The sequence below is a fragment of the Novosphingobium sp. HII-3 genome, from assembly GCF_002916655.1.
Lineage (GTDB): Bacteria > Pseudomonadota > Alphaproteobacteria > Sphingomonadales > Sphingomonadaceae > Novosphingobium > Novosphingobium panipatense.
Map to the genome: position 1 here is coordinate 55558 of NZ_PPSM01000072.1, position 87328 is coordinate 142885.

Sequence of the window (87328 nt, forward strand, 5' to 3'; positions counted from 1 at the left end):
TGGTTGCCGAGGAACGTCGGAAGCTGGAGCGCACCCTTGGTGCCGCCCGCATAGAGCGCATCGTCGGTGAACAGGCGCGCGAGGGTTTCCGTACCGCCGTCCTTCGCCCCGCCCACCGCATCGTTCACGGCGCGCATGAACGCGAAGTCGAGAACGGCGGGAAGGTCCGCATCGCGGGTCCAGGAAGCGAGGAGGGCGGGATCGTAATCGCCCGTCGCCACTTCGCCGAAGATGTGGAAGTTGGGGATGCCCTTCGCCTTCGCTCGCTCAAGCATGGCGGGGACGAACTGGCGCCAGAACTCCGGGTTGACGTGACGGGCCGTGTCGATGCGGAAGCCGTCGATGCCGAAGCGGTCAATCCAGTCGCCGTAGATCTCGATCATGCCCGCGATCACGCGCGGGTTCTCCGTCGCGAGGTCGTCAAGACCCACGAAGTCCCCGTACTGCGCGCTTTCGCCCTTCCAATGCGTGTTGCCGCGGTTGTGGTACCAGACCGGATCGTTCAGCCAGGCCGGAACCTTGACGTTCTTCTCGGCCCTGGGGACGATGGGTGTGTACGCGAAGGAGGGATCGGTCAGCTTCGCCCAATTTTCCGTGCTCGGATCGGCGTCACCGGCGAAGCCGGCGTTGATTGCCGGCCCTTTCAGGCCTCCGCGCCGGGAAAAGGGATAGTCCGCCTTGGAGCGGTAGGGATACCCCTCGGCGAGGCCCTCCTTGAACTGGATCACATCGGCCGTGTGGTTGGCGATGATGTCCATGTAGACCTTCATGCCGCGCGCGTGGGCGGCATCGACCAGGGCCTTGAAATCGTCGTTTGTGCCGAAGTGCGGATCGACTTGTGTGAAGTCAGTGATCCAGTAGCCGTGGTATCCGGCGCTCTTCTGGTCGTCAGGGCCCTGCACGGGCTTGTTCTTGAAGATCGGCCCCACCCAGATCGCGGTGGCGCCAAGGTTCTGGATGTAATCCAGGCGGTTCGTCAGGCCCTTGAGGTCGCCGCCATGGTAGAACGCCTTGTCGGCCGGGTCGAAGCCATGATCGAGCTTGCCGCCGCTAAGGCCGCCGCGATCGTTCGACGGGTCGCCGTTCTCGAACCGGTCCGGCAGGACGAAGTAGATCACTTCCTGTTCCGGCGTGCGGGCGCGCATGTCCTCGGCGGGACCGGCAAACGCGCTGCCGTGTGAGAGGGCCAGCGCCAGTGCGGCGAGCGAAGGGATGAGGCGGTTCATCGGGGCATTCTCCAGATGGCCGGTGCCGGGCGCGCCGCGCCAGGCGAACAGGATGATGTCATGCCCTGCCTTGCCAGTACGGAGGCGGAGCGATCCCTTCATCGGGATGGGTAGGCGGAACCGGGAAGGGAGGAACTTCGCCGGTTCCGCCGGTGTGGCGCCGCCCGGGAGGAGGAGATTCCCGTTCGGCGCCAAGGCAGCACGATCAGAACTTGTAGGAGAAACCTGCGAGGAAGCGACGACCGTAGCGCTGGTAGTCGATGATTTCGCGGTTATCGCCCGGGTTGGTGGTGACGAAAGGCTCGTCCGTCAGGTTCTGGCCCTGAATGTAGAGCGAGAGACCTTCAAGTGCGCTGCCCGCCTGGAAGTCATAACCGATCTGGGCGTCGATGATGGTCTCCGCCTTGGCGCGGCGGCGGACGCGGTTGGCCGCGAAGCCGGAGACTTCACCCAGGAAGGTCGAGCGGTAACGGACCGAGCCGCGCGCGTTGAACCCAGCCTTCTCGAAGTAGGCGGTGCCGTTGGCGACCCACTTGGAGTAGCCGGGCAGGTCGGTGGACGGCGAATCCGGCGTCGGCTTGATCTTGGTCTTCGTGTAGGCGACCGATCCGGTGACGCCGAAGCCTTCCAGCGCGGAGACGAAGGTCTCGAACGGCAGGGTGGTGGCGACTTCGACGCCGTAGAGCTTGCCGCCTTTGCCGTTGATCGGCGTCGTCAGCTCCGCCGTGGGCGAAAGCACCACGCCGTTGCCTGGATCCTGCAGCGACAGGGTGTCAGTCGGCACCGTGAACTGCTGGTTGTAGATGTAGCTCTTCAGATCCTTCCAGAAGAACTGTGCCGCGATGTAGCCCTTGCCGCTGAAGTACTGCTCGAACGTCAGGTCGATGGCGTTTGCGCGCCAGGGGCGCAGGTACGGGTTGCCCGATTCTCCGGTCACCTGAGCGACGCCGCCGGTGATGGTGTAATCGAACTTTTCCGACGCGCGCATGTCGTCGAGACGCGGGCGAATGATCTCGCGGGCCGCCGCGAAGCGCACCACGGTTTCGCTCGGGAAGCGCAGCGACAGGTTCATGCTCGGCAGGACATCGAGGTAGTCGACGCTGTCGTTGCGGACGAGCGCGCCGACGTTAGGCGAGCCGTTGGAGTTCTGGCCCAGCAGAACGGCGCTGGCGCCGCGGGAGTTCTGGTCCGTCCACTGCGCCTGCACGCCGAAGTTGCCGGTCAGGTGCGCCGAACCCACGTCCGCATCGAGGTTGCCCTGCAGGTAGGCGGTCATCAGGCGTTCGCGGATCGCGTAGCTCTTGACCACCACGTCGCCGTAGGGGTTGGCGACACGGTTGTAGATGCCGTCGCGCACGAGCGCGGCCGGATCGTAGCTGATGACCTGGCCAAGGCCGAGGTACTGAAGGCTGGTGAGACCGGTGCGGTACTGGTCCGGAACGGGGACGCTGGTCAGGCCGTCGGTGTTAGCGGCAAGGCCCAGGAAGTACTCTTCGGGCACCAGCGTCTTGGACCGGTTGGTGTAGTTCCAGCCGGCCTGGATCGAGTGCAGGAAGCCGCTTTCGAACTCATGCTCCACTTCGACGCGGTACTGCCAGAGCTCGTCCTTGATCCGGCGGTCGTTGTAGTAGCCGTCCTGGCCATTGATGATGCGGGTGCCGTCGACGGCCGTCTGGTCACCGCCCCAGCCCTGCGGGCTGGTCAGCAGGATGCTGCCGTAATCGCCGTAGTTGATCGTCGGCGAGAAGATGGCGCCTTTCGGGCTCATCGTGAAGCCGACGGTGTCGTAGGCGCCGACGAGGTAGCGGCCCGTCCCGGCGGTCGTCTCGATGCTGAGTTCGCTGCGGTCGGTCTTCGAGTAGCTGACATCCACGAAGGCCTTCCAGCCATCGTCGCCTTCCCACTTCGTGTTCCAGCCAAACGAGTAGAGCTTGGCGTGGCGGTTGAAGAGGTCGTTGCGGGCGAGGCCCTTGACGCCTGTGAAGGTGCCGTCCGTGACGAGCCCGTCCACCACGGTCGGGTTGGTCAGCACGGCGGTGTCGGTGTCCATGGACAACGGCAGCTCGACGCCGCGCTTGATCTGGTCGTCCTTGAAGTTCGAGTAGAACCCGTCGAGCGTGGTCGTCAGGTTGGGCGTCGGCTGCCATTGCAGGGTGCCGTTGAGGCCCAGGCGCTTCAGCTTGGTCGAAGTGACGTAGGACTTGGAGCCGCCGATCACGCGGCTGCCGTCGGCCGTCTCGCCATAACCCCAGGCGTTGAATTCCTGGATCTGGTAGGGCTCGTCGGTGTAGCTCGCACCCAGCGCGACGCCGATCGTGTCGTTGGCGAACTGGTCGACGTACATGCCGTTGATGCGGTAGCCCATGTCATCGGAACCGGCGTTCAGCTTGCCGAGATCGGCGTAGGAACCCCGTGCGCCGACCGAGATGATGCGCTTCCCGGCTTCCAGCGGGCGAATGGTGCGCATGTCGACGGTGCCCGACAGGCCCTGGCCGACGAGGCTTGCCATGGGCGTCTTGTAGACGTTGACGGCGCTGACGACTTCCGACGGGTACTGGTCGTATTCGACGGCGCGGTTGTCGCCGGTCGAGGTCTGTTCGCGGCCGTTCAGCAGCGTGGTCGAGAAGTCGGGCGCGAAGCCGCGGATCGCGATCGAGTTCGACCGGCCATTCACGCGCTGCGAGGTCAGGCCGGGCAGGCGGGCGATCGATTCCGCGATGGAAGCGTCGGGCAGCTTGCCGATGTCTTCGGCGGAAATGCTCTCGACGATCTGCTCGGCGGTGCGCTTCTCATTGATGGCGTTGAGCAGCGAGGCGCGAAAGCCGGTGACGACGATGGTGTCCGCGGCGGCTGCACCCTCGTCAGCGGGGCTTGCGTTCTGCGCGGATGCGGCGGCGGGAAGCGCTGCCGCGAAAAGGGCTGCGGCAACAGCCGTGCGCGATGAAACCGCGACGGCCGAAATCTCATTGCGTAGCGACATGACGTCCTCTCCTGAACCAGGCCGGCCCATTTCGCATGGTGTCCGGCGTTTCCTCCTGAAGAAGGGAGCCCGCGCATTGCTGCCGTAGCCCCCCTGTTCGCTGCTGCTTAGGAGGCTCCGGCGTTGCGCATAATATGGCATACGTATACGTGAGTGCTCTTGCGGCACCGGGCGTTGCATCCGGGCAACTGCCGCATCTTAGGGAACGGGCGCGATTGCAACGGGTTCGCGCGGCTCTGTGGCAATAAGGTGCCGCACGGGATGAGGATGAGGAATGGGACGTAAACCGACGAACCGGCCGACCAGCTTCGATATCGCCTATCGCGCCGGAGTTTCGCAGCCGACGGTGAGCCGGGCGTTGCGGGGGAGCAAATCCGTCAGCGCCGCGACACGCGCGCGGATCGAGGCGATCGCGCGGGAGCTGAACTACTCGGTAGACAAGAACGCATCCTCGCTGCGCTCGCAGCGGTCGAACACCATCGCCCTGCTTTTCTTCGAGGAGCAGTCGCCCGACGATTCGAAGATCAACCCCTTTTTCCTGGCCATGCTCGGGGCCATCACCCGCGAATGCGCCAACCGCGGCCTCGATCTTCTGATCTCCTTCCAGAAGCTGGAGGACGACTGGCACGTGCGTTACCAGGACAGCCACCGGGCGGACGGGCTGATCCTGCTGGGCTATGGCGATTACAAGCTCTACGAAAGCCGGCTGCGGCAGCTTGTGCGGCAGGGCACGCATTTCGTGCGCTGGGGAAGCGTGGACCAGGGCAGCCCTCGGGACGAGACGGGCGTGACGATCGGGTCGGACAACCTGGGCGCCGGGCGTCTTGCGGGGGAGCATCTTCTCGGGCTCGGGCGGAGGCGCATCGTCTTTCTCGGGCAGGCGGACGAACATTATCCCGAATTTGCCAAGCGCTACCGCGGCCTGTGCGAGGCGATGATCGCCAACGGTATCGCAGTCGACCCCCGGCTCCAGCGCGACGTCGTCAACCTTGAGGAGATGGGCCGCGAAGCGATGCGCGCCCTCATTGAGGAAGGCGTGCCCTTCGACGCCGTGTTCGCCGCCAGCGACCTGATCGGCATCGGCGCCATGCGCGCCCTTGCCGAGGCAGGGCTGTCGATCCCGGGCGACGTGGCGGTCATGGGCTTCGACGATCTCCCCGCCGCGAGCATGACGAACCCGCCGCTCACCACGATGATGCAGGATATCAAGCGGGCAGGGGCCGTGCTGGTAGAGACGCTGGCCTCCCAGATCGAAAGCGGAGAGGCGGTGTCCCGGACGCTGCCCGCCCATCTTGTCGTCCGCCGCAGCACCGCAGGGTCGGGTGCCCCGACCTGAGCGGAAGGCACCGAGGGCGGCCGTGCGGTGCCATGGCATTCGTATGCATGTTGTGACCGACAAGGCGGCGTGCAAGTCCGACGGACTGACCGGCAGGCGGCAGCGCGCCCGGTCCAAAGGCACGCCGTCAGGAGATCTGGTCCGGCGGGGGATCTGGGAAGGAATGCGATGAAGGACGCCATGATGGACAAGCCCCGGCAGGGCTGGGCAGGGCTGTGGAACATCAGCTTCGGCTTCTTCGGCATCCAGATCGGCTTCGCGTTGCAGAACGCCAACATGAGCCGGGTCTTCCAGTCGCTGGGCTCCAGCATCGACGATCTTCCGGCGCTCTGGGTCGCCGCGCCGCTGACCGGGTTGCTGGTGCAGCCGATCGTCGGGCATATGTCCGACCGGACCTGGCTGGGCCGGCTGGGGCGGCGGCGGCCTTACTTCCTTGCGGGCGCTATTCTGGCGACGATCGCGCTCATCGGGATGCCGGCAAGCGGGGGGCTGCTCATGGCCGCGCTGCTGCTGTGGATGCTGGATGCCAGCCTCAACGTCTCGATGGAGCCGTTTCGCGCCTTCGTCGGCGATATGCTGCGTCGCGACCAGCACACGGCGGGCTACGCGGTGCAGACCGCCTTCATCGGTGCGGGCGCCGTCGTCGGTTCGCTCTTCCCCTATGCGCTGGAGCACTTCGGCATTTCGAATGCCGCCGCGCTCGGCGAGATTCCCGATACGGTGCGCTACAGTTTCTGGGCCGGCGGCCTGGCGCTGCTTCTGGCGGTCGTGTGGACGGTGGTTTCCACGAGGGAGTACTCCCCGCAGGAAATGGCCGCGTTCGGGCAGGCGGAGGATGACGGAGCGGCGGACACCGCCGGAGCTCTGGCCCGGCGCAACATCCTGAGCGGGCTGCCGTGGATCGTGGCGGGCAGTCTTGTTGCGCTGGCCGTCTGGGCATGGGCGCTGGAGAAGGAGGTCTACCTCCTGGCCGCGCTCCTCGCCGGATACGGCATCGCGACCGGGCTGGCGATCCGCATGGCGCGGGCGGGGCGCAGCACGTCGATGCTGGCCGGGATCGTCGGCGATTTCTCCGGTATGCCGCCGCTGATGAAGCGGCTCGCGTTCGTGCAGTTCTTCAGCTGGTCCGCGCTGTTCATCATGTGGATCAACACCACGCCCGTCGTCGCTCAGTACCACTTCGGCTCGGCCGACCCGGCAAGTGCCGCCTATCAGGAGGCGGGCAACTGGGTGGGCGTGCTGTTTTCCGTCTACAACGGTGTCGCGGCCATTGCCGCGCTGGCCGTGCTGCCCATGCTGTCGGCGCGGATCGGAAAAGCGAGGACGCACGCGCTCTGCCTGGTCGCGGGGGCTGCGGGGTTCGCCGGGTTCATGATCCTGCGTGATCCCACGGCGCTCATCCTGTGCGAGCTTGGCATCGGCGTGGCCTGGGCCTCCATCCTGGCGATGCCCTACGCGATCCTGGCGAGCAGCCTGCCGCAGTCCAAGCTGGGCATCTACATGGGCCTCTTCAACGTCTTCGTGGTGCTGCCGCAACTTCTGGTGGCGACGGTCATGGGCTCGATCATGAAGGCGTTCTTCCCCGGCGAGCCGATCTGGACGATGGCTTTTGCGGCAGGCACTCTTCTCGTCGCCGCGCTTGCCTCCTTCCGGATCGCCATGCCGGACTGAGCGATAGAAGTGAGCGACGACGCGAAATAATAAACCTTCGCGAAGCATCGATGTTGCCCTAGAGGAGGGCCGAACAGGCACAAGCAAGAGGAGAGGACCCATGCGCGCCACCCCGGATTTTGATTTCGCTCTCGGTGAGAGCGCGCAGATGATTCGCGAAACCGTTGCCCGCTTCGCCGACGAACGCATCGCTCCCCTTGCCGCTCGGGCCGATGCGGAGGACTGGTTCCCCCGTGAACTCTGGCCCGAAATGGGCGAACTGGGCCTGCACGGCATCACCGTCGAGGAAGACTGGGGCGGTATCGGCCTCGGCTACCTCGAGCATGTCATCGCCGTCGAGGAAGTCAGCCGCGCCTCTGCTTCGGTCGGATTGTCCTATGGTGCCCACTCCAACCTGTGCGTCAACCAGATCCGCCGGTGGGGCAACGAGGAACAGAAGGCGCGTTACCTGCCCAAGCTTATCTCGGGCGAACATGTGGGCAGCCTTGCCATGTCGGAGGTCGGAGCCGGATCCGACGTTGTCGGCATGAAGCTGCGCGCCGATGCGGTCGGGGGCGGCTTCCGGCTCAACGGCACCAAGTTCTGGATCACCAACGGCACTTGCGCCGACACGCTCGTGGTCTACGCCAAGACCGGAGAAGGATCGAAGGGGATCACCGCCTTCCTCGTTGAGAAGGACACGCCGGGTTTCTCCATCGGGCAGAAGATCGACAAGATGGGCATGCGCGGTTCGCCCACCTGCGAGCTGGTGTTTGACGACTGTTTCCTGCCGGAAGAGAACGTCATGGGTCCGCTGCATGGCGGCGTGGGCGTGCTTATGAGCGGTCTCGACTACGAGCGCGTCGTGCTGGCGGGCTTGCAGCTCGGCATCATGCAGGCTTGCCTCGACACCGTCATCCCCTATCTGCGGGAGAGGAAGCAGTTCGGCAAGCCGATCGGGGCTTTCCAGTTGATGCAGGCGAAAGTGGCGGACATGTACGTCGCGCTGCAGTCGGCGCGCGCCTACGTCTATGCGGTCGCTCGTGCCTGCGACGCGGGGCAGACCACCCGCTTTGACGCAGCGGGCGCGATCCTGCTGGCGAGCGAGAACGCCTTTCGCGTCTCGGGGGAAGCTGTCCAGGCGCTGGGCGGCGCGGGTTACACGAAGGACTGGCCGGTGGAGCGCTACTTGCGTGACGCCAAGCTGCTCGACATCGGCGCCGGAACGAACGAGATCCGCCGTATGCTCATCGGTCGGGAACTGATCGGCGCCGCCTGAGGCAGCCGCGCGCCTGACGCTGCAAGCGACACGCCAAAGCATGGTCGAGCCGTAGACGCCGACCATGCTTTTTCTTTGCCTGCGCCGTTCAATGAGATACCATGGATCATATTCGGACGGCACGGGAGAGCCATGACGATGACGACCACTGCACAGGCTGCCGCGCCTGCATGCCCCGCGCACAGCGGACGAGACGACCGGAAGAGCGCCCGAATCGCCGAGGCCAATCTGAAACCGGCGGACGGCGCCCGCATCATCCGTTCCTTCGCCGCCTCGCGCGAGATATTGCGTTCTACCAGGGTGCGTCAGGCGGGGGCGAGTGCCGAGGTAGTGGATCTCAGCAGGCCGGACGAAATCTCGTTCTTCTTCCTCGACGGGGATGTTCACCGCAAGCGCCGCGCTGCGGTGGCGGGGCTCTTCGCTCCCCGGACCATCGCGACGCGCCACCGGGCGGTGATGGATCGCACGATGGATACGATCGTCGCCAAGCTTCAGGAGAGGGGTTCCGCACCCCTCGATGAACTGAGCTGGCAGATGGCGGTGGATGTCGCGGCGGAAATCGTCGGGCTGACCAACAGCGACAGCAACGCCAATCTCGCAAGGCGGGTCAAGGCCGTGCTCGAATCCTCGATCACTCGCAAGCCCGGATTCTTCAACGGATTGCTGTTCAACGCAAGAATGCTGGTCCACGTCGGGCGCTTCTGGAAGCATGACCTGGCGCCCGCCGTCGCCGCCCGCCGGCATCAGCCGCGCGACGACGTGATCACTCACATGGTACAGGCGGACTATTCCCGGAAGGGGATGATCATGGAATGCCTCAGCTACGGCGGGGCAGGCATGATGACCACGCGCGAGTTCATCGTGATGGCGGCGTGGCACCTGTTTGAAAAGCAGCCCCTGCGCGAGCGTTTCCTTTCCGGCAGCGAGGAAGACCAGATCGCGATCCTGGAGGAGATCCTGCGGCTGGAACCTGTGGCCTCGATGCTCCACCGCCGTGCGGCGGAGCCGCTGGCGGGCCCGGCCGGCATGGCGCTGGCGGAAGGGGAGACCGCCTGCGTCTCCATTCGCGAGGCCAATGTGGACGAGGCGATCACCGGCCCCTGTCCCTTCGAGATCGACCCCGATCGCGCGAAGCGGATGAAGGTGGCAGGGCCATACCTCAGCTTTGGGGACGGCCCCCACCGCTGCCCCGGCGCGCAAGTCGCCCTGCATGAGACGCGGTTGTTTCTCGACCGCCTGCTTCGGCTGCCGGGCATCCGCCTCACGGCCGAGCCGCGGGTGCTGTGGAACGCGCAGATCCAGGGCTACGAACTGCGCGGGGCGGTCGTCGCCTGTGATCCGTCCTGAGGCTGACGCATGGTGGCAGTGACGTTCATCGCGGTGGATGGCCGCGAAACGCGTATCGAGGCGACAACGGGGCTGTCGCTTATGGAGAACGCCGTAGCGGGTGGCATCGCGGCGATCGAGGCGGTCTGCGGCGGCAATGCCTATTGCGGCACGTGCCGGGTCTATGTCGTGTCCGAATGGCGCAGTGTGACGGGCAATATCACTGAGATCGAGGAGCCGATGATCGAGGCGAGCGGCGATGACGATCCCGGCGTGCGGCTCTCCTGCCAGATCGTCGTCACGCCCGAACTGGATGGGCTGGTGGTGCGAACGCCCGCATCGCAGGGCTAGGCGGCGGGCACCGGCACGATGGTGTGCGCCAGCCGCTCGACCTCCGAGCGATCGTGGCTGACGTAGAGGATCGGTAGGCGCAGTTCGTCCCGGATGCGTTCGATGAGCCGCAGGATTTCCTCGCGCCGCGCGCCGTCGACCGAGGCGAGCGGCTCGTCCATCAGCAGGAACGCGGGGTCGGAGAGCAGCGCGCGCCCGATCGCCACGCGCTGCGCCTCACCGCCCGATAACGTGGCGGGCATGCGATCGAGCAGGCCGGTTATGCCGAGGAGGTCGAGCGTGTGGTCCCAGTCCAGCCCCGCTCCCGGCCTCAGTCCGTATGCCAGGTTTCGGCGGACGCTGCGGTGCGGGAACAGCCGCAGGTCCTGGAACACGTAGCCGCAGCGGCGGTGCTCGGCAGGGAGGTCGATCCGCGCGGCGGCATCGAACAGCGGGGTTCCGGCGACGGCGATGCGGCCCCGCCTCGGGCGCAGGAGGCCGGCTACCGCATCCAGCAGGGTCGTCTTGCCCGCTCCCGAAGGTCCGAACAAGGCGGTAAGACCGGGGCCGGCGGTGAAGGCGTAATCAAGCCGCCGGTCGCCTCGCGCAAGAGTTATGGCGATGTCAAAGGACATGGCGGCCCTTTTCCTGCCCGCTGCGCCGCGCGAGCCCCTCCGACAGCACCAGCGCCATAAGCGAGAGGCCGACGGAGAGCATCGCCAGCCGCGCGACCTGCATGTCGGACCCCGGGATCTGCAGGGCGCTGTAGATCGCAAGGGGAAGGGTCTGCGTCTCGCCGGGGATGTTGGAGGCGAAGGTGATCGTCGCGCCGAACTCGCCCACTGAGCGCGCGAACCCCAGCACCAGCGCGGCCAGTATGCCGTTGACGCAGAGTGGCAGCGTGACGGTCGCGAAAGCGCGCCAGGGACCGGCGCCGAGCGTGCGGGCGGCACTCTCCAGCCGGCGATCGACGCCCTCCAGCGAAAGCCGCATCGCGCGCACCATCAGGGGCAGCGCCATGATCCCGGCTGCAAGCGCTGCGCCTGTCCACCGGAACAGGAAGGCAAGGCCTAGGGTCCGCTCCAGAAAGGCACCCGCCGCGGCATCCGGACCGAGCGCGATGAGCAGCAGCCAGCCCGTCACCACCGGCGGCAGCACGAGCGGCAGATGGACAAGCGCGTCGATCAGCACCTTGCCGGGAAAGCGCCAGCGGGCGAGCACCCAGGCGAGCGCAAAGGCGATCGGCAGAGCGGCGGCCATGGCAACGGCGCTCACCTTCAGGGAAAGGAGAAGCACCTCCCATTCTGCGGACGAAAGCGGGGCCATCGGCGGCGGCTTAGTGCGTGCCGAAGCCGAACCGGCGGAACAGGGACTTGCCCTGTGCCGAGACGAGGTAGCGGCGGAACGCCTCGCCCTCCGGGTTGCGGGACCTGGAAAGGGTGGCGACGGGGTAGCTGATCGGTGAGTGGCTGCTTGCCGGGAAAGTGCCGACCACGCGCACGCGGCTGTCGGCGCGCGCGTCCGTGGCGTAGACGATCCCCAGCGGCGCCGCGCCGCGATCGACCAGCGCCAGCGCCCCGCGCACGCTTTCGGCCGGGGCCAGTCGATCCACGACCGAGGCCCAGACCCCCAGCCGCGTCAGCGCCTCCTTCGCGTAGAGACCGGCAGGAACGCCGCCGGGACCGGCAATCGCCAGCCGCCCCTTGCCGAGCGCGCGGGCCAGAGCCATGCCGGGACCTATGCGCAGCCGCACGGCGCTTGCCCTTGGCGCGATGAGGACGAGCGTGTTGCGCAGGAACGAGACCCGAGTGCCGCGCCGCAGGAGGTTGCGCGCCTGCAGGTGGTTCATCCATTGCTCGTCGGCCGAGACGAACAGGTCGGCCCGGGCGCCTCCCGCGACCTGCCGTGCAAGGGCCGAGGAGGCGGCGAAGGAGATGCGCGGGCGAGGGTGGCCCTTGCGCGCCCAGGCGTCGGCGGCCGCGTTCATCGATTCCTGCAGGCTGGCCGCCGCCAGCACCAGCGCCGGCTCCTTGCGCGATGGCGCGGCTGTCGCGGCCGTGGCGGCGAGGAAGGTCAGCGCCGCCATCATGCTGGCCACGAACTTATGCATCAGGATCTCCGGTAGGGTACTGTATCCTACAGTATACTGCACGGCGCGGCAGGCAAGGGGCGCGTTCACCCCTTCTGCGAGGTACGCGGGCAGGGAAGGAGGCAAGCCGCGAGTGCATCGTAGTGCGGACCATGGGCTGACCGCGCCACCCCTGCCTGCAAGGCGCGGTAGTGTGCGAGGACGCTCTCCCCTTGCGCCGTCAAGTGCGCGCCGCTCATCGCGGAACGTCCGGGGGCGGTCTGGACCAGGGGGGTGTCCCAGCAGCGGTTCATCGTGTCCACGAGCAGCCAGGCACGCCGGTAGCTCATGCCCATGGCGCGGCCGGCAGCCGAGATGGACCCGTGTTTGCGGATGGCATCGAGCAGGTCGGCCTTGCCCGGCCCCATCGCGATTTCCTCGCCGGAATGGATCTGAATCTTGATCTTCAGGCGGCGCGCGTCAGTCATCGTGCGAATCTAGAGCGCGGCCATTGCCCCGCCAACCCCAGGACCGATGGCGTATGTCAGGCTGGCTATAAGGGTTAAGGGTTTTCCCCAGCGGCGTTCCGCCACCCCGCGCAACGCGGCGGTTCGCCGGTCTCCGGACGGCGGAACCGCATCAGTCAGAAGCCCCGGTGGTCGGACCACACTCTGGAACAATGCCGCCGTTTTCGATATACGAAGGGATGGGAAAGAAAGATCGCCTGACGCCGCAAAGGCACAGCGATCGGGAGAAGGGCGGCTGATGCACGGGAAGCCTGTGGTATCGCCCGGTAGGTAAGAGGATGGCCTATGAAGGTGGCGAACGACAATATCGTTAGACTACAAGGACTTGGCAAAGGTTCTTCGGACTGGGCCGCGCGTCGTCCGGCCGGCGGCGTCTATGCCGCACAGCGCCGCGACCATGAGCAGGAACACGACGGCCGCGGGCTGGCCATGGCGGTTCTTCTTTGCGTGGTGTGCTGGGGCGCGCTGGGGTATTTCCTGCTCGGATGACCCGGCCCGTGTTCGCGCTGGCGATGTGACGAAGCGCAGGGGAAGGGCGCGCGCAGCCGCAGCCTGCCCCCGGCAGTCTTCCGCACAGGGCAAGGGATCCATGATGAGCGAACGCGTCCTCTCCCTCGAAGGAGTCCACAACTTCCGCGACGCGGGTGGCTATTCCCTCAGCGGCGGAGGGCGCATGAGGCGCCGCATGGTCTGGCGCTCGGGCCAGCACCACGCCGCCACCGATACCGATCTTGACCGTATAGCCGCCCTCGACCTTGCCAGCGTCTTCGACCTGCGGTCCTCGCGTGAGCGTGCCGGCCATCCCTGCCGTCGGCCGCCGGAGTTTAGCGCACACGTCGTCCTCTGCGCAGATCCCGAGACACGCCACGCGCCGCATGTCGCGGCCTCAAAGGGGCTTCGCGGCCGGACGGTTCAGTCCACGCGCGATAGCCTTGCCCGCAATTACGCCCGCATAGTCTTCCGCCCGGAACTGCAGGTCATGATCCGGAACTGGTTCGCGGTGCTGGGGGAGGGGCAGGGCCCGAGCCTGGTCAACTGCATGGCGGGCAAGGACCGCACGGGCATCGCGGTGGCGCTGCTTCACGCCGCGATCGGCGTTCACCCGGACGACATCCTTGCCGATTACCTCCTGACGAACACGGCTGGCGACGTGGAGGCCCGCATCGCATCGGGCGCGGCGACGGTTCGTGCGATCACCGGACCGCTGGACGAGGCGGTTCTGCGCGTCCTGATGGGCGTTGAAGCGGCGTACCTTGAAAGCGCCTGGGCGGCCATTGATGAACGGTACGGAAGCCGCGATACTTATCTTGAGCGGGAGCTGGGTCTCGACGCAGCCGGACGGGAACGGCTGCGTGCCGCTCTGACGGAAGATTGACAACTTTAACCTATTAGGTTACAAGCCTCATCATCTGCGGCGGACGGGGCCTCGTCCGCCAAGGTGTCTCGGGTCGGCGTCGCGGGCGGTGCGCGGGTGTAAAGCCGTGGACCACGCCACGAGCGTCCTCCCGGAGCGGTTCACTGGACGGGCGGCACAGCGGCCCCTCCACCCCAACTTTCGTGCAATCGGTAGCCTTCTGCGTGAAGGCAGCTTCCCACGAAAGCGGACACAGCCCTGTCTTGCGAACTCGCACGGCCTGTCCGAACCGTCTCCGTCACAGGGTCGCGCCGGGCTGTCCTGACTGCTACCCGGCCGTTCGCACGACAGTCTCCCTCCCCGCGTTCCAGCAGGGACGCCCCGACGCCGGCCCGATTTTGCCTCGCGTTTCCCCCCAAGGCGTAAAGCCCGCATTCGCCAGCGGGCGTTTCCGCGCGTCCGCAGCGTACCGGCGGTCAGGCAAGGAATCCCTTCACATCGGCTATGAAGCGGTCGAACTGGTCGTGGTGCAGCCAATGGCCGGCGTTCTCGTATTCGATCAGTTGTGCAGTCGGGAAGTGGTCCATCCGGCCGTCGCCTGCCGGGCTGTTGGCGAAGCTGTCTTTGCCCCACAGCAAAAGCACCGGGCACGTGATTGCCTCCCACAGCGCGATGATCTGGTCGGTCGGCAGGTCCGACGTGGTCCAGACGTTCAGGTAGTTGTCGAACTTCCAGCTCCAGGTGCCATCCTCGTTGCGTGTCGCGCCGTGGATCGTGAGGTGGCGCGCCTGCGCGTCCGTGAGGAAGCCGTTCTCCTCCTTCATCCGCTGGTATGCGTCGCGCAGCGAAGCGTATTTGCGCACGGTGCGGCCAGACGCCTTGCGCTTCTCCTCGATCCACTGACGCAGCCTCTCTCCCGCGCCCCGGGCTTCCTGTTCGCGCCGCATGGCGGGCGGTGGGCCCAGGCCCTCGATATTGACGAACTTCGCCACCTTCTCCGGGTAGAGGCCGGTAAAACGCGTGGCGATGTTGCCTCCCAGCGAGTGCGCGACGACCGTCACCTGGTCCCGCCCCAGCGTATGCACGAGTTGGGCGAAGTCATAGACAAAGGCGTCCATGCCGTAGTGTCCTTCGGGCGACCATTCGCTGTCGCCATGACCGCGCAGGTCGGGGCAGATCACATGCCAGTCGTGCCGCAGCTCCTCGGCCACCCAGTCCCAGCTGCGGCAGTGATCGCGCCCGCCGTGCTGCAGGATCAGCGGCGGCGCCTCGGGATTGCCCCAGTCCACATAGTGAAGGCGCAGGCGCTGGGAGACGAAGCGGTTCGAAGTGGGGCCAAGCTGACTCATCATTCCCGATGGATGGGGGGCGGCTGCGCGCAGGTCAATGTGTCGTGGCGATCCCGCGTGCCGTCCTGCAATTTGCGGGGATGAAATAAAAGCTTGCGCCGCGCGTGCTTGGCAAACCCATGCGCGAGACCCTATCTCGCGGGCCAAGGAATTCACGCCGGAGACAGTTTAATGGCGACCACGCACAAGACCCGCATGCTCATCATCGGTTCCGGCCCGGCCGGACTTTCCGCCGCCATCTACGGTGCGCGCGCCGGAATGGAGCCGATCGTCGTGCAGGGCCTGCAGCCGGGTGGCCAGCTGACCATCACCACCGACGTCGAGAACTATCCCGGCTTCCGCGAGGTCATCCAGGGGCCCTGGCTGATGCAGGAGATGCAGGCCCAGGCCGAGCATGTCGGCACGCGCATGATGTGGGACACGATCACCAATGTGGACCTCAGCGGCGACGTCTTCGTCGCGCAGGGCGATTCCGGCGACACCTATGAAGGCGACACGCTCGTCATCGCCACGGGCGCGCAGGCCAAGTGGCTCGGCGTCCCGGGCGAACAGGAGCTTTCGGGCCGGGGCGTTTCCGCCTGCGCCACCTGCGACGGTTTCTTCTATCGCGGCAAGAAGGTGGTGGTCATCGGCGGCGGCAACACCGCGGTCGAGGAAGCGCTCTACCTCACCAACCACGCGACCGAGGTCGTGCTGATCCACCGCCGCGATTCGCTGCGGTCGGAGAAGATCCTGCAGGATCGCCTGTTTGCCCATCCCAAGATCAAGACCGTCTGGAACAAGCGCGTCGATCGCTTCGTGGCGGGAGAGGACGGGGCGCTCCGCGCTGTGGCCCTGACCGACACGCAGACCGGAGAAGAGAGCGAACTGCTGACCGACGGCGCCTTCGTCGCCATCGGTCACGCGCCTGCGACTGAACTCTTCAAGGGCAAGCTCGCCATGGACGAAACCGGTTACCTGATCGTAGAGCCGGGCACGCCCAAGACTGACATCCCCGGGGTTTTCGCGGCGGGCGACGTTTCGGATCACGTCTATCGGCAGGCGATCACCGCCGCTGGCGCTGGCTGCATGGCTGCGCTCGACGCCGAGCGCTACCTGGCGGAAAAGCTGCACCTGGCCGGCATCACGGAAACGGTGCAGGGCTGAAGAGAACGGAGGGGGGGAGCCGGCGTTTCCCCCTTTTGCCGTGCGGCTCAGTCGGTGAGGCTTGGACCCAGCGAAGGGTCTAGGTCACGCGGGCGCACAAGATGGACAAGCCGGCCGGTGCCGTCGCGCAGGTCCGCCCAGTTCTCGATGTCCAGTTCGATGACCGCGTAGGCCGCGGTGGGGAACTTGTCCTCCACCACATCGCGCAGCGGGCTGCTGCCGTCGTCCGGCACGAGATCGAAGATCAGATCCTCCAGCCCTGGGTTGTGCCCCACAAGAAGGATCGTGCGCGGATCGGAATCCTGTTCGCGCAGAACGTCGATCAGTGTTGCCGAACTGGCGAGATAGATGCGCCGATCCCACGTGATCGGCGGCGTTTCACCGGCCGCCTCGCCGGCGAGTTCGATCGTCTGCGTGACGCGGACTGCCGGTGAGGCGAGGATGCGCTTCCAGCCGACTGCGTGTTCGCGGATATGCTTGCCCATCAGGCCCGCGCCGGCCCTCCCCCGCGTGTTCAGCGGGCGATCGAAGTCCCGCAGGCGCGCGTCGGTCCAGTCCGATTTGGCGTGACGGAAGATACCGAGCGTTTTCATGGGCGAACTCTTGGACAGGGTGTCGGATACGGCGGATCAGTTCGGTGGGTCTGAAGCCTCGATCGTCTCGGCCGTGGCCCCTGAAGCATGATCGGCCACGCGCTGTAAAGCCTCGTCCAGCGAGACTCTCCGAATTGGCGTGCCCGCCGGAAAGGCGGAGAGCAGGCGTGACGGGAAAGCGGGGGAGAGGACGACGAAATGGCCGTGATCGTCGCGGCTGCGGATCAGGCGACCGAAGGCCTGCGCCAGCTTCGCCCGGATCAGGGTGTCGTCATAGACGCTGCCGCCGTTGGCGAGGCGCCGGGCGCGGTGCAGGATCGTCGGCCGAGGCCAGGGCACCTGCTCCATGACGACAAGCCGCAGCGAATGCCCGGGAACGTCCACACCGTCCCTCAGCGCATCGGTGCCGAGCAGAGAGGCCGCGGGATCGTCGCGGAAGATGTCCACGAGCGTGCCCGTGTCGATGGGATCGACATGCTGGGCGTAGAGCGGCAAGCCTCCGCGGGCGAGGCGATCGGCGATGCGGCCGTGAACGGCGCGCAGGCGGCGGATCGCCGTGAACAGCCCGAGCGCGCCGCCGCCCGACGCCTCGATCAGGCGCCCGAAAGCCGCCGACAGGGCGGGGATGTCCCCCTTGGGCACGTCCGTGACAATCAGAACTTCCGCCTGACTGGCGTAATCGAACGGGCTCTGATGGATGGACAGGCGCGGCGCGACATCGATGGTCGGCGTGCCTGACCGTGCGATTGCTTTCGTCCAGTCCTCCCCGTCGCGAAGCGTCGCCGACGTCATCACAACGCCGTGTGCGGGTTCGAGGACGACCTTGGCGAAGGGCTTCATCGGATCGAGCCAGCGCCGGTGAATACCAATGTCGAACTCCCGCGCTTCCGAGCGATCGACCGCCAGCCAGTCCACGTATTCGGGATCGGCCGGGCCACCGAGCCGATCGAGCAGCGATTCCCACGCTGCCAGAGTCTCGACACGCCAGGTCAGCGAATGGCGTGCGCCCTCGATGCGGGCGCGGCCTGGACTGTCGAGCCAGTCCGGCGGCTCCTCCAACAGCGCTTCCAGTCTCATGCCGAGACGGATCAGCGGCTGGCGCAGTTCAGCGAGCGCCATCCGCGCGGCCTGGGCGATCTCGACGAAGGCGCCGTCCAGACCGGCGGCTTCCGTCTCCAGGCCATAGCCGGCCTCCTGCCCCCCGCTTTCATCCCGGGCGTAGACCGTGGCCCGCACCGCCGCGAGCAGTTCCTCCAGCGGGCCGGAGGCAGCGTTCTCGAGGATGCGCTGCATCCAGCCGTCGCCGGGCAGCGCCTCGGCTGCGGCGCGTGCGGCGGTGATCGCCTGCGCCCCGGCCTCGTCGTAGCTGGCGATATCGGCGAGGCGGGCGGACAGGCCCCGGCGGCGGCCCTTCGAAGCCTTTTCAGGCCCGATCACCCAGCGGCGCAGTTCAATCGCCTCGGCTCCGCTCAGCGCGGCGGCGAAGGTGGAATCGGCGGCATCGAAAACGTGGTGGCCCTCGTCGAAGACGATGCGGGTCGGGCGTGATGCAGGATCGCGTCCCCGCGCGGCGTTGACCATCACGAGGGCATGGTTCCCGATGACGAGGTCGGCGCCGACGCTGGCGCGGGCCGCGCGTTCGATGAAGCATTTGCGGTAGTGCGGGCAGCCCGCATAGACGCATTCGCCGCGCCTGTCAGTGAGGGCCGCGATGCCGCGCTGGCGAAAAAGCGTTCCCAGCCAGCCGGGCAAGTCGCCGCCGATCATGTCGCCATCGCGTGAATAGGCGGCCCACCGCGCCACGAGCTGCGCCAGCACGGCGGCGCGCCCGGAAAAACCGCCTTGCAGCGCATCTTCAAGGTTGAGCAGGCACAGGTAATTTTCCCGCCCTTTGCGCACCACCACCGGCCGGGTGCCGTCGGCCCGGTGCTCCGGCCAGGCGCGGCGGCTCTCATGCCGGAGCTGGCGCTGCAGTGCCTTGGTGTAAGTGGAGACCCAGACGGTGCCGCCCGCCTTTTCGGTCCAGAGCGAGGTGGGCGCGAGATAGCCCAGCGTCTTGCCGATACCCGTGCCGGCCTGGGCAAGCAGGACATGCGGTCGTCCGGCGCGTTCGCGCGGCGCAAAGGCGTTCGCCGCCTCCACGGCATAGGCACGCTGGCCGGAGCGCTGTTCGGCGGTTGATCCGGTAAGCCGCGTCAGCCGTTCCAGCACCTCCTCCTCGCTGAGGACGACCTGACGCGGCTGTGGAGCCTCCGGCGTTTCCTCCCACTCGGGCAGCCGGGCGAACAGCCACCGCTCCGCCTGTGACGGACGCTGGATCCGCCCCGTCAGCAGCGTGGCCCAAGGCCAGCGCATCCGGATCAGCGATTGCAGTGCAGTCCAGGCACCTTCGCGTTCCGGCCATTCGGGATTGCCGCACATGTCGAGCAGGGCACCGGCTGCCTCCTGCAACAGGCGCGGCACGTCCGCATCGCCCTGCGGCTCCTCCAGATTGAGCGCGTGAGCCAGACCCTTGGGCGTGGGCACGACGAAGCGCGCCGGGTGCACGAAGGCGTATAGCTCCAGCAGATCGAGCCCGGACAGATCGGGATAGCCCAGGCGCGTCGCCAGAAGCGGGGCGTTGAGGATGAGAAGAGGCGTATCGGCTGCCGCCATGACCGCATCGCCCTTGGAGATCGGTCTGGTGCCACTGCCCGTCAGGTCCTGCTCACGCAGCCAGCAGCCGCCATGACTGGCGTGTAGGGCGGGAAGGGGCAATGCAGCCATGGTCCGGTCTTAGGGATGCGACAGACGATTTGGAACGGGATCGAGCCCCCGTTCACCAGAAAGATTACCATCTGATACACTTTTCCGGCTTGCCGCCTTTCTATCAAGATATATCTTGGAGTTATCAGACCAGATGAGAAGTGATGAACGATATGAAGTGTATTGACGCAGACCGCGCCGAACGCGGCGCCCGGCATGGCCGGGATGGTTCGCGGCGCCACGCCGGCGGTGGCGTCTTCGCCAAAGGTTTCCCCGGCGGCGGCGGCCGCGGCTGGGGCATGGGCCCGGACGGCGGTGGCTTCGGTGGCGGAGGCGCGCGCGGTGGTGGGCGGCGCAAGCGCCTGTTCGACCAGGCGGAACTGCAGCTCCTGATGCTCGCCCTGATCGTCGAAGCTCCCCGCCATGGCTACGAACTCATCCGGGAGGTCGAGGCGCTTTCGGGTGGAGAATACGCTCCCAGTCCCGGGGTGGTTTATCCTGCTTTGATCTTCATGGAGGAAACGGGCCTCATTGCTCCGGCTGCGGACGAAGCCAGTCGCAGCAAGGCGTTCGCCGCCACGGAGCGGGGCATAGCCAGGGTACGGGAACAGGAAAGCAGCATCGCTGAACTCAAGAGCCGACTTTCCGCCCTGCTGGAGCAGCGGGACCGCATCGACCCCGCGCCTGTCCGCCGTGCGTTCCATGCGCTCAAGACCGCCGTTTTCGACCGGCTGTCGCAGGAAGGCACCGACCGGGATTTCATACTCAAGGTCGCCGATGTGATCGACGACGCGACCCGCACGATCGAAAGGATCGAGACGTGAACACTATCGAAGCCACTGTGAAGACTGAAAACGGCGGGAAATACGTCCGCCAGCTCTGCAAGCACTGGAGCCACAAGCTGGAAACGCAGGTCGATGGGGACGTGGGAACCGTGACTTTCCCCAACGCGGTCTGCACCATGGCCGCCGATGGCGAGAGCATCGCCATCACCATCACCGGGGAAGAGCGCGAGGCGGTGCAGCGCCTGACCGACGTGGTCGCCACTCACATCGACCGCTTCGCCTTCCGGGAAGCGCCGCTGGAGTACAACTGGACCTGGCGGAAACTGAAATCAGGGCGAGCGGAGCGCCGGTTCCGCTCGCTTCCCGCAGGAGGGCGATAAGGCGGCGACTCCGGCCTTGCGAAAGTCGCGCATTTCGCCAATTAGCGCCGCATGACTGACAATGCCCTGATCGAAGCCGCACGTGTGTCCAAGGCCTGGCCCTTCCAGGAGGCCCAGAAGCTGCTCAAGCGTTATCCGCAGGGCAAACCGAACGGCGCACCCGTGCTGTTCGAAACGGGGTATGGCCCCTCGGGGCTTCCCCATATCGGCACCTTCCAGGAGGTACTTCGCACCACCCTCGTGCGCCGGGCCTACGAAGCGCTGACCGGCGGCGCGCCCACGCGTCTGGTCGCCTTTTCCGATGACATGGACGGGCTGCGCAAGGTGCCCGACAACATCCCCAACGCGGATGTGCTGGCGGCCAATCTTGGAAAGCCTCTCAGCCGCATTCCGGATCCTTTCGGCACGCACGAGAGCTTCGCTCATCACAACAATGCGATGCTGCGCGACTTCCTCGACCGTTTCGGCTTCGACTACGAATTCGTCTCGGCGAGCGACCGGTACAATTCGGGCCAATTCGACGCCGCACTGACCCGGGTGCTGGAATGCAACCAGGCCATCCTCGACGTCATGCTGCCGACCCTGCGCGAAGAACGCCGCAAGACGTACTCGCCCGTGTTGCCCGTCTCGCCCACTACGGGCGTCGTGCTGCAGGTTCCGGTCGAAGTGCTCGATCCCGCCACCGGCCTCATCCGCTTCACTGACGAGGACGGCACCGTCGTTGAGCAATCGGCCTTCGGGGGCAAAGCGAAGCTCCAGTGGAAGGTCGACTGGGCCATGCGCTGGTACGCGCTGGGCGTCGACTACGAGATGTGCGGCAAGGACCTTACGGACTCGGTCACGCAGTCCGGCAAGATCGTGCAGATCCTCGGCGGTCGCAAGCCCGAGGGCCTGATCTACGAGCTGTTTCTGGACGAGAACGGGGAGAAGATCTCCAAGTCCAAAGGCAATGGTCTGACCATCGAGCAGTGGCTGACGTACGGCACCGAGGAATCGCTCGGCTTCTACCTCTTCCGTGAGCCCAAGAGCGCCAAGCAGCTCCACGTGGGCGTGATCCCCAAGGCGGTCGACGAGTACTGGCAATTCCGCGGCAACCTTGCAGGGCAGCCGCTCGACAAGCAGCTGGGCAACCCGGTGTGGCACCTGCTGCGCGCAAACGGCGACGAAGAAGGCGCGGGCGATACCGTGCCGGTCACATTCTCGCTGCTGCTCAACCTCGTCGGTGTGCTCGGCGCCGATGCCACGGCGGAGCAGGTCTGGTCCTACCTCGGCAACTACGTGGCCGATGCCAGTCCCGAAGCCCATCCCGATCTTGCCGAGATGGTGCGGGCCGCGCTCGCCACCAACCGGGACTTCATCGCACCCACGCTGCAGCGTCGTGCTCCCCTTGGCGGCGAAGTGGCTGCGTTGCGGGAACTCGATGACAAGCTTGCCGCTCTCGGTGATGAAGCCTCCGCGGAGGAACTGCAGAACATCGTCTACGAAATCGGCAAGAACGAGACCTACGGCTTCGAAAGCCTGCGCGACTGGTTCAAGGCGCTCTACGAGACGCTGCTGGGCTCACCGCAGGGGCCGCGCATGGGAAGCTTTATCGCGCTTTATGGGGTGGCGGAAACGCGCAAGCTCATCGCCGAGGCTCTGGCTGCCTGAACCCCGCGCCGCCCGGCGCGAGCCGGGTGACGGGACGGCCTCGCTACTGCCAGAGCCGGGTTCGAAACCATTTTGTGACGACGTACTTCACGCCGCGCAGCACCGGTCGCGCGGCGTGCATCGTCCACGGATTCGGCGTGCCATCCGGCTGGGCGTTGTTCCACAAGAGCAGCGTGCCGGTCCGGGGCGGAATGCTCAGCGCGACCCGCGTAAAATCCGTGGTGCCGCCTTCATCGACCGCGTTGAGGTAGACCATCGCAGTCCAGCTGCGCTGCCCGCCGCAGCGCCGTTCCTGGCGCCAGTAGCTGGCGTCGGTATCGAACCAGTCGCAATGCTCATTGAAGAACTGGCCGCAGGTGTATCGCTGACCCTGCGCGGCCTCGCCCCAGGTGGCGGCGATGCCGGTGATGGCCGAAAGCTTCCTTTCAAGCCGGCGCACACAGAGAGCACCGGCGTCGATATCGCCCGAGTAGCTCGTTCGGTAATCCGGCCAGAGGTCCTGCTCGACGAGGCTTGACGGAGTGGCCACCGCATCGATCAGGGCGATGAGACGGGCGCAGGTGGCGGCGGGAAGAAAGTTATCGATCGCATAGATCTCCGCCCGTTCCTCCGGCAGGCGGCGGGCAAGCGGCTGGAGCGAGAGACGCTCGCGAACAGTCGCGCCGATCCGGGCAAGGGCCTTTCGGTCAGGATGAACGGCAGTCGCCATGACGCCGCAGAGTATCCGGATCTTGGGCGGGATCAATGCCTGCTACAGCTATCGGCCGGGCGGCATGGGGTAAGTCAAAGGAAAACTCCCGGAGGCATCCTCCGGGAGTTCGATCAGGGCATCAGTGGCGGTCTCGTCTTACCAGAAGAAATCGTAAATCACGTCGACCACCTGGCCGCTGTAGATGTCCACCAGCATGACGTCGTCGTAGTAACGGATCCAACGGTAGGGGCCATAGACCGGCGGCAGGCGGTACTGCCACGGATCGTTGATCCAGTAGCGGTTGCCGTAGAACATCGAGCCGAGAGAGAAGCCGATGCTCACCCGTCGATAGGCGTAGCCGCTGTAGGGCGCGTAGTAGCGGCCCGGCCGGTAGATGCCGCGATTGCGGTCGCGGTAGCGCTGCCAGTCGTACCGGTTGTCACGCCGCCAGTCGTTGCGGTTCCAGGCCTGATAGCGACCGCCGTCGCTGTTGCGCCAGCGCTCGTTGCCCCGCGAGTCATTGTCGCGTCGGTCGTTGTCCCGCCAGCGGTCATTGTCGCGTCGGTCGTTATCTGCGCGCCAGGCGGGATTGCGGTTGCGATCGCCGTCTTGGCGACGATCATTATCCGCCCGCCAGGACGGTCCTCGGTCGCGGCCATCATTGCCGCGGTCCGGACGCTGACTGCGGTCGCCCCCGGGCCGGCCGCTCTGCCAGCTGCCGCGCGGGTCGTTCGGGCGTTGCACCTGCACCTGCCGCTGCTCGCGCTCGCGTGCCTGGCGAAGCTGCGTCCCCAGATCGACACGCGCGTTCTCCCGCGGTGCCTGGAAAATGCGCTGCGGCTGCTGCGCCCGCTGAGGGCGCTGTGCAGGCTGAGGGCGCTGTGCAGGCTGCGCCCGTTGCGGCGGTGCGCTGCGTCGCTCGCCGAAGCCGCCGCCGCGCTGCGGGCGTTCCGCACGCGCGCCGCCCCGATCATCGCGCTGCGCGAAGCTGGGGGGAGCGAAGCTGGTCACCGCAAGCGCCATCGCGGCGGCGGTGAGCATCGCTCCTGTCTTCCTGTTAATCTTTGCCATGTTCCGGTTCTCCAAACCGAATTGCCGGACGGCGATCGCGGCTCATCGTGAAATGTTTCTAGCACTCTCGCGCTGTCGCATAGGTGAACCGTCTCGTAGCCTCCCGTTCAGCGTTGGATTGCTGAAAATGAATGAGCCGCCGTCCGCATCCGGACGACGGCTCACTATCGTTTCGCTTGAGGCGAGGATCAGCGGGTGAGTTTCTTATACGCGAGACGGGTCGGACGATCCGCTGCGTCACCCAGGCGACGACGCTTGTCCTCTTCGTACGCGGCGAAGTTACCTTCGAACCACTCGACATGGCTGTCGCCTTCGAACGCCAGGATGTGCGTTGCGAGACGATCGAGGAAGAAGCGGTCGTGGCTGATGACCACGGCGCAGCCAGCGAAGTTCTCGATCGCCTCTTCCAGCGCCGCCAGCGTCTCGACGTCGAGGTCGTTGGTCGGTTCGTCAAGCAGCAGTACGTTGCCGCCCTGCTTGAGCATCTTGGCGAGGTGAACGCGGTTGCGCTCACCACCCGACAGCTTGCCGACGTTCTTCTGCTGGTCCTGACCCTTGAAGTTAAACGCACCCACGTAGGCGCGGGTCGACATGTCGTGACCGTTGACCTTCATGTAGTCCAGCTTGTCCGAGATCTCCTCCCAGACGTTGTTGGATCCGTCCAGGTGATCGCGGTTCTGGTCAACGTAGCCGAGGTGGACGGTCGAACCGATCTCGATCTCGCCCGAGTCCGGCGTCTCCTGGCCGGTGATGAGCTTGAACAGGGTCGACTTGCCCGCGCCGTTGGGGCCGATGACCCCGACGATGCCGCCCGGCGGGAGGATGAACGAGAGGTCCTCGAACAGCAGCTTGTCGCCGAAGGCCTTGGAGATGTTCTTCGCCTCGATGACCTTGCCGCCAAGACGCTCGGGAACTTGGATGACGATCTGCGCCGAGCCGGGCTTGCGGTTGTCCTGCGCGGCCACCAGTTCCTCGAACTTCTTGATACGGGCCTTGGACTTGGTCTGGCGGCCCTTGGTTCCGGCGCGGATCCACTCGAGTTCGTCGTTGATCGCCTTCTGACGGCCGGACGCCTCGCGGTCCTCCTGCGCCAGGCGCTTTGCCTTCTTCTCGAGGTAGGTCGAATAGTTGCCCTCGTAGGGGAAGTACTTTCCGCGGTCGAGCTCCAGAATCCAGCCCACCACATTGTCGAGGAAGTAGCGGTCGTGGGTGATCATCAGCACCGCGCCGTGGTATTCCTTGAGGTGGTTTTCCAGCCAGTTCACGCTTTCGGCGTCAAGGTGGTTGGTTGGTTCGTCCAGCAGCAGGATGTCGGGCTTCTGGATGAGGAGGCGGGTCAGCGCGATGCGGCGCTTCTCACCGCCCGAAAGGCTTTCGACTTCCCAGTCGCCCGGAGGGCAGCGCAGCGCTTCCATCGCGACTTCAAGCTGGTTGTCGAGCGACCAGCCGTCGACCGCGTCGATCTGGTCCTGAAGCGTGCCCATCTCCTCCATGAGCGCGTCGAAATCGACGTCCGCCGGCGGATCGCCCATGATCATCGAGATTTCGTTGAAGCGATCGAGCTTGTCCGCGATCTCGCGCGCGCCGTCCTTGACGTTCTCAAGTACGGTCTTGCTGGGATCGAGCTGCGGCTCCTGCGGCAGGTAGCCAACGGTGATGTTCTCACCTGCCCAGGCTTCGCCGGTGAAGTCGGTGTCGATGCCGGCCATGATCTTCATCAGGGTCGACTTGCCGGCGCCGTTGGGGCCGACGATGCCGATCTTGGCGCCCTGGTAGAACTGGAGGCTGATGTTGCTGAGTACCGGCTTCTGGGCTGCCGGGAAGGTCTTGGTCATGCCCTTCATGACATAGGCGTATTGGGCGGCCATCGGGTTCCTCTGGATGGAAATTCGAGTACGTGGAAGTTGGTCGTCGCTCTACAGGCGCGAGCCGGAGTTGCCAAGGGTGAGGGGGCACCGCGTGGGGTGCGGGCGACCGACCCGGATTTCCCGCTGCAGCTCACCGGTTGCAAGCCGCGTCCCGGCGGACAATCCGGACCTTCATCAAAGCTTGGCAGCTACTTGTTGCTCCGGTAGCACCTCTTGCATGAACACACTCCGAACCGCTCGCGCGACCCTCGCCGCAGTCGCCCTTTCCGCCGCCATTCCCGCACTTGCGGCCCCGCAGCAGGGCAGCGGCGTGGCTTGGGACATCGTCGAAGGCCTGACGACCGAGATCGGCCCGCGCCCGGCGGGTTCGCCGGCCGAGAAGGCCGCGCGCGAGTGGGGCGCGGCGAAGCTGAAGGATCTCGGCTTCCAGAACGTGCGGATCGAGGACTTCGTCACCCGCACCTGGACTCGTGGCGCGGAAAGCGCGACGCTGACCGCGCCTTACACGCAGCCGCTCGTGATCACGGCGTTGGGCTTTTCGGTGCCCACGGCCAAGGCCGGGCTGAAGGCCGAACTCGTCTACTTCCCGACCCTGGCGGCGCTAGAGGCGGCGCCGGACGGTTCGCTGAAGGGGAAGGTCGCCTTCATCGACCACGCCATGCGCCCCGCCCAGGATGGCTCGGGGTACGGTCCCTATGGCGCAGTGCGCCGTCAAGGGCCCAGCGTAGCCGCCCGCAAGGGCGCGGCGGCCGTCGTCATCCGCTCGGCCGGCACGGACCGCCACCGCAACCCGCACACCGGCGTGACCGTATTCGCGAGCGATGTGAAGCCGATCCCGGCGGGCGCGGTATCGAACCCCGATGCCGATCTCGTCGCGCGGATCGCGGCGCGCGGCAAGCCGCTCGCGATCGACCTCACGCTGACGGGGGCTCCGTTCCCCAATGCGCCCTCGGGCAATGTCATCGCGGACTTGCCCGGAAGGGACCCGACGCTGCCGATCATCGTCATCGCGTGCCATCTGGATTCCTGGGATCTGGGCACCGGTGCGGTGGATGACGCTTCAGGCTGCGGGATCATCACTGCGGCGGCCCTTGCTGCGCAGAAAGACGGTCAGGCCCTGCGCACGATCCGCGTGCTCTGGTCCGGGAACGAGGAAATGGGTGTGGGCGGCGGTGGCGGCGGCGATCATTATGCGAAGGTCCATGGCACCGAGCCTCATGCCCTTGCGATGGAAAGCGACTTCGGCGCCGACCGCGTTTGGCAGGTCAAGTTCGCGGCGGCGCCTGAAAACAAGCCGCTCGTGGCTGCGGTGACGGCAGCGCTTTGGCCCATGGGTATCGTGCCGCACGAGGGCCCGGCCGACGGTGGAGCGGATGTCGCCGCCATCATCAAGGCGCAGGATCTGGCCGTGATCGATCTCGGCCAGGACGGGACGCACTACTTCGACCTGCATCACACGCCGGACGACACCCTGGACAAGGTCGACCCCGCAGCCCTGCAGCAGAACGTCGATGCCTGGACGGCCGTGCTCAAGGTCGTGGCAAATACGCCCGGCGTGATCGGCAAGGCGCCGTCGTCGGCGCAGTAGGCCGGATCGTTTTCCCCGGCGCTCCGGCACGATCCTTTCGTCGCAAGAGCGCCCGGGGGCTGGTTCAGCGGCCGGACGCGGCGATCTGCTCGGCCATGGCGACGAGGCGTCTGGCCTGGTCGAGATGAAGAAGCTCTGTCATCTTGCCGTTGACCTGGATGGCGCCCTTGCCCTCGTTTTCCGGCGCGGCAAAAGCCGCAATGACGGCGCAGGCCCAGGCCAGATCGGCTTCGCTGGGGGAAAAGGTGGCGTTGCACGGTTCGATCTGAGCGGGATGAATGAGGCTCTTGCCGTCGAACCCGAAGAGCAGGCCCTGCCGCGCCTCTGAAGCGAAGACATCGAGATCCCGGAATTCGTTGCAGACCCCATCGAGAATGGCAAGGCCGTGCATGCGCGCGGCCGCGACCGCCTGCGAGAGGAACGGCAGGAACGGTGTCCGCTCCGGCGTGAGCTGGGCCCGCATCTCCTTGGCAAGATCGTTTGTTCCCATGATCCAGAGCGAAAGCCGGGTGGAGCTCGCCCTGGCTGCGATCGGCTCCAGCGCAAGGACGCTGGCGCAAGTCTCGATCATGGCCCACAACTGCAGCGATGGCGGTGCCGAGGCGAGCGCATCTTCGTACCGATCGAGGTCGCCCGGGCCGTTCACCTTTGGCACGAGCACCGCGTCCACTCTCGATGCTGCGGCCGCGGCAAGATCGGCGGCGCCCCATTCGGTGTCGAGGCTGTTAGTGCGAATAGCCACTTCCCTGTGACCGAAGCCACCTTCCTCTACGGCTGCAACGGCGGCGGCGCGCGCTTCGGCCTTCGCCTCCGGGGCGACCGCGTCCTCAAGGTCGAGTATCACGACGTCGCAAGAGAGAGTGCGCGCCTTCGAAATTGCCTTGGCGTTCGAGGCAGGAAGATAAAGCGCGCTGCGACGCGGGCGATCTGTGGCTGAAGTCATCGCGGGGCTTTCCTTGAACGGCAATTTGTCAGAGCTCTCTTGGAACTGGCAACCGCCGCCGGTCAAGCGGGCCTGCCGCAGCCGGCGGGGCACGGTCAAGCGAGGGTGGCTTGCAATCGTTTGCTGACGTGCTATCAAGACTGCAGCCGTAACGATCGCTTCGGCGTCGTGCGAGGAACAGGGGAGATCTCCCGTGCTCCGAGTTGCCGCGGCAGCCCTTCCAGGGTCGCACATGTCACCCCGTGACCCGCTCGCGAAGCAGCGGGCGCGGGGAGACGCTGTCAGAGCTGGTTCAGGATGCGTTCGCTTTCCGCCCACAGCCTAGTGGCCGCTTCGTCGTTCAACGCCTGCGGTGCCGCTGGAACTTCCGTTAAATCGTGGAAATACCGGCCTCCGGGGCGTCCACCTTCGGGAGCGGTCGCAAGCCAGATGATCGTACGCGCCGCCTCTTCAGGGGGAAGCAGGTCCTGGCTCGCCATGTAGGCCTGAAGCGTCGCTTCGCCGTGGCTGGAGAAGTTGGAGCCTACCTTGCCCGGGTGCATGGCCTGCGCGACAATACCAGAGGCAGCGACGCGCCGGTCCAGCTCACGCGTGAACAGCAAATTGGCGAGCTTCGCCTGGCAGTAGGCGTGACCCGCTGAAAAGTTCGCCGTCAGCATCAGGTCATCCCAATTCATCGAAGGGCACTGCTCATGCGCAAGGGAGGAGACAGCAATTACCCGCACAGTTTCCGGAGAACTGTCCCTTGCCGCCGCTTCAAGAAGAGGCAGCAGTTCGCTCGTCAGCAGGAACGGGGCAAGATGGTTGGCGGCAAACGTGGCCTCGAGGCCTTCCGAGGACGTGTACAGCCCATCGCGAATACCCCCGGCATTGTTCACCAGAACATGAACCCGAGCCGTCAATGAAGCGATTTCGCGTGCGACCCGGCGCACATCCGCCATCTCGGCGAAGTCGCCTCGCACGAAATCGACGCGAGCGCCCGGAATTGCACGAAGCTCCTTTTCCGCAGCCGCGCAGCGGTCCGGATCCCGGCCTGTCGCGATGACGTGCCAGCCTTCCCGCAGCAATTCGATGGCAGCGGCCTTGCCGATGCCGGAGCTTGCTCCGGTGATGACGGCAACCTGATCGATCGGTGAACGCATGTGCAATCCTTGTCCGGGAGGGTGTTCAGAGGGATGGTGCCGCCTCAAGCGCCTGTGCCACTTCGGGCCGCTTTCCTCCCCTGCCGGTCAGGAAGAAGCATAAGGCACCGACTATGGTTATGCCGGCGGAGAAGAGCAGGAAGACGTCGAACCGCCCCGTCGACCGCAAGGTGGAGCTCAGCAGCACCGCTCCTACTGCGGTGGCCAACCCCATCGACGCGATCAGGAAGCTGTAGACGAGGCTGAAGTGAGACACGTCGAAGGTTCGCGAGGCAACATAGGCGCCGATGTCGCCTTCGGCTCCCTGGGCCAGGCCGACGAGAAGAACCGCAGACGTCAGAAGCCAGGACTGGTCAGCAGGCGAGGCGAGGATCAGAAACCCTACAGCCGGCAGGCCGAGGGCCGTCAGCGCCACGGCTTGCGGGGAACACTTGTCCAGCGCCAGCCCGCTGGCGAACCGGCCGATTATCACGCCCACGGCATAGACGGAAATGATCCAGGTGGCGAACTGGCCCGACGCTCCGCTTTCGACAAGGACGAGCTTCAGCTGTGAGGACACCAGAACGGTCGGTACGTTGCAGAAAAACATGCCCGCCACGATGAGGACGAAGGCCGGGCGTCGGACCAGTTGTACGAACTGCGGCCAGGTGATCGCCGGCGCCTTCTTTCCGGACGGGCTTGGGTCTTTTGGCCTTTCGCGCCCCACGAGCAGGATCGCAGCGATGCCACCCAGAGCCGAAATCGCCGCAAGAAGATGATATCCTGCGCGCCAGCCCTCCGCGTCGATCACCTGGCCCACCAGCGGAACAACCGCGGCACCGATCAGGGGAGGGCCGCTCATCAGAACCGACAGCGCCATACCCCGTGCCGCATCGAACTTCTGAATGACGACCCGTGTGAACACGAGTGTTGTGGTGAGGACGCCGAACAGGTTCTGGAACACTGTGATCGCGAAGAACTGGTAGATGTGGCCGGTCATAAAGCTGAACGCGATGAAGCTGGCCGGCATCGCAATGAAGCCGATCGAGGCTGAAACCCGTGCTCCGTAGCGATCGACGAACCGGCCCCAGAAGGGCACGGTGAACATGGTTGCAAGGCCGAGCGTTCCGACAAGGGCAAAGCGGGATTTTTCCCAGCCGAAGGCCGCGATCAGTTCAGGCGCGAACAGATTGATCATGTAGTGGTTCAGCGCGGCTCCGAGCGCCACGCCCAGCGCCGCGCCAAGCAGCGTCGTCCAGTTGACCTGGAATTCCCTCAGGTACGTCACGTGCGTTCTCTCCCATGATGCGCCCGTTTTCGGGTCGCCGGTGGCTTCAGGTCAGATCATCGTGGTTCAGCGCCCTTGAGGAACAGGTCCACGGCAAAACGCACGCGGCGGTCAACATCTTCGTCGGCGAGGCTGTTGCCCGCGACAATGAAGCGGACGGGACCACTCACGACCATGCTGATGAAGACGTTCGCGGCAAGTATCGCGTCCTCGATGGCGAGGCGGCCCGCTGCCGTTTCATTCTCCAGTATCTCGGCCAGAAAGCGCACCGAGGGGAGAGCCGCAATTTCGTAGTAGGTCTGGAAAATGTCCGGAAAGCGATAGGCCTCGGTGTTGATCAGCCGCTGGAGCTCGGCTCCCCCCGGTTGCGAGACGAGGGCGATACGAAGCATCGCTATGGCGATCAGTGTGTCTTTCAATGTTTCCCTGCGAGTCCCGGCGATCACGTGCGCCGGCGCGGCTCGCGCTTCGGTTCCGTGGCGGATCGCGGCGCGGAACAGCGCAGCCTTGTCTGGGTGACGGGCGTAGACCGTCCGCTTCGTCATGTTCACGTCAGCTGCGATCGCCTCGATCGTGGCACCGTCGTACCCCTTCTCCAGGAAGTGCTGAAAAGCGCGGTCGAGCAGTGCTGCGTGCCGAGCCTGCGCCTGTTCACGGGTGGGGCGCCCGGCTCGCACCGGCGCCGCGGGGAGGGATCGTTCGAACATAGCAGCAGTGGAGCCGAATTGACTTGCCTCGCCAAGAGCCGCGTGAATAATGAAACGCATAAGATGCCATTAAGCGAGTCGGCGCAGGCTGTCCAGCGATGTGCGACAACGAGAGGAGAAGTCGGGATATGGGTGCCGCTGCAGACAAGCTCATGGCGCTGGTAGCCGATCCGGAGCGTTTCACGTTTTCGGCTCACGAATTGCGCGAAACCCAGGTCGCGGCTCTGGACGAGCGCTTTCAGGAGCGCCGTGCTCAGATCAAGCTGCTCGGCCTCAGGGCGCGGGATGCAGGGGTGGAGCGCATCGCCCGAATTGAGGATGTGGTGCCGGTGCTGTTTCCGCACACCGCGTACAAATCCTATCCGGAAAGCTACCTGATGGATGAGCGTTGGGACCGGCTGACCAAGTGGTTGGGGACCGTCTCGGCACACCCGGTCGCGGGCGTCTCACTCGACGGTGTGCAACATATCGACGACTGGATCGCCCGCCTTGCCGACCAGGGGCACTTCATTTCGTGCTCCAGTGGAACGACGGGCAAGTCCGCCATGCTGATCGCCTCCCGCAAGGACATGGAATGGTCGAAGGTGGACACGGTAAATGTCTTTTCATGGGGATCAGGTGTCATCCCCGCGCAGGATCGGCTCATCGTAGGCTGCGCGCCGGTGGCGACCGTTCCGAAGAATGCCACCATCGCCCAGGCCCAGTACGAGGCGTTCGCCAATCCGGAGTGGCCGCGCTGGAACTATCCGGTGCCGCCGATAACCGTGGGATCGCTGACAGCGATGGTCGTGATGCGCAAGAAGATAGCGGACGGCACCGCTCGGCCGGATGAGATCGCGGCCTTCGAACAAACTTCGGCAGAGCGCGCGCGGCTGGTGGCGGACGCAGTGCCGGCCACCGCCCGGTTCATCATCGAGAACCGCCATCGCAAGCTCCAACTCTCAGGCCTCTGGAGCGGCCTTTGGCAGGTCGCGAAGGCCGTGCGCGACGCCGGTTACGGCCGCCAGGATTTCGATCCCGACAACTCTATCTACGTGGGTGGCGGCCTCAAGCGAGCCCAACTTCCCGCCGATTACCAGGAATACGTTTTCGATACGTTCAACATACCGGCCGATCGGCACTTCCAGAACTATTCCATGCAAGAGCTGAACTCCGGCATGCCTAAATGCCGTCAGGGCGGCCGCTACCACGTGCCGCCGTGGGTGATACCGATCCTGCTCGACAAGTCCGGCGATAACCCGCTCACGCATGGACGCGGCGAGCAGGAAGGGCGCGCGGCTTTCTTCGATCTGTCGCTCGACGGCCGATGGGGAGGGGTGATCACCGGGGACAAAGTGTCCCTGGACTACAGCCCATGCGCCTGCGGCAATCAGGGTCCTTCCATTCGAGACACCATCGTACGCTACGCCGATCTTGAGGGAGACGACAAGATCGGGTGCGCAGGGACGGTAGATGCTTATGTACGAGGTGTCGCATGAACGAGATCACCCGCCCGATTGCCGACGAGGATCTGGTCTCGGCGCCGTTCTTCCTCAGGGGTGAGGTGCTGCATGGAACGGACGTCATTCAAAAATCACGCGACCTGGGTGTGACTTTCGCAACCCCGCAAATTCCCTTTGACCGCTTGGTTCCTCCCCGCACCGAAGTGCCGCCGCTGCTTAACGTCCCTCTTGCGGAAATCATCGATTTTCTTGTTGAGACAGGCCAGCGCCTGCTCGCCAGCGACAATATGCACATGCAGGAATGCATCGAACGTATGTGCCGGACACACATTCTGCCCCGGGTGGTCGTCGAAAACACCGCGCGGCATGCGGCGGCCTATCTCGACAAGAGGGTGCTGATGGCGGAGGTGGAGCAGAACTTTCCGGATCCTCGCGCGCTCGACGAATGGGTGCCGAAAGAGGACTTCACCGGCCGCAGGAGCTTCGTCCGCGCTTTCGCGCCGAGGCTCATCCATGTGCTGCCAGGCAATTCTCCCGGGGTGGCCGTGAAATCGGTGGCTCAGGGGGCGATGGTGAAGGGGGTGAACCTGTTCAAGATGAGCAGCGCGGATCCCTTCACGATGGTCGCGATCCTGCGCACGATGGCGGATATCGACGCTGGCCATCCGATCGTTCGTTCCATGTCCGCCGTCTACTGGCGCGGGGGCGACGATGTGACCGAAAGGGTTCTGTACCGTCCTCAATACTTCGACAAGATCGTGGCTTGGGGCGGGGGTGACGCCATAAACAACGTCATCAAGTATCTCGGGCCAGGGTTCCAGCTGGTCTCGTTCGATCCCAAGACTTCCATCTCCATGGTTGGGCGCGAGGCGCTCGTCGATGGAGCTACGATAGACCACGTGGCCGACCTGTGCTCGGCCGATGTGATGACGCTGAGCCAGGAGGCCTGCGTGGCGAGCCGCTTCCAGTTCGTGGAGGGAGACGAAGAGCAGGTGGACCGTTTCTGCGAGCGCCTGCACCACCATGTTGCCCGCCGGGCCGCAGAGAGCGGCGATTTGCGTCCGCTGGACATGGAGATGCGCGAAGCCGTGGAATCCATGATGCTGATGGACGACGAATTTGGCGTCTGGGGGCGCACGGACGGTCGCGGGCTCGTGGTGAGGTCGGACGAGCCGGTCGATTTCCATCCGATAAACAAGACCGCCAATGTCGTCCGCGTCGATAGTCTGGATGATGCCGTGAAGTGGATCAACGTGGCCACGCAGACCGTCGGCTTCTGGCCGTTCGATAGGATGCCGGTTTACCGCGACCGTCTTGCAGCGGGTGGGGCACAGCGGGTGGTCCATCTCGGCGAAGCGGGGCCCGCCACGATCGGCAACCCGCACGACGCGATGTATCCGCTGCACCGTTTCGTGCACTGGATGGCGCATGAGGACGGGAAACGGTGATGCCGTGAGGCCGCTTCCAAGGCGGGTGCCGGGCTACCGGCACGCCTTGCAGGTTGAAGCGTGGCGGCATTGCAAGCACGCGCAACATCGCCGATGCGGATATGCGCCGCTGCCGCTTGCCTGCTCCCGGGAGTGCGCTACCCAAGGTCAAGACAGCCCGCATCTGCGAGGCCTCTGAGGGGATCATCCACACCATGGCCGTCGAAATCCTGCTTCCGAAGATCGGTTTCTCCATGCAGGAGGGGCAGATCGCCGAATGGATGGTAGCCGATGGAGCGCAAGTGACTGAAGGTCAGCCGCTATTCTCTCTGGAGGCGGACAAGTCCACGAACGAAGTCGAGGCTCCGGCTTCGGGCACTCTCAAGATCGTAGGCAAGACCGGCGAAACCTACGAGGTCGGCACCGTTCTTGGCTGGATCGAGTAAGGTACTGGACAGGCGTGGATAGGGGGATCACTATCCACGCATGGATCGTCTTCTTGCAGTCGCCGCCGCCTTCGGGCTTCTTGCCGTCTCCAGTCCGGCCCGAGCAAGCCTGCCGGTCGGTGCCAAGGCGCCTGCTTTCGTCGCGAAAGGTGCGAGAGCCGGAAAGGCGGTCGATTTCGATCTTCGCCAGGCCCTGAGCCGCGGGCCGGTCGTACTCTACTTCTACCCGAAGGCCTTCACGCAGGGCTGCACGCTGGAGGCGCATGCCTTTGCGGAAGCGACGCCCGAGTTCGAGGCGCTGGGGGCCACCGTGGTCGGCATGTCCGCTGACGACCTTCCCACTCTGAAAAAGTTCTCCAAAGAGGAGTGCCGGGACAAATTCACGGTCGCGACAGCGAGCCCGCAAGTGATCAAGGGGTATGACGTAGCGCTTTCGCGGCCCGGAATGTCCGGCAACATGACCCAGAGGGTCAGCTACGTGATCGACCAAAGCGGACAGGTGGCGTTCGTCCATGCCGACATGGACTACCGCGCGCACGTGAGGATGACGCTTGCGGCCATCAAGGCGATGAGGACGAAGCGTCCGGGCTGAGCTTCTCTTAATGCGGCCGGCGCGGTGAGCGCCACTTTACAATCGGGCGTACTGCGCTAAGCGGTGCGGCTTGATCTTGTCCGGCCGGGCAAATCTCGGCGGTTCATTGGAGTTTGTCGTCATGCGTGCCGAAGGGCAGGCCCACATTGCGCGTATCGAGAAGGCCCTCGCGCTGGTCCGCAAGTTCCTCGACTGGGACCGCGCCTTGCGGCGGTTCGATGAGTTGAACGCGCGCGTCGAAGATCCGACCTTGTGGGACAAGCCCAAGGAGGCCGAGGCGGTCATGAAGGAGCGCCGTCGGCTCGAGGCCTCGATCGGCGCGGTGAACACGATCAGTCGCGAAATGCAGGATGCGATCGAATTCATCGAGCTTGGCGAAATGGAAGGCGATGAAGCCACGGTCGACGAGGGCATCGCGACCTTGACGGCTCTCGCCGATCGCGCCGATGCCGACAAGGTGCAAGCGCTTCTCGCGGGTGAGGCCGATGCGAACGACACCTACCTGGAAGTTCATGCCGGTGCCGGGGGAACGGAAAGCCAGGATTGGGCCGAGATGCTGCAGCGCATGTACACCCGCTGGGCAGAACGTCACGGATACAAGGTCGAGCTGGTCGATTACCATGCTGGCGAAGCTGCGGGCATCAAGAGCTGCACCCTGCTGATCAAGGGCGAGAACGCCTACGGCTATGCCAAGACCGAAAGCGGCGTGCACCGCCTGGTCCGCATCAGCCCCTACGACAGTTCCGCAAGACGGCACACCAGCTTCTCTTCAGTCTGGGTCTACCCGGTCATCGACGATAGCTTCGAGATCGAAGTCAATCCGGCCGACCTGAAGATCGATACCTATCGTGCCTCGGGCGCGGGCGGACAGCACGTCAACACGACCGATTCGGCCGTGCGTATTACGCACCAACCCTCCGGCATCGTGGTGGCGAGCCAGATCGATCGCTCGCAGCACAAGAACCGCGAAATCGCGATGGGCATGCTCAAGGCGCGCCTCTTCGAGGAGGAGATGCGCAAGCGTGAGGAGGCCGCCAGCGCCGAGCACGCCAGCAAGAGCGATATCGGCTGGGGCCACCAGATCCGTTCGTACGTGCTGCAGCCGTATCAGCAGGTGAAGGACCTGCGGACAGGCGTGGTTTCGACTTCGCCGGACGATGTCCTCGACGGGGAGCTGGATCCGTTCATGGCCGCGGCCTTGTCGCAGCGCGTGACAGGCGAAAAGGTCGAGGTCGACGAGGCCGATTGACGGCGCGAGGGCCAGCGTCTCCCCGCGGGACGCGCGGGGAGGCTTGATGGAATCGAACCGTTTTGCCAAGTCGGCGGGGACTCGCTAAGGGGCCGCAATGTTTCGCGCGCGCGCTCTTGTTTCAGCGGCTTACCTGCTTGGCCTTGTCCTCGCGGTTGGCGGTTGTCAGCAACCGGTCTCCGATGATGGAAGAGCGGAAACGGCGCGCGCCTTTCCCACGGCCGATCGCCCCTTTTCCAAGGCGGACGCCGCGAACTTCGCATCGGAGACGCAGCGCGACAGCGTGAACGAGGCCAATGTGGTCATGGACCTCGCCAAGATCGTTCCGGGAATGAGCGTGGCTGATATCGGCGCGGGTGAGGGCTACTATACGGTGCGCCTAGCACAGCGTGTCGGCCCCCAGGGACGGGTACTCGCGGAAGACATCAACCAGGAAGCCAACGAGCGGCTGGGCAGTCGCGTGCTGCGCGAGCAACTGGACAACGTGTCCATCAAGCTTGGCACGGAAGACGATCCGCGGCTGCCTGCCAAGAGCTTCGATCGCGTATTCATGGTCCACATGTATCATGAAGTGAGCGAGCCTTACGCCTTCCTGTGGCGTCTGCGACCGTCGCTTCGACCGGGGGGGCGGGTGATCGTGGTCGACGTGGATCGGCCTACGGATCACCACGGGATCGCGCCGCCTTTGCTTTTCTGCGAATTCGCGGCAGTGGGATTTCGACTGACGGAATTTGTTCGCAAGCCCGAGCTTCAGGGCTATTATGCGCAGTTTGAGGCCGTAGGAGCACGGCCGGAGCCGGCGGCTATCACGCCGTGCCGCATTTCAGGCGAAGCGGCGCCGAAAAATCATGGATCGCAGGGCTGAACGCCAAGCCTAGGGAAAGACGAGAGTACGATGAGTTTCAAGGGTCTCAAGCCAATCATGTACGGCGGCCGGGAAGTGTGGCCGCTGGTCGAGGGCGGCAAAGGCGTTGCCGCAACGAACCACATGAGCTCCGGCGCTTGGGCGGCAGCTGGTGGTATCGGCACGGTCAGTGCGGTGAATGCCGACAGCTACGATGCTGAAGGCAAGATCATTCCGCAGGTCTACAATGCCCTCACGCGCAAGGAGCGGCACCAGGAACTGATCAACTACGCAATTGACGGTGCCGTCGAGCAGGTGCGCCGGGCGTACGAGATCTCGAATGGCCAGGGTGCCATCAACATCAACGTGCTGTGGGAAATGGGCGGTGCGCAGCCTGTACTCGAAGGCGTTCTCGAGAAGACCCGCGGGATGGTGGCCGGTGTCACCTGCGGTGCCGGCATGCCCTACAAGCTGTCGGAAATCGCCGCCCGCTTCAACGTCAATTACCTGCCCATCGTGAGTTCCGCCCGCGCGTTCCGTGCCTTGTGGAAGCGCGCATACCACAAGGTCGCCGACCTCATGGCGGCGGTGGTCTACGAAGATCCGTGGTTGGCAGGCGGGCATAACGGTCTGTCGAACGCGGAGGATCCGCTCAAGCCCGAGAACCCGTATCCGCGCGTGAAGGCGCTGCGTGAGACGATGCGTGCGGAGGGCATCCCCGACAGTGTTCCCATCGCCATGGCCGGCGGCGTGTGGTTTCTGCGCGACTGGAACGACTGGATCGACAATCCGGAACTCGGCTCGATCGCCTTCCAGTACGGCACCCGTCCCTTGCTCACGCATGAAAGCCCGATCCCGCAAGCCTGGAAGGATGAACTGCGCAAGCTTGAGCCGGGCGATGTCCTGCTGCATCGCTTTTCGCCGACGGGTTTCTATTCCTCGGCAGTGCGCAACCCCTTCCTGCGCAATCTCGAAGCGCGGTCAGAACGCCAGATTCCCTATTCCAAGGTGGAAGCGGGCGAGCACACCGTGCGCCTGGACGTCGGGGTAAAGGGTAAGAACTTCTGGGTTGCGCCCCGCGATCTGGAACGTGCCCGCAGCTGGTCGGCGCAGGGCTTCACCGAAGGGCTGCGCACCCCGGATGATACGATTATCTTCGTGAACACGGCCGAGCGTGACGAGATCCGTCAGGACCAGGCTGACTGCATGGGCTGTCTTTCCCATTGCGGGTTTTCGTCCTGGAAGGATCACGACGACTACACCACCGGGCGGCTCGCCGATCCCCGGAGCTTCTGCATCCAGAAGACCTTGCAGGACATCGCCCACGGCGGACCGGTGGACCAGAATCTCATGTTCGCCGGGCATGCGGCGTACAAGTTCAAGCAGGATCCGTTCTACTCCAACGGCTTCACTCCCACGGTAAAAGAACTCGTCGATCGCATCCTCACGGGCGACTGATCGGGCAACGGACTACCAGGAACGACCGGCGCGGAGATTTCGGCGTCGGTCGTCGTGTATCGGGGTCTGACGACATGGCACCGCCGGCCATGCGGCAGAGGCCAAGTAAGTTCCAGTTGCCTTGTGCGGCTGCATCCACAGAGCCGTGCGTGGTCATGCTTGAAGCAGTGGACCAGTGCTGCGTAGACTGGCGGAATGAAACCGCGCCAAATTCGTCACGCTTTCCTGCTTTGTGCCTGTGTTCTCGGTGTGAATGCCGCGCCGGCGACGGCTGCCAACGAGGACAAGGTCCCGTACTGGGCGTCCGTGGACGCCGAGGTTGCGAACATGCGGGTCGGGCCGGGGGACTCGTACCGCATCGAGTGGGTGTACCGTCGGCCGCATCTTCCCGTGAAGGTGCTTCGCAGGGAGGGGCCGTGGCGCCTGGTGGAGGATCCGGATGGCGTGCAAGGATGGATGCGCGACCTTCTTCTGTCGCGGCAGCGCGCCGCCATCGTCAAGAAAGGCGAACTTGTCGATGTGCGCGCAGAGGGCCGTTCGGGCGCGCCCATGCTCTGGCGGGTCGAACCCGGGGTCGTTGGCCTCCTGGGTGAGTGCAAGGATGGCTGGTGCCCGTTCGATGCTCAAGGTCACAAGGGCTTTGTTCGCGAGGAGCGGCTTTGGGGAGCCGGTGCGCCCTGATTGAGTAAGGCGTTTCCAGTCTTCCGCGCGTCGGTGGCCGGCTCATCGTGCGTTTCTGTTCCAACAGTGAGTCACTGCGGAGATGTCCTTTGATCCGCAAATGAAAACCCCCGCCCAAACGGCGGGGGCAGTCACGATGGGCTTGGGAAGTCAGGCAAGTTCCACGGCAATGGCCGTAGCTTCGCCGCCACCGATGCACAGGCTCGCCACGCCCTTCTTCATGCCCTTTTCCTTCAGAGCGTTGATAAGGGTGACGATGATGCGGGTGCCCGAAGCCCCGATCGGATGACCAAGCGCAGTAGCGCCGCCATGGATGTTGATCTTGTCGTGCGGAATGCCAAGGTCGCGCATCGCGAACATGGCGACGCATGCGAATGCCTCATTGACCTCGAACAGGTCCACGTCGCCGAGATCCCAGCCGACCTTCTTCAAAAGTTTGGTGATGGCGCCGACGGGTGCCGTGGTGAACTTCGAAGGCTCCTGTGCATGGGCCTCGACGCCGACGATCGCTGCGACGGGTGAAAGACCCTTGTCTTCGGCCACGCTCTTGCGCGTCAGAACCACGGCTGCAGCGCCGTCCGAGATGGAGCTTGAACTGGCGGCGGTGATGGTGCCTTCCTTGGCGAACGCGGCCCGCAGGGTGCGGATCTTGTCCGGGTTGCCCTTGCCGGGCTGCTCGTCAGTGTCGACGACAAGTTCGCCCTTGCGGGTTTTAACGGTGACCGGAACGATCTCATCCCTGAAGGCGCCGGACGTGATGGCTTCCTGCGCACGCCGAAGCGATTCAATCGAATAATCGTCCTGGTGTTCGCGGGTGAGCTGGTACTCATCCGCCGTTACCTGCGCGAAAGAGCCCATCGATCCGCCTTCGTAGGCATCTTCCAGGCCATCGAGGAACATGTGGTCGTAGATGGTGTCATGTCCGGCACGGGCACCGGAGCGATGCTTCTTCGACAGGTATGGCGCATTGGTCATCGACTCCATGCCACCGGCCACAACGAAATCGAGCGAGCCCGCCGCCAGTGCCTCTGCGCCCATGATGACGGTCTGCATGCCTGAACCGCAGACCTTGTTGACCGTGGTGGCCTGCACGGACTTGGGCAGACCGGCCTTGATGGCAACCTGGCGCGCGGGAGCCTGGCCCAGTCCTGCCGGGAGCACGCAGCCCATGTAGATACGCTCGATGTCTTCGCCTGCCACGCCGGCACGCTCGACCGCCGCCTTCACTGCGGTCGCGCCGAGGTCCGTGGCGGAGACATCGGCAAGAGCACCTTGAAGACCGCCCATGGGCGTGCGCGCATAAGAGAGGATGACGATCGGATCTGACGCGGAGAGCTGGGCCATTTGCGTGCCTTTCAAACTTTTCGACTATGATTGCTTCGTCGAATAATGTTGCGCTGCATCAATTGCAATGAGGCGACCGTGTGCGAGACCTCGGTATCGCCCGGCCGGATCACGTGAGCCCGTACGCTCGCTAGCCGCGACTTATTTACAAAAGGCGCTTGCGGAATTCGAACGAAAGATTGCACGGCCCGACAGATTGCCCCGGATGATCACGGAAACGGCAGCATTGCACGGACTTAGCTGCTGCGCTGCAACGCAGGTGGTCGGATTAATGCTCCGCTACACCTTGCGACGAGCGGTTTGTGGGCCTAAGAGCGCCTCAACTTGACGGACTCCCATGACCTTTACGAGTCCGCCGACGTCGCATCCGCGGTAAGAAGGCAAGAGACCATTGACCGATCTGTCGCAATACCTGCCGATCCTCATCTTCCTGGTGATCGCGCTGGGCCTTTCTTCGGTGATCGTGTTCCTGCCGCTGGGCGTCGCCCGGCTGACAGGCACGCACCAGCCCAACGCCGACAAGAACAGTGAATATGAGTGCGGCTTCCCCGCGTTCGAGGATCCCCGCAGCCAGTTCGACGTGCGCTTCTACCTGGTGGCGATCCTCTTCATCATCTTCGACCTGGAAGCCGCGTTTCTGTTTCCCTGGGCCGTTTCGCTCGACATGACCGGCTGGGCCGGCTGGCTGACGATGATGGTGTTCCTCGGCGAACTGACCATCGGCCTCGCCTATGCATGGAAGAAGGGAGCTCTGGACTGGGAATGAGCACGCTCGTTAACTCAGCAGGCCAGCCTCTGGCAGCCGGTGGCGCGATCACGCCGCCGGACCAGTCGTTTTTCAAGGACCTCAACCAGGAAGTGTCCGACAAGGGTTTCCTGGTCACATCAACGGAAGAGCTGTTCCAGTGGGCCCGCACGGGTTCGCTGTGGTGGATGACCTTCGGCCTCGCGTGCTGCGCGGTCGAGATGATCCACGTCAATATGCCTCGCTATGACATGGAGCGCTTTGGCGCCGCCCCGCGCGCTTCGCCGCGCCAGTCGGACGTCATGATCGTTGCCGGCACGCTGTGCAACAAGATGGCGCCTGCGTTGCGCAAGGTCTACGACCAGATGTCCGAGCCCAAGTATGTCATTTCGATGGGAAGCTGCGCCAACGGCGGCGGCTACTATCACTACAGCTACTCGGTGGTGCGCGGCTGTGACCGTATCGTACCAGTGGACATCTACGTACCCGGCTGCCCGCCGAGTGCCGAAGCGCTGCTCTATGGCGTGATGCAGCTTCAGCGGAAGATCCGCCGCGTGGGCACTGTCGAGAGGTAAGGACCAGATGCCCGTTTTGCATTCCGCGCCGAAGATCAGCTCGAACGTGGGCGTGCTGGATACGCTCGCAGCCGCGCTGGGCTCGAAGGTTGTCGCCTCGAAGGAGGAGCACGGCGAAATCGTGCTCACCGTCGCGCGCGACGAGATCGAGGAAGCGTTGCGCATCCTTCGTGACGATCACCAGTACCAGCAGTTGATGGAAATCGCCGGGGTTGACTACCCGTCGCGGCCTGAGCGTTTCGAAGTCGTCTACATGCTGCTGTCCGTGACGAAGAACCATCGTTTGCTCGTCAAGGTGGCCGCCAGCGAAACCACGCCTGTTCCCACGGTCACGACCCTGTGGCCCAATGCCGGGTGGTTGGAGCGTGAAGTTTTCGATCTGTACGGCGTCATCTTCGCCGGCAACCCGGACCTTCGCCGTATCCTCACCGACTACGGCTTTGAAGGGCATCCCTTCCGCAAGGACTTCCCGCTCACCGGGTACACCGAACTGCGGTACTCGGAAGAGGACAAGCGGGTCGTTTACGAACCGGTCCGCCTCTCGCAGGATCTGCGTAGCTTCGACTTCATGAGCCCGTGGGAAGGTGCGGATTACGTGCTCCCCGGCGACGAGAAGGCGGCGGAAGCCGCAACGCCTCCGCCCGTCGTCGAAAAGAAGGTGACGGACACAAAGGCTGACACCGGTGCGGGTGAAAAGGCCAATGACAAGGCGGCCGAGAAGGTGGCGCCTGCCGCATCGACCGGAACTGTCGCCGGCGAAGGGCAGGGCGATCCCGCACCGGTCACCACCGGCAAAAACGAGCCAGGGGCTCCGGATCCGACCGGCAGCCGTCCCGATCGTGGCGCCACCGGCGGCGCAGCCGCCAAGGAAGGCACCGGCCCGGCGCCGGAGGGAAGCTGAAGATGAGCATGCAGCTTGAACAGTCGCCCACTACCGGCGACGAGGTCATCACCAACTACACCATCAACTTCGGCCCCCAGCACCCGGCTGCGCACGGCGTGCTGCGCATGGTCATGGAGCTTGACGGCGAAATCATCGAGCGGATCGATCCGCATGTCGGGCTGCTTCACCGCGGCACCGAAAAGCTGATCGAGCACAAGACCTATCTCCAGGCGTTGCCGTACTTTGACCGCCTCGACTACTGCTCGCCGATGGCGATGGAGCATTCCTACGTTCTGGCGGTCGAGAAGCTGCTGAACCTGGAGGTTCCGCTGCGTGCGCAGTATCTGCGCGTGCTCTTCGCGGAGCTGACGCGGATCAAGAACCACATGCTCAACATGGGTTCACACGTCATGGACGTGGGCGCTATGACGCCGAACCTGTGGCTGTTCGAACTGCGCGAAGACTGCATGAACTTCTACGAGCGTGCTTCGGGTGCGCGCATGCACGCAGCGTGGTTCCGGCCGGGCGGCGTCCACCAGGACGTGTCGCTGAAGCTGCTTGCCGACATCGGCGACTGGCTGGACACGCGGCTTCCGCGGCTGTTCGAAGACGCGATGAGCCTTGTGGTCGACAACCGCATCTTCAAGCAGCGCAACGTCGACATCGCCAAGGTATCCAAGCAGGATGCGCTGGCATGGGGCTTCTCCGGCCCCATGATCCGCGCGGCAGGCATTCCTTGGGATCTCCGCAAGGCACAGCCCTACGACGTTTACGATCGCATGGACTTCGAGATCCCGGTCGGCACGAACTCGGACTGCTATGACCGGTTCATGGTTCGCGTCGAGGAAGTGCGCCAGTCGGCCCGGATCATGAAGCAGTGTCTGGCGGAAATGCCGGAAGGGCCGGTCGCTTCTACGGATCGCAAGGTCGTGCCGCCAAAGCGCGCCGAGATGAAGAGCTCGATGGAATCGCTGATCCATCATTTCAAGCTCTACACCGAAGGCTTCCATGTTCCCGCAGGCGAAGTCTACGTGGCGACGGAAAGCCCCAAGGGTGAATTCGGGGTCTATCTGGTGTCGGACGGGTCGAACAAACCGTATCGCTGCAAGATCCGACCCACAGCGTTCAGCCACCTTCAGGCCATGGACTTCATGTCGAAGGGACACATGCTTCCGGACGCTACCGCGATTCTGGGCGCCATCGACGTCGTGTTCGGGGAGTGCGACCGGTGAGCAACCTTGACACGGCGAAGGCCATGATCGCGGCGTATAATGCCCAGGACGCCGATCTCTACGTCTCGTACATGACGGACGACGCCTGCGAGGCCAGCTATCGCGGCGCCATTGTTCGCGAAGGCCGGGAAGGAACCCGATCCGGACTGGCGGCTGCGTTCCAGCGCTGGCCGCAGAACAGCGCCGAGATCATCACCGCCGAGGAGATCGGTGCCTACGTGCTCATGCGCGAACATGTGACGCGCGGCCCCGCGACCGACGGTTCGGAGCTGGTTGAGCCGTTCGACGTAGTGGCCGTCTACAGCTTCGAAGGCGACAAATGTTCGCGCGTCGAATTCATCCGTTGAGCGGGAAGGGGCGGGACCTATGACGAAGTTCAACACGGTCGAGATGATCCGGATCTGGGCAACGCTGACGGGGCTCTTCCTCGTCACGTTGTATTTCGCGGTTCTCTGGCTCGGGATCGTGCCCTCGCCGATGATCGCGATGCTCGCGACGGCCATCGGCGGCTTCGAGATTTTCTTTTTCGGCCAGGACCAGTGGCTGAAGCGCAGAGGTAAGCATGGCTGACCGCTATATCGAACCCGATACGCCCGAATTAAGGGCGCGTTGGGGTAACTTCGCCTGGACTGAGGCGAACGCCGCGAAGGCGAAGGAAATCATCGCGCGCTACCCCGAAGGGCGCCAGCGCTCGGCAGTGATGCCTTTGCTTGACCTCGCCCAGCGGCAGGTCGGCGCCGAAGAGAACACGCAGGGCTGGCTGCCCATCCCCGTGATGGAATATGTCGCGGCTCAGCTCGACATGCCCATTATCCGCGTCGTCGAAGTGGCGACGTTCTACACGATGTACAACATTGCGCCCATCGGACGCTTCCACGTCCAGGTCTGCGGCACGACGCCGTGCATGCTTCGTGGCTCGGACGACCTCATCGATGCGTGCCGGGCGCGTGGAATGAAGAAGGGCGCGACCACGGCCGACGGCATCTGGTCGTTCACTGAAGTCGAGTGCATGGGCAACTGTGCTTCGGCTCCGATGGTCCAGATCAACGACGACAATTACGAGGACCTGACACCCGACCGCCTCGATGCGGTGCTCGAGGCACTGCTGCGCGGCGAGACGCCCAAGGCAGGAACGCAGGATCCGGCTCGCCACACGGTCGAACCGGTCGGTGAGCCAACGAGCCTTGTAGCCATGAGGACCGAAAACCATGACTATCGGAGCGAGTGGTAATGGCTCTCCTCGATAAAGACCGCATCTTCACCAATGTTTACGGCTTCCAGCCGTGGAACCTGAAGGAAGCGCAGGCGCGCGGAGCCTGGGACAACACCAAGGATCTGATCGCGCGCGGACGCGACGCCATCATCGACGAGATGAAGGCCTCGGGTCTGCGGGGCCGTGGCGGTGCGGGCTTCCCCACCGGGATGAAGTGGTCCTTCATGCCCAAGCAGCCGCCGCTCGATCAGAACGGCAATCCAAAGCCCAGCTTCCTCGTGATCAACGCCGACGAATCCGAGCCGGGTTCGTGCAAAGACCGCGAGATCATGCGCCACGACCCGCACCTTCTGTTCGAAGGCGCGCTGGTGGCCGGTTTCGCGATGGGTGCGCGCGCGGCCTACATTTACATCCGCGGCGAATACATCCGTGAGGCCGAAGTGCTCTTCGCGGCACGTGAGGAAGCCTATGCGGCGGGGCTGCTTGGCAGGAACGCCGCCGGTTCGGGCTACGACTTCGACGTCTTCGTGCACCGCGGTGCGGGAGCCTACATCTGCGGTGAAGAAACCGCGATGATCGAGAGCCTTGAAGGGAAGAAGGGTCAACCCCGCCTGAAGCCGCCGTTCCCGGCCGGGGCAGGTCTTTACGGCTGTCCAACCACGGTGAACAACGTGGAATCGATCGCGGTCGCCCCTACGATCCTGCGGCGCGGCGCGTCGTGGTTCTCTTCGTTTGGTCGCGAGAACAACAAAGGCACCAAACTCTTCCAAATCAGCGGGCACGTGAATCGTCCCTGCGTGGTCGAGGAAGAGATGTCGATCCCGTTCAGCGAACTGATCGAGCGTCACTGCGGCGGCATTCGCGGCGGCAAGGACAACCTGCTGGCGGTCATTCCTGGCGGTTCGTCGGTTCCGCTGGTCCCGGCCGCCGACATCTGGGACGCGCCGATGGACTTCGACGGTCTGAAAGCGGTCGGTTCGGGCCTCGGCACCGCTGCCGTTATCGTCATGGACAAATCCACGGATATCGTCCGCGCCATCAGCCGTATTTCGTACTTCTACAAGCATGAGAGCTGCGGCCAGTGCACTCCGTGCCGGGAAGGCACCGGCTGGATGTGGCGCGTGATGGAACGCCTGCGCACCGGCGATGCCCATGTCGAGGAGATCGACATGCTGCAGCAGGTCACCAAGCAGGTCGAAGGCCATACGATCTGCGCACTCGGCGATGCCGCCGCGTGGCCGATCCAGGGCCTCATCCGCCACTTCCGTCCCGAGATCGAGCGCCGCATCGAAGAGCGGCACGGATCTCTGCAACAGGCAGCTGAATAATGCCCAAGGTCAAAGTAGACGGCGTCGAGATCGACGTCCCTGCAGGCGCCACCGTGCTGCAGGCCGCCGAACTCGCCGGCAAGGAAATCCCGCGCTTCTGCTATCATGAGCGCCTGAGCATCGCCGGCAACTGCCGCATGTGCCTGGTCGAAGTGAAGCCGGGGCCGCCCAAGCCGCAGGCCTCCTGCGCGCTGCCGGCCACCGAAGGCCAGGAAATCCGCACCGACTCCGAGATGGTCAAGAAGGCGCGGGAAGGGGTCATGGAGTTCCTCCTGATCAACCACCCCCTCGATTGCCCCATTTGTGACCAGGGCGGCGAGTGCGACCTGCAGGACCAGTCTGTCGCCTACGGCCGCGGCGGCTCGCGCTACCACGAGAACAAGCGCGCTGTGACGGACAAGTACATGGGGCCGCTCATCAAGACGACGATGACGCGCTGCATCCACTGCACCCGCTGCGTGCGCTTCTCTGAGGAGGTCGCGGGCGTCGATGAAATCGGCGCGCTGTATCGCGGCGAATCCATGCAGATCACCACGTACCTTGAACATGCGGCAAGGCATGAGATGAGCGCGAACGTGATCGATCTTTGCCCGGTCGGCGCGCTTACCAGCCGGCCCTACGCCTTCGAAGCCCGCCCTTGGGAACTGAAGAAGACGCTGGGTATCGACGTTTCGGACGCGACCGGCGCCAACATCCGGATCGACGCACGTGGCCGCGAAGTCCTTCGCGTGCTTCCGCGCAACAACGACGACGTCAACGAGGAGTGGCTGAGCGACAAGGCTCGTTTCCAGGTGGACGGTCTCATGAAGCGCCGCCTGGACAAGCCGTTCCTGCGCCGCGACGGCAAGCTCGTGCCAGCAACGTGGAACGAGGCCTTCGCAGCCCTTTCGACGCTAAATCCGGGCGCCTCCATAGCGGCTGTTGCGGGCGACATGGTTGATTGCGAGACGATGTTCGCAGCCAAGGCTCTTCTGGGTGCGCTGGGTTCGACTCTTCTCGAGGGCCGCCAAACGGGGATGGACTACGACACGTCCAGTCTCGCAGCCGTCAACTTCAACAGCACCTTCAACGGGATCGAGACGGCTGACGCCATCCTGATCGTTGGATCGATGGTGCGCTGGGAAGCGCCGTCCGTGAATGTGCGACTGCGCAAGGCGGTCAAGCGCGGCGCCCGTGTCTTCCTCATCGGGCCGGAGTGGGAGACCACGTTCGGCGGCGAGTTCCTCGGTGAGGACCTCTCGGTGATGGGGAACCTTCCGCAGCACGTGGTCGAGGTACTTTCCGGTGCCAAGCGGCCAGCCATCATCCTTGGCGGTGCGGCTCTTGGGCGCGGGGGTCTGCAGGCCGGCCTGTCGCTGGCCGGGCAGTTCAATCTGGTGCGCACGCTGGAGGATGGGACTGCGTGGAACGGCTTCAACGTGCTCCATCTGGCAGCGTCGCGCATGGGCGGCCTGATGTTGGGCTATGCTCAGCAGGGCGGCGTTGCCGACCTTATCGCGGCGAAGCCGAAAGTTCTGCTGTCGCTTGGCGCGGATGAAGTGGATTACACCCGCTTCGCGGAGTCGATGATCGTCTACATCGGTCATCACGGTGACAAGGGCGCTCATGCGGCAGACGTCATCCTGCCAGCCTCGGCCTTCACCGAGAAGGCGGGAACCTACGTGAACACAGAAGGCCGCGTCCAGTTGTCGGACAAGGCGGTCTTTGCGCCCGGCGACGCTCGCGAAGACTGGACGATCCTGCGGGCTTTGGCAGATGCATTCGGCGTTACCGTAGGCTTCGACAGCTTCGAGCAACTTCGCGCCGCAATGGTGGCTGCTGTGCCGGCGCTCGGTGTTGAGGGGCTGGCCGATTACGGAAGCGCGCTTCCGTCGGGTGGCGGCTCGGCATCGGGTGCGATTGCCTATCCGATCAAGGATTTCTACATGACCAACCCCATCGCCCGCGCCAGCGCGACGATGCAGCGTTGCTCGGCCGAGCTGCTGCATGGTGAGGACTTTGCGGAGGCCGCGGAATGACCCCGTTCTTCCAGTCTCTCGGGATGTCCTACGACTGGGCGTGGTTCGTCTCGACGATCTGCGGCATCCTGCTCATTGCGCTGCCGCTCATGCTTGCGGTGGCGATGATCATCTACGTCGACCGCAAGATTTGGGCCGCAATGGCGCTGCGCCGTGGGCCGAACGTGGTCGGGCCTTTCGGTCTGCTGCAATCCTTCGCGGACGGGCTCAAGGTCTTTCTGCAGGAAACCATCGTCCCTTCGGCGGCGAACAAGGGCCTCTTCCTTATCGCGCCGGTGGTGACGTTCACCGTCGCACTGATGGCCTGGGCTGTAATTCCGTTCAATTCCAATGCGATATTGGCCGATATTAACGTCGGTTTGCTCTACGTCTTCGCGATCAGTTCGCTGGGCGTCTACGGCACAATCATGGCGGGCTGGGCGTCGAACTCGAAGTACCCGTTCTTTTCGGCGATGCGCGCGTCGGCCCAGATGATCTCGTATGAAGTTTCCATCGGCTTCATCCTGATCTGTGTCGTCCTGTGGGCCGGCACCTTCAACATGAACGGCATCGTTTTGGCGCAGAAGGGCCATCTCTTCGGCATCATCAACGGCTTTGTATTCAATCCGCTGCTGTTCCCAATGTGGGTACTGTTCCTGATCTCCGGCATGGCGGAAACGCAGCGTGCTCCCTTCGACCTTACCGAGGCCGAATCCGAGCTCGTCGCTGGCTATCAGACCGAGTACTCGTCGATGGCGTTCGCAGCCTACTGGCTCGGTGAGTACGCGAACGTGCTCCTGATGTGCGCGCTCAATGCGACGCTGTTCTGGGGTGGCTGGCTCCCGCCGCTCGACATCCCCGTACTTTACCTGGTCCCGGGCTTCGTCTGGTTCCTGCTCAAGGTCTTCTTCTTCTTCTTTGTGTTCAGCTGGGTGAAGGCGACGGTTCCCCGTTATCGCTACGACCAGTTGATGCGACTGGGTTGGAAGGTCTTTCTCCCCGTTTCGCTGCTGTTCGTTGTGATCGTCAGCGGCTACCTCATGGCTACCGGACACTTCGCATGACCGTCGGATATCTCATCAAGAGCTTCACGCTCTGGGAGTTCGTGAAGGCGCACTGGCTGACCTTGAAGTATTTCTTCAAGCCCAAGGCGACCATCAACTACCCGTTCGAGAAGAACCCGCTTTCACCCCGATTTCGCGGCGAGCATGCCCTTCGCCGTTATCCCAACGGCGAGGAGCGGTGCATTGCCTGCAAGCTGTGCGAAGCGATCTGTCCGGCGCAGGCGATTACGATCGAGGCAGCCCCGCGCAGCGACGGTTCGCGTCGCACCACGCGCTACGACATCGACATGACCAAGTGCATCTACTGCGGGTTCTGTCAGGAAGCGTGCCCCGTGGATGCCATCGTCGAGGGCCCGAACTTCGAATATGCGACGGAGTCGCGCGAGGAACTGCTCTATGACAAGGCCAAGCTCTTGGCGAACGGGGACAAGTGGGAGCGCGCGATCGCTGCCAACCTTGAAGCCGATGCACCGTACCGCTAACCGGCGCGCGCAAGGAAACAGGGCTCCATGATTCACGTAATCGCCTTCTATCTCTTCGCGGTGATGACCGTCGGCTCCGGCGCGATCACCATTCTGGCGCGCAACCCGGTGCACTCGGTGCTCTGGTTGATCCTCGCGTTCTTCAACGCCGCCGGGCTCATGGTTCTGACGGGGGCCGAGTTCATCGCGATGCTGCTTGTCATCGTGTATGTGGGCGCCGTCGCCGTGCTGTTCCTCTTCGTGGTGATGATGCTCGATATCGATTTTGCCGAACTGCGCGCTGGCTTTGTCCGGTACCTGCCGTTCGGCGCCCTTGTGGCGCTTGTGCTGCTGGCGGAAATCGTGCTCGGTATCGGCGCGTACAGAGCCGGGTCGCTGGACCTGGGCACGCCGGATGGCACGGCCGCAGCAGGAACGGGCCTCTCGAACATCGAAGCGGTCGGCGCGCTGCTTTATAGCCGCTACCTGTTTCTCTTTGAGGCTGCAGGCGTGATCCTTCTCGTGGCGATGGTCGGCGCGATTGTCCTGACCCTGCGTCAGCGCAGCGGCACCCGTGTCCAGAACATCCGGAAGCAAAACATGCGTCGACCGGATGAGGCCACGGTCAACGTCAAGCCGGAATCCGGCAAGGGGGTTCAGCTGTGATCGGCGTCGAACATTATGTCGTGGTGAGCTCGATCCTCTTCGTGCTCGGCGTTCTCGGCATCTTCATAAATCGCAAGAATATCATCGTCATCCTTATGGCGATCGAGCTCATCCTGCTTGCGGTGAATATAAATTTTGTCGCTTTCAGCGCCTTCCTTCAGGACCTGACTGGCCAAATCTTCGCCATGTTCGTGCTGACGGTGGCTGCCGGCGAGACTTCGGTGGGGCTTGCAATCCTCGTGATCTATTTCCGTGGCCGCGGCACCATCGCCGTTGACGACGTCAACCGGATGAAGGGGTAAGGTCGTGTCTATCCTCCTTATCGTCTTCCTGCCGCTGCTGGCGTCTCTCGTCGCCGGGCTGGGGAACAAGTCCCTTGGCCTGGTGGTGCCCAAGGTGCTGACAACCGGTGCGCTGTTTGTCGCTTGTGCGCTGTCGTGGCCAATCTTCCTCTCGTTTTTGGGGGGAACTGGGGCAGCCTATGAGGTCCATGTCCTCAAATGGGTCGCCTCGGGCACGATGACGTTCGACTGGACGCTGAGCGTCGACTCCCTGACGGCGGTCATGCTGGTCGTCATCACGTCGGTTTCGGCTCTCGTTCACCTCTACTCCTGGGGCTACATGAGCGAGGAGCCGGATCAGCCGCGTTTCTTCGCCTATCTGTCGCTCTTCACGTTCGCCATGCTGATGCTGGTGACCGCCAACAACCTCGTACAGATGTTCTTCGGTTGGGAAGGCGTGGGCCTGGCGTCCTATCTTCTCATCGGCTTCTGGTTCCGCAAGCCCTCAGCCGGCGCTGCAGCAATCAAGGCGTTCGTGGTGAACCGCGTTGGCGACCTTGGTTTCATGCTCGGCATCTTCGGCACGTTCCTTGTCTTCGGCACGGTATCGATCCCCGAAATCCTGGAAGCCGCGCCTTCGATGGCGGGCTCTACGATCGGGTTCCTCGGCGCCCGGTTCGACACCATGACGGTGCTGTGCCTGCTGCTGTTTGTCGGCGCGATGGGCAAGTCGGCTCAGTTGGGTCTTCACACCTGGCTGCCTGATGCCATGGAGGGGCCCACGCCGGTCTCGGCGCTGATTCACGCTGCGACGATGGTCACGGCCGGTGTTTTCATGGTTTGTCGTCTGTCGCCGATGTTTGAGCAGACCGAAACCGCTATGAACGTCATCGCCGTCGTCGGTGCCGCGACCTGCTTCTTCGCTGCGACCGTCGGCTGCACCCAGTGGGACATCAAGCGCGTGATCGCGTATTCGACCTGCTCGCAGCTGGGATACATGTTCTTTGCGGCGGGTGTGGGCGCCTATGGCGCGGCGATGTTCCACCTGTTCACGCACGCGTTCTTCAAGGCGCTCCTGTTCCTTGGTGCCGGCTCGGTTATCCATGCCATGCATCATGAGCAGGACATGCGGTTCTACGGTGCGCTGCGTAAGCACATCCCGATCACGTTCTGGACCATGACCGCAGGCACGCTCGCCATCACCGGGGTCGGTATTGCCGGTTTCGTGGGCTTCGCAGGGTTCTACTCGAAGGACGCGATCCTCGAGGCGGCCTTCGGCTCTGGCACTTCGGTCGGCACATTCGCCTTCTGGATGGGCATCGCCGCTGCGCTGATGACGAGCTTCTACTCGTGGCGCCTCGTCTTCCTCACCTTCTTCGGCAAGCCCCGCTGGATCCAGTCGGAGCACATCCAGCACGCGGTTCACGATGCGCATGGTCATGACGATCATGAGCATCGTGGTGCGCCGGCCGAGGAGGATGCGGGCGAGATGACGGATCGCCATGACGCGCACGCCGCCGGCCACGGTGGCCACGCGGAAGGGGGGGCGCATCATGCGGTGGATACTACCGCTGACGGTACGGGCGGCTATCATCCGCACGAGAGCCCGCTTGTCATGCTGTTGCCGTTGCTGTTGCTTTCGATTGGTGCCGTAGCTGCGGGCTACATCTTCCACGACGCCTTCATCTCTGACGGAGAGGGTGAATTCTGGAAGGGCTCGCTGGTCTTCCACGAGCACCTCATCCACGCCATGCACGGCGTGCCGACCTGGGTGAAGTGGACTCCGTTCACGGTCATGTCGCTGGGCCTGCTGACCGCGTGGTACGGCTACATCAAGAACACCTCGTTCCCCAAAGCAGTCGCCGATCAACTCGGCCCGGTTTACACCTTCGTGTACCGCAAGTGGATGTTCGACGAGCTCTACAACGCCATTTTCGTCAAGCCCGCGTTTTGGCTCGGGAAGGTGTTCTGGAAGGTGCTCGATATCGGCATCATTGACCGGTTCGGTCCGGACGGCGCGGCGGCTGTCGTCGCACGGGGTTCGACTTACGCGCAGAAGGTCCAGTCGGGCTATCTGTACAGCTACGCTCTTGTCATGCTGCTGGGCCTTGTCGGCGCCATCAGCTGGGTGATCGCGGGATAAGATGATGAGTGGTTTTCCGATCCTCAGCCTGATGCTGGCCGTGCCGCTGGCAGCGGCGCTGGCTTGCCTCTTTCTTGAAGCCAAAGCAGCGCGCACAGTTGCGCTGCTCGCTACCCTTGCGGACCTTGCCCTCGGCGTGGTGCTGTGGGCGAATTTCGACATCGGCGGACCGCAGTGGCAGTTCACTGAACGGCTCGAGATCTTCTCCGGGTTTTCATGGGCGCTCGGCATCGATGGCATCGCGTTGCTGCTGATCATGCTGTCGGTGTTCCTGATGCCGATCTGCATCGGTGCCAGCCGTTCGATCGAAAAGCGCGTTGGCGAGTACATGGCGGCGTTTCTTGCAGTGGAAACGCTCATGCTCGGCGTGTTCATGGCGCAGGATATCTTCCTGTTCTACATGTTCTTTGAAGCCGGCCTGATCCCGATGTACCTCATCATTGGGATCTGGGGTGGGGCCGATCGCATCTACGCAAGCTACAAGTTCTTCCTGTACACGCTCCTCGGCTCGGTGCTGATGCTGGTGGCGATGCTGTGGATGGTGAATACCGCAGGCACGAACGATATCCCGACACTGATGGCTTACGATTTCCCGCCCTCGGCCCAGAACTGGCTCTGGCTCGCGTTCTTCGCCAGCTTCGCAGTGAAGATGCCGATGTGGCCGGTCCATACCTGGCTTCCGGCTGCGCACGTTCAGGCGCCCACGGCCGGGTCGGTCATCCTGGCGGGTGTGCTGCTGAAGATGGGTGGTTACGGGTTCATTCGCTTCTCGCTGCCGATGTTCCCGGAGGCTTCGGTCTACTTCGCGCCGCTGGTGTGGGGCCTGTCGATGGCTGCGGTGGTGATCACGTCGCTGATCGCGCTTGTGCAGAGCGATATGAAGAAGCTGATCGCCTATTCGTCGGTCGCGCACATGGCGATCGTCACGATCGGCCTGTTCGCCTTCAACGTGCAGGGTCTCGAAGGCTCTATGCTCGTGATGCTCAGCCACGGCCTCGTTTCGGGTGCACTGTTCCTCTGTGTCGGCGTCATTTACGACCGTCTGCACACGCGTGAAATCGACCGCTACGGCGGACTTGCGATCAACATGCCGCGCTACGCACTGTTCTTCCTGCTGTTCACGATGGCATCCATCGGTCTGCCGGGTACGAGCGGGTTCGTCGGTGAATTCCTGAGCCTGGGAGGCATCTACCAGGTTTCGACCTGGGCGGCGCTGATCTGCACGACGGGTATCATCCTTGGCGCGGCCTACATGCTCTACCTGTACCGCCGGGTCGTGTTCGGCGAGCAGAAGAACGCCGATGCAGCCGCCATGCCGGATCTCGACGGCCGGGAACTGGCCATGGTCGTGCCGCTCGCGCTGGCCGCCCTGTGGATGGGTATCTATCCGGAAAGCTTCATTGCTCCGATGCGCGCCGACATTGCCGCGCTCGATGCCCGCCTTGCCCGTGCAAAGCCGCAGGGCGACAGCGCGCCTACACCTGGAAAAGTTAAACCTGCGCACACGGATGATAGTGCGCATGGGGGGTCACACTGATGGACTGGTCGCACTCCCTGCGCCTTATCGCGCCGGAAGAAACGCTGAGCATTGCAGGCCTTATCCTGCTCCTGATCGCCGCCTGGGGTGGTGACAAGGCAAGCCGCCTCATTTCGATCCTTGCCGTCGCGGCGCTGGTGGGAGCGTCGTTCCTCGTCGCGCCCGCCCTGTGTCAGGGGGCGATGGGGCCGGACTACGCCGCGTTCTTCGGGCAGGTTCACGCCGATGCCTTCTCGAGCTTTGCAAAGATCCTGATCTACCTGTCAGCCGCATCGGCTCTTGTGGTTGCCCCGGCGTTCCTCAACCGATTGGGCGCAATGCGTCCGGAATTCCCCGTGCTGATCGTGTTTGCGGCATTGGGCAGCGGCATGATGGTGTCGGCGGGTGACCTCCTTGCGCTCTACATCGGCCTCGAGATGAACTCGCTCGCAGCCTATGTCCTTGCCTCGTTCGCGCGGACGGATGACCGCTCGGCAGAAGCCGGCCTCAAGTACTTCGTTCTGGGTGCACTGGCGTCGGGCATTCTGCTGTTCGGCATGAGCCTGACCTACGGTTTCACCGGCACGACCGCCTTTTCGGGCATAGATGCATCTCTCGCGGGTGGCCTGTCGACCGGCGCGCTGTTCGGCATCGTCTTTATCCTCGCCGGCCTGGCCTTCAAGATCAGCGCCGTTCCGTTCCACATGTGGACGCCCGACGTCTACGAAGGCGCACCCACTCCGGTTACGAAGTTCTTCGCGACGTCCGGCAAGGTGGCCGCCATCGGCCTGACCATGCGTGTGATGTTGGGCGCGTTCGGAGACCAGGTGGACGCCTGGCGTCAGATCATCGTGTTCGTCGCTCTGGCGTCGATCGTGGTCGGCGCACTCGGCGCGATCGGGCAGAAGAACATCAAACGTCTGATGGCCTATTCGTCCATCAATAACGTCGGCTTCATTCTGATCGGCCTTGCTGCGGCGAACGTGCAGGGCGCTTCGGCCATGCTGTTCTACCTCGTGCTTTACATTGCCATGACGGTGGCGGGCTTCGCGGCGATGCTGATGCTCAAGGACGAGAACGGCAACCAGGTCGAGGAGATTGCAAAGTTCTCGGGCCTGTCGCGTACCCGACCGGGCCTGGCGCTGGCTCTGGCGATCGTGATGTTCAGCCTTGCTGGTATTCCGCCGCTGTTCGGCTTTTGGGGCAAGTTCCTCGTGTTCAAGGCGGCTGTGGATGCCGACATGATGGCGCTCGCCTTCCTGGGCTTTGCGGCTTCTGTCATCGGCGCGTTCTACTACCTGAAGATCGTCAAGGTCATCTACTTCGATGAGCCGGCCGATGCGGTGAAGGGTGAGAACGACATCTGGCACAAGGCCATCCTGGTGGTGACGTGCGTGTTCATCTCGCCACTGGGCTATCTCGCGAGTGGCTGGCTGCAGGGTCTCACCGACACGGCGGCGACCGCTCTGTTCCAAGCGCTTTGATCGAGGTAATCGCCGAGACCGGCTCGACAAACGCGGAGCTGTCTGGGCGCCTCGCCGCTGGGAACCGCGTGCCCGAAGGGCACTGGCTGGTGGCGGATCGGCAGACCGCGGGACGGGGTCGTCTCGGGCGCTCGTGGAACGGTGACGCGGGTAACTTCATGGGGTCAACCGTCGTCCGAGTGACCTCGGCGGATCCCGCACCGGCCTCGCTCGCACTGCTGAGCGGGGTCGCGGTCCATGAGACTGCGGCCCTGTTCGCGCCCGAAGGATTGATGTTGAAGTGGCCGAACGATCTCCTATTCAGGGGAGGGAAGGCCGCCGGTATTCTCCTGGAAATGATCCACGGCGTTGTCGTGATCGGTGTGGGGGTCAACATCCGGCACGCACCTGAAGTCGCCGGGCGGCGGACGGCGGCGCTGGCGGAAGGCGGCCCTGCGCCAACGCGCGATGAATTTGCCCGGGCACTGGCTGACTCATTCGAACGGGAACTGCAGCGCTGGCGGCATGGAGGGCTTGCTCCACTGCTGCGGCGCTGGCAAAGTGTGGCGCACCCAAGGGGCGCTGCTTTAACCGTTTTACCGCCGGGAGAAGGCGCGGTCGAGGGTAGGTTCGCGGGATTGAGCGAGGACGGTAACCTGCTGCTTCAACTGGATGACGGGTCCATCCGGGTCATCCACGCAGGCGACGTTGTACTTCCGAACACCTGAGCGTGAGGATTTCAAGACCGATGCTTCTCGCCATTGATGCCGGCAATACCAATGTCGTCTTCGCCTTGCTCGAGGGCCGCAGCATTCGCGGCCGCTGGCGGATAGCGACGGATCCGCGGCGCACCGGGGATGAATACGCCGTCTGGCTGATGCAGCTTCTCGCCATTCGCGGCGTCAAGGCTGATGCGGTCACTCAGATCATCATCTCCACTGTAGTGCCTCGGGCGCTGCACAACCTCGAGATCCTCGCCCGCCATTACTTCAATGTCGAGCCACTGGTCGCCGGGCAGGGGCGGGCGGAATATGGCATCGACATCGATGTCGATGAACCGCGCTCCCTGGGGGCGGATCGCGCCATCAACGCGGTCGCGGCCCACGCGAAACACAGTGGTGATCTTATCGTTGTGGATTTCGGGACCGCCACGACATTCGACGTTGTCGACTTCAATGGCGCGTACAAGGGGGGCATCATAGCACCCGGTATCAACCTGTCTCTTGACGCGCTGGTCGGGAACACGGCGAAGCTGCCGAGGATTGCGATCGAAGCCCCGAAAAGTACAAGCGTGGTCGGTCGCAACACCGAGGACCAGATGCTCATTGGCGTCTTCTGGGGTTACGTGGCGATGATGGAGGGGCTTATCGCACGCCTGCGAACCGAAATCGGAAGGCCGGCCAAGGTGATCGCTACGGGCGGACTGGCCGTTCTGTTCGATGAGGCGACTGAAATCTTCGATGCCGTCGACGCGGATCTCACGATCGATGGTCTCGCAATCATTGCCGAAAGGGCAGCTTCCAAGTGATTCCCGGTAAGGAACTTCTGTTTTGCGCGCTTGGCGGATCGGGCGAGATCGGCATGAACGTCAATCTCTACGGATGCCAGGGCAAGTGGCTGATGGTCGATCTCGGGATGACGTTCTCGGGTAACGAATACCCTGGTGTCGATCTCGTATTCGCCGATCTCGAGTTCATAGAAAATGAGCGCGAAAACCTTCTCGGCATCGTCCTGACTCACGCGCACGAGGACCATATCGGCGCGGTCCCCTATTTCGCTGAGGATCTGGGTGTGCCTCTTTACGCAACGCCGTTCACGGCGAGGCTGGTGGCGGCAAAGCTGGAAGAGGCGGGGATACTGGATAGAGTCGAACTGATCGTGATCGAGGGTCTCGAGACGTTCCAGTTGGGTCCGTTCGGCGTGCGGTATGTCCCGCTGGCGCACTCCATTGCAGAGGGCAACGCGCTTCTAATCGAGACGCCGTACGGGCGGATCTTCCACACAGGCGATTGGAAGCTCGACGACGAGCCGCAGATCGGTACGCCGGCGACCCAGGCTGAACTGACCGCGATCGGCGACGAGGGCGTGCTCGCGCTTGTGTGCGATTCGACAAACGTGTTCAATCCGGAAGCGTCCGGTTCGGAAGGCGAAGTCTACCGCGGCCTTCTGGCTGAAGTGAAGAAGCATGCCGGGCGACGGGTGCTGGTGACCACTTTCGCCTCGAACGTGGCGCGGCTTCAGACGCTGGGGGACGTGGCAAGGAAGACGGGGCGTCAGCTCTGCGTTGCCGGGCGGTCGTTGGATCGGATGATCCAGACGGGGCAGGCGTGCGGCTACCTGAAGGACTTGCCGGACCTGGTTGATCCTGACACCGCCATGGATCTGCCGCGCGGCGACGTCCTGGTCGTGGCGACGGGGGGACAGGGTGAGCCGCGTGCAGCGCTGGCCCGGATCACGGACGGCAGTCATCCCATCAAACTGGACAAGGGCGATGTCGTCCTCTTTTCCAGCCGCCAGATTCCAGGCAATGAGCTGCAGATCGGGCGCATCCAGAACCGTCTGGCCGATGCGGGCATCATCATCGTGACCGACCGGCAGAGCCCGATTCACGTGTCAGGCCATCCGGGTCGCCCGGAGCTCGAAGCGCTGTATGGTTGGCTGCGGCCCGATATACTCGTGCCTGTGCATGGCGAAATCCGTCACATGAAGGAACAGGCGCGGCTTGGCCTGGCGAGTGGCATTCCGAAGGCAATCTTCCAGAAGAATGGCGACCTGGTGCGACTGGCGCCAACTCAGCCCGGAAAGTTTGGCGAAGTGCGGTCCGGGCGGCTCGTACTGGACGGCGACATCATTGCGCCGGCGGATGGAGAGGCGATCGTCATGCGCCGCCGCATCGCCTTCAACGGTGTCGTCTCGGTCGCCGCCGACCGCAAGGGGCACGTGGAGGTATCCGCGGTAGGGCTTCCGCTGGACGAGGACTATCCGGCTTTCGTCGAGGAGGCGAAGCGCGACGTGGCCGAGGCGCTGTCGCGAGCGAGGAAGGCGGATCGCGATGGACGGGCCGAGGCTGCACGGCTTGCGGCACGGCGGGCGGCGACACGCTGGTCCGGCAAGAAGCCACAGGTCCAGGTGCTGCTGCTGGAGGATTAGGACCGATGGCAATGAACTGGACCTCAATCGCAGCGATCTACGTGCTCTTCTGGGTGATGAGCGCCTTCATCGTCCTGCCGATTGGACTGAGAACACCCGATGAGGTGGATGGCCACGTAGTGGGACGAGGGCACGCAGACAGCGCTCCGGTGAACTTCCGGCCTCTGCTGGTCGCCAAGCGGGCAACGGTGCTGGCTGCCGTGCTGTTCGGCCTCTACTACGCCAATTACGCGCTGGGATGGTTCACAGTGGAGGATATCAATTTCTTCGACGCTCCGGTGAAGGATCTGGGTTACTGAGGTGCTCTTTGGCATCGCGGGCATTTGGCGCTAGATGCGCGCCATGGACTCCGACACACTGACACCGCCGCGCTGTTGCGTGGCCGCGCTCTACCGTTTTGCACGATTTGACGATCCGCTGGCCCTCAAGGCACCGCTCGAAGCTGTTTGCCGCGAAAACGGTATTCGCGGGACGTTGCTGCTGGCGCAAGAAGGCATCAACGGCACAATTGCAGGCAGCCGGAGCGGCATCGAGACGGTGCTTGGCCACGTGCGATCGTTGCCGGGATGCGGGGACGTGGACGTAAAGTATTCGGAGGCGGTGCAGATGCCGTTCCATCGGATGAAGGTGCGCATCAAGCGCGAGATCGTCACGATGGGTGAAGAAGGCATCGATCCTCAGGCGAGTGTCGGCACTTACGTCGAACCGGAGGATTGGAATACGCTCATCTCCGATCCGGATACGATCGTCATCGACACGCGGAATGACTACGAAGTCGCCGTCGGCACATTCGCGGGGGCGGTCGATCCGGAAACGCGCAGCTTCCGCGACTTTCCGGCGTGGTTCAGACAGGAACGCGAAACACTTCTCGCGGGTGGCAAGACAAAGGTTGCGATGTTCTGCACAGGCGGCATCCGCTGCGAGAAGTCGACGGCGTTCCTGAAGCAGGAAGGTGTCGAGGAGGTCTATCACCTGAAGGGGGGCATTCTCAAGTATCTTGAGACCGTGCCACAGGAGCAAAGCCTCTGGCGGGGTGAGTGCTTCGTCTTCGACCAGCGCGTGACGATCGGGCATGGGCTGTCGCAGGGCAGCTACGGCCTTTGCCATGCCTGCCGCCGACCGGTTAGCGATGAAGACCGCGTATCATCGCTTTACGAGGAGGGTGTGAGTTGTCCCGCTTGCCACGGCGAGCGGACGGACGAGCAGAGGGCAACGTACCGGGAGCGTCATCGTCAGGAGACGCTCGCTGCCATGCGAGGCGAGGCACACGTCGGGGCAGCCTATCCGAAGCGAGAAGGCGGCGCGGCCGACTGAAGGGAAAACGGGCGAAGCTCCAGGCGCTTCGCCCGCACCGATGCTTAACTGCGCAGCCGTTCGATGCCCTGCGCAAGGGCCACGTAGAGCTTGCCGAGATCCGACGACAGGAGCGTCACGCCCAGTGCGTTACCGTCCCGTGTGGACAGGACCTGGCGAAGAATGCCCTCAAAATCATGAATATAGCGGCTGACATTCGCACGGAAGGTATCGTCTCGTTCGAAGATCTGCTGGATCGCCTTGGCTTCGCCTGCGTCGAGAAGGGAGACGGCGCGGCGTGTGAAGATGCCACGGTCGCCGCGCAGATAGGCCGCCCATGCGTCGTCGGCGATATCGCTGGAAAGCACTGTGGCGATGTCGATCGCGTTGGACTTGAGCGAATCGGTGATCACCGCTGCGCGCCGCGCGAAGTCGTTATCGACCTGCTCTTCGGCCCGCTCGCGCGCCTCGGCGACGCGGCCTTCGAGATTGCCGACGAGTTCGTCCACCTTCTCCAGTTGCTCGCGCAGTTGCGCGGCCGCCTCGCGCGTAACGCCTGAAGCATGGGCCACGGCCTGTTCGAGTTGCCCGGAGACCTCGGCGGCTTTGGCACGCATGGCCCTGTCTATGGCCGCCGCGCTGTCATTGGCGAGATTCTCCGCAACGCGGTTGATTCGTTCGGCGCTGTCATCCTCTATGGAGGAGACTGCGTCGTCGAGGGTGGTACCAAGCGCGGCGAGGGCGGCGATCAAAGCTCCGCCGGCCCTGTCAGCGGCTTCCTGGGTCGCAGCGTCGATTTCGCTGACGCTTTCCTGCAGGCGAACGAGGAGCGCCGCATGGTCTTCTGCCCGGGCGGAGATATCTGCATGCGCGTGCGAAACGCTTGTGATCAGTGCATCCAGGTCGCGACCGGAGTTCCCAATTTCGGCGGTGACCTCCTCGCCCCCACGAGCAGCCTGCTGCAACTGCGTGAGCACCACGCTCATGGTTTCCTGCAGGTGGCGCAGCCGATCTTCGGAGAGGGCAAGCGCTTCGGGCAGGGCGTGGTTGGTCTGGCGGGCGCTCGCCTGAAGGAGTTCCAGCAAGCGTACGCTGTCTTCAGCCAGCTTTTCGACCTCTTCGTCCGTCACGGCGAGCGTCGTCCGGGCCGCAGCAAGTGCGTCCGTCAGCGTCGACAGACTTGAGCTGAGCCGACCTTCGGCCTCTCCTGCCTGTGCTGCGATCGTTTCCATGCGCGCTTCGAAACGTCCGAGTTCCCCGGTTACTTCGCTCGCCCTTTCCGCAAGCATTGCCGCCTGGATCCGGTGCCGTTCCAGGCGTTCCGCTATCGAGGCGTCGAGGTCGCCAAGCATATGGTCGATCCGGGCAATGGCATGGCGTTCCTGCTCAACCTGGCGCGACTGGCGATCCTGCGCTTCCATGGCGAGGCGCTCCGCCCGCAGCCCGATCGCCTCATCGATCTGGCATGCCTCGGTCGATATGGCTGCGAGCCGCTCACACAAGGCGTCGATGGCGCTCTCGTGCGCCTCGGCGATCGCCACGCCGGCAGCGGTCTGTTCTTCCGAAAGGTTCGCCAGCGACGCCCTTAAGGTCTCGGTTGCTCTTTCCTCGGCTTGTGAAAACGCCCGGGTGACCACATCGCTCTCGTCGCGCAACGCGACCAGGCGGGCGCGAAGCGATGTGAGGCTTTCGGCCTCGTTGTGGTCCAACTGACGGCGTGTCTCGTCGATCTCTTCGCCTAGGGCCTTCGCGCGAACGCGGATGGCGGCCAGAGCTTCGACTTCGTGCTTCTCGAGTTGGCTGCGGAACTCTTCGCCACGCGCCCGCAGAGCGGCGAACCGCCCATCAGCCAACGCTTCGAGCTGGTCGCAGCGGGCGATGAAGCCCTCCAGCGTCTCGTTCACCTGCTCGCGCAGCATGGTGACCTGGCGCGTGCTGGCGGAGCCGAACTCGTTAAGGCGGTTGAAGCCGTGGATCATGTCCTCGAGGTTACCATGCGCGGTTCGCCCCGCATTGGCGATGTTGTTGGTCACGTCCTTGGCGGAGCTGGCAATGACCGGAAGCTGGCCGCGCAGCTTCTCCATGTTCTCCAAAGCGGCTGCACTGACGGTGCTGATCGATTCCACGCGCGTCCCGTTTTCCCGCACAAGCTCCTGCAGGCGGTCGGCGTTCTGCGACAGGCGTTCGGTCGCCAAGCGGCCCAGCGTCTCAAGATCGCGCGATTGTGCCGCGATGAACTCACGCGCGAGGCTCAACTCCCGGTTTACGGCGGTCAGCCGCGTCTCCATGCGGGCGGACTCAACCGAGAGAGCACGTGCGACATCACCAAAGCGGCGGCCTTCACGCGCGCTGTGTCGCATGAACAGCAACCACGCGACGCCGATCAGGAGAACGGGAACCGTCCACTCCACTACAAGGGTTGGAACGCGGGCCAGCGCCAGCCCGGGTGAAAATGACGGGAGACGTGCTGCGATGAACAAAACGGTCCACGCGGCGACCGCAACGCCCGCCGCGGCGGGAGCCGCCCAGGGACGATAAGTCGGTTCCGCCGGCTCCCCGCTGTCGGACGAGTCCGCCAGATCCGCACCGTCATCCAACGACACGCTATCTGTGGCAGATCGCGTGTCGTCCGCTGCAACTTGCGCCTCCGGCATTTCACCGTTGCCGAAGGCGATGATCCTGTGTTCCCCAACCATGCCTGAAGATACCACGGCGGTCGGAGCGATAAACCCCACTTTAGGAGTTATGCAATTAAGCTGGGGAAATGGCGTAGCAGGCAGCGGCCGAGCGCCGCATCGCGCCTGCGGCAAGCTTTCACTCGGCGCGGCTGTGGAATTTGGCGCAGGCGGCATGCGATGCGCCGCCGGAAGAACCCATCTCCGTTCGGAAGCTGAAGGCGTACTGGCCGAAATATCCGGGAACTGAGCGGACGCTTTAACTTGGCACCTGCGCGGCGGCTGCCTACATCTAAGGCTGGGTGCTGGAGTTTCGAATTTGCGGATTGCATTGTTGGCCATGATGGAGCCTGCCGTAACAGGGCAGCCGTTCCCCCGCGCGTTCCTGCGCGTGGCAGGCAGCAGCGCGGCGCAGCACCAACTTGGAACTGTCATCGCGCTCGGCTGTCAGCGGGTGATCTGCATGGCGAGAGGCATGTCGCCGGAACTGGCGGCCCTGCAATATGATGCTGAAGATGCAGGCCTGCAGTTCGCGGTCGTGACGGCGGCGAACCAGCTGTCCGGTCTGGTTACCGCGGCAGATGAGTTGGTGGTGATTTCCGAAGGCCTGTTTGCTGACGCGGCGCAGACCGTCTCCCTGCTGGAAGGCCATGCGCCCGTCGTTCTGGTCCAGCCCGTAGAGGGTGCGCTGGCTGCCGGGTTCGAGCGTATTGACATCAACCGGGCCACCGCAGGTGTGATGAGAGCGCCCGGTTCGCTCGTCGAGCGACTGCACGAGTTGCCGATAGACGTCGATGCCGTTTCGGCGCTGACGCGCATTGCGCTGCAATCGGGCACAACGATGCGTGAGGTTCCCGCCGCAGCGCGAGCGGGCGCGGGTTGGCGCATGATCCGCAGTGAAGCCGAAGCCTACGCACTTGAAGACGAGTGGATGCGGTCGCGGTTTGCGCAGGATGGTGCCCGTACGCCCGGCCGCACGATCGCTCGGTTCGCGGTGCTCAGTTTCGGCTCTTCGCTGCTTCACGCCGGTAATGCGAGCGACGTTGTGTCGGTGGCCGTCATCGTCACCCTGCTCATCGCGGCGGGTGCGGGGTGGCTGGGCGTCCTGTGGTGTGCTTTCGCGCTGGTCGCGGTCAGTTGGCTTCTCGTCGAGGCAAGTCGTCTGCTGCGAGCGGCCGAGCGCCAGGCGCTTGGACAGCCCGCGCCGCCGATACCCCGTGCGGACGCTCTGGTCTGGCTGGTCGACGTAGCCTTTGCGGGACTGATTCTTCTCGATACGCCCCGTTTCCCCGGCGAACCGGTCCTGGCGTGGCTTTGTACACCTGCAATTCTGTTGATGCTGCTGGTCCTCCTTCCTCGCGTTGCTGCCGGACGGGTGAGTGGCCTGGCAGGTGATAGGGCCTTGCTCGGATTGTTACTGGCATTTGCATCCGGTTTCGGTCAGGTTCTGCTGGTCGTGAAGGGGCTGTCCGCGTGCCTTGTTGCTGCCGCATTGGTCCTGCCACGTCGCCGCGACGCATAACCTTGAATTAACTTGATGACGGTTAGACGGATCATATGACCGATCAAGCCGCTTTCCAGGCTGACTTACCAGGCGCTGAAGCCGCGCTGAGGCGCGAGCTGGCGCGGGGCGACGCTGTGGGGGCGGCCGCGCTGCCGGTACTGCGGCATCTGGTGGCGGCCGAGGAAACGGCACTTCTCAGTGAAGAGGTGCTGGCCCGCGTTCGCGGCATGCTGGCTGACGTTGCGTCGCAGGTGCTCGATGGCCTTATCGGAGACACCGACAGGGGGATGCATGCGCCGGACGATATTGGCCTGCTGACGCGTACGTTCCTTCAGGACGAGCGCTTGCTGCAACACGTTCACGCGCTGGCGCTGGAGTGGCAACTCACCGAGACACTCCAGGAGAGCACGGCCCTTGATCCCGTGAGCCCTCCGCTGCTGCAGAGGCTTTTGCAGGATGAGCAGTTGGGTGAGCCGGCTCGACGGTTCCTGAAATCTCAGGCTCAATGGTGCCAGGCTCAGCGGCGCATGGCTCTTCCGCTGGCGGAGCTGCCGCTGAACGTGTTGCAGAGCGCGATCGAGAGCCTGCGCAAGCTCGTCGGAGCCGACGCGGCGTTGTCGGCGCGCGTGTCCGACGTGGAAGCGCGCGTGCGAAGGCTTCGGACCGAAGTTCCCGGTCGCTTGGATCTGGCCCTGCTCCTGTGCGACGGGTTGAAGCGGCGAGATCAGGTCCTCTCAGTCTGTGAGGCCGGACTGGCGCTTTTCTGCTCGGGTCTTTCTCGGTTCTCGGATCAGCCGCGCGACGTTCTCGTCGTTTCTATACATCCCGGGCGCAGTACGCGGTTGGCGCTGGCCTTGCTGGCGGCGGGAGCGAGCCACCGTATGGTGGAGACGCAATTGCTGGTTCTTACGCCCCGGGCGCAACTGCCGACTGGGCTCGACGGTATCGACGCCGGCCGTGCGGCTGCCCTTCTGACAGCAGGCGTTCGATGAACCTGCCCATGGCTACCGTCCTGGCCCGTGCCACGTCCGACGAGCAGGACCGCATGCTCCACGCCGAGGAGCCACTCGCATGGTTGCAGATGCGCTGTGGCGGGGAACTGCCGGGCACGATAGCGGTCCCCGAACTGCTCGATCTTGTTCGTACGGTTCGGCGGATAAAGCTGCCTCTCGGACGTACGATACGGGCGCAGGACGGAAGCGATACCATCGCGGCCTGGATCGAAGCGGAACCGGCGGGGGACGGCTGCGCGGTACAGGTGAAGTCCTGGCAGACGTCCCCCTGCATGCCGGAAGACGGCGCGGCTGCGGAACAGCGCCGGGCGACGATCGATCGCCATCTCGCCGAGTTGTCGGCGTTTCTGGACTCCCGGCAGAGGCTGCTTGCCGCGTCAACGGCATCGCCTGAGCTGGAGCCGGTCGCGGCCGCTATGGAGCGAGGCACTGGCCAGTGCTGGACCACCTTCCTGCCCCCGGCAGACATGACCTGCCAGCAGCCGCTGCACTGGCGCCTTCTGGACGGCATCAAGGTCGATGTCCCCGGCGCTTCCCGGACATGGCGCGTTAGGCTGATACCGCAGGCGCGTCCCGGTCACGAGCCATCAGGATTTGAACTTCTCCTGCTGTCCGAAACGGCCCCTCCGGAAGACAGTACCGGACAGGCGGGAATGCGGCCGACGCATCGCCGCAGCCTGGTCGGACAAGACCTGGCTCCCGTCCTCAAGCAGCCGATCGCCCGGATCGTGGCGAATGCGGAGACGATACGCACGCGTCTGGCAGGACCGCTGCCCGATGCTTACGCCGAATACGCTGGTGAAATCGCCGGGGCGGGCAAATTGCTGCTCGGGCTGCTTGATGACATGGCGGACCTTGAAGCGCTTGAGGCGGACGATTTCTCGACGGCTGCCGACCGCATCGAACTCGGCGAGGTCGCTCGACAAGCGGCCGGGATTCTGGGTGTCCGCGCGCGCGAGAAGAACATCGCGATCCGGTCACCAGCGGACAACGAGGTGGCGCCCGCGCGCGCCGAGTTCCGTCGAGTCCTGCAGATACTCCTCAATCTTATCGGCAATTCGATCCGCTACTCCCCGGAAGGGTCCGGCATCGACCTGACGGTGGAGATGGATGGCGCCTGCGCTCGTGCGATCGTGCAGGATCAAGGCCCGGGCCTCAGTGCCGCCGAACAGGCGAGGGTTTTCGACAGGTTTGAACGTCTGGGTCGCAGCGGCGACGGCGGATCAGGCCTTGGCCTTTATATCTCCCGCCGACTGGCCCGCGCGATGGGCGGCGATCTCACAGTCGAGAGCGCGCCGGGCGAGGGCGCCCGCTTTGTGCTTGCGGTGCCGGCGGAACCCGAAGGCTGATCTAGGTTCGGCGGGCGAGCCACACCACGATGCCGCCGACCATCGTGAGGATGGCGCCGCGGATCGCCCACCCTCGATCGCCCACCATCAAGTTCCCCTCAGGCCAGCGCAGCACGGCGGTGCCCTGAAGAGCCACGATCACTCCAAAGACGACCGCCGCAAGTCCGAGGATGACGGCAACGAAGCGGATGAATGGCATGGTCCGAGCCCCTTTTCCCGTTCGAATGCGTATGATGCGACGGCATCATGGCACTGGGCCCTGTTCGTTTCTATCAGCCTGAAACGAAAAAAGGCCCCCGCAAACGCGGGAGCCTCCTTCCTGTCGACCGCAAACGTTCGCGGTGACGTCATCTTGATCAGCGCTTGTCGACCGGAACATAGTCGCGCTGAGTCGGGCCGGTGTAGAGCTGGCGCGGACGCCCGATCTTCTGGCCTGGATCCGAAATCATTTCGTTCCACTGTGCGACCCAGCCGACCGTCCGAGCCAGAGCGAAGAGCACGGTGAACATGGTGGTCGGGAAACCGATCGCCGAAAGGATGATGCCCGAGTAGAAGTCAACGTTCGGGAAGAGCTTCTTCTCGACGAAGTACGGATCGTTGAGAGCAATCTCTTCCAGGCGCAGCGCGGTTTCGAAGAGCGGATCATTAACCTTGAGCGCGTCGAAGACCTCGCGAACGGTGGACTGCATGACTGTCGCACGCGGATCGTAGTTCTTGTAGACGCGGTGGCCGAAGCCCATCAGGCGGAACGGATCGTTCTTGTCCTTGGCGCGATCGATATAGTGCTGAATGCGGTCGGGGGTGCCGATTTCCTTCAGCATGTTCAGCGCAGCTTCGTTGGCGCCGCCGTGTGCCGGGCCCCAGAGGCAGGCGATGCCGGCCGCGATGCAGGCGAACGGATTGGCGCCGGAAGACCCTGCCAGACGAACCGTCGAAGTCGAGGCGTTCTGCTCATGGTCGGCGTGAAGGATGAAGATACGGTCCATCGCCTTTTCGACGGCGGGGATCACTTCGTATTCCTCGGCGGGAACGCCGAAGGTCATGCGCAGGAAGTTGCCGGTGTAGCTCAGCTTGTTGTCCGGATAGACGAACGGCTGGCCGACCGAATACTTGTAGGCCATCGCGGCGATGGTCGGCATCTTGGCGATCAGGCGATGCGAGCTGATCTTGCGATGTTCCGGATCCGCGATGTCGGTGGAGTCGTGGTAGAACGCCGAAAGGGCGCCGACGACACCGCACATGATCGCCATCGGGTGCGCGTCACGGCGAAAACCCTGGTAGAAATGGCGCAGCTGCTCGTGCAGCATGGTGTGGCGGCTGATCGTGTACTCGAAATTCTCGAGTTCGGCCTTGTTCGGCAGTTCGCCGTTCAGGAGCAGGTAGCTGACTTCCATGAACGACGAATTCTCAGCGAGCTGGCCGATCGGATAGCCACGGTGGAGCAGAACGCCTTCGTCACCGTCGATGTACGTCAGAGCCGATTCGCAGCTCGCGGTAGAGGTGAAGCCGGGGTCGAACGTGAACTTCCCCGTCTGGGCGTAGAGCTTGCGGATGTCGATGACGTCCGGACCGACGCTGCCTTTCAGAACCGGGTATTCGAAGTCCGCGCCACCAGCGCTCAGTTTAGCCTGATCACCCACCTATTATCTCCTTATGCCTGCGACCCGGCGGGTTCTTCAGTCTGCGCGGCAATCCGCGCAAGGCTTTCGTCCCGTCCGAGCAATACAAGTACGTCAAAAATTCCCGGCGAGGTCGTTTGACCCGTCAGGGCTGCCCGCAAGGGTTGCGCGAGCTTGCCGAGGCCCAGTCCATGGTTCTCGGCCATTGCTTTCAGATTGGCTTCCAGTCCCTCGAGAGTCCAGTCATGCAGACGGGACAGGCTCTCATGGATCGCCGCGAGGCGCTGTCGCCCTTCGTCGCTCAGGAGAGCCAGCGCCTTGTCGCTCATGGCGAGAGGACGCTTGGCGAACAGGAAGGCCGAACCTTCTGCAAGTTCGTTGAGGTCCTTTGCGCGGACCTTGAGCACGGGCATGGCTCGGACGAGAAGCTCTGCAGCATCGTCCCCTTCCACACCGTCGAGACGGGAGAGGACGAGACCTGCAAGCCGAACATCCTCCGCCTCACGCAAGTAATGTCCGTTGAGATTCTGCAGCTTCGCCACATCGAAGCGGGAGGGCGACTTGCCCACATCGGCCATGTCGAACCATTCGATCGCCTGTTCGCGCGAGATGATCTCGTCGTCGCCATGGCCCCAGCCGAGGCGAAGCAGATAGTTGAACAGCGCTTCGGGCAGGACGCCCATCTCGTCACGATAGGCATCGACGCCCAAGGCGCCGTGACGCTTCGACAGCTTGGCCCCGTCCGCGCCGTGGATGAGGGGAACGTGACCGTAGACCGGCTCATCCCAGTTCATGCCGTGAATGATCACCAACTGGCGGAACGCATTGTTCAGGTGGTCGTCGCCGCGCAGCACATGCGTGACGCCCATGTCGTGGTCGTCCACCACCACTGCCAGCATGTAGGTCGGCGTACCGTCGCTGCGGAGGATGACGAAGTCGTCGATCTCTTCGTTCTGGACCGTGACCGCACCCTGTACGAGATCGTTGATCGTGGTCTGCCCTGTGCGCGGCGCCTTGACGCGCACGACCCACGGCTTGTCATCCGGCCAGGTCGAAGGGTCCGCATCGCGCCATTCGCTTTCCACGCGGAACGGCCGACGCTCTTCCTGCGCTTTTTGCCGGCGTTCGGCCAGTTCGTCGCTGCTGAGGTAGCAGCGATAGGCTCTGCCGCGTTCCATCAGTTGCGCGGCAACCTGTGCGTGGCGGTCTGACCGCTCGAACTGAAAAACCGGCGCTTCATCCCCGTCGAGGCCGAGCCAGGAGAGTCCATCGAAAATGGCGTCAATCGCGGCATCGGTGGAGCGAGCGCGGTCGGTGTCCTCGATACGAAGAAGATATTTCCCGCCATGGTGACGGGCAAAAAGCCAGTTGAAAAGGGCCGTTCGGGCGCCGCCGATATGCAGATAACCGGTGGGCGAGGGGGCAAAGCGCGTCACGACGGCCTTGCTGCCTGCCGCTCCGCCCGATGCACTGCCGCTTGCCATCAACTCGACCTTCCTGTCCTATGCGCGGCCATGGGGATTCAAGCCGCAGTCTTTCAAAATTCGGCCACGGACGCGTCCGAAGCCGCTGCATTGCAGCATGGGCCATGGACCTGCAAGCGCCTCTTGTCGAGGGGTTTGGCCGCCTCGGAAAGATTTCTTCACCAAGCAGGATTCGAGCAGGGACCGTGGCTCTCCGTCGCCTTCGGTGCGGGGATAACCGCCTGGTTTGCGTTGCCTACGCCCATCTGGTGGGCAGCCTTCCTGGGTATTGCACTTGCGTTCAATGCAACTGGCTCCGCGTCCTTTTCCGCTCGTCAGGCTTACCCTTATCTTCTCCGCGCGACGACTGCGGTAGTGTTGATAATGGCGGGCGGCCTATCGGTAGCGTGGGTCAGGTCGGAACTGGTTGGAGCAGTGCCGATCGAGCGGCCAATCTCCGGTGTCTTCGAAGGCCGGTTGCTTGGTATAGAGCCGCAACCCGCCCGGGGCCGCGATCGCCTGCTGCTGGCCATGCGCGATCCTACCACAGACTCGGGCCGTGCAATCAAGATCCGCGTCAATCGGGCTCGCGATGGATCCCACCTGCGGTTGCAGACGGGGGACGTGATCCGCTTTCAAGGAAGGTTGATGCCGCCTGCGCCGCCAATGCTGCCGGGTGCTTACAACTTCGCCCGCACGGCGTGGTTTTCCGGCATCGCTGCGACCGGGTCGGTTCTCGGCCCGGTGCTCCATGTCGAGCGGGGCCGCCCGGCGGGACGGCTTGCCGCACTGCGCCAGAAGCTTACGGACCACGTCCGCAGCCGGATCGGCGAAAGCGCCTCAGGGCTTGCGGCCGCCTTCGTAACGGGTGACCGGGGTGGCATAGTGGCTGTGGATGATCAGGCGATGCGGGACTCAGGCCTCGCGCACCTTCTTTCCATCAGCGGCCTGCATGTGAGCGCTCTTGTGGGCGCCGTGTATCTTCTGGTCCTGCGGCTTGCTGCGCTGTTCCCGTGGCTGGCGCTCAGAGTCCGGCTGCCCGTTCTCGCCGCAGGCGGCGGTGCGCTGGCGGGCATCGGCTACACGCTAATCTCAGGGGCGGAAGTGCCGACCGTGCGGTCCTGCGTGGGTGCCTTGCTGGTGCTGATCGCCCTCGCGCTCGGGCGTGAGCCTTTGTCGCTGCGGATGCTGGCGGTGGCGGCCTTCTGCGTCATGATGCTCTGGCCAGAAGCGGTGATGGGGCCGAGCTTTCAGATGAGCTTCGGGGCGGTCCTCGCCTTGGTCGCGATCAGCGGGGCAGCGCCAGTTCGCCGCTTTATGGCGCCACGAGACGAGGCGCTGATCATCCGGGCTCTGCGCAGCCTGGGCTTGCTGCTTGTGACCGGCATCGTCATCGATCTGGCGCTGATGCCGATCGGCCTTTTTCACTTCCACCGCGCCGGCGTATACGGCGCGCTCGCCAATGTCGTGGCAATTCCGCTTACGACCTTCATTGTCATGCCTCTGCTGGCCGGAGCGCTTCTGTTGGATCTCTTCGGAGCGGGAACCCCCCTCTGGTGGTTGGCCGCCCACGCCATCGAGGCCCTGCTGGCACTTGCCCATACGTTCGCTTCGCTGCCAGGAGCCGTCAACCTGCTGCCTGCGACCGGCAACGGCGCATTCCTCGTCTTCATCCTCGGCGGACTGTGGCTCGGCTTATGGAGCGGTCGTGTGCGCTGGCTTGGCCTGCCCCCGGCGCTGGGCGGAGCCTTCCTGTTGGCCATGTCACCGTCTGCAGACATTCTCGTGCCGGGCGACGGCCGACAGGTCGGCGTGGTGGAGGAGGGCGGGCAGCGGTTGTTCCTCCTCAGGAACAGCGACGGCGGCTTCGTGCGTGACAACCTGATGGAATTTACCGGCATGGAAGCTGAACCTCTTTCTCTGGCTCGCTGGCCGAATGCCCGTTGCAACCAGGATTTCTGCACCTTCACCATCGTGCGTGAGGGCAGGAACTGGCGACTGCTCTTGTCACGCGGACGCGATACCGTTCCCGAGCGCGCGCTTGCCGCGGCATGCGAGCGCAGCGATATCGTCATAGCGGATCGCCGGCTGCCCAGGAGTTGCCGCCCCCGGTGGCTTAAAGCCGACCGCCGCAGTCTGAAACAAAGCGGAGGACTTGCTATCCATCTGGGAAAGCAGAGGATCGACACCGTCGCTCAAACCCAGGGAGAACATGGGTGGTGGGTAAGGCGTCCCGACGCCTTGGACAGGCCGCGGCGGCCTTAAGTCGCCGCATCCTGTTCCTCAACATCCGTCATGGAACGAGGTTTTGTTCAGTGATAACGGCGTAGCAAACCTGCCAGCTTGCCTTGGACCTCAACCTCGTCCGGTCCGTAGATCTGCGGTTCATAAGCGGCATTCGCAGGGTCCAGCCGAACCATGCCGGCTTCGCGACGAAGGTACTTGAGCGTCGCTTCTTCGCCGCGGACCAGCGCGACCACGATTTCACCGTCCCGGGCGGAGCTGGTGCGCTTCACCAGCGCAAAGTCGCCGTCCAGTATGCCAGCTTCGATCATCGAATCGCCTGAAACCTCAAGCGCGTAATGTTCTCCGGTGCCCAGCAGCGCTGCGGGTACCGGCAAGGTCGACTGCCCTTCCAGCGCCTCGATGGGAACGCCAGCGGCGATCCGGCCGTGCAGAGGAATTTCGATGACGTCATTGGCGGGTTGTGCGGCGGGATGACTGGTGGCCGGCGCCGACTGGTCATTGCTGTTCGCCGCCATGGCGGGGCGCGTAGCGCGAAGGCTCGCGTCATCCGGCTGACGCAGGACCTCGAGAGCGCGGGCCCTGTTGGGCAGGCGTCGAATGAAGCCACGCTCCTCAAGCGCGGAGATGAGCCGGTGCACCCCGGACTTCGACTTGAGATCCAGCGCCTCCTTCATCTCCTCAAAGCTGGGAGAAATGCCGCTTTCGTCGAGCCGGGTCTGAATGAACCGGAGCAGTTCGTGCTGCTTGCGCGTCAACATGGTCGCTGCCTTTTCGTCGGGTGCGAACGGGAAATCGATCTTCTGTTCTCCTAGTGAACATTCGGAGAACAAGCAAGCAACGAATTGCACCCGTTTTCACATCGAACCGGCACCCTCCAGCAGGAAGACATGGACGTCGTCCCCCGGTACAGCGGCCTCGGCAAGAGGCAGTCGGTCGATCAGGGCGTTGCTGGCGGCAAGAGAGGAGAGTGCTCCGCTGTCCTGAAGGGGATTTGGGCAGACGAATTCACCATCCCATGTGCCGCGCAGGAATTCGCGGCGGTGACCGTTCTGGCGAAGCGGTGCCGCGATCCTGGCCTTGCAGCGGATGGGCAGCACCCGGGCCGCACCCGCTGCTGCCCGGAGAAGCGGCAGGAGAAACATGTAGGCGGTGACGTAGCTGGACACCGGGTTGCCGGGCAGACCGAGTATGACCTGTACTCGCCCATTCTGCTTACGCGTGGCGACGAGGATGGGCTTGCCGGGCTTGATGGCGACCCGCCAGAAAGCGATGTCCGCCCCCCAGCTTTCCAGCGCCGGGCGTATCAAGTCGTGATCTCCAACGGATGCCCCGCCCGTCGTGACGATGATGTCGCACCCGGCCGCGCGGTCGAGAGCGGCGGTGAGATCTTCCACGGTGTCGGCAACTGGTCCTAGCCGCAAGACCTCGCTTGCGAGCGGCGCGGCGAGAGCTGCCAGCATCGTGCCGTTAGTTGCGGGGATCTGGTGCGCTTCACAGCATTCCGGATCAGCTGCCAGTTCGTCACCGCTGTCGACGATGGCGATGCGGGGAAGACGGTGGACGGCCAGATGCTTGTGACCGGCCGCCATCGCCAAAGCGGCTTGCGCAGGGCCGATCCGGGTTCCCGACGCCAGTATCTCTTCGCCTGCTTTGAAATCCATGCCGCAGCGCCGGACGTGCTTGTGCGGCGGCTCCGGCGGCGTTCCCGTGAGAGCGATGACTTCACCATCGCGCGCGAGATCTTCCTGAAGGATCACGGCGCCTGAGTCCGCGGGAAGAAAGGCGCCGGTTGAGATTCGCACCGCTTCGCCCCGTTCGAAGTTTCGCGGGTAGGGGTGACCTGCAGCACTTTCTCCCACCACGCGCCAGGGCCCGGCCATGTCGTCCGGCCTCACGGCGTACCCGTCCATGGCGGATAAATCAGCGGCAGGCTGCGTTCGCCGTGCCTGGAGGGCTCCGGCCAGATAGCGGCCGAGGGAGCCTTCAACATCGACACGTTCGGTCGCCAAAGGTGTGACGAGGCGCAGAAGCCGGCTCTGCGCTTCTTCAAGAGAGAGCAGCCCCGGCGACGTCACGCGCTGTAGCCTTCCGCAATCCAATGGCCTGATTTCCCCCCCGTCTTCTCCACAAGGCGTACCTCGCCGATGACCATCCCCTTGTCCAAGGCTTTCGCCATGTCATAGATTGTCAAAAGCGCCACAGAAGCTGCTGTCATGGCTTCCATTTCTACACCGGTCCGGCCGGTGAGACTCGCCGTGGCTCTGACGTGGATGGCACGGTCGTCGAACCGGAAGTCTAAGTTGACGGCGTCCAGCATCAACGGATGGCACATCGGGATCAGCTCAGCCGTGCGCTTCGCTGCCATGATGCCGGCAATCCGGGCGGTGCCCAGAACGTCGCCCTTGGGGGCATCACCCGCCTGTATAGCCGCCAGTGCAGCCGTGCTCATCGCGATCTGCCCCGCTGCCACGGCGGTCCGTTGCGTCGAAGGTTTGGCGCCGACATCGACCATCCGGGCGGTCCCCTCAGCATCGATGTGCGTCAGAGATTTCGTCATATCCGGCTCCGAATGGCGTGAGGAAGAATGGTCAGATTCCCGTCAGGAGTGCGCGTGTGGCAAGCTCCACATCAGGCTGGCGCATGAGGCTTTCTCCCACCAGGAAGGTGCGCGCGCCGCACCGCGAGAGGCGTTGCAAGTCCGCATGACTGTTGATGCCGCTTTCACTGACAAGCAAAGTACCGTCCGGGGCAAGAGGAGCCAGGCGTTCCGTCGTGCCAAGATCTGTGACGAACCGCTTGAGGTCGCGATTGTTGACGCCGATGAGCCGTGACTTCAGGCGGCTCGCACGTTCCATCTCGGCTTCGTCATGAACTTCCACCAGGCAGTCCATGCCACGCTCCAGGGCGGCAGCTTCGATTTCAGCCATGAGAACATCGTCGAGTGCGGCGACGATGATCAGGATAGCGTCGGCCCCCATAGCGCGCGCTTCGGCGACCTGCCAGGTGTCCACCATGAAGTCCTTGCGGATGACCGGCAGCCTGCATGCGGCGCGCGCGTCCATCAGATAATCTCCATGACCTTGGAAATAGGGTGCGTCCGTCAGGACAGACAAGCACGCGGCGCCGCCTCTTTCGTAAGCTACAGCGTGCTCCGCCGGGAGAAAATCCTGCCGAATCAGCCCCTTAGAGGGCGAAGCTTTCTTGATTTCCGCGATGAGCGCGAAGCCATTATCCGCCCTGGACCGCAATGCAGCCTCGAACCCGCGGGGTGCACTTTCCTGTTTCGCCCTGTCATCGAGGTCGGCGATCGTCGCGAAACCTTTGCGAGCGGCAACTTCCTCACGCTTGGTGTCGCAGATCTCGGTCAATTTGTCGGCCATGTAGTTCCCGTCACGAACGTGTTGCTGCGATCCAGCAGTCGAGCAGGGCTTTTGCGAGCCCCTTGTCGATCGTCTCGGCGGCTTCTTCCACGCCGTCGCTCCAGCTTTCCACCTCGCCTGCGACCAGCAAGGCGCCAGCTGAATTGAAGAGCACCGCATCCCGGTAGGGACCATGCTCACCAAGAAGAAGCCGGCGCAGCGCTTCGGCGTTGTAGGCCGGATCGCCTCCGCGAATGGCTCCGATCGGAGAGGTCGCGAGGCTCGCGTCGCCGGGGTTCACACGGCGCATCGAAAGCTCGCTGCCGCGAATGTCGGCAACCTCGTTGCCACCAGCGATGCTCAACTCGTCGAGCCCCTCATCGCCCGAAACGACCATCGAGTGATCCGTTCCAAGACGCAGGAGGGCATCGGCGTAGATGGGCACGTACCCGGGACGGGCAATGCCGACGAGTTGGCGTGAAACCCCCGCCGGATTCGCCAGTGGCCCCATCAGGTTGAAGATCGTGCGCCGGCCGAGCGACTTGCGCAGCGGCATAAGCCGTCCCAGCGCGGGGTGATGCCGCGCCGCGAACAGAAAGCCGATTCCGATCTCGGAAAGGGTGGACTCCGCCGTTTCAACAGCGCGATCGAGGTTGAGCCCAAGCGCCTCCAGAGTGTCGGCCGCGCCCGCCTTCGAACTGGCGGCACGGTTGCCATGCTTGGCCACGGGCACGCCCGCAGCCGCCACCACGAGGGAGACGGCGGTGGAGACATTGAGTGTGTGGTGGCCGTCGCCTCCCGTGCCGCAGACATCGATGGCGGTCGCGGGAGCCGTGATCGGCACCATCCGCTCTCGCATCGCACGGGCCGCACCCGCGATCTCGGCTGCAGTCTCGCCGCGCTCCGACATGGCGATCAGGAAGGTGCCGATCTCGGGTTCGGGCACCTTGCCGTCGAGGATTGCGCAGAAGGCCGTGTGTGCGTCTTCCTCAGCGATGGGGTGAAGCGGATCGGGCAGGTCAACCACCATTCACACCTCCACGGATGAGAGGCGTTCGGGCAGCCTGGCTTCGATGCCACAGTCGCCGAGGAAGTTCGCCAGCATGGCGTGGCCATGCTCGGTGGCGATGCTTTCTGGATGGAACTGCACACCATGGATGGGCAGGCTTGCATGGCGAAAGCCCATTACATGCCCGTCGTCGGAGCGGGCGTTGACGTGGAGGCAATCCGGGATGTCTTCAACGATCAGCGAGTGGTACCGCGTAGCCGTGAACGGAGAGGGGAGGCCTGTGAAAACGCCGGTGCCATCATGTGTGACGGGTGAGGTCTTGCCGTGCATCAGCCCGCCGCGAACAACCTTGCCGCCGAAGAACTGGCCGATCGACTGGTGACCGAGGCACACGCCGAGCAGCGGCACTCCCGCCTCAGCCGCAGCGCCGACCAGCTCGAGGCTGATTCCAGCTTCGTTAGGCGTACAGGGGCCCGGCGACAGCAGAAAGCCCGCAGCCCCGCTGGAAATCGCATCTGCGGCAGACAGCGCGTCATTGCGCACGACCTGGACTTCGACGCCGAGTTCCATGACGTAATGGACGAGGTTCCAGGTGAAGCTGTCGTAATTGTCAATGACGAGGATCATGTGTCCGCCTTCGTCCTTTTCTCGACGACGATCAAGGGGCCGAGAGGCGGTCCGCCGTCCACGCGGCCATGCTCGGGGTCCCAAAGGGAGGAGACGCTACCGTCAAGAAACAGTGCGTTCCGGCATCTTAACGTGTCTCGAAAGTAGCGGGCAAGCTTGCCGAAGGACACGGGTTCATCGGAGATGACGAAGTGCGCTCGTCCCTTATTATCTATGCCTACACCATTGCGCAATTTCAAGGACTTGCCGTCGGGGTCTATCTTCGGATGGAGGTTGCCGTCGATCACCAGCATGGGGCCCGACTGGGTGCCGAAGTCCGGCCGGTCGTGCACCGATTGCTCGAAGTCGGTGCTGGTGCGGATCTGCCACTTGCCGTTGGTGTCTCCAAAAAAGACCCCATTCGGCAGCAGGTGAAAGTTTCCAAAGCCCTCGTTGGTATTGAGCGATTTTCCCTTCTCGCCGTCTTCCACGTAGTAGCCGATGGGTCCGCCCTCGGCATCGAACATGCCGCCGTTCATCGCGAAAGCGACCGGCGCGCTCCGGTCTGGGCGATCGACGGCGAGTTGGGAGAGGCTGCGGTAGGGTTGACCGCCTTTCGGGCCCAGGATTGTCCTTATCCCGTGCCGCCCCGGCACTGCCACGCAGTGCGTGAAGCTCACGCCTTCGAAGCTCGTCCCCTGACAGGAAGGCGGGGGCGGTGCGGTGGGCTGGCGGGCTGGTTCGCTGGAACAGGACGCAAGCACGCACAGGGCCGATGCAGCGAGCGGCTTCAGCATCGCAGGGCAAATGCCTGACGAAGCACAGCTGCTGGGTTCATTGGCCGAACCCGGGTTCCCCGGCAACGCGAATGGCTTCCCGCGCGGCGGCGAAAAGGGCGCCGCTCTTGGCTTCGCACTCGCGCTGCTCATAGTCAGGATCGCTGTCCGCAACGATGCCGGCGCCCGCCTGAACATGGAGGACGCCGTCCTTGAGAACGCCGGTGCGCAGCACAATGCAGCTGTCGACAGAACCGTCAGGCGCGAAGTACCCGACGCCACCGGCATAGGCGCCCCTGGTTTCGGGCTCGAGCTCTGCGATTACCTCACAAGCCCGCACCTTGGGTGCACCCGAGACCGTCCCGGCTGGAAATCCCGCAAAGACGGCATCGAGAGCATCGTGTCGCGCCGTGTCGAGCCTGCCCACTACGTTCGACACGATGTGCATGACGTGGCTGTACCGCTCGACCGTGTAGCTGTCGGTGACTTCGACGGAGCCGGCCGCGGCGACACGGCCGACATCATTGCGACCCAGATCCAGAAGCATCAGATGCTCGGCGCGCTCCTTGGGATCGGCCAGGAGGCTGATTTCGTTACTCCGGTCCTCGGCGGGCGTCTTGCCGCGCGGGCGCGTGCCGGCGATGGGACGGATGGTTACCTCGCCTTCGCGGACACGGACGAGGATCTCCGGGCTCGAACCGATCAGCGCAAAGCCTGGGAGGTCGAGATAATAGAGGAAGGGCGACGGATTCACCCGCCGCAGGCTGCGATAAAGCGCCAGCGGCGGGAGCGGGAAGTCGCAGGTGAAGCGCTGGGCCAGCACCACCTGGAAGATATCGCCGGCTTCGATGTACTCCTTCGCGCGCAGAGCCATCGCCTTGTAGTCCGCCGGAGCCACAACCGCGGTCTGCACGGGTTCCGGCAGGTTCACGGCCGCCGGAGCGGCAGGCGCGGGTGCCGCGAGACGGCGCAGTGCGGTGTCGATGCTGTCCGATGCCTGGTCAAGTGCGCTGTCGGGATCCTGAACGCCGGGCCACACAGGCGCGACACAGAACAGTTCGTCCGAAAGCCTGTCGAAGATAAGTAGGAGAGACGGACGCACGAATAGCATGTCCGGCACCTCCAGCGTGCTCTGAGGCGCGCGCGGAAGCTTCTCGACCAGACCAATGGTCTCGTAGCCGAAATAGCCTACCAGGCACGCCATGGCCTTCGGAAGCTCGGCCGGAACGTCGCAGCGACACCGTTCGACAAGGGCGCGAAGCTCGGTGAGGCTACCGCCTTCCAGAGCCGAGAAGGCGTTGCGGTCCTGTTTCCACCGTGTGTTGATTTCGCAGGTGGCGCCGTTCGCCCGAAAGACGAGGTCGGGATCGAGGCCGACCAGGCTGTAGCGGCCGCGGGTCTCTCCGCCCTCGACCGACTCCAGCAGGAAATCGCCGCGGCCGTCCTCGATCAGCTTGAGAGCAGCGCCGACAGGCGTTTCCGTGTCGGCAACCAGTCGGCGCCAGACCAGAGCAGGACGGCCTTGCTCAAGCTGCGTCTGAGCCGCCCGGCGGTCGTAATGGCGCTGCATCGCTATTCCTTCGATCCGATCAGTTGGTGGCGGTGCCGGCAAGCTGGTCGCGGACGGCGCGAATGGCGGCGTCGTGACGCTTGACGCCCACGTCCTTGCGGACCGCGCCAGCAAGGGCGGAGGCGTAGGCCTGGCCAAGCTGCTGCCCCAGTTCGGTTTGCGCGCTGCGGATCATGGCGTCCGATTCCACCTTGGCCGGCACGATGTCCTTGAGCATGACCACGAACCAGCCTCTTCCGCCCGCAGCCGACTGCACCTTGATGGTGCCCTTGGCCATGTGGAACATCAGCGAAACCGGGGGAGGAACCTGTTGGCCGGCCCGAAGCGCCGCCGCCAGCGTGGGCCGCGACATCGAGACCTGCTCGACCGGAGGAAGGTTCTTGCCCGTTGCAGCGATGGCCTGGTCAATCGACTGTCCCTTGCGCAGAGCAGCCTGGATCTTCACCGCAGCCACCTTCGCCGCCCTGGAGCCGGCGTCAACCTTCCAGGCAAAGGTGACGTCGTCCTTGATCTGTGCGAGCGGGGCGGGGGCAGAGGCCTGAACGTCGGTCACGTCATAAAGGACGAACGACTTGCCCTTCTCAACCTCGGCGACCTGAGGCTGCTCCTGCTCCATGCTGAACGCGGTGGCGAGGATCGGGCGCAATTCTGCCGGGAGAGCCTCACCCGGCTTCATGTATACCCGCCCATCAGCGGTGACGGGCTGCGTGCGGGCCACCCCAGCGCCGAGGGACTGCGCAACTTCCGTGAGGTTCGCGCCGTTGGAGAACTGCTCATCCACACGGCCGATGGCATCGCTGAACGCCTTGCGCGCCTTCTCCGCGGCCAGCTGCTCGCGAATCTCGGACTTCGCGTCCGCCAGCGTTCTTGCAGGGGTCTTCTGCTCCTCGTCCACGCGGATGACGTGCCAGCCAAGGACACTCTTCTGCGGCGTCGCCAGCTTCCCGACAGGAGCCGCAAAGACGGCTTGGGCCACGGCCTGCGAGAACTGGCTCGCCAGCTCCTCGCGGCTGAACGATTCCAGTTTGGCCGCCGAGAGCCCCTTCTGCTGCGCTGCGGCTTCGAGCGACTTGCCCTTCTGCACTTCGGCCACGATTGCCTGTGCCGCCGCTTCGGTGGGAACGATCAGCTGCGTGATGCGGCGATTGTCCTTGGCGGCGTAGTTCGCCGTGTTCGCTTCAAACCGCGCGGCGACCTCCGCGTCCGTCGGCGCCGCGGCCGCCGGGATTGCTTCGGCCTTGACCAGTGCGTAGCGGATCGTCCGGCGCTCGGGACGGACGAACTGCGCCGCATGCTCCTTGTAGTAAGCTGCAAGTTCCGCATCGGTGGGCGCTTTGTCGGGGGCGAACAACGGGGAGGGCAGTGCGATGACGCTGCCGCTGCGGGTTTCGCCGAGCAGCGCCGCGTAGCGCTTGGCCACAAACTGGGGCATCACCGTTCCGAACTGGGCGGGAACCACAAGTTCCTGCGCGATCAGGTTCTTGCGGATGTCGCTGCGCAGGGACGCTTCGGAAATGCGCTGCTGCGCGAGCGCCTGACGGAAGACGGTCTGATCGAATTTGCCGTCGACGCCCTGAAAGCCGGGTATCTGAGTGAGCTCGCTGTCGACGAGGCGATCGCTCACGGTAATGCCATGCTCGTCTCCGAAAGCAGCGAAGGCCGCTCCGTCGATCAGGCTGTCGAGCACCTGCTCAAGGCCGCCTTCAGCGATGAGTTGCTTCATCGTCGCGGTCGGGCTTTGTTGCTTGACACGTTCCAGTGCGCGCTTCGCACTTTGATCGAGTTCGTCGGCTGTGACCTTCTCGTCGCCGGCCGTCGCCACGGAGGCTCCGGTCCCGCCACCCGCCGGGCCTCCAAGCCCGATCATGTCGCCGCTGGCAAACGCGATGGCGATGAGGGCAAGGACTGCCAGGCCCACGAAGGCACCGACTTTGGACTTGAGAAACGTTCGGAAGAAATTGAGCATGGACCGTGCCAATCAGCGATTATCTGCGCGAAACCTTGGGGTATCGCCTGTAAACGGTCGCAGGCTTTAGGGTGCCTTCGCCTATCCTGCAATGGCGGTCGCGCACGGGCCGGGCAAAAGCGCGGTACGTTGCGTTTGCGCGACAGCGGTGGGTAATACGATCGGTGACGCCGCGACGAGTTTTGACAAGGTCGTGCACACTGGCCTAGCTGCCCGCCAAAGCGACGACTGATTCCCCGTTTTGAAACAGCAACGGGAATCGCCGGGGGCACTCTGTCGAGAAAGCTCTCAAGGTTCGCCGAGATCGGATCAAGGGATTGAAATGGCCGGATTGCCTTACATCGTCGGAAACTGGAAAATGAACGGTACGCGCGCCATGCTCAACGAAGCCCGCGCAATTGACCGTGCCGCCGCGCGCTTCCCCAAGGTGCAGGTAGGGCTGGCGCCGCCCGCGACACTGCTCTTCCGTATGCGTGATGCGGTTGAACTGATTGGTGTGGGCGGGCAAGACTGCCATGCCAGCGAGAACGGCGCCTACACGGGCAACGTGTCTGCCCTGATGCTGAAGGATGCGGGAGCGGACTTCACTATCGTCGGGCACTCCGAGCGCCGGGATTACCACCGGGAAAGCGACGCGGACGTCAAGGCGAAGGCGGAAGCTGCCTTGTCCGCCGGCCTTTCGGTCATTCTCTGCATCGGTGAGAGCGAAGCGCAGCGCGACGCCGGACACGCCGAGGCCGTCGTCACGGCGCAGCTTGAAGGCTCATGCCCGCGCATGGACGGCGCACCGGACAAGCTTTCGATCGCCTATGAGCCGATCTGGGCGATCGGCACCGGACGCGTGCCGTCGGTGGAGGACGTGGCGGCGATGCACAAGGCGATTCGCACCCGCCTCGTCGCCATCTACGGTGAGAGCTGCGTGGACGTGCGTATCCTGTACGGTGGATCGGTGAAGGCCGAGAACGCGGCTGAACTGCTTGCAGTTCCGGATGTGGACGGTGCACTCGTGGGGGGCGCCAGCCTCACGGCGGAAAGCTTCCTGTCTATCGTGGGTGCGGCCGCCTCGCTTACGGAATGACAAGACGGATACGCATTGACGAGAGTCGGTGTGGTAATAAAGTTGCCGGGTTGCGCACTCGCCCTCGAGAGCCTATCTGCGCCGCGAACCATACGGGGTATGTCCTCGTAAGAAGGCTGAGACGAAGATGTTCCTTTTTCTGACCGTGGTCCAGGCGCTGGTCGCTGCCATGCTGGTTGGCGTGATCCTGGTGCAGAAGTCCGAAGGCGGCGGCCTCGGTGTCGGCGGCAGTCCCTCGGGGCTTATGTCGGCACGTGGTGCCGCCAACTTCCTGACCCGCGCCACGGCGATCCTGGCTTCCGTCTTCGTCATCCTGAGCATCGCTCTTGCGGCTCTCGCGGTTAATGAGACCTCGGGCCGCGATATCGACACCTCGCTGGAACGCAATGCCGCGCCGTCGGCGCCGGCTCAGCCGGCGGACCCGCTCGGTGGGGCCGCCAATCCGGCGGCGCCTGCGCCACAGGTGCAGGGCGCTCCGGTTGGCGAATCCGTTCCGGCCGACCCTCTTTCGGGTGCTGCCAAGCAGTAACCCCGGCAAGCGTCCTCGCGACGCTTCACCGTAACCGGAATGCCGTCTGGCGCTGTCAGACGGCATTTCCATGTGTTTGACCTGTGGAATGAGGCTCTGGGCGCTTGCCTTTGGGCCCCCATGCAATTTAAGGCCCGACTCCCATGGCGCGGCATATTTTCATCACCGGCGGCGTGGTCTCCTCGCTGGGCAAGGGTCTGATGGCGGCGAGCCTCGCGGCTCTGCTTCAGGCGCGGGGCTATAAGGTCCGCATTCGCAAGTTCGACCCCTATCTCAACGTCGATCCGGGCACCATGAGTCCGTATCAGCATGGCGAGGTTTTCGTGACCGACGACGGGGCGGAAACCGATCTTGATCTCGGTCACTACGAGCGGTTCACGGGCGTTTCCGGCAGCAAGGCGGACAACATCACCTCGGGACGCATCTACCAGGACATCATCGCCAAGGAGCGCCGTGGCGACTACCTCGGCGCGACAGTTCAGGTGATTCCGCATGTAACCGACGCCATCAAGGACTTCGCGCTGACCGAAACCGAGGATCTCGATTTCGTCCTCTGCGAGATCGGCGGAACCGTCGGCGACATCGAAGGCCTGCCTTTCGTCGAGGCGATGCGCCAGCTGCGCAACGAACTCGGCCGGGAACAGACCTGCTTCGTGCACGTCACCCTGGTTCCGTTCATCGCTGCAGCGGGTGAGTTGAAGACCAAACCGACGCAACACTCGGTGCGCGAGCTGACTGGTCTGGGTATCCAGCCGGACATTCTCCTCTGCCGTGCCGATCGCGAACTGCCGGAGAGCGAGCGTCGCAAGATCGCGCTGTTCTGCAACGTGCGTCCGCAGGCGGTGATCCAGGCGCTTGACGCGCCGAACATCTATGCGGTTCCGCTGCAGTACCATCACGAAGGGCTGGATGCGGAGGTTCTGCATCACTTCGGCATGCTGGAATCGTCGAAGGCTCCGGAACTGTCCCGTTGGGAAGATATCACGGACCGCTACCAGAACCCCGAGGGCGAGGTGACGATCGGCGTCGTGGGCAAGTATCTCGGCCTGCAGGACGCGTACAAGTCGCTGAACGAGGCGCTGGTGCACGGCGGCATGGCAAACCGCGTCAAGGTGAACGTGCGGTGGATCGACGCGGAAGTCTTCGAGAAGGAAGATTCCGAAATCGCAGCGGCGCTGGAGCCGATGCACGGCATCCTCGTGCCGGGCGGCTTTGGCGAGCGCGGTACCGAAGGCAAGATCGCCTCGGTTCGCTTCGCGCGTGAGCGTGGCGTTCCGTTCTTCGGGATCTGTCTTGGCATGCAGATGGCCTGCATCGAAGGCGCGCGCGCAGCCGGGATCGAGAAGGCGAGTTCGACGGAGTTCGGTCCGACTGAGGAGCCGGTCGTCGGAATCATCACGGAATGGATGACGCAGGACGGTCTCCAGACCCGGGCGGAAGGTGGCGATCTGGGCGGCACCATGCGCCTCGGCGCCTATACCGCTGCGCTCTCTCCGAACAGCCATGTCGCATCGATCTACGGCGCGGCGGAAATCAGCGAACGTCACCGCCATCGCTACGAGGTGAACGGCAAGTACCGTGAGGCGCTTGAAGGCAACGGCCTTATTTTCTCGGGCATGTCTCCCGACGGGTTGCTGCCGGAGATCGTGGAGCGTCCCGATCACCCGTGGTTTGTGGGCGTGCAGTTCCATCCCGAGCTGAAGTCGCGTCCGTTTGAGCCGCATCCGCTGTTCGCCGGTTTCATCGCGGCTGCCTTGCGTCAGGCACGCCTCGTTTGATCGCAGTTCCGGCCCCATCGCCTGGCGGTGGGTCCGGAACGGAACAGACTGCCCTGGCTATCGGGCAGGCGGGCGAGGCATTCTGCTCCCTCCACGTGGGGGCTGGTTGAATGCGAACGATTGTCCTGGAATTCAACGAACTTTCACCGCAGTTGCTCGATCGCTTCATAGAGCAAGGGCATCTGCCGAACTTTCGCCGCTTCCGGGACTCCGCCATGGTCGCGGTCACCGACGCGGAGGAGACGGCGCCCAATCTCGAGCCGTGGGTTCAGTGGGTCACGGTTCACACCGGGCTCTCCTTCGCGGAGCATGGCTGCTTCAATCTCAACGAGGGCAGCGACCTGACCGCGCCGCGTCTGTGGGACCTCGTCAGCCGCGCAGACCAGACGAACTGGATCTGCGGCAGCATGAACGCCGCGGTCCAGCCGGGGTTTCGCGGCTGCTTCCTTCCCGACCCTTGGGCCACTTCGGCAGAGCCCGTGCCGCTGAACATGTTCAGGCCCTACGCTCGTCTGGTCCGAAGCTACGTCCAGGAGCATAGCGGCCGGCCGGAGGTCTCTCCAGTCGACGTTCTGCGGTTTGGGCAGTTCATGCTCAGGCACGGCCTTTCTGCCAGTTCCGTGGCAGCGTTGATCAAGCAACTTGCGCAGGAGAGGCGCCGCGACGTGAAATGGCGCAGGGCCATGATGCTCGACAGGCTGCAGTGGGATGTGTTCCGCTCCGTCTACAAGTCCATGCAGCCGTATCTCTCTACGTTCTTCATCAACAGCACCGCGCACTTCCAGCACTTTCATTGGAGGGAGTTCGAACCGGGTCTGTTCAGGATCCAGTCGTCGGAGAAGCAACGCCAGACGTACGGCGACGCTATTCTTGCGGGCTATCAGAACATGGACCGCATCGTGGGAGAGGCACTGTCGATGGCGAGGGACGAGGCAAACCTCGTGCTGCTGACTGCCCTAAGCCAGCAGCCGATGCTGACACATGAGGAAGATGGGGGGCGTCAGATCTTCCGCCATCGGGATATCAAAGTCTTGCTTGAACTGGCGGGAGTTGAGCAGGGGTGGACATACGCCCCCATCATGTCGCAGCAGTTTCTGCTTTATTTCCAGAACGAACAGGCAGCCAAGTTCGCCGCCGCACGGATCGAGGCGCTGCGGCTTACTGACTGTCAACCGGCGCGCAAAACTGACCCCCTATCGGCGCCCAATATTGACCCCACCTTTCGGCAGCGCGGCGGTTATCCCGGTAGTCGATAGGAGGGGCCCACGGACGACGACGCGCACCGTCAGGTGT

79 protein-coding genes (1 of these 79 cut by a window edge) are annotated in these 87328 nt (G+C 64.0%); 49 read left to right on the plus strand and 30 right to left on the minus strand.

The features are described 5' to 3' along the window. Together C2R25_RS18355 and C2R25_RS18360 are read right to left on the minus strand one after the other, a co-directional pair. Nucleotides 1–1226, minus strand: the 5' portion of a protein-coding gene (locus C2R25_RS18355; RefSeq protein WP_103730629.1) for an alpha-amylase family glycosyl hydrolase. Its footprint begins 598 nt before the window's first position; only the first 1226 of its 1824 coding nucleotides appear in the window; it begins with the start codon at nt 1224–1226; its stop codon lies off the left edge, out of view. A gap of 205 nt (nt 1227–1431) precedes the next feature. Next, on the minus strand, nt 1432–4206 hold the full coding sequence (locus C2R25_RS18360) for a TonB-dependent receptor (RefSeq protein ID WP_103730554.1): 2775 nt from the start codon (nt 4204–4206) through the stop codon (nt 1432–1434). 274 nt (nt 4207–4480) lie between these two features. Between C2R25_RS18360 and C2R25_RS18365 the strand changes: the two genes are divergently transcribed. The 5 genes from C2R25_RS18365 to C2R25_RS18385 all read left to right on the plus strand — a co-directional run bounded on the left by C2R25_RS18365 (nt 4481) and on the right by C2R25_RS18385 (nt 10148). Continuing rightward, the gene (locus C2R25_RS18365; RefSeq protein ID WP_103730555.1) at nt 4481–5542 is read left to right on the plus strand and encodes a LacI family DNA-binding transcriptional regulator; all 1062 of its coding nucleotides are present in this window, start codon (nt 4481–4483) and stop codon (nt 5540–5542) included. Between the two features lie 183 nt (nt 5543–5725). Continuing rightward, on the plus strand, nt 5726–7213 hold the full coding sequence (locus tag C2R25_RS18370) for an MFS transporter (RefSeq protein WP_103730630.1): 1488 nt from the start codon (nt 5726–5728) through the stop codon (nt 7211–7213). A gap of 100 nt (nt 7214–7313) precedes the next feature. After that, nucleotides 7314–8471 (plus strand): isovaleryl-CoA dehydrogenase, encoded by a 1158-nt coding sequence (locus tag C2R25_RS18375; RefSeq protein ID WP_103730556.1) that lies wholly within the window; start codon nt 7314–7316, stop codon nt 8469–8471. 138 nt (nt 8472–8609) lie between these two features. Next, nucleotides 8610–9818: a cytochrome P450 gene (locus C2R25_RS18380; RefSeq protein WP_103730631.1), complete on the plus strand. Its 1209-nt coding sequence runs from the start codon at nt 8610–8612 to the stop codon at nt 9816–9818. A 9-nt stretch (nt 9819–9827) separates the two neighbouring features. After that, nucleotides 9828–10148: a 2Fe-2S iron-sulfur cluster-binding protein gene (locus tag C2R25_RS18385; protein ID WP_103730557.1), complete on the plus strand. Its 321-nt coding sequence runs from the start codon at nt 9828–9830 to the stop codon at nt 10146–10148. Here C2R25_RS18385 and C2R25_RS18390 read toward each other — a convergent pair. The 4 genes from C2R25_RS18390 to C2R25_RS18405 form a co-directional block, all read right to left on the minus strand. After that, nucleotides 10145–10762, minus strand: a complete 618-nt coding sequence (locus tag C2R25_RS18390; RefSeq protein WP_103730558.1) for an ATP-binding cassette domain-containing protein — start codon at nt 10760–10762, stop codon at nt 10145–10147. The genes C2R25_RS18385 and C2R25_RS18390 overlap by 4 nt on opposite strands. Continuing rightward, nucleotides 10752–11453: a molybdate ABC transporter permease subunit gene (gene modB, locus C2R25_RS18395; protein ID WP_103730559.1), complete on the minus strand. Its 702-nt coding sequence runs from the start codon at nt 11451–11453 to the stop codon at nt 10752–10754. Before modB ends, C2R25_RS18390 begins: the two co-directional genes overlap by 11 nt. Nucleotides 11454–11463: 10 nt before the next feature. Beyond that, nucleotides 11464–12237, minus strand: a complete 774-nt coding sequence (gene modA / locus C2R25_RS18400) for a molybdate ABC transporter substrate-binding protein (RefSeq protein ID WP_233204138.1) — start codon at nt 12235–12237, stop codon at nt 11464–11466. Nucleotides 12238–12302: 65 nt separating this feature from the next. Then, nucleotides 12303–12683, minus strand: a complete 381-nt coding sequence (locus C2R25_RS18405; protein ID WP_103730560.1) for a winged helix-turn-helix domain-containing protein — start codon at nt 12681–12683, stop codon at nt 12303–12305. Nucleotides 12684–13007: 324 nt separating this feature from the next. Between C2R25_RS18405 and C2R25_RS18410 the strand changes: the two genes are divergently transcribed. After that, nucleotides 13008–13211 (plus strand): hypothetical protein, encoded by a 204-nt coding sequence (locus C2R25_RS18410; RefSeq protein ID WP_103730561.1) that lies wholly within the window; start codon nt 13008–13010, stop codon nt 13209–13211. A 103-nt stretch (nt 13212–13314) separates the two neighbouring features. Next, nucleotides 13315–14097 carry a tyrosine-protein phosphatase gene (locus tag C2R25_RS18415; RefSeq protein ID WP_103730633.1) on the plus strand — a complete coding sequence of 261 codons (783 nt, stop codon included), beginning with the start codon at nt 13315–13317 and terminating at the stop codon, nt 14095–14097. Nucleotides 14098–14552: 455 nt separating this feature from the next. Here C2R25_RS18415 and C2R25_RS18420 read toward each other — a convergent pair whose 3' ends face one another. Beyond that, entirely contained in the window at nt 14553–15425 is an 873-nt protein-coding gene (locus C2R25_RS18420) for an alpha/beta fold hydrolase (protein ID WP_103730562.1), read from the minus strand. A 171-nt stretch (nt 15426–15596) separates the two neighbouring features. On the opposite strand from C2R25_RS18420, the gene trxB reads away from it, so the two are divergent. After that, entirely contained in the window at nt 15597–16571 is a 975-nt protein-coding gene (gene trxB, locus C2R25_RS18425; RefSeq protein ID WP_103730563.1) for a thioredoxin-disulfide reductase, read from the plus strand. A gap of 47 nt (nt 16572–16618) precedes the next feature. On the opposite strand, the gene C2R25_RS18430 is transcribed toward trxB, so the two are convergent. Both C2R25_RS18430 and C2R25_RS18435 read right to left on the minus strand, forming a co-directional pair. Then, a complete protein-coding gene (locus tag C2R25_RS18430) occupies nt 16619–17164 on the minus strand; it encodes a histidine phosphatase family protein (protein WP_103730564.1) in 546 nt (181 codons plus the stop codon). Nucleotides 17165–17200: 36 nt separating this feature from the next. Beyond that, nucleotides 17201–19930, minus strand: coding sequence for an ATP-dependent DNA helicase (locus C2R25_RS18435; protein ID WP_103730565.1), 2730 nt, complete (start codon nt 19928–19930; stop codon nt 17201–17203). Nucleotides 19931–20073: 143 nt separating this feature from the next. Between C2R25_RS18435 and C2R25_RS18440 the strand changes: the two genes are divergently transcribed. From C2R25_RS18440 to C2R25_RS18450, 3 genes are read left to right on the plus strand one after another with little or no spacing between them, the layout of a single operon-like run. Beyond that, entirely contained in the window at nt 20074–20733 is a 660-nt protein-coding gene (locus tag C2R25_RS18440; protein WP_103730566.1) for a PadR family transcriptional regulator, read from the plus strand. Then, complete coding sequence (locus C2R25_RS18445; protein ID WP_103730567.1) at nt 20730–21074, plus strand: DUF2218 domain-containing protein; 345 nt, start codon at nt 20730–20732, stop codon at nt 21072–21074. The genes C2R25_RS18440 and C2R25_RS18445 overlap by 4 nt, the downstream gene beginning before the upstream one ends. 51 nt (nt 21075–21125) lie before the next feature. Next, a complete protein-coding gene (locus tag C2R25_RS18450) occupies nt 21126–22724 on the plus strand; it encodes a lysine--tRNA ligase (protein ID WP_103730568.1) in 1599 nt (532 codons plus the stop codon). Nucleotides 22725–22767: 43 nt separating this feature from the next. On the opposite strand, the gene C2R25_RS18455 is transcribed toward C2R25_RS18450, so the two are convergent. The 3 genes from C2R25_RS18455 to ettA all read right to left on the minus strand — a co-directional run bounded on the left by C2R25_RS18455 (nt 22768) and on the right by ettA (nt 26354). Further along, nucleotides 22768–23433, minus strand: a complete 666-nt coding sequence (locus C2R25_RS18455; RefSeq protein ID WP_103730569.1) for a 2OG-Fe(II) oxygenase — start codon at nt 23431–23433, stop codon at nt 22768–22770. Between the two features lie 138 nt (nt 23434–23571). Next, on the minus strand, nt 23572–24486 hold the full coding sequence (locus C2R25_RS18460) for an RcnB family protein (protein WP_103730570.1): 915 nt from the start codon (nt 24484–24486) through the stop codon (nt 23572–23574). 188 nt (nt 24487–24674) lie between these two features. Further along, nucleotides 24675–26354, minus strand: coding sequence for an energy-dependent translational throttle protein EttA (ettA, locus tag C2R25_RS18465; protein ID WP_103730571.1), 1680 nt, complete (start codon nt 26352–26354; stop codon nt 24675–24677). 217 nt (nt 26355–26571) lie between these two features. Here ettA and C2R25_RS18470 point away from each other — a divergent pair, with 217 nt between their 5' ends. Beyond that, nucleotides 26572–27942 (plus strand): M28 family peptidase, encoded by a 1371-nt coding sequence (locus C2R25_RS18470; protein WP_103730572.1) that lies wholly within the window; start codon nt 26572–26574, stop codon nt 27940–27942. A gap of 64 nt (nt 27943–28006) precedes the next feature. On the opposite strand, the gene C2R25_RS18475 is transcribed toward C2R25_RS18470, so the two are convergent. From C2R25_RS18475 to C2R25_RS18490, 4 genes are all read right to left on the minus strand, one after another. After that, entirely contained in the window at nt 28007–28885 is an 879-nt protein-coding gene (locus C2R25_RS18475) for a CoA ester lyase (RefSeq protein WP_103730573.1), read from the minus strand. Nucleotides 28886–29166: 281 nt separating this feature from the next. Further along, nucleotides 29167–30027, minus strand: a complete 861-nt coding sequence (locus C2R25_RS18480; protein ID WP_103730574.1) for an SDR family NAD(P)-dependent oxidoreductase — start codon at nt 30025–30027, stop codon at nt 29167–29169. A gap of 25 nt (nt 30028–30052) precedes the next feature. Continuing rightward, the gene (locus tag C2R25_RS18485) at nt 30053–31294 is read right to left on the minus strand and encodes an MFS transporter (RefSeq protein WP_103730575.1); all 1242 of its coding nucleotides are present in this window, start codon (nt 31292–31294) and stop codon (nt 30053–30055) included. Nucleotides 31295–31350: 56 nt separating this feature from the next. After that, nucleotides 31351–32001: a TetR/AcrR family transcriptional regulator gene (locus tag C2R25_RS18490; protein ID WP_103730576.1), complete on the minus strand. Its 651-nt coding sequence runs from the start codon at nt 31999–32001 to the stop codon at nt 31351–31353. A 128-nt stretch (nt 32002–32129) separates the two neighbouring features. Here C2R25_RS18490 and C2R25_RS18495 point away from each other — a divergent pair, with 128 nt between their 5' ends. The 8 genes from C2R25_RS18495 (at nt 32130) to C2R25_RS18530 (ending at nt 40140) form a co-directional block, all read left to right on the plus strand. After that, nucleotides 32130–33479 carry a hypothetical protein gene (locus C2R25_RS18495; RefSeq protein WP_103730577.1) on the plus strand — a complete coding sequence of 450 codons (1350 nt, stop codon included), beginning with the start codon at nt 32130–32132 and terminating at the stop codon, nt 33477–33479. Continuing rightward, the gene (locus tag C2R25_RS18500; RefSeq protein ID WP_103730578.1) at nt 33476–34891 is read left to right on the plus strand and encodes an acyl-CoA reductase; all 1416 of its coding nucleotides are present in this window, start codon (nt 33476–33478) and stop codon (nt 34889–34891) included. The genes C2R25_RS18495 and C2R25_RS18500 overlap by 4 nt, the downstream gene beginning before the upstream one ends. 194 nt (nt 34892–35085) lie before the next feature. Beyond that, the gene (locus C2R25_RS18505) at nt 35086–35316 is read left to right on the plus strand and encodes a biotin/lipoyl-containing protein (RefSeq protein ID WP_103730634.1); all 231 of its coding nucleotides are present in this window, start codon (nt 35086–35088) and stop codon (nt 35314–35316) included. Nucleotides 35317–35356: 40 nt separating this feature from the next. Next, nucleotides 35357–35908, plus strand: coding sequence for a peroxiredoxin (locus tag C2R25_RS18510; RefSeq protein ID WP_103730579.1), 552 nt, complete (start codon nt 35357–35359; stop codon nt 35906–35908). A 121-nt stretch (nt 35909–36029) separates the two neighbouring features. Further along, nucleotides 36030–37157, plus strand: a complete 1128-nt coding sequence (gene prfB / locus C2R25_RS18515) for a peptide chain release factor 2 (RefSeq protein WP_103730580.1) — start codon at nt 36030–36032, stop codon at nt 37155–37157. A 97-nt stretch (nt 37158–37254) separates the two neighbouring features. After that, nucleotides 37255–38022 (plus strand): class I SAM-dependent methyltransferase, encoded by a 768-nt coding sequence (locus C2R25_RS18520; RefSeq protein ID WP_103730581.1) that lies wholly within the window; start codon nt 37255–37257, stop codon nt 38020–38022. Between the two features lie 30 nt (nt 38023–38052). Continuing rightward, nucleotides 38053–39459, plus strand: coding sequence for a nitronate monooxygenase family protein (locus C2R25_RS18525; RefSeq protein ID WP_103730582.1), 1407 nt, complete (start codon nt 38053–38055; stop codon nt 39457–39459). Between the two features lie 195 nt (nt 39460–39654). Next, complete coding sequence (locus C2R25_RS18530; protein ID WP_103730583.1) at nt 39655–40140, plus strand: SH3 domain-containing protein; 486 nt, start codon at nt 39655–39657, stop codon at nt 40138–40140. A 150-nt stretch (nt 40141–40290) separates the two neighbouring features. On the opposite strand, the gene C2R25_RS18535 is transcribed toward C2R25_RS18530, so the two are convergent. After that, nucleotides 40291–41484, minus strand: a complete 1194-nt coding sequence (locus C2R25_RS18535) for an acetyl-CoA C-acyltransferase (protein WP_103730584.1) — start codon at nt 41482–41484, stop codon at nt 40291–40293. 391 nt (nt 41485–41875) lie between these two features. Here C2R25_RS18535 and C2R25_RS18540 point away from each other — a divergent pair, with 391 nt between their 5' ends. The 21 genes from C2R25_RS18540 to C2R25_RS18640 are packed head-to-tail and all read left to right on the plus strand — an operon-like array spanning nt 41876 to nt 61515. Then, nucleotides 41876–42250, plus strand: a complete 375-nt coding sequence (locus tag C2R25_RS18540; protein ID WP_103730585.1) for an NADH-quinone oxidoreductase subunit A — start codon at nt 41876–41878, stop codon at nt 42248–42250. Beyond that, nucleotides 42247–42804 carry an NADH-quinone oxidoreductase subunit B family protein gene (locus C2R25_RS18545; protein ID WP_103730586.1) on the plus strand — a complete coding sequence of 186 codons (558 nt, stop codon included), beginning with the start codon at nt 42247–42249 and terminating at the stop codon, nt 42802–42804. The genes C2R25_RS18540 and C2R25_RS18545 overlap by 4 nt, the downstream gene beginning before the upstream one ends. A 7-nt stretch (nt 42805–42811) precedes the next feature. Next, complete coding sequence (locus C2R25_RS18550; RefSeq protein ID WP_103730587.1) at nt 42812–43705, plus strand: NADH-quinone oxidoreductase subunit C; 894 nt, start codon at nt 42812–42814, stop codon at nt 43703–43705. Nucleotides 43706–43707: 2 nt separating this feature from the next. Continuing rightward, a complete protein-coding gene (locus C2R25_RS18555) occupies nt 43708–44919 on the plus strand; it encodes an NADH-quinone oxidoreductase subunit D (protein ID WP_103730588.1) in 1212 nt (403 codons plus the stop codon). Then, the gene (locus C2R25_RS18560) at nt 44916–45266 is read left to right on the plus strand and encodes a nuclear transport factor 2 family protein (protein WP_103730589.1); all 351 of its coding nucleotides are present in this window, start codon (nt 44916–44918) and stop codon (nt 45264–45266) included. Before C2R25_RS18555 ends, C2R25_RS18560 begins: the two co-directional genes overlap by 4 nt. A gap of 19 nt (nt 45267–45285) precedes the next feature. Then, a complete protein-coding gene (locus C2R25_RS18565; RefSeq protein ID WP_103730590.1) occupies nt 45286–45489 on the plus strand; it encodes a hypothetical protein in 204 nt (67 codons plus the stop codon). Beyond that, complete coding sequence (locus C2R25_RS18570; protein WP_103730591.1) at nt 45482–46150, plus strand: NAD(P)H-dependent oxidoreductase subunit E; 669 nt, start codon at nt 45482–45484, stop codon at nt 46148–46150. Before C2R25_RS18565 ends, C2R25_RS18570 begins: the two co-directional genes overlap by 8 nt. Then, the gene (gene nuoF / locus C2R25_RS18575; protein ID WP_103730592.1) at nt 46150–47460 is read left to right on the plus strand and encodes an NADH-quinone oxidoreductase subunit NuoF; all 1311 of its coding nucleotides are present in this window, start codon (nt 46150–46152) and stop codon (nt 47458–47460) included. The genes C2R25_RS18570 and nuoF overlap by 1 nt, the downstream gene beginning before the upstream one ends. Further along, a complete protein-coding gene (gene nuoG, locus C2R25_RS18580) occupies nt 47460–49478 on the plus strand; it encodes an NADH-quinone oxidoreductase subunit NuoG (protein ID WP_103730593.1) in 2019 nt (672 codons plus the stop codon). Before nuoF ends, nuoG begins: the two co-directional genes overlap by 1 nt. Further along, on the plus strand, nt 49475–50521 hold the full coding sequence (gene nuoH, locus C2R25_RS18585; protein ID WP_103730594.1) for an NADH-quinone oxidoreductase subunit NuoH: 1047 nt from the start codon (nt 49475–49477) through the stop codon (nt 50519–50521). Before nuoG ends, nuoH begins: the two co-directional genes overlap by 4 nt. Further along, a complete protein-coding gene (nuoI, locus tag C2R25_RS18590) occupies nt 50518–51003 on the plus strand; it encodes an NADH-quinone oxidoreductase subunit NuoI (RefSeq protein ID WP_103730595.1) in 486 nt (161 codons plus the stop codon). Before nuoH ends, nuoI begins: the two co-directional genes overlap by 4 nt. A 27-nt stretch (nt 51004–51030) precedes the next feature. Further along, nucleotides 51031–51648, plus strand: a complete 618-nt coding sequence (locus C2R25_RS18595) for an NADH-quinone oxidoreductase subunit J (protein ID WP_103730596.1) — start codon at nt 51031–51033, stop codon at nt 51646–51648. Next, the gene (gene nuoK, locus C2R25_RS18600) at nt 51645–51950 is read left to right on the plus strand and encodes an NADH-quinone oxidoreductase subunit NuoK (RefSeq protein ID WP_103730597.1); all 306 of its coding nucleotides are present in this window, start codon (nt 51645–51647) and stop codon (nt 51948–51950) included. Before C2R25_RS18595 ends, nuoK begins: the two co-directional genes overlap by 4 nt. Nucleotides 51951–51954: 4 nt before the next feature. Next, the gene (gene nuoL, locus C2R25_RS18605) at nt 51955–54072 is read left to right on the plus strand and encodes an NADH-quinone oxidoreductase subunit L (RefSeq protein ID WP_103730598.1); all 2118 of its coding nucleotides are present in this window, start codon (nt 51955–51957) and stop codon (nt 54070–54072) included. A 4-nt stretch (nt 54073–54076) separates the two neighbouring features. Then, nucleotides 54077–55609, plus strand: a complete 1533-nt coding sequence (locus C2R25_RS18610; RefSeq protein ID WP_103730635.1) for an NADH-quinone oxidoreductase subunit M — start codon at nt 54077–54079, stop codon at nt 55607–55609. Beyond that, nucleotides 55609–57072, plus strand: coding sequence for an NADH-quinone oxidoreductase subunit NuoN (gene nuoN, locus C2R25_RS18615; RefSeq protein ID WP_103730599.1), 1464 nt, complete (start codon nt 55609–55611; stop codon nt 57070–57072). Before C2R25_RS18610 ends, nuoN begins: the two co-directional genes overlap by 1 nt. Then, complete coding sequence (locus C2R25_RS18620) at nt 57069–57779, plus strand: biotin--[acetyl-CoA-carboxylase] ligase (RefSeq protein ID WP_103730600.1); 711 nt, start codon at nt 57069–57071, stop codon at nt 57777–57779. Before nuoN ends, C2R25_RS18620 begins: the two co-directional genes overlap by 4 nt. A 20-nt stretch (nt 57780–57799) precedes the next feature. Further along, nucleotides 57800–58579 carry a type III pantothenate kinase gene (locus tag C2R25_RS18625; RefSeq protein WP_103730601.1) on the plus strand — a complete coding sequence of 260 codons (780 nt, stop codon included), beginning with the start codon at nt 57800–57802 and terminating at the stop codon, nt 58577–58579. Further along, nucleotides 58576–60201 carry a ribonuclease J gene (locus C2R25_RS18630; protein WP_103730602.1) on the plus strand — a complete coding sequence of 542 codons (1626 nt, stop codon included), beginning with the start codon at nt 58576–58578 and terminating at the stop codon, nt 60199–60201. The genes C2R25_RS18625 and C2R25_RS18630 overlap by 4 nt, the downstream gene beginning before the upstream one ends. Nucleotides 60202–60212: 11 nt before the next feature. Then, nucleotides 60213–60500, plus strand: coding sequence for a DUF1467 family protein (locus C2R25_RS18635; RefSeq protein ID WP_103730636.1), 288 nt, complete (start codon nt 60213–60215; stop codon nt 60498–60500). Nucleotides 60501–60543: 43 nt separating this feature from the next. After that, complete coding sequence (locus C2R25_RS18640; protein WP_103730637.1) at nt 60544–61515, plus strand: rhodanese-related sulfurtransferase; 972 nt, start codon at nt 60544–60546, stop codon at nt 61513–61515. A 44-nt stretch (nt 61516–61559) separates the two neighbouring features. Here C2R25_RS18640 and C2R25_RS18645 read toward each other — a convergent pair whose 3' ends face one another. Further along, entirely contained in the window at nt 61560–64190 is a 2631-nt protein-coding gene (locus C2R25_RS18645) for an ATPase (RefSeq protein WP_103730603.1), read from the minus strand. 319 nt (nt 64191–64509) lie between these two features. Between C2R25_RS18645 and C2R25_RS18650 the strand changes: the two genes are divergently transcribed. The 3 genes from C2R25_RS18650 to C2R25_RS18660 are packed head-to-tail and all read left to right on the plus strand — an operon-like array spanning nt 64510 to nt 68035. After that, nucleotides 64510–65691, plus strand: a complete 1182-nt coding sequence (locus C2R25_RS18650; RefSeq protein WP_103730604.1) for a hypothetical protein — start codon at nt 64510–64512, stop codon at nt 65689–65691. Between the two features lie 35 nt (nt 65692–65726). Next, on the plus strand, nt 65727–66665 hold the full coding sequence (locus C2R25_RS18655) for a hypothetical protein (protein WP_103730605.1): 939 nt from the start codon (nt 65727–65729) through the stop codon (nt 66663–66665). Nucleotides 66666–66673: 8 nt separating this feature from the next. Further along, nucleotides 66674–68035, plus strand: coding sequence for a sensor histidine kinase KdpD (locus tag C2R25_RS18660; protein ID WP_103730638.1), 1362 nt, complete (start codon nt 66674–66676; stop codon nt 68033–68035). Between the two features lies 1 nt (nt 68036). Here C2R25_RS18660 and C2R25_RS18665 read toward each other — a convergent pair whose 3' ends face one another. The 3 genes from C2R25_RS18665 to gltX form a co-directional block, all read right to left on the minus strand. Continuing rightward, nucleotides 68037–68234 (minus strand): hypothetical protein, encoded by a 198-nt coding sequence (locus C2R25_RS18665; RefSeq protein WP_103730606.1) that lies wholly within the window; start codon nt 68232–68234, stop codon nt 68037–68039. A 157-nt stretch (nt 68235–68391) separates the two neighbouring features. Then, nucleotides 68392–69675 carry a citrate synthase gene (locus tag C2R25_RS18670; RefSeq protein ID WP_103730607.1) on the minus strand — a complete coding sequence of 428 codons (1284 nt, stop codon included), beginning with the start codon at nt 69673–69675 and terminating at the stop codon, nt 68392–68394. Nucleotides 69676–69686: 11 nt separating this feature from the next. Beyond that, nucleotides 69687–71138, minus strand: a complete 1452-nt coding sequence (gltX, locus tag C2R25_RS18675) for a glutamate--tRNA ligase (protein WP_103730608.1) — start codon at nt 71136–71138, stop codon at nt 69687–69689. 30 nt (nt 71139–71168) lie between these two features. On the opposite strand from gltX, the gene C2R25_RS18680 reads away from it, so the two are divergent. Next, the gene (locus C2R25_RS18680; protein WP_103730609.1) at nt 71169–73382 is read left to right on the plus strand and encodes a ComEC/Rec2 family competence protein; all 2214 of its coding nucleotides are present in this window, start codon (nt 71169–71171) and stop codon (nt 73380–73382) included. Nucleotides 73383–73429: 47 nt separating this feature from the next. Here the strand turns inward: C2R25_RS18680 and lexA are convergent, their stop codons facing one another. The 9 genes from lexA to C2R25_RS18725 all read right to left on the minus strand — a co-directional run bounded on the left by lexA (nt 73430) and on the right by C2R25_RS18725 (nt 82650). Then, complete coding sequence (lexA, locus tag C2R25_RS18685) at nt 73430–74122, minus strand: transcriptional repressor LexA (RefSeq protein ID WP_103730639.1); 693 nt, start codon at nt 74120–74122, stop codon at nt 73430–73432. A 96-nt stretch (nt 74123–74218) separates the two neighbouring features. Next, a complete protein-coding gene (locus C2R25_RS18690) occupies nt 74219–75439 on the minus strand; it encodes a molybdopterin molybdotransferase MoeA (protein ID WP_103730610.1) in 1221 nt (406 codons plus the stop codon). Continuing rightward, complete coding sequence (moaC, locus tag C2R25_RS18695) at nt 75436–75921, minus strand: cyclic pyranopterin monophosphate synthase MoaC (protein ID WP_103730611.1); 486 nt, start codon at nt 75919–75921, stop codon at nt 75436–75438. Before moaC ends, C2R25_RS18690 begins: the two co-directional genes overlap by 4 nt. 31 nt (nt 75922–75952) lie before the next feature. Continuing rightward, complete coding sequence (gene trpC, locus C2R25_RS18700; protein WP_103730612.1) at nt 75953–76744, minus strand: indole-3-glycerol phosphate synthase TrpC; 792 nt, start codon at nt 76742–76744, stop codon at nt 75953–75955. A gap of 10 nt (nt 76745–76754) precedes the next feature. Beyond that, nucleotides 76755–77753: an anthranilate phosphoribosyltransferase gene (gene trpD / locus C2R25_RS18705; protein ID WP_103730613.1), complete on the minus strand. Its 999-nt coding sequence runs from the start codon at nt 77751–77753 to the stop codon at nt 76755–76757. After that, on the minus strand, nt 77754–78359 hold the full coding sequence (locus C2R25_RS18710; RefSeq protein ID WP_103730614.1) for an aminodeoxychorismate/anthranilate synthase component II: 606 nt from the start codon (nt 78357–78359) through the stop codon (nt 77754–77756). After that, the gene (locus tag C2R25_RS18715) at nt 78356–79135 is read right to left on the minus strand and encodes a phosphodiester glycosidase family protein (RefSeq protein ID WP_103730615.1); all 780 of its coding nucleotides are present in this window, start codon (nt 79133–79135) and stop codon (nt 78356–78358) included. The genes C2R25_RS18710 and C2R25_RS18715 overlap by 4 nt, the downstream gene beginning before the upstream one ends. Before the next feature lie 37 nt (nt 79136–79172). After that, nucleotides 79173–80684, minus strand: a complete 1512-nt coding sequence (locus C2R25_RS18720; protein WP_103730616.1) for an anthranilate synthase component I family protein — start codon at nt 80682–80684, stop codon at nt 79173–79175. Nucleotides 80685–80703: 19 nt separating this feature from the next. Beyond that, nucleotides 80704–82650: a peptidylprolyl isomerase gene (locus tag C2R25_RS18725; RefSeq protein ID WP_103730617.1), complete on the minus strand. Its 1947-nt coding sequence runs from the start codon at nt 82648–82650 to the stop codon at nt 80704–80706. Between the two features lie 322 nt (nt 82651–82972). On the opposite strand from C2R25_RS18725, the gene tpiA reads away from it, so the two are divergent. From tpiA to C2R25_RS18745, 4 genes are all read left to right on the plus strand, one after another. Beyond that, nucleotides 82973–83728, plus strand: a complete 756-nt coding sequence (tpiA, locus tag C2R25_RS18730; RefSeq protein ID WP_103730618.1) for a triose-phosphate isomerase — start codon at nt 82973–82975, stop codon at nt 83726–83728. A 127-nt stretch (nt 83729–83855) separates the two neighbouring features. Next, nucleotides 83856–84257: a preprotein translocase subunit SecG gene (secG, locus tag C2R25_RS18735; protein ID WP_103730619.1), complete on the plus strand. Its 402-nt coding sequence runs from the start codon at nt 83856–83858 to the stop codon at nt 84255–84257. Nucleotides 84258–84400: 143 nt separating this feature from the next. Then, nucleotides 84401–86035, plus strand: a complete 1635-nt coding sequence (locus tag C2R25_RS18740) for a CTP synthase (protein WP_103730620.1) — start codon at nt 84401–84403, stop codon at nt 86033–86035. A gap of 110 nt (nt 86036–86145) precedes the next feature. Next, nucleotides 86146–87291 carry an alkaline phosphatase family protein gene (locus C2R25_RS18745; RefSeq protein WP_103730621.1) on the plus strand — a complete coding sequence of 382 codons (1146 nt, stop codon included), beginning with the start codon at nt 86146–86148 and terminating at the stop codon, nt 87289–87291. Nucleotides 87292–87328 lie beyond the last annotated feature (37 nt).

What these genes read in the sequence shown, in the direction of transcription:
- C2R25_RS18360 (WP_103730554.1), bottom strand. Translation starts at nt 4,206, where the DNA reads ATGTCGCTACGCAATGAGATTTCGGCCGTCGCGGTTTCATCGCGCACG.
- C2R25_RS18365 (WP_103730555.1), top strand. Translation starts at nt 4,481, where the DNA reads ATGGGACGTAAACCGACGAACCGGCCGACCAGCTTCGATATCGCCTAT.
- C2R25_RS18370 (WP_103730630.1), top strand. Translation starts at nt 5,726, where the DNA reads ATGGACAAGCCCCGGCAGGGCTGGGCAGGGCTGTGGAACATCAGCTTC.
- C2R25_RS18375 (WP_103730556.1), top strand. Translation starts at nt 7,314, where the DNA reads ATGCGCGCCACCCCGGATTTTGATTTCGCTCTCGGTGAGAGCGCGCAG.
- C2R25_RS18380 (WP_103730631.1), top strand. Translation starts at nt 8,610, where the DNA reads ATGACGACCACTGCACAGGCTGCCGCGCCTGCATGCCCCGCGCACAGC.
- C2R25_RS18385 (WP_103730557.1), top strand. Translation starts at nt 9,828, where the DNA reads ATGGTGGCAGTGACGTTCATCGCGGTGGATGGCCGCGAAACGCGTATC.
- C2R25_RS18390 (WP_103730558.1), bottom strand. Translation starts at nt 10,762, where the DNA reads ATGTCCTTTGACATCGCCATAACTCTTGCGCGAGGCGACCGGCGGCTT.
- modB (WP_103730559.1), bottom strand. Translation starts at nt 11,453, where the DNA reads ATGGCCCCGCTTTCGTCCGCAGAATGGGAGGTGCTTCTCCTTTCCCTG.
- modA (WP_233204138.1), bottom strand. Translation starts at nt 12,237, where the DNA reads ATGCATAAGTTCGTGGCCAGCATGATGGCGGCGCTGACCTTCCTCGCC.
- C2R25_RS18405 (WP_103730560.1), bottom strand. Translation starts at nt 12,683, where the DNA reads ATGACTGACGCGCGCCGCCTGAAGATCAAGATTCAGATCCATTCCGGC.
- C2R25_RS18410 (WP_103730561.1), top strand. Translation starts at nt 13,008, where the DNA reads ATGAAGGTGGCGAACGACAATATCGTTAGACTACAAGGACTTGGCAAA.
- C2R25_RS18415 (WP_103730633.1), top strand. Translation starts at nt 13,315, where the DNA reads ATGAGCGAACGCGTCCTCTCCCTCGAAGGAGTCCACAACTTCCGCGAC.
- C2R25_RS18420 (WP_103730562.1), bottom strand. Translation starts at nt 15,425, where the DNA reads ATGAGTCAGCTTGGCCCCACTTCGAACCGCTTCGTCTCCCAGCGCCTG.
- trxB (WP_103730563.1), top strand. Translation starts at nt 15,597, where the DNA reads ATGGCGACCACGCACAAGACCCGCATGCTCATCATCGGTTCCGGCCCG.
- C2R25_RS18430 (WP_103730564.1), bottom strand. Translation starts at nt 17,164, where the DNA reads ATGAAAACGCTCGGTATCTTCCGTCACGCCAAATCGGACTGGACCGAC.
- C2R25_RS18435 (WP_103730565.1), bottom strand. Translation starts at nt 19,930, where the DNA reads ATGGCTGCATTGCCCCTTCCCGCCCTACACGCCAGTCATGGCGGCTGC.
- C2R25_RS18440 (WP_103730566.1), top strand. Translation starts at nt 20,074, where the DNA reads ATGAACGATATGAAGTGTATTGACGCAGACCGCGCCGAACGCGGCGCC.
- C2R25_RS18450 (WP_103730568.1), top strand. Translation starts at nt 21,126, where the DNA reads ATGACTGACAATGCCCTGATCGAAGCCGCACGTGTGTCCAAGGCCTGG.
- C2R25_RS18455 (WP_103730569.1), bottom strand. Translation starts at nt 23,433, where the DNA reads ATGGCGACTGCCGTTCATCCTGACCGAAAGGCCCTTGCCCGGATCGGC.
- C2R25_RS18460 (WP_103730570.1), bottom strand. Translation starts at nt 24,486, where the DNA reads ATGGCAAAGATTAACAGGAAGACAGGAGCGATGCTCACCGCCGCCGCG.
- ettA (WP_103730571.1), bottom strand. Translation starts at nt 26,354, where the DNA reads ATGGCCGCCCAATACGCCTATGTCATGAAGGGCATGACCAAGACCTTC.
- C2R25_RS18470 (WP_103730572.1), top strand. Translation starts at nt 26,572, where the DNA reads ATGAACACACTCCGAACCGCTCGCGCGACCCTCGCCGCAGTCGCCCTT.
- C2R25_RS18475 (WP_103730573.1), bottom strand. Translation starts at nt 28,885, where the DNA reads ATGACTTCAGCCACAGATCGCCCGCGTCGCAGCGCGCTTTATCTTCCT.
- C2R25_RS18480 (WP_103730574.1), bottom strand. Translation starts at nt 30,027, where the DNA reads ATGCGTTCACCGATCGATCAGGTTGCCGTCATCACCGGAGCAAGCTCC.
- C2R25_RS18490 (WP_103730576.1), bottom strand. Translation starts at nt 32,001, where the DNA reads ATGTTCGAACGATCCCTCCCCGCGGCGCCGGTGCGAGCCGGGCGCCCC.
- C2R25_RS18495 (WP_103730577.1), top strand. Translation starts at nt 32,130, where the DNA reads ATGGGTGCCGCTGCAGACAAGCTCATGGCGCTGGTAGCCGATCCGGAG.
- C2R25_RS18500 (WP_103730578.1), top strand. Translation starts at nt 33,476, where the DNA reads ATGAACGAGATCACCCGCCCGATTGCCGACGAGGATCTGGTCTCGGCG.
- C2R25_RS18505 (WP_103730634.1), top strand. Translation starts at nt 35,086, where the DNA reads ATGGCCGTCGAAATCCTGCTTCCGAAGATCGGTTTCTCCATGCAGGAG.
- C2R25_RS18510 (WP_103730579.1), top strand. Translation starts at nt 35,357, where the DNA reads ATGGATCGTCTTCTTGCAGTCGCCGCCGCCTTCGGGCTTCTTGCCGTC.
- prfB (WP_103730580.1), top strand. Translation starts at nt 36,030, where the DNA reads ATGCGTGCCGAAGGGCAGGCCCACATTGCGCGTATCGAGAAGGCCCTC.
- C2R25_RS18520 (WP_103730581.1), top strand. Translation starts at nt 37,255, where the DNA reads ATGTTTCGCGCGCGCGCTCTTGTTTCAGCGGCTTACCTGCTTGGCCTT.
- C2R25_RS18525 (WP_103730582.1), top strand. Translation starts at nt 38,053, where the DNA reads ATGAGTTTCAAGGGTCTCAAGCCAATCATGTACGGCGGCCGGGAAGTG.
- C2R25_RS18530 (WP_103730583.1), top strand. Translation starts at nt 39,655, where the DNA reads ATGAAACCGCGCCAAATTCGTCACGCTTTCCTGCTTTGTGCCTGTGTT.
- C2R25_RS18535 (WP_103730584.1), bottom strand. Translation starts at nt 41,484, where the DNA reads ATGGCCCAGCTCTCCGCGTCAGATCCGATCGTCATCCTCTCTTATGCG.
- C2R25_RS18545 (WP_103730586.1), top strand. Translation starts at nt 42,247, where the DNA reads ATGAGCACGCTCGTTAACTCAGCAGGCCAGCCTCTGGCAGCCGGTGGC.
- C2R25_RS18550 (WP_103730587.1), top strand. Translation starts at nt 42,812, where the DNA reads ATGCCCGTTTTGCATTCCGCGCCGAAGATCAGCTCGAACGTGGGCGTG.
- C2R25_RS18555 (WP_103730588.1), top strand. Translation starts at nt 43,708, where the DNA reads ATGAGCATGCAGCTTGAACAGTCGCCCACTACCGGCGACGAGGTCATC.
- C2R25_RS18565 (WP_103730590.1), top strand. Translation starts at nt 45,286, where the DNA reads ATGACGAAGTTCAACACGGTCGAGATGATCCGGATCTGGGCAACGCTG.
- C2R25_RS18570 (WP_103730591.1), top strand. Translation starts at nt 45,482, where the DNA reads ATGGCTGACCGCTATATCGAACCCGATACGCCCGAATTAAGGGCGCGT.
- nuoF (WP_103730592.1), top strand. Translation starts at nt 46,150, where the DNA reads ATGGCTCTCCTCGATAAAGACCGCATCTTCACCAATGTTTACGGCTTC.
- nuoG (WP_103730593.1), top strand. Translation starts at nt 47,460, where the DNA reads ATGCCCAAGGTCAAAGTAGACGGCGTCGAGATCGACGTCCCTGCAGGC.
- nuoH (WP_103730594.1), top strand. Translation starts at nt 49,475, where the DNA reads ATGACCCCGTTCTTCCAGTCTCTCGGGATGTCCTACGACTGGGCGTGG.
- nuoI (WP_103730595.1), top strand. Translation starts at nt 50,518, where the DNA reads ATGACCGTCGGATATCTCATCAAGAGCTTCACGCTCTGGGAGTTCGTG.
- C2R25_RS18595 (WP_103730596.1), top strand. Translation starts at nt 51,031, where the DNA reads ATGATTCACGTAATCGCCTTCTATCTCTTCGCGGTGATGACCGTCGGC.
- C2R25_RS18610 (WP_103730635.1), top strand. Translation starts at nt 54,077, where the DNA reads ATGAGTGGTTTTCCGATCCTCAGCCTGATGCTGGCCGTGCCGCTGGCA.
- nuoN (WP_103730599.1), top strand. Translation starts at nt 55,609, where the DNA reads ATGGACTGGTCGCACTCCCTGCGCCTTATCGCGCCGGAAGAAACGCTG.
- C2R25_RS18625 (WP_103730601.1), top strand. Translation starts at nt 57,800, where the DNA reads ATGCTTCTCGCCATTGATGCCGGCAATACCAATGTCGTCTTCGCCTTG.
- C2R25_RS18635 (WP_103730636.1), top strand. Translation starts at nt 60,213, where the DNA reads ATGAACTGGACCTCAATCGCAGCGATCTACGTGCTCTTCTGGGTGATG.
- C2R25_RS18640 (WP_103730637.1), top strand. Translation starts at nt 60,544, where the DNA reads ATGGACTCCGACACACTGACACCGCCGCGCTGTTGCGTGGCCGCGCTC.
- C2R25_RS18645 (WP_103730603.1), bottom strand. Translation starts at nt 64,190, where the DNA reads ATGGTTGGGGAACACAGGATCATCGCCTTCGGCAACGGTGAAATGCCG.
- C2R25_RS18650 (WP_103730604.1), top strand. Translation starts at nt 64,510, where the DNA reads ATGATGGAGCCTGCCGTAACAGGGCAGCCGTTCCCCCGCGCGTTCCTG.
- C2R25_RS18655 (WP_103730605.1), top strand. Translation starts at nt 65,727, where the DNA reads ATGACCGATCAAGCCGCTTTCCAGGCTGACTTACCAGGCGCTGAAGCC.
- C2R25_RS18660 (WP_103730638.1), top strand. Translation starts at nt 66,674, where the DNA reads ATGGCTACCGTCCTGGCCCGTGCCACGTCCGACGAGCAGGACCGCATG.
- C2R25_RS18665 (WP_103730606.1), bottom strand. Translation starts at nt 68,234, where the DNA reads ATGCCATTCATCCGCTTCGTTGCCGTCATCCTCGGACTTGCGGCGGTC.
- gltX (WP_103730608.1), bottom strand. Translation starts at nt 71,138, where the DNA reads ATGGCAAGCGGCAGTGCATCGGGCGGAGCGGCAGGCAGCAAGGCCGTC.
- C2R25_RS18680 (WP_103730609.1), top strand. Translation starts at nt 71,169, where the DNA reads ATGGGGATTCAAGCCGCAGTCTTTCAAAATTCGGCCACGGACGCGTCC.
- lexA (WP_103730639.1), bottom strand. Translation starts at nt 74,122, where the DNA reads ATGTTGACGCGCAAGCAGCACGAACTGCTCCGGTTCATTCAGACCCGG.
- moaC (WP_103730611.1), bottom strand. Translation starts at nt 75,921, where the DNA reads ATGACGAAATCTCTGACGCACATCGATGCTGAGGGGACCGCCCGGATG.
- trpC (WP_103730612.1), bottom strand. Translation starts at nt 76,744, where the DNA reads ATGGCCGACAAATTGACCGAGATCTGCGACACCAAGCGTGAGGAAGTT.
- trpD (WP_103730613.1), bottom strand. Translation starts at nt 77,753, where the DNA reads ATGGTGGTTGACCTGCCCGATCCGCTTCACCCCATCGCTGAGGAAGAC.
- C2R25_RS18710 (WP_103730614.1), bottom strand. Translation starts at nt 78,359, where the DNA reads ATGATCCTCGTCATTGACAATTACGACAGCTTCACCTGGAACCTCGTC.
- C2R25_RS18715 (WP_103730615.1), bottom strand. Translation starts at nt 79,135, where the DNA reads ATGCTGAAGCCGCTCGCTGCATCGGCCCTGTGCGTGCTTGCGTCCTGT.
- C2R25_RS18720 (WP_103730616.1), bottom strand. Translation starts at nt 80,684, where the DNA reads ATGCAGCGCCATTACGACCGCCGGGCGGCTCAGACGCAGCTTGAGCAA.
- C2R25_RS18725 (WP_103730617.1), bottom strand. Translation starts at nt 82,650, where the DNA reads ATGCTCAATTTCTTCCGAACGTTTCTCAAGTCCAAAGTCGGTGCCTTC.
- tpiA (WP_103730618.1), top strand. Translation starts at nt 82,973, where the DNA reads ATGGCCGGATTGCCTTACATCGTCGGAAACTGGAAAATGAACGGTACG.
- secG (WP_103730619.1), top strand. Translation starts at nt 83,856, where the DNA reads ATGTTCCTTTTTCTGACCGTGGTCCAGGCGCTGGTCGCTGCCATGCTG.
- C2R25_RS18740 (WP_103730620.1), top strand. Translation starts at nt 84,401, where the DNA reads ATGGCGCGGCATATTTTCATCACCGGCGGCGTGGTCTCCTCGCTGGGC.
- C2R25_RS18745 (WP_103730621.1), top strand. Translation starts at nt 86,146, where the DNA reads ATGCGAACGATTGTCCTGGAATTCAACGAACTTTCACCGCAGTTGCTC.